This is a genomic window from Arsenicicoccus sp. UBA7492 (assembly GCF_002479615.1).
Lineage (GTDB): Bacteria > Actinomycetota > Actinomycetes > Actinomycetales > Dermatophilaceae > Arsenicicoccus > Arsenicicoccus bolidensis.
In genome coordinates this window covers 1-101,312 of sequence record NZ_DLOE01000057.1, presented here as the reverse complement: position 1 = coordinate 101,312, position 101,312 = coordinate 1, and the positions used below count along the sequence as shown (strand labels likewise).

The window sequence follows — 101,312 nt, the reverse complement described above, 5'->3', positions numbered from 1 at the left end:
CCGGCCGTTCGCCGTCCCCGCCCGCGTGCGGGTTCTGCGCTGGGAGCGCGGGGTTCGCACGGTGCGGGTGGACGCGCCTGAGAGCATGGGGCCATGTACGTCCCCGCGCACTTCGCCATGACCGACGACCAGGTGCGCGAGCTCCTGCGTACCTGTGAGATGGGTGAGCTGGTCACCCACGGCGAGGACGGGCTGCACGCCACCCCGCTGCCGTGGCTGTATGACGAGCAGGCCGGGCCGCTCGGCACGCTGGTCGCCCACGTCGCCCGCACGAATCCCCAGTGGCAGCATGTGAATCCGCAGGTGGGGTCGGGAGCGGGGGCGCGTACGTCCGAGGCCATGGTGCTGGTGCGCGGCCCTGACCAATACGTGAGCCCGGGCTGGTTGCCGTCCAAGGCCGAGCACGGTCGGGTCGTCCCGACGTGGGACTACCTGACGGTGCACGCCTACGGACCGCTCGTGGCCGTCGACGACCCGGATCGGGTGCGTGACGCGGTGACGCGGCTGACGGCGCGCCACGAGACCGGGCGTCCGCAGCCGTGGACGCCGGACGAGGCGCCCGCCCCGTGGCTCGAGGGGCAGCTCCGGGCCATCGTGCGCATCGAGGTGCCGATCACGCGGTGGGTCGCCAAGGCGAAGATGTCGCAGAACAAGACGCCCGCCGACGTGGAGGCCGAGATCGCCGAGCTGCGTGGGTCGGGGAGGCAGGAGGCGGCGGCATACAAGCAGGCCGTCTCCCTGCCCGCGGCGCAGCGACGGGCGCAGGTGCTGGCCGACGTGGGCCGGCGCCGTCGCCCGGGAGACTAGAGTTGGGACGTGCATCGATGGAATGACCTGTCCCAGATCCCCGCGGACCTCGGCCCGACGGTCGTGACGCTGGGCAACTTCGACGGCGTCCACCGGGGGCACAAGGCGGTCCTGCAGGCGGTCCTGCAGCTGGCGTCCGAGCGCGGCGCGCAGACGGTCGCGGTGACCTTCGACCCCCACCCGGTCGCGGTGCTGCACCCGGAGCGCGCGCCCGCCCCCGTTACGTCCCTCGAGCACCGCCTCGACCTGATCGAGCACGTCGGCCTCGACGCGGTCCTCGTGCAGGAGTTCACGCACGAGCTCGCGCTGATGTCGCCCGAGGACTACGTCCGCACCGTCTTCGTCGACGCCCTGCACGCGTGCGCCGTGGTCGTCGGCGAGGACACCCGCTTCGGCCACAAGAACTCCGGCGACGCCGCGACGCTGCGCGAGCTCGGCGCCCGCCACGGCTTCGAGGTGATGACCGTCGCCGACCTGGGGGAGGGCCAGCGCTGGTCCTCGAGCCTGGTCCGGCAGCGGCTGGGCGACGGCGACGTCGCCGGGGCCGCCGCGGTGCTGGGGCGCCCGCACCGCGTGATGGGCACCGTCGTGCACGGCGATCACCGCGGCCGCGAGCTCGGCTACCCGACCGCCAACCTGAGCCAGGACGCGCAGGGGATGATCCCCGCGGACGGCGTGTATGCCGGGTGGCTGACCCGGGTCGCCCTGGATGACGACGACCAGGAGCGCGTGCTGCCCGCCGCGATCTCGGTGGGCACCAACCCGACCTTCGAGGGCACGCAGCGACGGGTCGAGGCCTATGTCCTGGACCGCACCGACCTCGACCTCTATGGCGACCAGGTGGCGGTCGAGTTCGTCGAGCGGCTGCGCCCCACGCTCAAGTTCGACTCGGTCGAGGAGCTCCTGGCGGTCATGTCGGACGACGTCGCGCGCTGCCGCGAGGTGCTCTCGTCGATCGTGCCGGCCTGACCTCGCCTGCTGCGCGCGACGGCGTGGCGCGACGTGCTTCGTCCTGGCACCGCTACCGGTGAGTAGGTAGGGTCTGCCCATGCCGTTGCCCCGACGCCTCCCGCGCACCTACGCCGACCTCACCGCGTTCCTCGGGTCGGCCGAGGCCATGCGGCGGTTCATGAACCTCTGGCCGCCATTCCTGTGCTCCAGCATCCACATCACGGCGATCAGCGAGGACTTCCGCCACGTCGCCGTGCGCCTGCGCAAGCACCGGCTCACCGCCAACTACGTGGGGACGCAGTACGGCGGGTCGCTCTACTCCATGACCGACCCCTTCTGGATGCTGCTCGTGCTGCGCAACCTCGGCTCGGACTACGTGGTGTGGGACAAGGCCGCCGAGATCGAGTTCGTGGCGCCCGGCCGCACCGAGGTGTCGACGGAGTTCCGGCTCACCGAGGAGCACCTCGAGCAGATCCGCCGCGAGACCGCCGACGGCGCCAAGTGCCTCGTGTGGTTCGACAACGAGGTCGTGGGGACCGACGGCTCGGTGGTGGCCCGCGTGCGCAAGCAGGTCTACGTCCGGCGCAAGCGCGACCGCGGGGCCGTCACCGGTTGAACGCCGCTCACGGGCTGGTCGCCGAGCTCACGGGCAACGCGATGAGGTCCTGCGAAGACGTCAGCTACTTCCTGCAGAAGTGGCCAGGGATGATGATCTACGTCGGAGCCCACGTCCCAGGCTGCGGCAGCTTCAACCACGCGGACGACGTCCAGTTCGACGAGGTGCGTGTCATCGGCACCAAGCCCGCATCAGGCGGCAGTGCTGCCAGCCGGTCACGGGTGGAGTACGAGTCGCAGCGGGTCTCGCCATTCCTGCCGACGAGGCAGAGCTGTCCGACGTGGTAGCGACAGCAGCCCTCCGCGAAGCGACGCTGGGGACAGGAACCGCACCGAGAGCTAGATGTACTGACCGGACACGTTGATCGGCCTGGGAGGCGGGTCAGGCCCGCTGGCGTGCCCGGTGTCTCCGCACGGCCTCCCGGCTCGCACAGCGTGGTGAGCAGTAGCGCTGGGTTCCGTTGCGGGAGACGTCGACGATGACACGCGCGCATGGCTGGGAAGCGCAGCGCACAAGCCGGTCGATTCCCCTGGTGGTCAGATGCAGGGCCGTCCCGACCGCAAACACCGACTGCAGCACCTGAGCCACGTCGTCGTCGACGTCGCGGTAGTGAAGATGCCAGCCCTCGCCGTCGTGGTCGGTCAGGCGCGGGTAGGCGGACACCCCGGCCATCTGCGCGTTCAGCAACGCGGCACGCTCGTCAGGGGTGGGTGCATCCACCACCGCCAACCAGCCGTCCACGACCTGACGACACCGATCATGGTCTCCGGCCTGTTCGGGGAACGGCATCGTCATCCCGAACTCGCGGGTGCGCGCCACGATCCCAGCGTGGTCGGCGGGCCAGTCGTCGGCGAGGGACTGTGCCAACAGCACGGCATACTCACCGTAAGGGTTGAGATGCATAAGGTCATTACATCAGGGTCGAGCCATGACATCGCACGCGCTACTTCTCCCGCTCGCCCCCGGTTCCATAGCTGGGATGGCCGTGACCGCCCTGGTGATGGTCCTCACGCCCGGGCCCAACATGATGTACCTCGCCTCGCGCAGCATCGGCCAAGGGCGACGCGCCGGGCTGGTGTCTCTGGCCGGCACCGCGCTCGGCTTCATCGTCTACATGCTCATGGCTAATGTCGGCCTGGCGATCGTGTTCGTCGCCGTGCCCTGGTTGTTCATCGGTTTCAAGGCAGCCGGTGTCGCCTACCTCGGCTGTTTGGCCTGGCAGTCGCTGCGCCCTGGCGGGGCTGGGGTGTTCGAGGTCCAGGACCTTCCCCGCGACTCCGACTGGCAGCTGTTCCGGATGGGGCTGGTCACCAACCTGCTCAATCCCAAGGCCGCGATCATGTACCTCACCGTCATCCCGCAGTTCATCGACCCCGCGCGCGGTCATCGCCTGGCGCAAGGCATCGCCCTGGGCCTGGAGCAGATCATCATCAGCATGAGCGTCAACGCGCTCATCGTGCTGGCCGCCGGCAGCATCGCCGTCTTCCTGACCCGTCGACCCTCATGGACCGTCTGGCAGCGCCGGATCACCGGCACCATGCTTGGCGCCGTCACCCTGCTCCTGGCCCGCGAAGTACCGGCGCGGGCCAGGACTTGAGCCCCGATGTCCCACACGAACGCCGCATCGACGCCCCGCCATCGTCTGATCATCGGCCGTCTCGTCGCCGACGAGGCACCCCTCACCCTGGTCCAGCAGGTGCACGGCCGGTCGTGGTTCTGTCCGGAGAGCGCCCGTCCGACGGTGCTCGGCCCCGGCGACGCGGTGGTCGTCCGAGCGCCCGTCACCTACACCCTGTCCACGGACGTGGACGCGCCACCGTCGATCGTGATCGGGCCCGGGCTGGGGTGCTCGGGATCAGACGGCCGGGACCTCTCGGAGGAGCTGGCGGCCGGGGTCCGGACCTGGGGCAACGACCCGGACGGCGAGGACTGCCTGCTGGTGGGCACCTATCGCAGCGACGGCGAGGTGGGGCGGCTCCTGCTGCGGGCCCTTCCGGCATACCTGGTCGTCCGCTCCCCGGCCCCGCCCGGTCGTGCAGGCCTCGGTGCGGCACCTGCAGGAGAGGCCGGGGGAGCCCTGGACGGTCGAGCAGCTCGCGCGCACGGTGGGCGCGATCGCGCACCGGGTGGGCTACGCCAGCCCGTTCAGCTTCAGCGCGGCCTTCAAGCGGGAGTATGGCGGCAGCCCCCAGGCGTGCCGGACCGGCGAGGACCAGCCGGACCGACTTCGCGGACGACGCGCGGCGGGCCGCAGCGTCGAGGCCTGGGAGGTCAGCCCGTCGGCCGCGTCGAGGTGGGATGACGGTGCGCCCCCACGGGCCGGAGCTCAGCGCCGGAGCTCAGCGCTGGAGCTCGGCCTCGACGGCCTTAACGATGACGCGCTGGCCCTGCTCGTCGGGGTGCTCGCCGTCCTCGGCCAGCAGTCGGGTGGGGTCGACGCTCCCGTCGGCCTTGAACGCCGCATAGGTGTCGACGGTGCCGGCGCCGCGCTCGTGGGCCGCCTCGGCGAGCTCGGCGTTGACCCGACGGGTGAGCCGGTCGGTCCAGGCGTTGAAGGAGGAGGACTCCTCCTCCTTGGCCACCGCGCCGTCCACCGAGACGTTCCAGTAGGTGGTGAGGTAGACCCGGACGCCCGAACGGTGCGTGGTCTCGTCGATGGCGGTCAGGGCGGTCCGCACGTCGGCGCCGACGGCCTCGGCCTTGCTGGCGATGCAGGCGTCGTCGCAGTCTCGGTCGGACGTCTCGGTGAACGTCTCGACCACGTCGTTGGCGCCGATCGTGATCAGGACGACGTCGGCGTCGTCGAGGGCCTTGCGGGTGTCGGCGTCGGTCCTGACCTGCTCGATCAGGTCGGGGGTGGTCAGTCCGCTCACGGCGAGGTTGGCCGACGTGACGGGGGCGCCGGGGCGGGAGAGGTCGGCGGCGACGATGTCCCCGAACGACCGGCCACCCGTCGCGGCACCCTCGGCGACCGAGTCTCCGAGGGTGACGACCTTGTGGATCGGGGCACCCTTGGGGGTGGGGGTCGGCGAGGACGACCTGGCCGCCGCCGCGCCGGACCCGCTGACCCCGGTTGCGTTGACGCTGGACCCGCCGGCGCGGGACTGCGCGTGCGCACCCGGGCCGGGCAGGCACGGGTGCCACACCACGGCAGCGGTCACCAGACCGGCTGCGGTGGCCACACCGAGGGGGAGGGCGTGTCGACGCATCACCAAGGATACCCAGCCCGGCTGGGCTCAGACGGTGAGATCCACGCCCTCGCGCTCGTCCAGGTCCTCGACCTCGATCGTGCGCAGCTGCTCGACGGAGGGGTCGTCCTCCTCGCGCAACCGCCAGGCGTGACGCCCGATGGCTCCCTCGAGGGTGTTGCGGGCGAAGCGCCCGTTGCCGAAGGACTCGCCGCGCGGCGTCGCGGCCAGGATCTCGCGGAACCGCGTGATCGCGCCCTCCGACAGGTCGTAGTCGTTCTTGGCCGACAGGTCCTCGATGATCCCCACGAGCTCGTCGTCGGTGTAGTCCTCGAACTCGATGACCGTGTTGAACCGGCTCTGCAGCCCGGGGTTGGTGCGGATGAACTCCGACATCGGCTCGGGATAGCCCGCCACGATGACGACGAGGTCGGCGCGGTGGTCCTCCATCTCCTTGACCAGGGTGTCGATGGCCTCCTTGCCGTACTGGTCGCCGTTGAGCGCGTAGGCCTCGTCGATGAACAGCACGCCGCCGAGCGCGGAACCGACGACCTCGGAGGTCTTGGTCGCGGTCTGCCCGAGGTAGCCCGCCACCAGCTCGGAGCGGTCGACCTCGACCAGCTGCCCCTTGCTCAGCAGCCCGAGCGCCCGATAGATCCCGCCGACGAGACGGGCGACGGTGGTCTTGCCGGTGCCCGGGTTGCCGGTGAAGACGAGGTGCCGTGTCAGCGTGGCGGACCGCAGCCCGGCCTTCTCACGCTTGGCCTCCATCTGCAGCAGGGCGACCTGGCGGTGCACCTCGCGCTTGACGCGGGCGAGCCCGACCAGGGCATCGAGCTCGGCCAACAGCTCGTCGACGGACTTCTCCGGCTCGGGGGGCGCCACCGGCTCGGCCGGCTCGCTCGGGCTGGTGGGAGCGGCGCCGGGGGCGGTCGGCTGGCCGGGGACGCCGGGTGCGCCCGGGTCGGACGGGGGAGGACCGGCCGGTATGCCGGGTGGCGTCGGCGGGGCGGGGTGCGGGGCATCGCCCACCGACGGGGGTCGTAGCCCGCGCAGCGCCTGCAGGGTCGCCGCCTCGAGCGCCCGCAGCTGCTCGCGGACGGAGTCGGAGGACGAGGACGGTGGTGGCGCGGATGCTCGCGGCGAGCCGGCGACCCCGGGTGGGGTCGGCGCGTCCGGCATACGGCCGGGTGGTGCCGCCCCGGCGGCAGGACCAAAGGAGCCCGAGGAGCCTGATGAACCTGCTGTGCCCGGCGCGCCCGCCGCGGCCAGCTGGGCACCGGCGGAGGTGGTCGCGCGACCGACGGCCCCGGAGTCGGCCCCCGGCAGGGTGCACGCGGCCGTGGCGACCTCGGCGAGGGCGGACGCGTAGGCCGCGGCGTGGGACGAGCCGTCGGCGAGCAGCCCCGTCAGCAGGGTGGACGGGGACGACGCGAACCGGCGCCCGCGCGGCGCGTGCTCGAAGAACTCCGACCCCGACCGCCCGAGCTCCGTGGCCCAGGAGGTGTGGACGGTGCTGCCCGGACGTGAGGTCTGGAGCACGGCCGCCGACAGGGCCAGGCCCTCGTCACGGACCCGCTCGGCGTCCAGCCCCGCCGCGCGGCCCGCCTCGACCAGGGCGTCGATCGACGCCCGCAGACCGCCGGGGCCCGACCCGCTCACTGGCCGAGGTCGAGCGAGCCGGCGGCGCGGCGCTCGTCGGTCTGGCGGACGCGAGCGAGGTACTCCTGGCTCTTGGACACCTCGCCCTCGAGGGTGCCGATGGTGGTGGCCATCGTGTCCAGGGCCTCGTTGCGGAAGCTGTCGATGGCGTCCATGGTCGTGTAGATGTTCTGGAAGGCCGCCTGCAGCTGCGGCAGCCCGATCGTCGCCGACGCCGCCTGGCGCTGGATCTCGACGGAGTTGTCGCGCAGCAGCTCGGAGGTGCGCTCGATCATCGTCGAGGTCGTCGCGTTGAGGGCGGTGATCTGCTCGAGGACGAGCTTCTGGTTGTTGAGGGCCTGGGCCACGATGACGGCCGTGCGCAGGGCGCTGACGGTGGTCGTGGAGGCGCGGTCGACGCCCTTGATCAGCTCGATGTTGTTCTTGATCACGATGTCGATGGCCAGGTAGTTCTGGATCGACACGGCGAGCTGGGTGAGCAGGTCCTGGTGCTTCTGGCGGACGTAGAAGAGCACGTCCTCGCGCAGCGCCTTGGCCTTGTCGGGGTCGGTGACGTCCAGCTCCGCGATCTGCGCCGCGACCTTGGCGTCGAGCCGCTCCGCGACGTAGATGTACTGGTTGAGCAGCCCCATCGTGGTCCAGAGCTGGGTCTTCTCCTGGTTGAGCGCGACGTTGTCCTGCTGCAGCTCGGCCTGGCCGTTCTTGAGGGCCTGCAGGATGCCGTCGAGGTGGCCCTGCGCGGACTCGTAGCGGCGGAAGTAGTCGGTGACCTTGTCGCCGAAGGGGATCATCCCGAGGAACTTCTTGGAGCCCCGGGCCTGGCTCGGGTCGAGGTCCTCGACCGTGCGGCGCAGGTCCAGCAGGGACTTGCCGACGCCGGACTCCTGGGACAGGCCGCCCTTCTGCAGAGCCGTGACCGGGGTCTTGAGCAGGCGGTTGGACGACTCGGCGGCCTTGCGGATCTCGGCGTCACCCATGGTGCGCACGTCCGCCGCCTTGGCCTCGAACTCCGGCGACTTGGCCTGCGCGCCGGTCAGCGCCGAGAGGTAGTCGTCGACCTTGGCGTCCAGGCCCGGCATCGCGGACGGGTCGACCGCCGGCGCCATCTTGGGTGCCTGCGTCGCCTGCACGGGCGCGGGGGCGGGCGGGGCCTCGAGCCGCAGGGCGGGCTCGGTGGCGGCTGCGGTCGCGGGAGGGGGCGTGAGCGGCTCGGTCATGGGGTCTCCTCGATCGGTCCGGTGGTCTGGCTCCACCCTGTCACGAGTCGGCAGATCCTGGGTGGACGTCTTCGTCTCTTACCCTTGAGTCATGCCCATCACCCAGAACGCCCCCGGCGCCGTGCGTCACGAGACGCCTGGCGCCTCGTACTACGAGGCCCTCGAGCCGTTGCTGGAGCGGGTCAGCAAGCCCATCCAGTACGTCGGTGGCGAGCTCAACTCCACCGTCAAGGACTGGCACTGCGGCGGCCACGGTCCGGGCGGCGAGGACCTGACCGTGCGCTGGGCCCTGATGTACCCCGACGCCTACGAGATCGGCGTGCCCAACCAGGGGATGATGATCCTCTACGAGGTGCTCAACGAGCGCACCGACGCCCTCGCCGAGCGGACCTACTCCGTGTGGGCCGACATGGAGGAGCAGCTGCGCGCCGCCGGCATCCCGCAGCTCACCGTCGACTCCCACCGCGCCGTGCGCGACTTCGACCTCTTCGGCATCTCCTTCTCCACCGAGCTGGGCTACACCAACCTGCTCGCCGCCCTCGACCTCGCCGGCATCCCGCTGCACGCGGCCGACCGCGGCGAGGACGATCCCATCGTCGTCATGGGTGGCCACGCGTCCTTCAACCCCGAGCCGATGGCGGACTTCGTCGACTGCGCCATCGTCGGTGACGGCGAGGAGGCCGTGCTGCGGGCGACCGACCTGGTCCGCGCGTGGAAGGCCGCCGGGCGACCGGGCGGGCGCGCCGGCATACTGCTGGAGCTCGCGCGGACGGGCGGGGTCTACGTGCCCAGCCTGTATGCCGTGACCTACCGCCCCGACGGCCAGATCGAGGCGGTCACCCCCACCGCACCCGGGGTCCCCGACCGGGTGTCCAAGCACACCGTCATGGACCTCGACGCGTGGCCCTATCCCAAGCAGCCGCTGGTCCCGCTCGCGGAGTCGGTGCACGAGCGGATGTCCGTCGAGATCTTCCGCGGGTGCACGCGCGGCTGCCGCTTCTGCCAGGCCGGGATGATCACCCGCCCCGTGCGCGAGCGGTCCATCACCGGCATCGGCGAGATGGTCGAGCGCGGCCTGGCCGCAACGGGTTTCGAGGAGGTCGGGCTGCTGTCGCTGTCCTCGGCCGACCACACCGAGATCGCCGACATCACCCGCGGGCTCGCCGACCGCTACGAGGGCACGCAGACGGGCCTGTCGCTGCCGTCGACCCGCGTCGACGCGTTCAACATCGACCTGGCCAACGAGCTGACCCGCAACGGGCGGCGCTCCGGCCTGACCTTCGCGCCCGAGGGTGGCTCCGAGCGGATCCGCAAGGTCATCAACAAGATGGTGTCCGAGGAGGACCTGATCAAGACCGTCGCCGCGGCCTACGGCGCGGGCTGGCGGCAGGTCAAGCTCTACTTCATGTGCGGGCTGCCCACCGAGACCGACGAGGACGTCCTGCAGATCGCCGAGCTGGCCAAGCGCGTGATCGAGACCGGGCGACAGGTGTCGGGCCGCAAGGACATCCGCTGCACGGTCTCCATCGGCGGCTTCGTGCCCAAGGCGCACACGCCCTTCCAATGGGCCTCGCAGCTCTCGCCCGAGGACACCGACGCGCGCCTGGCCAAGCTCCGCGAGTCGATCCGCTCGGACAAGCGGTTCGGCTCCTCCATCGGGTTCCGCTACCACGACGGCGAGCCCGGCCAGGTCGAGGGCCTGCTGTCCCGCGGCGACCGGCGCACCGGCCGCGTCATCGAGGCCGTCTACCGCGACGGCGGGCGCATGGACGGGTGGAGCGAGCACTTCTCCTACGAGCGGTGGATGCGCTGCGCCTCGACCGCCCTCGAGGGGACCGGCGTGGACGTGGCGTGGTACACCCAGCGCGAGCGGGACGAGGACGAGGTCCTGCCCTGGGACCACATCGACTCCGGGCTCGACAAGCAGTGGCTCTGGGACGACTGGCAGGACGCGCTCAACCTCACCGAGGTCGACGACTGCCGCTGGACCCCGTGCTTCGAGTGCGGCGTGTGCCCCCAGATGGGCACCACGATCGAGACCGGTCCGACCGGCCGCAAGCTCCTGCCCCTGTCGGTCGCCAACCCCGGGACGGCCGCGCTGCGCGCCGCGTCGGTGGGCGTGCCGTCGGCGTCGGGCGGCGAGGGCGCCGGGATGCGGGTCTCGACCGACGACGGCTCCGACGCCTGACCGCCCTCGCTGGTTCTCGCTGCCCGGCTCGCAATCCCCGCTCGCGACCCCCGCTCGCGCCATTGGTCACCACTGACGTTTTGGATCGTTCACAACCCCCGTCCAGCGTCCATTGGTGACCAATGGCGTGTGATCACGCGTGCGGGCGAGCTGACGACATACGGGCTCTAGGCTCGGACCATGGTCACCGTCGATCGCCTGCAGCCCCGCCGCGACCCCGCGGACCTCGACGTGCTCGTCGAGCTGCGAGCGGCGTGGGCCGCGGATCGCGGGCGTGAGGGGGACCTCGTCGAGCTGCGCCGGCAGCTCGCGGGTTGGGTTGCGGCGCAAGGGGAGTCGCGCCGCTTCTGGGCGGCGTCGATCGACGACGAGCCGGTGGGGATGGTCTCGTTGTTCGTCTACAGCCGTATGCCGGACCTGGCCCGGCCGCAGGGGCGGTGGGGCTATGTCGCCCAGCTCTACGTCCGGCCGCGGGTGCGGCGCCAGGGGATCGCCGTCGCGCTGATGAAGGCGTTGACCGAGCACGCGAGGGACGAGGGGCTGGACCGCCTCGTGCTGCACCCGAGCGAGATGTCGGTGCCGTTCTATGCCTCGCTCGGGTACAAACCGGCCGACGAGCTCATGCTCCTCCCGCTGCGCTGAGTCCGAGTCGCCGGAGGGCGGGTCGTCCAGGAACGGGGTTGTCCCGCCGGGAGCCACGCTGCGACGCTCGATCCATGGGGCTGCACATCGAGGACGACCGGATCGCGCAGGCGGGCGACCTCCGGGCCGGTCTGGGTGGTCTCTTGGAGTACGTCGACCACGGCCGTCGACGCCCCGTGCTCGACAGCAGGACGGGGGACGAGATCATCGGTTATGACGACGACGGGATCCCTCGTTGACGGGCCGTGCCAGACCAGTCGACGGGGAGCGGGGTCAGGCGCGGGGGAGGGCGAGCGGCAGGGCCCGGGCGCCGGGCAGGGAGGCAAGAGCCGACCCCTCGACCAGGATCTTGGCCCCGCGCAGGCCACCCCCGATCACGACGGGACCCGCCGCGACGACGGCCTCGTCCACGAGGATCAGCCAGTCCTCGGGCAGGCCGATCGGCGTGATGCCGCCCTGGATCATCGCGGTCCGCGTCTCGGCGTCCTCCTGGTAGGCGAAGGACACCTTGCGCACCCCCAGCTCCTTGCGCACGACCTTGTTGATGTCGGCGCGGTCGGTGGCCAGGATCATGACGGCGGCGTAGGTGACCTCGTCGCCGCGGCGGCCCGCGACGACCACGCAGTTGGCGGAGGCGTCGGGCGCGACGTCATACGTCTCGCAGAAGGTCGCGGTGTCCGCCAGGTGCGGGTCGATCTCGGCGACGCGGGCGCCCGGGACCAGGTGCGCCGCGGCCGCGACGGGCGGTGCGACGAGGTCGGCGCGGTCAGCGAGGGGGAGCCAGGTCAGGTTTCCTTCGGCGCTCGGCATGGTCCGACGCTAACTGTCCCAGAGCGCGACCCGCCGGTGTCGTCTCGCCTGGTGATCGGGGAGGATGCCGGTATGACGACCGCCCTTGACCTGGTGCCGGAGCTGGAACGCGCGGGGGTGCGGGACATCCGTGCGGACGCGCTGACGCGGGGGATGTACTCCACCGACGCGTCGCTCTATCGGGTGGTCCCGCAGGTCGTCGTCTGCCCGCACGACGCCGCCGAGGTCGCGGCCGTGCTCGACGTGTGCCGCCGCACGGGGGTGCCGCTCACGAGCCGGGGCGCGGGAACGAGCTGCGCGGGCAACGCCGTGGGCCCGGGCGTCGTCCTGGACTTCTCGCGGCACATGGGGCGGGTGCTGTCGATCGACCCCGAGGCCCGCACAGCGGTGGTCGAGCCCGGAGCGATCCACGCGACCCTGCAGCGCGCGGCGGTGCCGCACGGCGTGCGCTTCGGTCCCGACCCGTCGAGCCACACCCGCTGCACGGTCGGGGGCATGATCGGCAACAACGCGTGCGGCAACCGCGCGCTGGGCTACGGCCGCACGTCGGACAACATCGCCGGGATGGTCGCGCTGACGGGCCCCGGGCACGAGCTGCGCCTGACGACAGGGGTGCTCGGTGACGCGCCGACCGTGTCGACGACCGGGGCAGGTGGCGCCGAGCAGGTCGAGGCGGTGCGCTCGCTCGTCGGCGCCAACCTCGCGACGATCCGCACCGAGATGGGCCGGTTCGGCCGCCAGGTGTCCGGTTATGCCTGCGAGCACCTCTTGCCCGAGCGGGGATTCGACCTGGGGCGGGCCCTGGTGGGCTCCGAGGGCACGCTCGCCGTCGTCACCGAGGCCACCGTGCGGCTGGTCACCGACCCGCCCGAGAAGACACTGGTGGTGCTGGGGTTCGACGACATCTACGCCGCCGGCGACGTGGCGCCCCTGATGAAGCAGCTGGGGGCCGTGGCCTCCGAGGGGATCGACCGCCGCATCGTCGACGTGGTGCGAGCACGACTGGGCGACAACGCCGTTCCCGACCTGCCCGAGGGCAACGCCTGGCTGTTCGTCGAGCCGGTGGCGGACTCGGTCGACGAGCTGCGTTCGCGGGTGGCCGATCTCGTCGGCGCCGTCGGGGCGCGCTCGCACCGGGTCGTCGAGGACCCGGTGGAGGGGCGGGCGCTGTGGCGCATCCGCGAGGACGGCGCCGGGCTCGCCGGACGCACCCCGCGCGACCGTCCGGGCCACGCGGGGTGGGAGGACGCGGCGGTGCCCCCGGAGTCCTTCGGCGCCTACCTGCGCGAGTTCGACGTGCTGCTCGAGCAGCACGACCTCACCGGCCTGCCCTACGGCCACTTCGGCGACGGATGCCTGCACATCCGGTTGGACTTCGACCTCGAGCGGCCCGGAGGCACCGACCGGTTCCGCGAGTTCCTCCACGCCTCGGCCGATCTCGTGGCCCGCTACGGCGGATCGGTGTCCGGCGAGCACGGCGACGGGCGGGCTCGCTCCGAGCTGCTGCCCCGGATGTACTCACCCGGCGCCATCGACCTGTTCCGCGGCCTCAAGGGCGCCCTGGACCCGGACGACCTGCTCAACCCCGGGGTGCTCGTCGACCCGGACCCGGTCGACGCCCACGTGAGGGTCGCTGCGGCGCAGGCGGTCTCGACGAGCCGCGACCGGCTGGCCTTCCACTATCCCGCTGACGCAGGGGACTTCACGCAGGCCGTGCACCGCTGCACGGGCGTCGGCAAGTGCCGCGCGGACCACGCGCCGGGCGCCGTGTCGGTGATGTGCCCGTCATACCTCGCGACCCGGGAGGAGAAGGACTCCACCCGCGGCCGCGCCCGCGCCCTGCAGGAGATGCTGAGCCCGTTCTCGGCGATCAAGGACTGGCGCGCGCCCGAGGTGCACGAGGCCCTCGACCTGTGCCTGTCCTGCAAGGGCTGCGCCTCGGACTGCCCGACCGGCATCGACATGGCGACCTACAAGGCCGAGGTGCTGCACCAGACCTACCGCGGGCGGCTGCGACCGCCGTCGCACTACGCGCTGGGGTGGCTGCCCGCGTGGTCGCGACTGGCGAGCAAGAGCCCGCGGATCACCAACGCGCTCATGGGTGCTCCCGGCGTGGCCAAGGTCGGCATGAAGGCCGCCGGGGTGGACCCGCGCCGTTCGCTGCCGCGGTTCGCCGAGCAGACCTTCCGCGGGTGGTTCGCCGAGCACGGCGCCGACCCGTCCGCCGAGGGATCGCCGGGACGGCCGGTCGTGATCTTCGTCGACAGCTTCGTGGAGCACTTCTCGCCCCAGGTCGGGATCGACGCGGTGACCGTGCTGCGCGCGGCCGGCTACACGCCCATCGTCACCGGGCGCCAGGTCTGCTGCGGCCTCACGTGGATCTCGACGGGCCAGCTGGACAGCGCCCGGCGGATCCTGACCAAGGCGGTCCGTGAGCTCGATCCGTATGTCGTGCAAGGCATCCCGATCGTCGGCCTGGAGCCCAGCTGCACGGCGGCGCTGCGCCACGACGTGGTGGACCTGCTCGGCACAGACGCGTCGCGCCGCGTCGCCGGGGGAGTGCTGACGCTCGCCGAGCTGCTCGACCGCACCGAGGGCTGGACCCCGCCGGACCTGACCGGCGTCGAGGTCGTCGCGCAGCCGCACTGCCACCACGCCTCCATCCTCGGCTGGGGCGCGGACGCGGCCCTGCTGGAGCGCTCGGGGGCCGAGGTGGTCCGGCTGGGCGGATGCTGCGGCCTGGCCGGCAACTTCGGGGTCGAGCAGGGGCACTACGACGTGTCGGTGGCGGTGGCCGAGCAGCAGCTCCTGCCGGCGGTGCGGGAGGCGGGGCCCGACGCGGTGGTGCTGGCCGACGGGTTCAGCTGCCGCACCCAGCTCGACGACCTCGCGCGGCGCGAGGGCGTGCACCTCGCCACCCTCCTCGCGACCTACCCCCGGTAGAGGCATCGACCGGCCTTCGTTCCCCAGGCTGATGATCCTGCCCCCGGTAGGTCCGGAGCGTCCGCGTCGACCGGCACCGGCACCGATTCCTGCGTCGGGATCGTGCGCTGCGGCTGCTTGACCTTGACGCAGGGTCAACCCTCCAGGATGTCGGCATGACGTCACGGTCCTCGCTCTGGCTTTTCCTCACCGCCGAGGCGCTCTCGCTCTTCGGCAACGCCGCGATCGGGATCGTCCTGCCTTGGCTGGTCCTGTCGCGCACCGGCGACGCCTCCGTCACCGGCCTGGTCGCCGCGGCCTCGGGCATACCGTCCGTCGCGGCCGCCCTCGTCGGCGGCTGGCTCATCGACAGGGTCGGGCGCCGCCGGATGAGCGTCCTCGCCGACCTCGGCTCCGCCCTCGCCGTCGCCGGACTCGCCGTGGTCGACCACCTCACCGGCCTCACCGTGGCGTGGTTCGTGGTCCTCGGGGTGCTCGGCGCGGTCTTCGACGTGCCCGGTATGACGGCCCGCGAGACCCTCATGGCCAACGTCGCCACGGCCGGCGGCGTGCCGCTCGACAAGGTCGCGGGCTACCGGCAGGCGGTGTTCGGGGTGAGCTTCCTGGCCGGGCCGGCGCTCGCGGGCACGCTCCTCGCGGTCCTCGACCCCATCCGCGTGGTGTGGCTGACCGCGGCCTGCTCGGCCCTCGCCGCCCTCGCGACCCTGGCGATGCGGCTCGCCCCGGCACCCGCCCCCGCGCAGGACGACGACTCGCCCCGCAGCGGTCGGGCCGTGGTCCGCCGCAGCCCCGCCCTGGTCGCGGTCATCGTGCTGTCCTTCGCCTCCGCCCTGGTCGTCGCGCCCCTGCTCGCCGTCGTCCTGCCCGCGCACTTCCAGGGTCTCGGCGCGCCGGAGCAGCTCGGCCTCGCGACCTCGGCGTTCGCGATCGGGTCGATGGTCGGTGCCGTCCTCTACGCGGTGGCCCTGTCCGGGCGCCGCTGGCTGACCTGGGTGCTCTCGATCGCGCTGTTCACCGGGTCCTTCCTGCTCATCGCACCGCTCGTCGGCTTCTGGCTCGTCGCGGCCGGCATGGCGGCGGCCGGGATCGGCAGCGGCCTCATGGGGCCGATCTCGATGGTGGCGATGACCGAGCACGTCCACGACGCGGTCCGCGGGCGGGTGTTCGGGCTGCTCAACGCCCTCGCGCTGGTCGCCTCGCCCCTGGGTCTCGGCCTGATGGCCGTGAGCTGCGCTTCCAGCCCCTGGAGGCGGCCGGCTGGGCGATGCTGGTCGCGTGGATCCCGGCCGCGGCCTACGGGATCCTGGCGCCAGGGCTGCGGGCGTTCGTGCTGCCGCCGGCCACACCAGAGGGGGAGACGACGCATGCTGACGATCGGGCAGCTCGCTGACTACGTGGGGGTGACCCAGCGCGCCATACGGCACTATCACCGGCTGGGTCTGCTCCCCGAGCCGGGCCGGGACCACTCGGGCTATCGGCGGTATGACGGGCAGGCCGTCGTCGACCTGACCCGCATCCGCACCCTGGCCGAGGCAGGCGTGCCGCTGTCCCGGGTCAAGGAGCTGCAGGACGCTCCGCCGGCCGAGACCAGGACGGCGCTCGACGAGATCGACCACGAGCTGGGGCGGCGCATCCGCGACCTGCAGGGCAACCGGCGCCGGTTGCGGAGGCTCGCGTCGGGCGATCCCCTCGACCCGGCCGACCAGGCCTACCTGGACAAGGTCCGCACGCTGGGGGTGTCCGAGCGGATGGTCCGGCTGGAGCGCGACGGGTGGGTGCTCATGCAGGTGCTCTACCCACAGCTCGTGTCCCACTGGCTGCGGATCGGCGTGGACCAGCTGGACGACCCGCAGTTCCGCGACCTCTACCTCGTCACCGACGAGATGTACGACTGGCCGCCCGACGACCCGAGGATCCGCGAGGTGGCCGTGCGCAACGTCGACCACCTGCAGCGGCAGGGCTGGCTGGAGGCCGACCAGGTGGAGGTCGAGCACGGCGCGGCGGCCTATGCGCTGGTGCGGAGCTTCAACGCGGACGGTCGCCCGCCTGGGCGGCCCTGGCGGTGGAGATCGAGGCGGAGCTGGACCGCCGCGGCCTCGCCTGACCTATCTCAGGTAGTCACATTCGCCCGACTTCGCACGCCAGGTCGATGTGACTACCTCAGGTAGATCCGGCAGGGAGATCCGTCAGGTGGGTCCGGCGGGTCAGGCCGGGTCGAGCGCCTCGGCCCGTCGCACGTCAGCCTCGACGAGCTCGCGCTGCTCGCGCCGGTGCTCGCGCAGCGACCACGCGACGGCGCCGATCCAGACGGCGACGATGGCGGCATACGAGAGGTTCTGCACGGCGCCGGAGGCGTCGATCCAGTCGCTGCGCAGCAGGGTCCGCGCGTTGGTGAGCACGATCAGGCCGCCGACGGCCGAGCCGAGGAGGCGCGGTGGCAGGTGCCGGACCAGCCAGGCGGCGATGGGGGCGGCGATCAGGCCGCCGATCAGCAGGGCGAAGGCCATGCCGGGCACGATCGCGCCGCCGCCGAGGCCGAGGAAGAAGCCGATCGACGCCGCGATGGCCACGAGGAACTCCGAGGCGTCGATCGACCCGATGACCTTGCGCGGCTCGAGGCGACCGCTGGCGAGGATGGCCGGCGTGCCGACGGGGCCCCAGCCGCCGCCACCGGTGGCGTCGACGAAGCCGGCGACGAAGCCGAGCGGCGACAGGAACCGGCGGCGCAGCGGCTTGCCGAGGTGCTGGGTCGTCACGCTCTGGACCGTGAACCGCACGAGGATGTAGACGCCGAGGGCCAGCAGCACGAGCGACATGATCGGGGCGGCGACCTCGGTCGACAGCCAGGACAGGACCGTCGCGCCGAGGAAGGCCCCGATGGCGCCGGGGATGCCGATGCGACCGACGACCTTCCAGTCGATGTTGCCGAACTTCCAGTGGCTGGCGCCGGAGGCGAGGGTCGTGCCGATCTCGGCGAGGTGCACGGTGGCGGAGGCGGAGGCGGGGTTGGTGCCGGCGGCCAGCAGCAGCGTCGACGACGTCACGCCATAGGCCATACCGAGGCTGCCGTCGATGAGCTGGGCGATGAGACCGACGATCGCGAGGATGATGATGGAGGGCATGCGGGGGCTCCTGAGGACGTGCGGTGGACGAGGGGCGGGAGCGGGTCAGCGACAGAGCTGACTGGCAACCCGCTGCAGGTCCACGTGCCGGCGCACGACGCGAGTCAGGTGCATGGCGTGGTCCTCGGGAAGGGCGGCATGCGAGGAGACTAGGGCGGCAACGCTTATGGGGTCAATAACTTCGGATTATGTCTCACGATCTGGTTTGCGGTATGCCGCAACCACCTGCACGTCGTCCCGGAACCCCACGGAGCGATAGAGCCGACCGGCGTCGTTGGTCGACTCGGTGACGATCACCCACTCGCGCGCCCCGCGCTCCGCCGCCCAGCGTGCCGCCACCCCCAGCAGGTGCCCCGCCAGGCCGCGCCGCCGGTGCTCGGCCACCGTCCCCACCGACTGGTAGCGCGCCCGCCGCCCCAGCGCGACGATCCCGAGGTCCGCCGCCAGCAGCCCGTCGTCCGTGAAGGCGCCGAAGAAGGCCGCGCTCCCCGCTGCCGCGAGGCGTCGTCGCGCGGCGATCTGCGCCACGGTGAACGCGTCGTGCTCGCGCGGGTCGTAGTCCCCGGTGCGGGCGTTCTCGTCGGCGGCGGCCCGGCGCACCTGGGCCCAGTCGTCTGGCAGCAGCGCCCGGACGGCATACCCCTCGGCCAGCGGCCGCTGCTCCGGCAGCTCGGTCGTCGTGAGGACGGCGTCGGTGCCGACCTCCAGCCCGTGCACGGCATAGGCAGCGGGGTGGGGGAGCCGCGGCAGCCCGAGCGCCACGTGCCCGGCCTGGGGGAACGCCCTGGCGAACACCTCGAGCCAGCGCCCCGCGTCGTCGGGGTCGCCGGTCGTCACGTGCACGTAGTTGCCCCAGTGGAAGTCGGGGTTGTGCGGCGAGCGCACGACGAGGTGGTCCGCGCCCACCTCGATCCGCGACCCCTGGAGCAGCAGGATCTCCAGGTCGGTGCGCGGCCCCGCCGCCAGTGCGCTGAGCATGCCCCTGACCCTAGGGCGCGAGGGGACGATCCGGTATGCCGACCGCCCGGCGTCTCGTCGTGGTGCTGCGCGGCGGCGAGGCGCGCGGGCCGTGAACTCACATGCACAACGACGCATCGGCGCAGGTCGCCTCATCGATCGGGCCCGTTGTGCGTGCGAGTCGCGGCAGGCAGCCGACCCGGGCCGGCGGCGGCCAGCGGGATCAGGCCATGGCCACGGCCTCGCGCACCAGGCCGTCGCTGGCGCGGACGGACGCCAGGGCCACGACGAAGGACCCGACGATCGATGCCGCGAACAGCACCAGCGCCCCGGCGTTGAAGGCCGTGGCGGCGGCCGGCGCCATCAGCAGGCCGCCCTGCAGCGTGGCCAGCCCGACGCCCACGGTGAGCGGCAGCGTGACCTCGCGGCGGCGCACGGCCCGCAGCTGCGACAGGGGAGTGCCGGCGAGGGCCTGCGCCTGCAGGATGCCGCGCTGGTCGTAGACGCGGGTCGCGTGGACGACGCCGCTGGACGTCACGGCGACGAGCGCGAGGATCGTCAGGGCGACGGCGCACCCCGTGACGAGATCGTCGGCGAGGTGGGGCGTGGCCGGGTCCGGACGGGCGGAGAACGCCGAGGCCATCGCGCCGCCGCACGCCGCCACGATGACTCCGAGGCAGAGCGCGCCCACCGAGCGCCACGTCGTCTGGGGGTCGTCGGCGATGCGCCTGGCGGCGAGCAGGGTCGTGGGGCGGCGGGCCGCTCGGGCCGCGATCCGGGCGCTGACCTGCACGAACCACGGCCCGACGACGTTGACCGTCGCGACCATGGCGACCATCGCGAGCACAAGCACCCCGGTGCCGGCCTGCCCGAGCAGCTGGAAGCCCAGCGTCCAGACCGCTGCCACCACGAGGGCGAGGACGAGTCGCAGGACCGACTGCGCCCGAGGGGTGTGCCGGGCCGCCACGCCCAACGGCGTCACGACGACGCGAGCCAGGGTCGACCCGGCGGCGCCCAGGGCGAGCAGGACCACGCCCAGCGCGACGGCGAGGACGATCGGGACGCCCAGCCACAGGTCCCCCGCCCCGAGCGCCCTTCCGTCGAAGCGGAGCAGCCCGACCGGGACCAGGGCGACGGCATAGGCGGCCACGCCTGCACCGGCACCGACGGCGGCCTGCATCCCCGCCTCGAGGAGAGTCAGCGCGGTGACCTGGCCCGACGTGGCTCCCGCCAGGCGCAGCGCGGCCAGGCGCTGGTCGCGGCGCGCGAGGGCCAGCCGGGCGGCGACGCCTCCGAGGGTCAGGATCGGCACGACCAGCAGGGCCGTCGCCACGACGGCGAGCACGACGTAGATCGCGGCGGGGTCGCCGACCTCCGGGTCCAGGCCGCCCGCCCGCCGCGCGAAGGCCTGCGGCCCGCCCGCCGTCACGAGCAGCGCGGCGGTCGCGACGGCGAAGGCCAGGACCGACAGCACCCCCGTCAGCGAGTCCTGGGCCTGGCGCCCGCGCGCGACCATCCGGGAGATCGTCCACACGGTGCGCAGCGACCCCACGCCCGACGTGCTCGCGCCTGCCCGCTGCGCACTCCTGCGGCGCGCGCTCATCGGGTCACCTCGTCGCTCTCGACGCGTCCGTCGCGCAGCCGCACGACGCGTCGGCACCAGCCGGCGACGTCCGGGTCGTGGGTGACGACCACGAGCGCCGCCCCCTGCGCCGCGCATGCCGTCGTCAGCAGGTGCATGACCTCCTGGCCGGTGGTCTGGTCGAGCGCGCCGGTCGGCTCGTCGGCGAAGACGACCCCCGGCGACCCGACGAGGGCCCGCGCGATCGCCACGCGCTGGGCCTGGCCGCCGGACAGCTCGCCCGGGCGGCGGCGCTCGAGTCCCTGCAGCCCCAGTGGCGCGAACCAGTCCCGGGCCCGCACCTCGGCCTGGCGCCGCGCGGTCCCCGCGAGCATGAGGGGCAGGGCGACGTTCTCGATGGCGGGGAGCTCGGGCAGCAGCTGCCCGGACTGGAAGACGAAGCCGAAGTCGCTGCGCCGCAACCGGCTGCGGGCCGCGTCGCCGAGCCGGGCGAGGTCCTTCCCCCGCCACGAGACGGTGCCCGAGGTCGGGGTGACGACCCCGGCGAGCAGGTGCAGCAGGGTCGTCTTGCCGGAGCCGGAGGGTCCCATGACGGCGACGGACGATCCCGGCGCGATGGCGAGGTCGACGCCGGCCAGGGCGGGTGGCGCCTCGTCCCGCGTGGGTCCTTAGGTCTTGACGAGCGCCCGGCCGACGAGCGCCGCCTCGGGGCTCTCGCTGCTCTCGGGGCTCCCGGTGCTCTTGCGGCTCTCGGGATGGTGGGTCTCGGCGCGTGGGGAGGTGGTGAGGTTCATGCCGTCGACCATCCCGAAGGCGCCGTGTCGCGGGCGTCGGACCACGGTGCCGACCTTTCGTCATACCGGGGTCTGAGCCGGAGGACCCACCGGAGGGGCCAGTGGGACCACGGGGGGATCAGCGGGGCGGAGGACTCCCGTAACCTTGGGCCTCATGGCTCGTCAGCGCACCCCCGAAGGTCCCCCTCCGCCTCCCGCGGTGCAGAAGATCCGGCTGCGCTACGCCAAGCGCGGGCGGCTGCGCTTCTCCTCGACCCGCGACTTCCAGCGGGCGCTCGAGCGGGCGCTGCGGCGGGCCGGCGTCCCGATGGCCTACTCCGCAGGCTTCCACCCGCACCCCAAGATCAGCTATGCCAACGCCGCGCCGACGGGCACCGCCAGCGAGGCGGAGTACTTCGAGATCTCCGTGACCGAGCCGGTCGAGCCCTCCCGGGTCGCCGCCGCCCTCGACGAGGCCCTCCCGGACGGCATCGACGTCCTCGAGGCCGCCGACGCGCTGCCCGGGTCGCTCGCCGACCGGCTGCAGGCCTCGGAGTGGATCGTCGAGCTCCGTGGGCTCGACGCCGACCAGCGCGCTCAGGTCGAGCGGACCGTGTCGGCCTTCCTGGCGGCCGAGACGGTCGAGATCAGCCGTATGACGAAGAGCGGGAACCGCACCTTCGACGTCCGCTCGGCGGTGCTCGCCCTCGACCTGCAGGGTGCTGCGGGGCGGGCCGCAGCCAGCGGGGTCACCGTCAGCACGGATGCCCAGCTGCTGCGGGTGCTGCTGCGTCATACGACCCCGACGGTGCGACCCGACGACGTCATCACGGCGCTCGCCGCGACGGGGGAGGGCCTGCCGCAGGCCACCCCGCTGATGACCCGCCTGGTGCAAGGCCCCTGGTCAGAGGCGGACGCCACGGTCGGCGACCCGCTGCGCTGAGGGCCGACCGCGCCACGCCCGGTGGGCGGTCCCCGGGCCACCTGAGAGGTGGGGCGGGCGCGCTGTGCGATACTGCTAGAGGTCACGGTGCGACCCACTTCGTGCCGCTGACCCGACGACATCACGGCGACGTGCGGCGTCGCGACCGATCTGGTCGCCCGTCTCGCCCGACGACCGAGCCGACCGGCTCCGTCGACGTGATGGCGGCGGCACCACGTGAGTGACGCGCCTGGCGCGAGCCGCGCGGTGCAGCAGACGACTTCCGTCGTCGGGGCAACCTGCTCCGGTGACGACGACGACCGCGCACCACGCGGCGACGAGGCGCATCGCGCCGGCAGTGGGCGTGGCCTCGTGGTCGAGAAGGGAACGCCTCCGATGGCACCCGACAACGACACCTTCCCCGCCGACAACGCCGCCGAGGCCGCTGGGGCCACCGAGGGCGCAGAGACCTCGCCGTCCGAGCAGGCCGCCGAGCCTGCCGACACCACGGCGTCTGCGGAGACCACCGAGACCGCGGCGTCTGTTGAGACCACCGAGGCTGCGGCGCCCGCCAAGAAGGCCACCCGCGCCCGCAAGGCCGCCGCCACCAAGCGCGCGCCCCGCAAGGCCGCCAAGAAGGCGACCGCCGCGGCCGCCGCCCCCAGCGACAGCGACTCCGGCGACAACGACTCCAGCGAGGCCAGCGCCGAGGCGCCCGCCGACGTCGCCGGCCAGGCGCACCGCCCCAGCATCAGCGACGCCGACGACCTGCTCGGCACCCCCGGCACCGATGCCGAGGAGGGCGACGCCCGCGCCGCCGTCGACGCCGTCACCGCTGCCGCGCCGGCCAAGAAGGCCGCCAAGCGCACCCGCCGGGCCACCAAGAAGGCCTCGGCCCCCTCCGTCACCGAGTCCGTCGCCGGCACCGGCACCGACGCCGACGACGACGCGTATGACGCGCCCGGCCTCACCTCCGGGGTCCCGGACCACGCCGCCGAGCGCGCCGCCGCCCAGGCGGACGCCGTCGAGCAGGCCCCCGAGGTCGCCGCCGCAGCGGCTGACGTGGACGCCGACGACAGCGACGAGGAGGTCGTCGACATCGCCCTGGCCGTGCTCGACCAGGACCACCTCAACGACCTCATCAACGAGCTGCCAGTCCGCTCCGCCGACGACTCCGCCGAGCCGACCGTGTCGCCGTTCGGCCTGCTGTTCCAGGCGCCGGACCCCACGGTGGCCCGCCGCTCGCGGCGCGCCACCTCGCCGAGCGTCGACCCCTCCACCATCCAGCGCGACGAGTCCGACGACGCACAGGGTGCGCAGGACGACACCGACGACCTCGACGACTCGGGCTACGGCCGGCCTCGTGGCCGCGTCTCGCGCTCGCGGGACGAGCGGGACCTGCGTGGCCGGGACTCCCGTGGCCGCGACCTGCAGGACGACGCCGATGTGCAGGGCGGGCGTGGTGTTCAGGGCGACGACGACCGTGCCGAGCGGGACGAGCAGGACGACGACCAGGGTCCGCGCCGTCGCCGTCGCGGCGGCAAGGGCCGTCGCGGTCGCTCGGGCTCCGACGACCGCGGCGACGACCGGGGCGCCTCTGACGAGCAGGCCGACGGCGACGACGACAGCGCCGACCGCGGCGGCCGCGGCCGCACCGGCGACCGCGACGACCGTCAGGTCGACGACGACACGAGCGACACGAACGACACCGACGACACGAACGACACCGACGACCAGGGCGACGACGGCGAGCAGTCCGGGGGCTCCCGCCGCTCGCGCCGCCGCCGCGGCCGTGGTCGCTCCGGCGGACGCGCGGACTCCGACGGCGACGACCGCAGCGACGACAAGGGCGACGACGAGTCGGACGACTCCGATGACGGCCGCGACGGCCGCAGCTCCCGCAACGGCCGGGACGACCAGGGCGAGGACGACGACGACTCGTCGAGCTCCTCGCGTCGGCGTCGCCGCCGTCGTCGCTCCGGCTCCGGCGGTGGCGACGAGGACCCGCCCGGCACCGTGACCAAGGTCCGCGAGTCGCGCCGCTCCGAGTCCGCCACGGGCATCAAGGGGTCGACCCGCCTGGAGGCCAAGAAGCAGCGCCGTCGCGAGGGCCGTGAGGCCGGGCGTCGCCGCACGATCATCACCGAGGCCGAGTTCCTCGCCCGCCGCGAGAGCGTCGAGCGCACGATGGTCGTCCGTGACAGCGGCGACCGCACCCAGATCGCGGTGCTCGAGGACGGCGTCCTCGTGGAGCACTACGTCTCGCGGGAGCAGTCGGCCAGCTCGACCAGCATCGCGGGCAACATCTACCTCGGACGCGTGCAGAACGTCCTGCCGTCGATGGAGGCCGCCTTCGTCGACATCGGCAAGGGCCGCAACGCCGTCCTCTACGCCGGCGAGGTCAACTGGGACGCCGCCGGCCTCGAGAACGGCCAGCCGCGCCGCATCGAGAACGCCCTCAAGTCCGGCCAGACCGTCCTGGTCCAGGCGACGAAGGACCCGATGGGTCACAAGGGCGCCCGCCTGACCTCGCAGATCTCGCTGCCCGGCCGCTACCTGGTCTTCGTGCCCGGCAGCTCGATGACCGGCATCAGCCGCAAGCTGCCCGACACCGAGCGGGCCCGCCTCAAGCGGATCCTCAAGGACGTCATGCCCGCCGACGCCGGCGTGATCGTCCGCACCGCCGCCGAGGGGGCCAGCGAGCAGGAGCTGCGCGCCGACGTCGCCCGCCTGACCGCGATGTGGGACGACATCCAGACCAAGGCCGGCGCCCGCGGCACCAACGCCCCCGCGCTGCTCCACGGCGAGCCGGACCTCACCGTCCGGGTGATCCGCGACGTCTTCAACGAGGACTTCAGCTCGCTGGTCGTGTCCGGCCCCGAGGTCTGGGAGACCGTGAGCTCGTATGTCGAGTCCGTGGCCCCCGACCTCGCCCCGCGCCTCACGCGCTGGACCGGCGACAAGGACGTCTTCGTCGAGCACCGCGTCGACGAGCAGCTCGCCAAGGCGATGGACCGCAAGGTCTGGCTGCCGTCCGGCGGGTCCCTGGTCATCGACCGCACCGAGGCGATGACCGTGGTCGACGTCAACACCGGCAAGTTCGTCGGTCAGGGCGGCAACCTCGAGGAGACCGTCACCAAGAACAACATCGAGGCGGCCGAGGAGATCGTGCGCCAGCTGCGGCTGCGCGACATCGGCGGCATCATCGTCGTCGACTTCATCGACATGGTGCTGGAGTCCAACCGCGACCTGGTCGTGCGTCGACTGGTCGAGTGCCTGGGTCGCGACCGCACCAAGCACCAGGTCGCCGAGGTCACCTCGCTCGGGCTGGTCCAGATGACCCGCAAGCGCGTCGGGACCGGGCTCATCGAGTCCTTCTCCACCACGTGCGAGCACTGCAACGGGCGCGGCATCCTCATCTCGTCCACGCCGGTCGCGCCCGGCACCGAGTCCGGTGTCGACCACTCCCACGACCAGGGCGGACGCCGCGGTCGCAAGGGCAAGGGCGGCAACGGGTCCGGCAACGGCGGCTCCAGCAACGGCTCGAACGGGTCCGGCAACGGTGGCTCGAACGGGTCCAACAACGGTGGGTCCGGCAACGGCGGGTCCAACGGGTCCAACGGCAACGGACGGGGACGGGACGACGCGGCCAAGGCCGAGGACTCCGGCCCGACGCCGGCCCAGATCGCGGCGGCCGCACACGCAGCGGCGATGGCAGCCTCCAAGGCCGTCGTGGACGACGAGCAGCCGGCCTCGCCCGACGAGGTCGCGCGGGCGATCGACGACGCCATGGCCTCGGTCCTGGGCGACGAGCCGGACTCGGCTGCCGCTCCGGTCGGCGCCGTCTCCGACGCCTCCGACGCCACCGGCGTCACCGACGCTCCTGAGGAGGAGCGGCCCGCCCGTGGCCGCCGCTCCGCCCGCAAGGGCCGCGCCTCCAAGGCCGCTGCTGGCGCGCCCGCTCCGGCACCCGTGCCGGCATCGACCCCCGCCGAGGCCGGCCCCGCCGCCACCCCGGCAGGGGAGCCCGACGCCGGCGACGAGGCCGCTCCCGGATCCGACGCCGAGTCGGCCGCCAACGCCGCCGACGACGCCGCGGCGAGCACCGACCACCCCGGCCTCGGCTGGGGTCCCGAGGACACCTCCGGCACCGGCAGCTCCGACCCCGGCAGGTCCGGGGCGGGCACCTCCGGCGCCGGGTGGGGCTCGGACAGCGTCGTCGGCGACGTCGACGCCCCGGTCGAGGCGATCGCGGCAGCGACGTCCTTGCCCGAGGCGGCCCACGAGTCGCCCGCCGAGGCAGAGGCCACGCCCGAGCCCGAGAAGCGCCCCCGGCGACGCCGCGGTCGCGTGGTCGCCCCCGCGGGTCCGCCGAAGCCCCTCGAGACGGGCGGTTCGGCATACGAGCCGACCGGCCGCGGGGAGGGCATCGGCGACCCAGAGAACACTGGGGCCCCGAGCAGCGAGGCCCCCGAGACGACGCAGGCCTGACCGGCCGCGGCCCTCGGACGGGGTCGGCAGCGGGACCAGCAGCACGAACCGCCGGGGCGGGGGAGCGAGGCCAGGATTTGGCCGCAGCACCCCCGCCCCGGTAGCCTGATACGTCGGTGCGTCCACCGTCCCCCGCGTTGCCCAGGCGAAGTGCCAGGCGCGATCGGAGGCCGGTCACGAAGCGACGACCGGTTTCACATCCTCATCAAGAGAGCGAGTCTGCAACGTGTACGCGATTGTTCGCGCAGGCGGGCGCCAGGAGAAGGTTTCCGTGGGCGACGTCCTCATCATCGACAAGGTGAACGACAAGCCCGGCGAGTCCATCCAGCTCCAGCCCCTGCTCCTCGTTGACGGCTCCACCGTCACCAGTGACGCAGCCAAGCTTGCCCAGGTCAAGGTCACGGCCGAGGTCGTCAAGGCGACCAAGGGCCCCAAGATCACGATCATGAAGTACAAGAACAAGACGGGCTACCGCAAGCGCCAGGGTCACCGTCAGCCGACCACCCAGATCAAGGTCACCGCGATCGAGGCCTGAGCCTCCTCGCACCCCCAGCTCACGATTCGACGAAGGCAGGCTTAGTCATGGCACACAAGAAGGGTGCATCCAGCTCCAAGAACGGTCGCGACTCGAACGCTCAGCGCCTCGGCGTCAAGCGCTTCGGCGGCCAGGAGGTCAATGCCGGCGAGATCATCGTCCGCCAGCGCGGCACGCACTTCCACCCCGGCGCCAACGTCGGCCGCGGCAAGGACGACACGCTGTTCGCCCTCGCTGCCGGTGCCGTCGAGTTCGGCACCAAGCGCGGCCGCAAGGTCGTCAACATCGTCGCCGGCGAGTGACGCACCGCTGAGCGTCTGCTCAGCACACACACATGTTTGCGCGAGGGTGCAGGCCACGAGCCTGCACCCTCGCGTGGTTTCACTGCTGACGAGAGAAGGACCAGGGACATGGCGAGCTTCGTCGACCGGGTGACGCTGCACGTGCAGGCGGGCAACGGTGGTCACGGCGTGGCCTCCGTCCACCGCGAGAAGTTCAAGCCGCTCGGTGGCCCCGACGGCGGCAACGGCGGTCGCGGCGGATCGGTCGTGCTGCGGGTCGACCCGCAGAAGACCACGCTCCTGGACTACCACCACACCCCGCACCGCAAGGCCGGCAACGGCAAGCCGGGCGAGGGTGCCGAGCGCAACGGTGCTGACGGCGACGACCTGGTGCTGGGCGTGCCGCAGGGCACCGTCGTCAAGGACAAGCAGGGCCGGCTGCTCGCCGACCTCGTCGAGATGGGCGGGGAGTATGTCGTCGCCCAGGGCGGTCGCGGCGGTCTCGGCAACAAGGCGCTGGCGTCCACCCGGCGCAAGGCTCCCGGTTTCGCCCTGCTGGGTGAGCCCGGCGACGAGCACGACGTCGTGCTGGAGCTCAAGACGCTCGCCGACGTCGCGCTGATCGGCTTCCCCTCCGCGGGCAAGTCCTCGCTGGTCTCCGTCCTGTCCAGCGCCCGCCCCAAGATCGCGGACTACCCCTTCACCACGCTGGTGCCCAACCTCGGCGTCGTGACGGCGGGCTCCGCGCGCTACACGGTCGCCGACGTGCCCGGGCTGATCCCCGGGGCGCACGAGGGCAAGGGCCTCGGCCTGGAGTTCCTGCGCCACGTCGAGCGCTGCTCGGTGCTGGTGCACGTCGTGGACTGCGCCACCCTCGAGCCCGACCGCGACCCGATGTCCGACCTCGAGGCGATCGAGCGCGAGCTCAGCCTCTACGTCCCCGACGAGACGCTCGGTGGCAAGGCCCTGACCGAGCGCACCCGCATCGTCGTGCTCAACAAGGCCGACGTCCCCGAGGCCGAGGAGCTCGCCGAGTTCGTCAAGCCCGACCTGGAGGCTCGCGGCCTCGAGGTGCATGTCGTCTCCGCGGTGGCCCGCACCGGTCTCAAGGAGCTGACCTACGCCCTGGCGCGCCACGTCGAGGCGGCCCGCGCCGAGGTGGAGCAGGTCGAGACCCGGCGCGTCGTCATACGCCCCAAGGCCGTCGACGACACCGGCTTCGTCGTCCGCAAGGAGAACACCTCCGACGGGGTCATCTATCGCGTCGTCGGCGACCGGCCCGCGCGCTGGGTCCGTCAGACCGACTTCAGCAACGACGAGGCCGTCGGCTACCTCGCCGACCGGCTCAACCGGCTGGGTGTCGAGGAGCAGCTGTTCAAGGTCGGCGCGGTCGCCGGCGACACGGTCGTGATCGGCGCCGAGGACGACGCGGTCGTCTTCGACTGGGAGCCGACGCTGGCCGCCGGCGCCGAGCTGCTCGGCCGCCGCGGCACCGACCTGCGGCTCGAGCAGGCCGAGGGGGCCCGCCGGGCCACCCGCGCCGAGAAGCGCGACGAGCTCGCCGACCTCAAGGCCGCCCGCCGCAAGACCGCCGCCGAGCTGGACGCCGAGCGACGCTCGGGCCACTGGGCGACGCTGCGCGACGAGGACTGACCTGCCGTGGCCGAGAGCGCTGGGAGCGGCGGCACCCGCGAGCGGATCGCCGACGCCGAGCGGATCGTCGTCAAGGTGGGGTCGTCCTCGCTGACCGGCGGGGACGGAGACCTGGACGACCTGGCCATCGGCCGGCTGGTGGACGCGCTGGCCCGACGCTGGCGCGACGGCGCGCAGGTCGTGCTCGTCTCGTCGGGGGCTATCGCCGCCGGGCTCAACCCGCTCGCGCTGCCCAAGCGCCCCCGCGACCTGGCCACCCAGCAGGCCGCCGCGGCGGTGGGGCAGGGCGCCCTGATGGCGGCCTACACCACGAGTTTCGGGCGGCACGGGGCCCGCGTCGGGCAGGTGCTGCTGACCGAGATGGACGTGACGCGGCGCTCGCACTACGTCAACGCGCGACGCACCCTGGTGCGGCTGCTGCACCTCGGCGTCGTGCCCGTCGTCAACGAGAACGACTCCGTCGCCACGCAGGAGATCCGCTTCGGCGACAACGACCGGCTCGCGGCCCTCGTCGCGCACCTGGTCAAGGCCGACGCCCTGGTGCTGCTCTCCGACGTCGACGCGCTGTATGACGGACCGCCGTCGCGCCCCGGCGCCCGCCGGATCCCGGTGGTGCGCGGCGAGGCAGACTTGGCGGACGTCGTCATCCGTGGCTCCGGCAGCAAGGTCGGCACCGGCGGCATGACGACCAAGATCGAGGCCGCCCGCATCGCGACGGGTGCGGGCATCCCCGCGCTGGTGACGTCGGCCGCCCTGGCGGCGGAGGCGCTGGGCGGCGAGGACGTGGGGACGGTCTTCGAGGCGCCGGAGGTGCGTCCGCGGGGCCGCCTGCTGTGGCTGCGGCACGCGTCGACGGCGCGGGGCCGGCTCGAGCTGGACGCGGGGGCCGTGGACGCCGTGGTGAGCCACCGCCGCTCGTTGCTTCCGGCCGGGATCGTGGGCGTGAGCGGCAGCTTCGACGAGGGCGACGCGGTCGACCTGGTCGCGCCGGACGGGCGCGTGGTGGGGCGCGGGCTGGTCAACTACGCGTCGTCCGAGCTGCCCGCGATGCTCGGCCGCAGCACCCACGACCTCGGCGACGAGCTGGGGGAGCAGTACCGCCGCGAAGTCATCCACCGCGACGACCTCGCCCTCCTCTGACCCGCCGCCGGTAAAGGCATCGACCGGCCTTCGTTCCCCAGGCTGATGCCTCTGCCGCCGGTAAAGGCATCGACCGGCCTTCGTTCCCCCGGCTGATGCACCTACCTCAGGTAGGCGCATCGACCCGGGTTGGACGAGACGGCGGCGGCGTCATACGAGCCGGTGCGGTTTGATGGAGTCATGACAGCCCAGCCCGCCACGTCCATCGATCCCGGTGCCCGCGAGCTCGTCTCGGGGCTCGCCGCACGTGCCCGCGCCGCCGCCCGCGAGCTGGCGCTGCTGCCGCGCGGCCGCAAGGACGAGGCGCTGCGTGCCATGGCCGACGCGCTCGTCGCCGCCACCGACCGCATCGTCGAGGCCAACACCATCGACGTCGAGCGCGAGTCCGCGGCGGGCACCCGGGCCAACCTGCTGGACCGCCTCACCCTCACCGAAGCCCGGGTCGCCGCGGCCGCCCAGGGCCTGCGCGACGTCGCCGGCCTGCCCGACCCCGTCGGCGACGTCGTCCGCGGCAGCACCACGCCGACCGGGTTGCAGGTCAGGCAGGTTCGCGTGCCGATGGGTGTCGTGGGCATGATCTACGAGGCGCGCCCCAACGTCACCGTCGACGCCGCCGGCCTGGCGCTCAAGTCCGGCAACGCGGCCATCCTGCGCGGCGGCAGCGCGGCGGAGCACACCAACCGCGTCCTCGTCGAGATCCTCCGCGAGACCCTGCGCACCCTCGGGCTCAACCCCGACGCCGTCCAGCTGCTCGACGCGCCCGGCCACGACGCCGTGCGCGCCCTGATGACCGCCCGCGGGGAGGTCGACCTCCTCATCCCGCGCGGGGGAGCGGGTCTGATCCAGACCGTCGTGACCGAGTCGACCGTCCCCACGATCGAGACGGGGGTGGGCAACTGCCACGTGTATGTCGACGCCGGCGCCGACCTAGAGATGGCGGAACGCATCACCCTCAACTCCAAGACCCACCGCACCAGCGTCTGCAACTCAGCCGAGTCGCTGCTGGTGCACGAGGCCGTCGCCGACCAGGCCCTGCCCCGGATCCTGCGATCCCTTGGACAGGAGGGCGTCGTCATCCACGCCGACCCGGCTCTCAAGGACGTGACCGAGCAGGCGGGGGCGCGCTGGGTGGAGGCGACCGACGAGGACTGGGCGGTGGAGTACCTCTCGTTGGACATGGCGGTCCGCGTCGTGCCCTCCCTCGAGGAGGCGATCGAGCACGTGCGCCGCTGGTCGAGCGGTCACACGGATGCGATCGTCACCGACGACCGCTCTGCGGCACGGAGATTCGTCGACGAGGTGGACTCGGCCGCGGTCATGGTCAACGCCAGCACGAGGTTCACCGACGGCGCTGAGCTGGGCTTCGGCGCCGAGATCGGCATCTCCACCCAGAAGCTCCACGCCCGCGGCCCGATGGCCCTCGAGGAGCTGACGAGCACCAAGTGGGTCGTGGAGGGCGACGGACAGGTCCGCGTCTGACGGCGCGATCTGCACGCCTGGGCGCCAACGTTCCTCTAGGTTGGTGCCATTCGACGATGAGAGGACGTGCCGTACGTGGAGGGTCACGAGGTCCGCAAGCTGGCCAGGCTGGAGGACGCGCACTGGTGGTACCGCGAACGGAGGCACATCCTCGCTCGCCTCATCTCCGGTATGACGCCCGGCCGGGCCCTGGACATCGGGGCCGCCGGGGGAGGCAACACCCGCGTGCTGATCGAGCACGGGTGGCAGGCCGTGGCGCTGGAGTACACCCAGGACGGCGCGCTGGCTGCTGACGAGCGCTCGGTGCCGGTGATGCGGGCTGACGCGACGAACCTGCCGGTGCAGACCGGCTCGCTGGACCTGGTCATGGCCTTCGACCTGCTCGAGCACCTGGTGGAGCACGACGCCTGCGTGCAAGAGGTGCACCGGGTGCTCAAGCCGGGCGCCCCGTTCCTCGTGGCCGTGCCCGTCGACCCCAAGCTCTGGTCCGACCACGACGTCGCGGTGGGTCACGTGCGGCGCTATCACCGTGCCGAGATCCTGGACCTGCTGCAGCGCAACGGTTTCGAGATCCAGCGACGCTTCGCCTGGAACGTCCTGCTGCGGCCGGTCGTGTCGATGCGCCGCCGCACGAGCCAGGGCAGCGACCTGCAGGACACGCACTGGGCGGTCAACGCGGCGCTGCGGGCGGTCATCACGGTGGAGCGTTACCTGCCGGTCAAGGATCTGCCGGGCGTCAGCGAGTTCGTCGTCGCGCGCCGGCGCTGATGCCCCTACCCCCGGCGGGATCATCAGCCTGGGGGACGAAGCCCGGCTGATTGCCCCTACCCCCGGCGGGATCATCAGCCTGGGGGACGAAGCCCGGTCGATGCCCCTACCCCCGGTAGGTCAGCGGTCGATGGGTTCGCCCGCCAGGCCGTGGGCGTCCAGGGTGCCTTCGCTCGTGTCTGTCCCCCGCGGCGTCGGGTTGGCAACTCGCGGGCCCGCCCCGGCCTCCACGGACCCTGCCTGCAGGGTGACCGCGGGCCGTGCCGCCGTGGCGCCGGCGGGCTGGCCGGTCGCCATACGAGCACTGCGCGGTATGGCGAACCGGTGGTCGTCACGGTCCCGCGCGGAGTCGTAGGCGATGAAGTAGTTGGGTCGCTCCTGGAGCTGCTGGTACATGCGGCCGAGGTACTCGCCGAGGATGCCGAGGCAGAGCAGCTGCAGGCCGCCCACGAGCGCGATCATGCCCACGGTGGAGGCCCAGCCGGCGATGGCGTGGCCCGTGAAGCGGCCGATCACGGCATACGCGATCAGGAGCAGCGAGGCGATGAAGCCCCCGAAGCCTAACCACGTGGCCAGCCGCAGCGGCTTGAGGCTGAAGCCGATGATCGAGTCGACCGACAGCATCACCATCTTCATGAAGGGGTACTTCGACTCGCCGGCCGCCCGCTCCTCGCGCTTGTAGGACACGCTCGCTGACGGGAAGTTCAGCGCGGGGACGACGAAGCGCAGCACCCGTCCGTGCTCGGGCAGGGCGTTGACCGCGTCGACGGTGGCGCGCGACATGAGGCGGAAGTCGCCGGCGTTGCCCGCGGTCTCCATCCCGGTCAGGCGGGAGTGGACGGAGTAGAAGGCCTTGGCGGTCTCGCGCTTGAAGAAGGAATCGGTGGAACGGTCCGAGCGGACGCCGTAGACCACGTCGACGCCCTCCTCGTGGGCCGCGCGCAGCATGTCGGCGATCGTCTCGGGCGGGTCCTGCAGGTCGGCGTCCAAGGTGACGACGAAGTCGCCGTGCGCGGACACCAGGCCGGCCGAGATCGCTGCCTGGTGGCCGGAGTTCGCGCGCAGCCGCACCACGCGCAGCTGCTCCCACTCGCGGCGGTAGCGCTGCAGCAGCACGGCGGTCTGGTCCTTGGAGCCGTCGTCGACCGCGACGACCTCGTAGCTCGTCCCGAGACCGTCGAGCACCGGGCGCAGCCGCTGCACCAGCAGCGGGAGCACCTGCTCCTCGTTGTACATGGGGATGACGACGGACAGCTCAGGGACCATGCGTGCCAGCCTAGGTCCGCGACGTTGGCAATGGCCGCAGGGGGTGCTGTGCGTCGGCTGTGCCGTTACACCCCCGACAGCGGCATCGGGGGCGGCCCCGCACCGAGCAGGTAGCATGACCGCATGACTTCTGCCGCCTTGATCCTCGCCGAGGGCGAGCACCACTCCGAGCACGCGATGACGCTGCCGTTCGCCGACTTCTGGTTCGGGGTCATCGCGCTCGCCGCGTTCATGACGCTGCTGGCGATCACGTTCGCGTTCCGCAACACCGCCGCCAAGCTGGCCCCCGCCCAGGGCGCCAACGACGCGTCGCACGGCTCGCACAGCGCGCCCGGGAGCGGGCACTGAGACAGCGGATCGGCGTGATGGGTGGGACCTTCGACCCCATCCACCACGGTCACCTGGTCGCCGCCAGCGAGGTCCAAGCACTGTTCGACCTCGACGAGGTCGTCTTCGTGCCGACCGGGCAGCCCTGGCAGAAGGCCGCGGCGAGCGTGTCGCCGGGGGAGCACCGCTACCTGATGACGGTGATCGCGACGGCCTCCAACCCGCGCTTCTCGGTGTCGCGGGTCGACATCGACCGGGACGGCCCGACTTACACCATCGACACCCTGCGAGACCTGCGCCGGCTCAACCCCGACGCGGAGCTGTTCTTCATCACCGGCGCCGACGCCCTGTCCCGGATCCTGTCGTGGAAGGACGTCGACGAGCTGTGGGGCCTGGCGCACTTCATCGGCGTCACGCGCCCCGGATATCACCTCTCGGAGTCCGGGCTGCCCGCCGACGGCGTGACCCTCACCGAGGTGCCGGCCATGGCGATCAGCTCCACCGACTGCCGTGAGCGCGTCGCCGAGGGCAAGCCGGTCTGGTACCTCGTGCCCGACGGTGTCGTGCAGCACATCAACAAGTACCGCCTGTATGCCCCGTCCGCGCCCGTCGTCTCGACCGACCCGGCGCTGTCGGGCGTCACCGTCAACGGCGGCCTCGGCGTCATCGACCCCATCGGTGCCGGCCAGGCCACACCCACCTCGTCGGCGTCCCCGCCGTCATCGACCACCACCCCAAAGGATCCTGCGTGACCGCCACCCCGCGTGCCATCGAGCTCGCCAAGGCCGCCGCCCTCGCGGCGGACGACAAGCGAGCCCGCGACATCACCGCGCTCGACGTCAGCGAACAGCTCGCGCTGACCGACATCTTCGTCCTCGCGTCCGCGCCCAACGACCGCCAGGTCCGGGCCATCGTGGACGAGGTGGAGGACCGCCTGCGCGACCTCGGCGCCAAGCCCGTGCGTCGCGAGGGCGAGAAGGACGGTCGTTGGGTCCTAATCGACTTCGTCGACATCGTCGTGCACGTCCAGCACAGCGACGAGCGCGAGTTCTACGGCCTCGAGCGGCTGTGGAAGGACTGCCCGACGGTGGACCTGGACCTGCCGGACCCCACCGGTCGCCAGGACGAGGACGACCCGTATGCCGACGCGCCCGCCCGCACGACCGGGTGGCCGGGTCTGCGCGACTGACCCCCATGGGCAAGCGACTGATCCTGTGGCGGCACGGCGAGACCGCGCACAACGCCGCCGGCATCTGGCAGGGGCAGCTCGACATCGCGCTGTCCGAGACCGGGCTGGCGCAGGCGACTGCGGCCGCCCCGCACCTCGCGGCTCGTCGTCCTGACGTGATCGTCAGCTCCGACCTGCTGCGTGCCGCGGCGACCGCCGACGCGCTCGGGGGCCTGCTGGGCGTCGAGGTGCAGCGCGACGAGCGCTTCCGCGAGATCCATGCGGGGGAGTGGCAGGGCCGCTCGGGCGCCGAGGTGCGCGCGGAGTATCCCGCCGACGCCGAGCGCATGCTGACCGGCGAGGACTTCAAGCGCGGCGGGCACGGGGAGTCGGTGGCCGACGTGGCGACGCGCGCCCTGGCCGGTGCGCTCGACCTGGTGGGCCGTATGCCGCAGGACGGCCTCGCCGTGGTCGTCTCGCACGGGGTCGCCGCACGCGCCCTCGCCGCCGAGCTCGTCGGCCTTCCGCAGAAGCAGGCCTGGCTCGTGCTCGGCGGTCTTCGCAACTGCCACTGGGCCGAGCTCGCGCAGATGCCCTCGGGCGCCTGGCGCATCGAGACCTGGAACCTCGGCGCCCCCGACGCCGACGAGGGCGCCTCCTGGCCGACGGAGCGCTGAGGCCGGGCGACCGGCACGGCACACGCCGATTTGGTCGCAGCGATGAACTCTGGCTAAAGTAATCCAGTCGCAGCGGGCCACGGTCCGTCACGACAACCCACGGGATCCGTCCCGTGAGGGGCTGTAGCGCAGCTGGTAGCGCACCTCCATGGCATGGAGGGGGTCAGGGGTTCGAGTCCCCTCAGCTCCACCCCACGCACAAGGCTCGAACCCTTGCCAACGGAAACGCTGGCCGAGGTTCGGGCCTTGTTGGCGTCTGCGGCCCAGGTCAGAGCGTTGGCGTTGACCTGTGGATCGAGGAGCATCTCGAAGGGTCGATTGTGCTCGACGCGCAGCTCGTTGTCCTCGTCGATGAAGACCTTCGTGAAAAACGCCTGGTTGCACAGCCGCCGGTTGGTGTCGTCGCAGCGGGTGTGGATGTCGGCGCAGTTGGCGAGGAGTCCGAGCGCGTCGTCGAGGTGGGCGCGAGCGTCGGCGTAGTCACCGAGGTGGGCGTCGATACGGGCCGCCGTCAGGCCCCGAGCAGGTGGGTCAGGACCCGGACGACGCCGTCCTCGGTGTTGCGGGGCGCGAGATAGGCGGCGCTCTCGATCAGGTCGGGGTGGGCGTTGGCCATCGCGAACGACCAGGTGGCGGTGTCCAGCATCTGCAGGTCGTTGAGGTAGTCGCCGAGCACGACCGTCTGCGCGGACGTCACGCCCAGCCGCGACTGCAGCGCCCGCACCCCGTGGCCCTTGTGGACCCCCGGGGCCATGATGTCGATCCAGTGCTGGCCGGACAGGACGACCTGGTGGGTGCGCGCGACCTCGCCGAAGATCGCGTCCACGTGACGCTCCGCGTCCTCGAAGTCGTAGACAGCGAGCTTGAGCACGTCGTCCTCGACGGCGTGCAGGTCCCCGACGACCTCCAGCCTGGCGTAGTACCTCTCGCACTCGGCCAGGAAGGCCGGGTCGTTGCGCTCGACGTAGGCGCTGCGCACGCCGCACACCACGAGCCCCAGGTCGTGCTCGCGGGCGGCGACGCGCACCGTGTCGACCACCTCGCGCGTGATGTCCGCCGAGACGGTGGTCGTCGAGACGACCTCGTCGTCGTGGACCACGAGCGTGCCGTTCTCGGCGATGTAGGACAGCCCCTGCGGTGCGCGCTCGAACACGCGCTGCAGGGTCGCCAGCTGGCGCCCGCTGGCGGGCACGAACGTGATCCCGCGCTCACCCATCAGTGACAGCAGCCCCCAGAAGCCCGCGGGCACGGCGCCGGACTCGTCCAGCAGCGTCCCGTCCATGTCGGCGACCACGAGTCGCACGTCGTGCGGGCCGGGGGCGATCGTGGTCCAGGGGCGGGCAGGCATGGGGCACCTCTCGTGGGCGACGGCGGGGAGGACTCGATCGTATGGCGCCGCGCCGCCGTCACGCGCCGCCCGGTCACGGGGCGGCCATCGGTCGCGGGCGGTTCGGCATACGGCCTGGTCGTCGAGCCCGGGATAACCCTGCGGTAGCCTGGTGAGGTGGCCCACCACCAGCTCCTTGTCGGGCCGCGCTGAGCACGTCGGACATCAGCGCGGCTGCCCCTCTGCGTGAGGGGCGTTCGTGTGTCTGGAGGCATGCGAGCCCGGGAGCAGACGCGAGCCACACCGAGGACCCAGGGAGACAGACGATGACGGACACGGCCGCCGAGACGCGCGACGAGCACCCCTACCGCTACACCGCCGCGCTGGCCGGGCAGATCGAGACCAGCTGGCAGGACCGCTGGGAGCAGCAGGGCACCTACCACGCGCCCAACCCCGCCGGCCCGTGGGCCGAGCCGGACAACCCGCTGACCCAGGCGCAGAAGCTCCTGGTCCTCGACATGTTCCCCTACCCGAGCGGCGCCGGCCTGCACGTCGGGCACCCGCTGGGCTACATCGCGACCGACGTCTACGCCCGCTACCACCGCATGACCGGCAAGAACGTCCTGCACTGTCTCGGCTACGACGCGTTCGGCCTGCCGGCGGAGCAGTTCGCGGTCCAGACCGGTCAGCACCCGCGCAAGACGACCGAGGACAACATCGTGATCATGGCGCGCCAGCTGCGCCGCCTCGGCCTCGGCCACGACGACCGGCGTGCGATCCGCACCATCGACCCGGACTACTACCGCTGGACCCAGTGGATATTCCTGCAGATCTTCAACAGCTGGTATGACGAGAGCGCCCCCCGCCCCGACGGGGGTCTGGGCCGCGCGCGGCCGATCACCGAGCTGGTCGCGCAGCTGGCCGACGGGTCCCGTCCCCTGCCGGGGGAGTGGGCCGGTCGCAGCTGGAGCGACCTCAGCGCCACCGAGCAGGCCACCGTCATCGACGGCTACCGCCTGGCCTACGCCGACGAGGCTCCGGTCAACTGGGCGCCCGGCCTCGGCACCGTCCTCTCCAACGAGGAGGTCACCAACGACGGCCGCTCCGAGCGCGGCAACTTCCCCGTCTTCCGCAAGGCCCTGCGCCAGTGGAAGATGCGGATCACGGCCTACGCCGACCGCCTCGCCGACGACCTCGACCGCGTGGACTGGCCGGACAAGGTCAAGACCATGCAGCGCAACTGGATCGGCCGCTCGCACGGCGCCCGCGTGACCTTCACCGGGCCGGCCGGGGAGCCGATCGACGTGTTCACCACGCGTCCCGACACGCTCTTCGGGGCGACCTTCATGGTGCTCGCGCCGGAGCACCCGCTCGTCGACGAGCTGGTGACCGACGCCTGGCCGAGCGACATCCCGATGCACTGGACCGGTGGCGCCGACACCCCCCGCGAGGCGGTCGCGGCATACCAGCTCGCGGCCTCCCGCAAGAGCGACGTCGAGCGCCAGATGGAGGACAAGACCAAGACGGGCGTGTTCACCGGCGCCTACGCGACCAACCCGGTCGACGGCCGCGAGGTCCCGGTGTTCATCGCCGACTACGTCCTCATGGGCTACGGCACGGGGGCGATCATGGCCGTCCCGGCGCACGACGCCCGCGACTTCGAGTTCGCCACGGAGTTCATGATCCCGATCCTGGACGTCGTTGCGCCGCAGGGAGACTCGTCGTGGCCGGGGTCGGTCAACAGCGGCGAGGCGTATGTCGCACCCGGGGTCGCCGTCAACTCCCGCAACGACGAGGTGTCGCTGGACGGCATGGGGCTGGACGAGGCCAGGGCCACGATGATCGAGTGGCTGGAGCGCACCGGCCGGGGTCAGGGCACCGTGACCTACCGCCTGCGCGACTGGCTGTTCAGCCGGCAGCGCTACTGGGGCGAGCCGTTCCCGATCGTCTTCGACGAGGACGGGGTCGCGCACGCGCTGCCCGAGTCGATGCTGCCGCTGGAGCTGCCCGAGATCCCGGACTACGCGCCCAAGACCTTCGACCCCGACGACGACTCGTCCGAGCCGGAGCCGCCGCTGTCCCGCGCCGGCGACTGGGTCGAGGTCGAGCTGGACCTCGGTGACGGGCGCGGCGTTCAGCGCTACCGCCGCGAGACCAACACCATGCCCAACTGGGCGGGGTCGTGCTGGTACTTCCTGCGCTACCTCGACCCCGCCAACGGGACGGCCCTGGTGGACCCCGAGGTCGAGCGCTACTGGATGGGCCCGCAGACCACGACGGTCGCCGGGGCTCCGGCCGGGGCGACCGACCCCGGTGGCGTGGACCTCTACGTCGGCGGCGTCGAGCACGCCGTGCTGCACCTGCTCTACGCCCGGTTCTGGGTCAAGGTGCTGCACGACCTCGGGCACCTGAGCTCCGAGGAGCCGTTCCGCACGTACTTCTCCCAGGGCTATATCCAGGCCGCCGCCTACCGCGACGACCGGGGTCAGCCGGTGCCCGCCGCCGAGGTGGAGGAGAGCGCCGACGGCGTGTTCACCTGGCAGGGCACCGTCGTGCACCGCGAGTTCGGCAAGATCGGCAAGTCGCTCAAGAACGTCGTGTCCCCGGACGAGATGTACGACGAGTACGGCGCCGACACCTTCCGCGTCTACGAGATGGCCATGGGTCCGCTCGAGCTGAGCAAGCCGTGGGAGACGCGCGCCGTCGTCGGGTCGCAGCGCTTCCTGCAGCGGCTGTGGCGCAACGTGGTCGACGAGCAGACGGGCGAGGTGCGGGTCGGCGACGAGGCGATGGACGACGCCACCAGCCGCCTGCTGCACAAGACGATCGACCAGGTCGCCCGCGACTACGACGGGCTGCGGTTCAACACCGCCATCGCCCGGCTCATCGAGCTCAACAACGCCCTGACCAAGCTGCCGGTCGTGCCGCGCGCTGCCGCCGAGGCGCTGGTCCTCATGGTGGCGCCGGTCGCGCCGCACATCGCCGAGGAGCTGTGGTCCCGCCTGGGTCACGAGTCCTCGGTGGTCCACGAGCCGTTCCCCGCCGCCGACCCCGCGCTCCTGGTCGACGACACCGTCACGTGCGTCGTGCAGGTCCTCGGCAAGGTGCGCGACCGCCTCGAGGTGGCCGCCGACATCAGCGACGCCGACCTGGAGGCCGCGGCCCTCGCCAGCGAGCGCATCCAGGGGCTGCTCGAGGGCAAGACGATCCGCAAGGTCATCGTGCGGGCGCCCAAGCTGGTCAACATCGTCGCCGGCTGATCGATGACGACCCTGTTCCCCTCCGTCGGGCTGGTCACCGACTCGACGGGCTACCTGCCTGCCGAGTCGGTGACCCGCCACGGCATCGACGTCGTGCCGCTCGTGCTCGTCGCCGACGGGGAGCAGCACATCGAGGGCGAGCTGCCGCAGGACCAGGTCCCCGGCATCCTGCGCCGCGCCAAGAAGCTCGGCACCTCGCGCCCCTCGCCCGCCGACTTCCTGCTGGCCTATCGCCGGGCCGCCGAGCGAGGCTGCGAGGAGGTCCTGTCGGTCCACCTGTCCTCGGAGCTGTCCGGCACGGTCGAGGCCGCGGTCCTCGCCGCGACCCGCTCGCCGATCCCGGTCGAGGTCGTGGACTCCCGCTCCATCGGTATGGCGATGGGCTTCGGCGTGCTCACCGCCGCCGCGATGGTGGAGGACGGGGCGGGCGCCGTCGAGGCGGGGGTGGCGGCCCGGCGCCGGGCGGAGGACGCCACCTTGACCTTCTGCGTCGAGTCCTTGGACTACCTGCGCAAGGGCGGCCGCATCGGGGGAGCCGCCGCCTTCTTCGGCACCGCCCTGTCGATCAAGCCGCTGCTCGGCATCGACGACGGCCACATCGAGCCGGTCGCCAAGGTCCGCACGTCCACGCGGGCGATCAAGGAGATGGTCGACCGCTCCGTCGCGGCCGCCGAGGCGTGCGGGGAGCGTGGCTGCGAGATCGCGGTCCACCAGCTCGACGCCGAGCTGCGCGCCGACGAGGTGGTCGAGGCGCTGCGCGTCCGCTGTCCCGACGGCACCCCCATCGAGGTGTATCCCCTGGGTCCCGTGGCCGCCTGCCACGTCGGACCCGGGACGACCGCGGTCGTCGTCTCCCCGCGCCCCTAGGGTGTGCACACGGATACACATCGGGAGGTGGGCATGGCGACATCTGTGGGCATCCGCGCGTTCCGGGATGGTCTGGCCGACTACATCGCGCGGCCGAGCCGGTGGAGGTGACGCGGCACGGGGTCACCGTGGGGTGGTTCATCCCGACCCCCATGGACCGTGACGTCCAGGTGGCCTCCCTCCGGTCTGCCGCATCAGCGCTCGAGGTGGTGCTGAGCGACCGCGGCGTGGACGTCGATGACCTGGTCGCCGAGCTCGCAACGGCCCGCCCCGCTCGGTGAGCATCCCTGCCTGATCGTCCGGATCGGTTGGTCAGCCGAGCTCTCGCTCGAGATGCTCATCGACGACGTGGCGGAACCCGTCTGCTCACCGACTTGTCCACACCCTGACGCGACGCGGGGACGACTGTCCACAGGCGCAGCACGTGCCCTGCCAGGCCTGGGCGCGCGGACCTAGCGTCGCGCTCATGGCACGTCGACCACCACCACCGGACCTGGAGCGGCTCGCGCGGATCACCGCGACCGAGACGCGCGAGGGCGACCCCGCGTGGCGGATGGAGCTGCCCCGATCGGGAGCGGTGGAGTCGCTGGACGACCTGCCCGACAACGTCGTGGAGCGCGTCTATGGCCCGGACGCGCTGGAGCGTCGTGGGCGGCTGTCGCCGTCCCCGCCCGAGGGCTCCGGGCGGCATCGTCCACCGGCGCCAGCGGTCGTGTCGCTGCCGAGCCGGTTGGTCGGCGCCACCTGGCAGCCCCGCTGGACCGCGGTGCTCGCCCTGCTCCTGGTGCTGGTGCTCGCGGGCGTCGCCTTCGGCGTCCGCGTGGCCATGGCGCGCAGCCAGGGGGAGCCTGAGCCGGTCCCCTCGGCGGCTGCCGACCGCGAGGCGGGCGACGGGGTGAAGCGTGGCGGATCGAGCGTGGCGGCCACGTCTCCGGGTCGGGGCGGTGGGTCCGGCCCCGCAGCCGCGACGCCCTCCTTGGCGTCGACCGGGGTGATCGTGGACGTCGGCGGTCAGGTGCGGCGCCAGGGCGTGGTCCGTCTCGCTCCTGGGGCCCGGGTGGTGGACGCGCTCGCGGCCGCGGGTGGGGCCTTGCCCGGGGCCGACCTCGGGGGCCTCAACCAGGCTCGGGTCCTCGTCGACGGCGAGCAGGTCTACGTGCCGCGCCCCGGCGAGAAGGCGCCGGACCAGTCCGTATCGCCAGGCGGGGTGTCGCCCCCGGGAGGCACGTCGCCCAGCGGTGGCGGTGCGGCGGGGACCGCCGCCCCGGGTGCCCCGATCGACCTCAACACGGCGACCGTGGAGCAGCTGGACACCCTGCCCGGCGTCGGTCCGGCGATCGCGGGCCGCATCATCGAGTGGCGCACCCAGCACGGGCGGTTCAGCAGCGTCGACGAGCTCGGCGAGGTCCAGGGGATCGGGCCCAAGCTCCTCGAGCGGCTCCGAGCCCAGGTGCGCGTATGACGACCCCCGGCTCTCCCGATCGCCCCGAGGCGTCCGGCCCCGGCGGAACCGGGGCGCACGATCGACGTGGCGCTCGCGGCTCCGGCGCGGAGGAGGTGTCCGGGACACGGGAGCTCCAGGCGGCCCGGCGCCACGAGCGCCAGGACCAGGCCCGGCGACTGCTCGGGCTCGGGCAGTCGCCGGGCAGGGCGAGACGACCGTCGCGGTGGCTCGACGACATCCGCCCGCAGACGCCCTCGGACGTGCGCCTGCTGCTGCCGGCCTGCGTCGCGTGGGCCCTGACCGCCGCCCTGCTCGACCGCCCGACCTGGGTGCTGGTGCTGGTCGCCTCGGCTGGCGTCGTGCTGACCGTGGCGTCGGCGCGATGGTCCGTGCGTCGGGCACGTCCTGGACGTCGGTCCGGCCGGTCGTGGGTGCCCGTCGTCGGGATCACCGGGGTGGTGATCGCCCTGACGCTGACGGCGCTCGTGGGGCACCGGGAGCTGCGCGGGGCGGGCACGATGGACGAGCTGGCAGCGCAGCGCGCGAGCGTCCGCCTCACCGCCGAGGTGGTGTCCGACCCGCGGGTGGTGGGCGGTGGGGCCGAGCGAGCGCCCGCGACGATGGTGCGGCTGCGGGTGCTCACCGTGCAGGGCCGCGGCTCGGTCAGTCGGGTCTCCGCGCCGATCCTCGTGTTCGGTGACGAACGCTGGACCCAGCTGCGGTGGGGCCAGCGGCTCGAGCTGGCCGGCAGGCTCAAGCCCGCCGAGCCGGGCGGTGACGTCGTCGCCTCCGTCACCGTCCGGGGCCCGCCACGCGTGGTCGGTCAGCCGGACCCGGTGCTCGCCGGAGCCGAGCACGTGCGCGCCGCCCTCCGTGCTGCGGTCGACGGGGTGCCGGAGGACGCAGCAGGGTTGGTGCCGGGACTCGTCATCGGGGACACGAGCCTGACGCCGCCGGACCTCACGGCCGACATGACCGAGGTGCAGATGAGCCACCTCAGCGCGGTGTCCGGGTCCAACGTCAGCATCGTCCTGGCTGCGCTGATCGGCCTGTGCTCCCTGCTCGGTCTGCCGCGCCGCCTGCGGCCCGTGGTGGCGCTGATCGGCCTGGCCGGTTTCGTCGTGCTGGCCCGCCCCGAGCCCAGCGTCATCCGGGCCGCCGTGATGGGGGCCGTGGGCCTGCTCGGCGTCTCCACCTCGCGCCGCCGGTCGGCCCTGCCCGCGCTCGGCGCCGCGATCGTCGTGCTGCTCTGCTACGACCCGTGGCTGGCGCGCTCCTATGGGTTTGCGCTGTCCTCGCTCGCGACGCTCGGGCTGCTGGTGTTCGCGACGCCGTGGGGCGAGCGCATCGGCAGGGTGCTGCCGCACCGGATCCGTTCGTGGGGGCCGGCGCTCGCGATCCCGGTCGCCGCGCAGGTGGCCTGCGGACCCGTGACGATCATGCTCCAACCGTCGGTGAGCCTGGTCGGGGTCCCCGCCAACCTCGCGGCGGCTCCCTTCGTGGGCCCGACCACCGTCCTCGGGATCGTCACCGCCGTGGTCGCCGTCGTGAGCGTGCCGGTGGCTCACGTGGTCGCGTGGGCGGCCGCCGTGCCGGCCTGGCTCATCGCCCGCGTGGCGCGTGTGGCGGCTGACGTGCCCTACGGCGCGATGCCCTGGCCCGACGGGGGACGCGGTGCCCTGCTGCTCGCCCTGCTCACCCTGGTCCTCGTCGTCAGCGGTCCGCGCCTGGCGTGGTGGACCCGGGCCCGGCCCCTCGCGGCGCTCGCGGTCGTGGTCCTCGGCCTATCCCTCGTCGTGCCCGTCGGCTCGGCCGCGTGGCCGGTGGCTGGGTGGCGGATCGTGGTCTGCGACGTCGGCCAGGGCGACGGGATCGCGCTGTCGTCCGGACCCGGGCGAGCCGTCGTCGTCGACGTCGGGCCGGCCGATCCCGGCATACGACCCTGTCTGTCCCGCCTGGGGATCGACCGGATCGACGCCGTCGTCCTGTCCCACTTCCACGACGACCACGTCGGTGGTCTCGAGGAGGTGCTGGACGGCTGGCCGGTGGGCGCCGTGCTGGTCACCGCCACCCGCGACCCCGCGGCGCAGGCCACCCGGGTCGACCGGCTCTCGGCCGACCATCACCTGCGGCCGCAGACCCTGGTGGCGGGGGACCGGCTGGCCTACGGCGACGTGAGCGCCGAGGTCGTCGCCCCGACGCGGGAGATCCGCGAGGGGTCGGTGCCCAACAACGCGAGCCTGGTGCTGCTCGCCGACGTGGGCGGCACCACCGCGCTGCTGACCGGGGATGCCGAGCCCGAGCTCGCGTCCGACGCGCGAACGACGCTGTCCCGCTTGGCCGTCCACCCGCAGGTCGACGTCCTCAAGGTCGCCCACCACGGGTCGGCCAAGCAGGATCCCTTGCTGCTCGCCGATCTCGACGCCCCGTTGGCGCTGATCAGCGTGGGGCTCGACAACGACTACGGCCAGCCGGCGGCATCCGCGCTGACCACGCTGCAGCGCAACGGGTTTCACATCGAGCGCACGGACGAGTCCGGTGATCTCGCCGTGCTCGGCCACGGCGCCGAGCTGCGGGTCGCCCGTCGCGGCCGGTGACCTGGGTCAGGACTGCTTGAACTCGCACGCGCTGGTCTTGAGGGCGTCGATGGTGGCCTGCACGGCGGGGACCTTCTGCAGGTCGGGGGTGGTGACGGCCACGATGTGGCGTCGCGACCACGGCGTGATGTCGCGGATCGCGGTGTGAGGGTTGACCGCTCGGCGCAGCATCAGGTCGGGGATGAGGGCGACGCCGAGGCCGGCGCCGACCAGTCCGAGCTGGGCGACATAGTCCTCGGTCTCGAAGGCCAGGTTGGGCACGAAGCCCGAGTCCGCTGCCAGCCCGACCATGTGGACGCGGCACCGGGGGCAGCCCGCGACCCAGGCCTCGGTGGCGAGGTCGGCCATGCTCACGGTCTCGTGCGGGGCCAGCGGGTGGTCGACCGGCAGGGCCAGGCGCACCTCGTCGACGAGCAGGGGAGTGGTGACGAGCAGGTCGAGGTCGGTCTCGTCGGTCGGCGTCGAGCCGCTCTCGTAGGAGAAGCCGACGACCAGGTCGCACTCGCCCTCGCGCAGGGCGGCGATGGCCTCGGGGGGCTCGTTCTCGCTGAAGGTCACCGTCAGGTCGGGGTGCTGGCGGTGCAGCGCCGCGAGGGCGGGCGGCACGATCGTCGCGGTCGCGGACGGGAAGGACATGATCCGCACCCGGCCGGCGCGCAGCCCGGCGATGGCGGCGACCTCCTCCTCGGCGGCGTCGAGCGCGGCCAGGACGCCACCGGCGTGGCGCGCGAGCACCTGCCCGGCCTCGGTCAGGCGCACCTGTCGGCCCACGCGGTCGATCAGGACGGTGCCGGTGCGCTGCTCGAGGCGCCGCACCATCTGCGAGATGGCGGGCTGGGTGTAGCCGAGCGCGGCAGCGGCCCCGGTGAAGCTGCCCTCGTCGGCGATGGCCTTCATGACACGGAGTCCAGCGGCGTCGATCATGGGCTCATCCTATAACCTGATGTTATTGAATGTCGAGGTTGGTACGGCTTCGCCTATGGCTCGTGCGGCGGGGCCGGACGTCATACTTGGTGGGTGCAGTCCATGATCCTCGACCAGCTCGCCCGGCTCGTCCACGACGGCGGCGTCGTCGCCCTCACGGGTGCCGGGATGAGCACCGAGTCGGGGATCCCGGACTATCGCGGGCCGGACGGGCGTCGGCGGGTCCAGCCGATGCAGTACTCCGAGCTGCTGAGCGGTCCCGAGGCGCGGCGTCGCTACTGGGCGCGGGCGTACGTCGGCTGGGAGCGGTTCACCGGCGCCAGCCCCAACGCCGGCCACCGGGCGCTGGCCGCGCTGCAGCGGGCCGGTCTGGTGGACGGCGTGATCACCCAGAACGTCGACGGGCTGCACCAGGAGGCGGGCACCCGGGACGTGCTCGAGCTGCACGGCACCCTCACGGTCGTGCGCTGCCTGACCTGCGAGGACCGCACCTCCCGCGAGGAGGTGCAGCGCCGCCTCGCCGAGGCCAACCCCGACTTCCAGGTCCACAGCGACGAGGTGCGTCCGGACGGGGACATCGCCCTGCCCGACGACGTCGTCCAGCGGTTCCACCTGGCCCACTGCGTCGTGTGCGGGTCGGACGCGCTCAAGCCCGACGTCGTCTTCTTCGGCGAGTCCGTGCCGCGGGAGCGGGTCGACGAGGCCTATCGCCGGGTCGAGGCCGCCTCGGCGCTGCTCGTGCTCGGGTCGAGCCTGCAGGTGATGAGCGGCTACCGGTTCGTGCGGCGGGCGGACGCGCTCGGGCTGCCCGTCGGCATCATCACCCGGGGTCGCACCCGTGGGGACGACCAGGCGACCTGGCAGCTGGATGCGCCGCTGGGGCCCTCGCTCACCGGTCTCGCCCGCCGGCTGGGGATCGAGGACGACCTCGGTCCGGTGGTCGATGGCGAGTACGCGACGGGCCTGCCGCTCGGCCTCGTTTGAGAATTATTATCAAATTGGCCTAGGGTCGTCGGCATGTGGGCACGAGGCGACTACACGCAGGTGGGGGAGCGGCTGCTGCCGATGGGGGCGGCGCTGCTGGATGCGTGCGAACGTGCGGTCGGTGGGCTGACCGCCACGCGTCTCGTGGACGCCGCCTGCGGGGTGGGCAACGTCGCCCTGCAGGCGGCGGCCCGCGGCGCCACCGTCACCGGTGTCGACCTCACACCCGAGCTGCTGGCGCTCGCCGCCGATCGCGCGGATCGCGCCGGCCACCGGATCGACTGGGTGGCAGGGGATCTCGCGGACCCGGCGACGGCCGACCGCGCCACGTCACGGGGGCCCGCCGACGTGGTCGCGTCGTGCGCCGGCCACGCCTTCGTGCCCGACACCGCGGCCTGCACGGCCGCCATCGCGCAGATGCTCCGCTCCGGCGGGCTGTTCGCCTACACCGCCTGGGAGCGGTGGCCGGACGACCCCTTCGGCCGCCCCCTGGCCCCCTACGTGTCGGTGTGCTCCCCGGAGCGTATGCCGTTCGCCTGGGCGGACGAGCAGGTCGCCGAGTCTCGGCTGGCCCCCTTCTTCGACGACGTCCGGGTCGAGCACCGGCGCCACGACTGGGAGTTCGCGTCGGCGCGCGGTGCGGCGGACTGGGTCCTGCACGTGTCGCCGCTGCACGTGGCCGTCGTGGAGGGGCTGGCGCCCGCCGAGCGGGCCGCCCTGCGGGGTCGCTTCGTCGATGCCTTCACCGAGCACCTCGACGGTGACGGCGCGGTGCATGGAGCACGCCATACGTGCTGGTGACCGCCCGCCGGCGGTGAGGGGAGCGGTAGCGTCCGCTCGGCCGTGGCCGCGAGGGCGGCGCCTGGCACGGTCTGTCGGTGGTCTGTGATGGGGTGGGCCCGTGAACGAATCCTCCTCGTGGCGCACGCCCCTCGACCCGCCACCGCAGGCCGGTCGCGCCGCCTCCGACCAGCTCGACGCGGGCAAGCACCAGCGGCCGGGCATCGACCTCGGCAAGCCCGTCGAGGCGCCCTGGGCCGACCGGCACGGCACGGGCCTGTGCCTGTCGGGCGGCGGCTTCCGGGCTGCCATGTTCCACCTCGGGTCGACGCGGCGGCTGGACGAGCTGGGCATCCTCGGGCGCCTTCGCACCGTGTCCGGGGTGTCCGGGGGCTCGATCATCGCCAACCTGCTGTGCGACCCGCGGCTCGGGTGGCCGAGCGGGGCCGGCGGGGACGGCGGGGCCACGCGCATCGAGGGCTTCGAGGAGCTGGTGGCCGGGCCGGCGCGCCGGCTGGCCTCGACCAACGTGCGCACGCCCGCGCTGCTGAGTCGGCTGCGGCCCGACCGGTGGCTGGTCCAGGACGGGGCCGTGCGCGCCATGGCCGACGGGTTCGCGCGCGAGATCGACTGGTGGGCAACGCCGCTGCGTGACCTGGGGGTCGTCGGCGCCTCGACGGTGACGGGGGCGACCGACGTGGCCTACGGCGTGGACTGGCGGTTCTACGACCCCACCGCGGTGCGCCCGGCGGGCTGGATGGGCGACTACCGGCTCGGCTTCGGCCCGCCCCCGCCCTGGTTGCGGGTGGCGGACGTGGTGGCGACGTCCTGCGCGTTCCCGCCCGTCTTCGGGCCGTGGCGCCTCGACGGGCGCGGGCTCGACCTGCGCGGCGGGGTGGCGGGGCGCGAGGCGGCCGAGACCCGCGACGCGATCCGCCGCAGCATCCCGCTGTCCGACGGCGGCGTCTACGACAACCTCGGGCTCGAGCCGGTGTGGAAGGACCACGCCGCCGTCCTCGTCTCGGACGGCGGCGGCGTCTTCCGCGCCCGCACGACCCGCACCCCGCTCGGCCAGATGCTGCGCACCATGTCCATCGCGTCGGACGGGGGCACCTCGGTGCGGCTGCGGTGGCTGCACTCCTCGATGAGCGCGGGCGAGCTCGCCGGCGCCACCTGGGCGCTGGACGAGGTCGTGGGCTATCCACCCGACGTGGTCGAGCTCGTCAACGCGATCCGCACCGACCTCGACGCGTTCACGCCGGGGGAGCAGATGGTGCTCGAGCGGCACGGCTACCTCGTGACCGACGCTCTGGTGCGCGAGCACTCGCCCGAGCTGATCGCCGTGGACGCGGCGCTGGACCCGCCCCACCCCGAGGTGGCCGACCCCGAGGTGGCTCGGCGACTGCTGCGCGACTCCGACCGCCGCACGGTGCTCGGCCGTTGGCGCAGCGGCTGATCGTCGGGCTGAGCGGCAGGCCGGGGCTCGCTGCTGCCGAGCAGGGCCCGCGCGGCGACCGGTGTGCAGGGTGCGCGCTGGGAGCGCGGGGGTGGCACGGGGATGGGTGGGGAGTGTGCAGGGTGCGCGCTGGGAGCGCGGGGGTGGCGCGCTCGGCGCAGCCGGATCCACCGCGTCCAGCGCGGTCAGAAGGGGTAGGTCGCGATCCGGCTCTGCAGGGTCACCCACTGCAGGTGGCAGAAGGTCTCGAGGTTGGCCCGGGCGCCGCCGAAGTGGCCGCCGCTGCCGGAGGCCTTGACCCCGCCGAAGGGGATCACCGCCTCGTCGTCGACCGTCTGGTCGTTGATGTGCAGCATGCCGGTCTCGATGCGGTCGGAGAGCTCGTATGCCGCCAGCGCGTCACCCGTGAGGACGCCCACCGACAGGCCGTACTCGCTCGCATTGATCAGGTCGATCGCCTCGTGCACGGACTCGTAGGTCGTGATCGGGGCGACCGGGCCGAAGATCTCGTCGGTGAACGCCGGGCTCTGCGCCGCCACCCCCGACAGGACGGTGGGGCGGTAGAAGAGCCCGTCGTAGGTGCCGCCGGCGTCCAGCCGCGCGCCGGCGTCGACCGCGCGCGTGACCACGTCGTGCACGCGGTCGCGCTGGCGCTCGTCGATGATCGGCCCCAGCGCGTTGGACGGGTCGGTCGGGTCGCCGACGGTCAGCCGCTCGGCGCGGGTGGCGAGGGCCCGGGCGTAGTCCTCGGCCAGGGACGCGGGCACGAGGTGCCGCCCGGTCGTCATGCAGATCTGGCCCTGGTGCAGGAAGGATCCCCACGCGCCGGCCGAGGCGGCGGCCTCGACGTCGGCGTCGGGCAGCACCAGCAGGGCGTTGTTGCCGCCCAGCTCGAGGTGCACCTGCTTGAGCAGTCCGCCCGCCGTCGCGCCGATCCGGCGGCCCACGGCCGTCGAGCCGGTGAACGACAGGCACGGCACGTCCGGGTGCGCCACGAGGGCCTCACCGAGGTCGCCACCGCCGGGCAGCACGTGCAGCACGCCCGCCGGGAGACCGGCGTCGGCGAAGAGCTGGGCGAGCGCCATACCGCCGGCGACCGTGGTGCGCGGGTCGGGCTTGAGGACCACGGCGTTGCCGAGGGCGAGGGCGGGTGCGACCGAGCGCATCGACAGGATCGCCGGGAAGTTGAACGGTGACACGACCCCGACGACGCCGTAGGGGACGTAGCGGGCGATCGACAGGCGGGGCTTGGCCGAGCGCAGCACCTCGCCGTAGGGCGCCGCGGCCGTCGCGGCGGCCTCCTGGAGCTCGGCGACGACGAGCCCGACCTCGAAGGCCGCCTTGCCCTGACCCGACCCCGCCTCGCGCACCAGCCACGGCGCGAGCCGGTCCGGCGCCGCCTCGAGGAGCTGAGCGGCCTTGTGCATCACGGCGGCTCGCGCGGGATAGGGCAGCGCCGCCCACTCTCGCTGGGCGTCCCGGGCCTGCTCGACGGCACGGTCGAGGTCCTCGGTGGTGGCGGTCCCGACCTGCCCGAGGGTCTCGCCGGTCGCCTTGTCGGTCACGTCGGCGGGCCGGCCGGAGCCGTCGACCCAGCCGCCGGACCAGACCTTGCCCTCCCAGGGCGTCGTCGCGCTCGTCATCGTCTCGTCATCCTCCGATGGGGTGGTTGGGCCAGCCGGTGTAGCACTCGGCGACGTAGGCGCGGCCCTGCTTGGTCGAGGTCACGGTCTCGAGCTCGCCCATCTGGCGGCGCACGTCGAACGCGTCCGCACCGGGCGGCGTGTGCAGCATCTGGGTCATCCAGTAGGAGAAGTTCTGCGAGCGCCATACGCGCGCGAGGGCCCGCGGGCCGTAGGTCTCGAGCACCTGGACGTCCTGGGTGTCGAGGGCCTGCTCGAGCACCTCCGCCAGCACCTTGACGTCGGCCAGGGCGAGGTTGAGGCCCTTGGCGCCGGTGGGCGGCACGGTGTGCGCGGCGTCCCCGGCCAGCACGAGCCGGCCGTGGCTCATCGGCTCCTGCACGAAGGAGCGGAAGTTGAGGCGGGCTCGCTCGAAGATCGGGCCGGTCCTGAGCTCGAAGCCGTCCCCGGCGACGCGCGCCTGCAGCTCCGACCAGATCTGGTCCTCGCTCCACGCGTGCACGTCCTCGTCGGGCTCGCACTGCAGGTACATCCGCTGGACGGTGTCGGTGCGCTGGCTGATCAGGGCGAAGCCCCGGTCGGACTGGGCGTAGATCAGCTCGGAGGCGCTCATCGGCGCCTCGCACAGGATGCCGAACCAGGCGAAGGGATACTCCTTGCCGTAGACCGTGCGGCGGGCCTCGGGCACGAGCCGGCGGCACTGGCTGCGCGAACCGTCCGAGCCGACGACGTAGGTGGCCCGCAGCTCCTGGCGCTCGCCCTCGGCGTCGGTGAACCGCACGGTGGGAGAGTCGGTCTCGACGCCGTCGACCTCCACCTCGGTGACCCCGAACCGCACGTCCCCGCCGTCGCGGGCGCGGGCGTCGGCCAGGTCGATGAAGACGTCCGTCTGGGGGTAGAGCCAGACCGAGGCGCCCACGAGCTCCTGGAAGTCGATGCGGTGCCCCTGGCCGTGCAGCCGCAGCTCGACCCCTTCGTGCTCGTAGCCGTCGCGCAGGATCCGGTCGGAGACCCCGTCGAGGAGCATCCGCGCGCTGTCCGCCTCGAGGATCCCCGCACGGTGGGTGGTCTCGATCTCCTGGCGGGTGCGGGTGTCGATCGCCACGGACTCGATCCCGCGCTGGGCGAGCAGGTGGGAGAGCATGAGCCCGGCGGGTCCTGCCCCGACGATCGCGACGGGCGTGGTGCTGACGGTCATGACGAGCCTCCTTGCTGGTCGTGGGTGCAGTCTGTCACCGGGCGCCGAGGAGCGCCCGCGAGACGACGATCCGCTGGATCTGGTTGGTCCCCTCGTAGATCTGGGTGATCTTGGCGTCGCGCATCATCCGCTCGACGGGGAAGTCCGCGGTGTAGCCCGCCCCGCCCAGCACCTGGACCGCGTCGACGGTGATGGCCATGGCCGCGTCCGAGGCGAAGCACTTGGCGGTGGCGCCCGCGACGCTCATGTCGGGGCCGGCGGCCTCGGCCTCCTCCGCGGCGGCGTAGGTCAGCAGGCGCGCGGCGCGCAGCCGCATCTCCATGTCGGCGAGCATGAAGGCCACGCCTTGGAACTCGCCGATCGGTCGACCGAACTGGCGGCGCTCGCGGGCGTAGCGGACGGCCACGTCGAGCGCGCCCTGGGCCACGCCGACGGCCTGCGCGGCGACGATCGCGCGGGTGCGGTCCAGCGTCCCGAGGGCCAGCCGCAGCCCCTGCCCCTCCTCGCCGACGATCCGGTCGGCGGGGATGCGGACGTCGCGCATCACGACCTCGCGGGTGGGGGAGCCCTTGAGCCCCATCTTGCGCTCCAGGCCACCGAGCTCGATGCCCTCGTCGGTGGCCTCCAGGACGAAGGCCGAGATGCCGCGCGCCCCCGCCTGCGGGTCGGTGACCGCGAAGACGACGTAGAGCCCCGCCTCGCCCGCGTTGGTGATCCAGCGCTTGGTGCCCTTGAGGACGTAGTGGTCGCCCTCGCGCCGGGCCCGCGTCGTCATCGCGGCGACGTCGCTGCCGGCCTCGGGCTCGGACAGCGCGAACGCCCCGAGGCACTCGCCCGCGGCGATCCGCGTCAGGTAGCGCTGCTCGACCCCCTCGGACCCGCCGAGCAGCAGCGGCCAGGCGAACAGCTCGTTGCCCCCGACGACCTGCTGGGTCGTGGTGCACGCCCGCGCGATCTCCTCGGCCACGACCGCGGACCCGAGCAGGCTCGCCCCCTGACCGCCATACTGCTCGGGAATCCCGATGGCGTGCAGCCCTGCTCGCGTGAGCGCCTCGACCGACTCCTGGGGGAAGCGCCCCTCGGCGTCCACCGCTGCGGCGTGCGGCGCGACCTGCTCGGTCGCGATCTCGCGGGCCAGGACCCGCAGCTCCTCGTGGTCCTCGTCCAGCCGGAACATCGTTGTCCTCCAGGGGGATCGGCGGTATGACGGAAGCGGGGTCGCCGGTCAGCGCAGACCGAGCAGCCGGGCGGCGTTGTCCTTGAGGATCCCCGGCATGACCTCCGGCTTGAGGCCGAGCTGCTCGGCGTCGGCGATCCACCGCTCGGGCGAGATCAGGGGGTAGTCGCTGCCGAACAGCACCTTGCGGCGCAGCATGCCACCGGCCGCCTTGACCAGCTCGGGCGGGAAGTAGCGCGGCGACCAGCCCGACAGGTCGATGTGGACGTTGGCCTTGTGGGTGGCCATCGAGATCGCCTCGGCCTGCCAGGGCACGGACGGGTGCGCCAGGATCACCTGCAGCGCAGGGAAGTCCGCGGCGACGTCGTCGAGCAGGATCGGGTTGGAGTAGCGCAGCTTGATGCCGCGGCCGCCGGGCAGCCCGGCGCCGATGCCGTTCTGCCCGGTGTGGAACAGCGCGGGCACGCCGAGCTCCTCGATGGCCTCCCACAAGGGGTAGAACGCCTCGTGGTCGGGGGAGAAGCCCTGCAGCGACGGGTGGAACTTGAAGCCCCGCGCCCCGTGCTCGCGGACGAGACGTCGCGCGAGCTCCACGGCGGCCGCGCCCTGGAGCGGGTCGACCGAGCCGAAGGGGATGAGCACGTCGGGGTGACGCGCGGCGCGGTCGCAGAGCTCCACGCTCGAGATCCCCGGGTGGCCGAGGTTGGTCGTGGCGTCGACGGTGAACACCACGGCGGCCATGGCGTGCTCGCGATAGCGGTCGGCGAGGAACTCGACCGTGGGGGTGCGGTTGTCCGACGAGCGGAAGTAGGCCGCCGAGGCGTCCATCAGCTCCTGGTCGAGCGACAGGCAGCCGTGCCCGTCGGACTCGACGTGGACGTGCACGTCGATCGCGGTGATCGCGTCGAGGTCGATGCTGAGCTCAGTCATGGTGGCCCCACTGCTCCTTCACGCGGTTCTTGACGAGCTTGCCGGAGGCGTTGTGCGGCAGCTCCTCGATGATGACGACCGACTTGGGGATCTTGTAGCGCGCGAGCCGGCCGTCCAGGTGCGCGAGCAGCTCTGCCTCCGAGGCGGACTGGCCGGCGCGGAGGCTGACGACCGCTCGACCGACCTCGCCCCAGTGCGCGTCGGGCACCCCGATGACGGCGACCTCCGCGACGGCGGGGTGGGTGTAGATCGCCTGTTCCACCTCGGCGGGATAGATGTTCTCCCCGCCCGAGATGATCATGTCCTTGAGCCGGTCGACGATGCGCAGGTAGCCGTCGTCGTCCATCGTCCCGAGGTCGCCGGTGCGCAGCCAGCCCTCGTCGACGAAGGTCTCGGCGGTGGCGTCGTCGCGCCGCCAGTAGCCCGGGGTGACGTTGGGTCCCTGCACGAGGACCTCGCCGGGGGTGCCGGTCTCGGCGTCCTCGAGGGTCGGCGTCACGACCCGCACGTCGCTGAAGAAGCACGGCGTGCCGGCGGAACCGATGCGGGTGACGCCCTCGTGGGCGCGCAGCATCGTCGCGCCGGGGGAGGACTTGGTCAGCCCGTAGCCCTGGATGATCATGAGCCCGCGGTCGAGGTAGGCCTGCAGCAGCGACTCGGGCAGGGGCGCCCCGCCGGACTGGACGATGCGCAGGCTGGACAGGTCGCGGGTCTCCCACTGCGGGTGGCGCAGGAGCGACAGCAGCATGGTCGTGACGCCGAAGATCCAGGTGATGCCCTCGGTCTCGATCAGCTCGAGCGCCCGGTCGGCGTCCCACGAGGACTCGATGTAGCTCGTGCCGCCCTTGAGGAAGCAGGGGAACATCAGCTGGTTGAGCGCCGCGGTGTGGAACAGCGGCGCGCTGAGCAGGCACCGCTCGTGGGAGGTGAGGTCGAGGTCGACGATCAGGTTGTAGACGTTCCAGGAGATGTTGGCGTGCGTCATCATCACGCCCTTGGGGCGCCCGCTCGTGCCCGACGTGTACTGGATCATGAACAGGTCGTCCAGCGACACCGGCTCGTCCAGCACCTCGTCCGAGCCGCTCTCGAGGACCTCGGCGAACGACGGGTGACCCTCGGCGCCGGCCATGCTCACGGTCAGGACGCCCAGGGAGGCGACGTCCTCGGAGCCGACGACCTGCTCGAAACCCTCGTCCCACACCAGGACTCGCGGGGCCGAGTCCTGCAGGACGAAGGCCGTCTCGGGTGGGGCCAGCCGCGTGTTGAGCGGCACGGTAACCGCGCCGAGCTTGGCCGTGGCCAGCATGGTCAGGACCAGCTCGACGGAGTTCAGCCCGAGATAGGCGACCCGGTCGCCGCGCTCGACGCCCAGGGCGCGCAGCCCGTGGGCGAGGCGGTTGGAGCGGTCCTGGACCTGGCCGTATGTCGTCCGCACGCCCCGATGGACGAAGGCGACCTGGTCGGGCGACATCCGGGCACGACGACGCGCCCAGGAGCCCATGCCGGCGTCACGCATGCGAACCTCCTTGTCCTGCAGCTGATCCGGGACCTGGCCCGGCAGCTGATCCAGCAGCTGGTCCGGCAGCCGGGTGGGTGTCGGCGGGCGCGTCGATGCCCGACGCGGCCTTGAGGGCGAGCAGCGCCTGCAGCGCCTCGTCGCGGCGGCGGGTCACCTCGTCGAGGTCCTGGCCGGCCATCGCGTCGTCGGTCTGGGCGGCGATGGTGCGGCACAGCTCGGGGGTGAGCTCGGGCTGCCCCAGGTCGGCCCACCAGTCCAGCATCGGTGGCCCGAGGTGCTCGAGCACGTGGCCGATCCCGCCCGGCCCGCCCGACAGGTGCTGGGTGGCGAAAGGGCCGTAGAGCGCCCACCGCAGCCCGGGCCCGGAGGCGATGGCCGTGTCCACGTCCGCGACGGTGACGACGCCCCGGGCGACGAGGTCGTAGGCCTCGCGCCACAGCGCCGCCTGGAGCCGGTTGGTGACGTGGCCGGGCAGCTCGGCGTTGATGCGGATCGGGCGCTTGCCGAGGTGGGCGAAGGTGGCCATGGCCGCGTCGACCGCAGCCGCGTCCGTCCTTGAGCCACCGACGATCTCGATCAGCGGCACCAGGTGCGGCGGGTTGAACGGGTGGGCCACGAGCACGCGCTCGGGGTGGTGCGTGCACGCGTCCTGGAAGGAGCTGGGGGTCAGTCCGGACGAGCTGCTGGTGAGGAGCACGTCGGGCCGGGCCGCGGCGTCGGCCGCGGCGAAGATCTCGCGCTTGACGTCGAGCCGCTCGGGCCCGGCCTCGATGACCAGGTCGGCGTCGCGGACGGCCGCGGCCACCTCCCGCACGAGCGTGAGATCGCCTGTCCTGCCGCCGGTCTCGCGTGACGGGAGCTGCTCGCGCTGGCGGTCGACGGTGCTGCGCAGAAGCTCCTCGGCGTCCGGCGCGGGGTCGGCGACGACGACGTCCAGGCCGCGGGCGGTGGCCAGGGTGGCCCAGGCCGCGCCGATGGCGCCGGCGCCGACGACGGCGACGCGCGTGATGGCGTCGGGAGCGACATACGGGCTCATCGGTCCTCCTCCGGGTCGGTGGCGCGGCGCGAGTCGGCCAGCGCCACGACGGGATCCAGCGAGGTCGGCACCGCGAGGGCGTCGCGGCTGGCGACCTGCTCCAGGGACTGCCCCTGCAGGATCCGCTTGACGGGGAGCTCGAGCTTCTTGCCGGTGAGATTGCGCGGTATGACGGGAAGCTGGAGGACCTCGTCGGGGACATGCCTGGGGGACAAGGCAGTTCGCAACGCCCGGGCGACGGTGCCGCGCAGCGCGTCGTCGAGGTCGACCCCGTCCGAGAGGCTCACGAGCAGCAGCAGGTGCCCGTTGCCGCCCTCGGGGTCCTCCAGGTGCACGACCAGGGAGTCGGCGACGCCGGGGAGCGCCTCGACGACCCGGTAGAACTCGGCGGTGCCGAGGCGGACGCCACCACGGTTGAGGGTGGCGTCCGAGCGGCCGGCCACGTGGCAGGAACCGTTGTCGGCGAACACGATCCAGTCGCCGTGCCGCCACACGCCCGGGTAGTGGTCGAAGTAGGTCGAGCGCAGGCGCTCGCCGTCGTCGTCGCCCCAGAACCCGACCGGCATGGACGGCATGGGGGAGGTGACGACCAGCTCGCCCAGCTCGCCGACGAGCTCCTCGCCGGTCTCGGACCAGGCGTGGACGTCGGCGCCGAGGCAGCGCGCGGAGATCTCGCCGGCCCACACGGGCACGAGCGGGGAGTTCTGCACGAGGCCGGAGCACACGTCGGTGCCGCCGGAGCCCACGTTGAGCTGCACGTCGGGGCCGAGCTGCTCGGCGACCCAGGCGTAGCCCTCGGGCGGCAGCGGCGCGCCGGCGGAGCCGATCACGCGCAGCGACAGGCGATCTCGGCGGTCACGCAGGTCGACGCCCTCCTTGCGGCAGGCCATCAGGTAGCCGGGGCTGGCGCCCATGATCGTGGCGCCGGTCTCCTCCGCGAGCCGCCACTGCCACTCCAGGTCGGGCCACAGAGGGTTGCCGTCGATCATCACGATCCCGGCGCGCACGAGCAGCGAGCTGATGAGGGCGTTCCACATCATCCAGGCCGTCGTGGAGAACCACAGCATCCGGTCGCCGGGGCGCATGTCCCAGGAGAACGCGTGGTTCTTGAGGTGCTCCAGCAGGATGCCGCCGTGCCCGTGCACGATGGCCTTGGGCTGCCCGGTGGTGCCCGAGGAGAAGAGCACGACGAGCGGGTGGTCGAAGGCGACGGCCTCGGTCGGCACCTGCGCGAGTCCGTCGACGCGCTCGGGCTCCGGTGCGGCGTCGAGCAGCTCGCGCCAGGACAGGGCGTCCTCGACGCGCCACGGGCCGTACTCCAGGTCGACGACGTGCTGCACCGTCGGCAGGGCGGCGCGGATCTCGGCGACCTCGGCGGACCGGTCGACGTCCTTGCTGCCATAGCGGTAGCCGCCGACGACGAGCAGGACGGTGGGGTCGACCTGGGCGAACCGGTCGATGACCGCCCGGGGCCCGAACTCGGTGGCGCAGCTCGCCCAGATGGCGCCGAGGCTCGCCGTCGCGAGGAAGGCGACGAGCGACTCGGGGACGTTGGGCACGTAGCCGACGACCCGGTCACCGCGGCGGACGCCCAGTCGTTGCAGGGCGTCCCGCGCTGCTGCGACCTGCTCCCGCAGCTCGCCGAAGGTCAGGTCGACGTCCTCGCGGGTCTGCGAACGCCCCATGACCGCAACCGTGCTCGCGTCCTCGGGTCGGCCCAGCGCGTGGTCGACATAGCTGAGCGTCGCACCGGGGAACCACTCGGCGCCGGGCATCTCGCGTCGTCCAAGGACCTCGCGGTGCGGCATACGGGCCTGGACCTCGAAGTAGTCCCACACCGATCCCCAGAAGCCGTCGAGGTCGGTGACCGACCAGCGCCACAGCTCGTCGTGCGTGGTGAAGCGGTGGCCGCGCTCGCGGGCCAGCCAGGTGAGGTACTGCCCGACCTGGCTGGTCTCGAGGACGTCGACCGGTGGCGTCCAGACGATGTCGCCCTGCTGGACGGGGGTGCCGGGGTCCCAGGTGCGCCAGGTCATCGCGCGTCCTCGGTGACCTTGGCGGCGCGGCCCTCGAGGAAGTCGCGCATGCGGCCCTTGGCGTCGTCGGTGCCCTGCGCGATCGCGGCCATGAGCGACTCCATCAGGTAGCCCTCGCGCGGGTTGGCCTCCGCGATCCGCGGAAGTGCCTGCACCACGGCGAAGTTCGTCTGCGGCGCGTTGTCCGCGATGCGCGCGGCGAGGCCCAGCGCGTGGTCCAGGCCGACGCCGTCGTCGACGAGGTACTGCGCGAAGCCCACCGCGTGGCCCTCGACCGCGTCGTAGCGGCGCCCGGTCAGCATCATGTCGACCATGCGGTGCGCGCCGACCAGGCGGGGGACCCGCACGGAGCCGCCGCCACCCACGAAGAGCCCGCGCTGGCCCTCGGGGAGGGCGTAGAAGGTGGAGCGCTCGGCGACGCGCACGTGGGTGGCCGAGGCGAGCTTGAGGCCGCCACCGACGACCGCGCCCTTGAGCACGGACACGACGGGGACGAGCGAGCCCTCGATGGTGTCGAAGGCGCGGTGCCACATGCGCGAGTGGGCGACACCCGCCAGCGTGTCGCGCTCGGCCATCTCGGCGAGGTCCAGGCCGGCGCAGAAGTGGTCGCCCTCGGCGTCCAGCACGATCGCGCGGACCTCGGGGGCCAGGTTGGTGAAGATGCGCTCCAGGCCGAGGATGGTGCGGTCGGACAGGGCGTTCCGCTTGGCGGGGCGGCTCAGGGTGATGATGCCGACGGCACCCTCCCGACGCAGCGACAGGGTCTCTGGGACCTCGCAACCGTCGTGCACGACACCGGAACTCATGGGCTCTCCCCGTTCGTCGCTGAATAGCAGGTTTCCTGATACTGACATGACGGCCAGGCGGCGCGCAAGGGTGCGGCGGTGAATTCTGCGCTCCGTGATGAGGTTGAATGGCGGGGTGACTCACCGTGATCGCTCGCCGGCCCCGTCGCTGCTGTACGTCGTCAAGCAGCTCGAGCTCGTCACGCGCGCGCACCTGGACGCGATCGTCCGTGAGTCCGGTGTCACGGCACTGCAGTACACCGCGCTGACGGTGCTCGAGCGGCGGGAGGGCATGACCTCCGCCGACCTCGCCCGCCACTCCTTCGTGCGGGCTCAGTCGGCCGCCGACCTGGTGGGAGGGCTCGAGCGTCGTGGTCTCATCCGGCGCGACCCGGACCCGACCAACCGGCGCCGCCGCCTGATCAGCCTCACCGAGGACGGCCGCGCCCTGCTGCGGCGCCAGGCCGAGCCCGTGGCCGAGCTCGAGGCGCACATGGTCAAGGACCTCGACCCGGACCAGCGCGAGAGCTTCACCGAGGCGCTGCAGATGTGCCGCGCCGCCCTGAGCGACCTTCCCATGGACGGCGACTGACCCGCCGCGCCCATCGTCCCGCGGGGCGGAAGTGGGGTTTCGCCCGCGCGCTGACGCATGTATACAGGATTCCTGTCATGCGACGCTGACGTCGCGGACCCACCCCCCAGGAGTCGACATGTCCTCGCGCACCCTCCGCCCCTCCCGAGTCACGACCGTCGCGGCTGCCCTGGCTGCCGTCGGCGCCCTGGCCGTCCCCGTGGCACCCGCGGTCGCCGCCGGGTCGCCCCGCAGCACCCAGCCTCGCAGCACCGAGCCCCGCGCCACCGAGCCCCGTGCCACCGAGCCGCGTCACGAGCAGGGCACCCTGCCCGACGGCTCCACCTGGGACATCGCGGTCCCGGCCGGCTGGAACGGCGACGTCATCCTGTTCAGCCACGGGTTCCGCACCGGCGCGGTCAACCCCACCGTGGACGCCGGGTTCGCCCCCACCTCGGCGGCCCTGCAGGCACGCGGGTATGCCGTGGCGCAGTCGTCATACGCCCGGACCGGATGGGCGCTCGGCAGCGCCGTCGACGACCAGCTGGGCGTGCTCGCCGAGTTCAAGGCGCGCATCGGCGAGCCGCGTCGCACGCTGGCCTTCGGCCGGTCCATGGGAGGGCTGGTGAGCAGCCTGCTGGCGGAGCGTCGCGACGCTGACGTCGACGCGGCGATCAGCACCTGCGGACTGCTCGGTGGCGGGCTCAACCTCAACAACTACCAGCTCGACGGGCAGCAGGCCGTCGCCTCCCTGCTGCTGCCCGGCGAGGACGTGCGGCTCACGAAGTTCGCGTCCGTGGAGGAGGCGGCGGCCAGCGCCCAGCGGCTGGTCGACGCCGTCAAGGCGGCTCAGGCCACCCCGCAGGGACGCGCCCGGATCGCGCTCGCCGCATCCCTGATGAACATGCCGACGTGGGCGACGGGTGCGACCCCGCCCAAGGCGCGTGACGCCGTGGCGATCGAGCAGGCGCAGTACACCTACCTGATCGGGTCGCTGACGATGATGATGACGCGACGCGTCGACATCCAGGAGGTCTCGGGCGGGGACAGCGGGTGGAACAAGGGGGTCGACTATGCCCGGCTCCTGCGCCGCAGCGACCAGGCGGGCAACGTGGCCCGGCTCTATCGCTCGGCGGGCCTCGACCTCAAGCAGGACCTGCGGCAGATCACCAGCGACGCCGACGTGACGGCCGATCCCGCGGCGGTGACCTGGCTGAAGCGCACGTCGGCCCCGACCGGACGGCTGCGCGTGCCGGTGCTGACGATGCACACGGTGGCGGACCCCGCTGCGCCGGTGGAGTACACGAGCGAGTACGCGACGAAGGTGAAGCGAGCCGGCTCCGGCGCGCTGCTGCGCCAGGCCTACGTGCAGCGCACGGGGCACTGCACGTTCACGCCTGCCGAGAACGTCGCCGCGGTGCAGGCGATGCAGGAACGCCTCGACACCGGTCGATGGACCGGCGCCGTGAGGCCTCGGTCGCTGCAGCGGGTCGCCGAGGCTGCGAACCTGGCCGGCGCAGCCTTCGTGAGCTATCGACCGGGCGCGTTCGTCAACGACCGGGCCGACCGCGACCCCTACGGCCCGCGTCGCTGACGCCGGTGGTCTGACCCTCGACACCCTCGGCGAGGTCCGACGGTTGCGCGCTCAGACGGAGCGCAGCACCGCCGTGACCTTGCCGAGGATCGTCGCCTGCTTGCCGTCGATCGGCTCGAAGGCCGGGTTGTGCGGGAGCAGCCACGGGTGACCGAGCTTGCGCTTGAAGGTCTTGACCGTGGCCTCGCCGTCGATCATCGCGGCGACGATGTCGCCGTTGTCGGCGTCGGGCTGCTGGCGCACGACGACCCAGTCGCCGTCGCAGATGGCGGCGTCGACCATGGAGTCGCCGACCACCTTGAGCAGGAACAGCTGGCCCTCGCCCACGACCTGGCGGGGGAGCGGGAAGACGTCCTCGACGACCTCCTCCGCCGTGATCGGGACACCGGCGGCGATCCGACCGAGGACCGGCACGTATGACGCCTGGGGCCGCTGGTCGCGCACGCCCGTCACGTCGGTGCTGTCGTCGGCGTCGGTGTGGAACGCCTCGGGCGCCCAGTCCGGGGAGACGACCTCGATGGCTCGGGGGCGGTTGGGGTCGCGGCGCAGCATGCCCTTGCGCTCGAGGGTCTGCAGCTGGTGCGAGACGCTGCTGACGCTGGCGAGGCCCACGGCGTCGCCGATCTCCCGGATGCTCGGCGGGTAGCCCCGGCGCTCGACCGTGTCGCGGATGAACTCCAGGATCTTGCGCTGGCGGACGGTGAGACGCTGCCCGCCGTCGCGCTCCGGCAGGTTGGTGACCTTGGCCATCGTGCTCGCTCCCTCGATGCCGGCAGGGCCCCTGACCTGCAGTGATGTGCGGTGGAGACACCCGGGGCGGGGGGTGTGTCAGTGGTGCCTGGTTGAGTGTCTCCCGTGGCCACCAAGGCTACCGGGGTCGAAGGCGTGTTTCAAACACTCGTTCGACGCGAGTCTTCACATCAGCCCCGGGGATGCTGTACTTTCGTACAAGCGTTCTATCGAACGGATGAGCGAGCCACCCCGGCTCGTCGAGAAGGAGGACCCAATGAGTGCAGCTGTTGCGTGGGACGACGCCATCGCCCCGGCACGTGTGCCCGGCCGTCCCCGACTGCACCTGGTGCCGACCGGCGACGCCGTCCCGGCCCGTGCGCCCCGTCGCCTGCGCTTCACGCGGCGCGGGCGGCTCGCGATGACCCTCACCGTGGCGGTGCTCGTCGCCGTCGCGGCGTTCTCCGCCTGGTCGTCGCTGGCCACCGCGGCGCCCGCCGGCACGGCCGCGCACGTCGTGACCGTCGAGGGCGGCCAGAGCCTGTCCGAGATCGCGGCCCGTGAGATGCCCGGCGTCCGCACGGACGACGCCGTCCTGCGCCTCGTCAAGGCCAACCACCTGCAGAACGACCAGATCATGACCGGCCAGACCCTGGTCGTGCCGGCGTCCTGATCGGGCCGATCTCCCTTCCTTTCCGCCGGGAGCAAATCCGTCCGCTGGGACGTTGACGCTCACGAACGGCCCCGACCGATGCTGCGCCAGAGGGCATCCGGGCACGTCACACGTGCTCGCTGCAAGACCCTCGGCGCCCATCGCCGTCCGGCGGACGCGGTCGCCTGTCGCAGCAGGCGGGCGGGGCCCATGACTTGCGTCGTGGCGGTCACCATCAGGGGGTGGTGACGCCACGGCGCACCTCTGCGCCTCGTGCCTCGTGCCTCGCGCCTCGCGCCTCGGTCAGTCGGTGGTGATGGCGTCCGGCGAGGCGGTCGGCGCGGACCCGTACGTCTGGTGGAGTGCGGCCACGTAGGTGGCGAAGGCGCCGGCCATGTCCAGTGATCCGCCCAACAGGAGCCACTGCGTCTGCAGCCCGTCCATCATGGCCAGGGCGGAGCTTGCGACCTGCTCGGTGGGGGTCTCGGGTGCGACGGTGCCCGTGCGGATGCCTTCGGCCAGGTCGTCCACGATGGCTTGACGGGCCTCGGCGTAGTGCCGCTGAGTCCAGGCGTGGGCCGGGTGGTCGGGGTCCATCGCCTCGCTGGTCACGGTGACGAAGAGCCGGACCAGCTGTGGCCTGGTGCTGTTGAGCAGGGTGAGCCTGCACAGGCGCTCCAGCACCTGCCACCCGGTGGGCGCTGTCGGCTCGAGGGCATCGAGGTCCTCGCGGTCGCGCTGGTCCCGCAGTGCCAGCACCTCGGCGAGCAGGGCTTCCTTGTGGGGGAAGTGGTGCGTCAGCGCGGTGGGGGAGAGGTCGGCGTCCTTGGCGATCTGCGCCAGCGCTGTGGCGCGGAACCCGTGGTTGGCAAAGAGCTCGAGGCTTGCCGCGATGATGCGCGCGCGGGTCGCGGCGCCGTCACCACCTCGGGGGCGTCCCGGGCCACGGCGGACCCGGTCCGTGTCCGTGCTCATAGCCCGACCTTACCCGCGTGTCTGGGCATGGTCACAGACCCCGCGATGTCCGGCTGCGTCCGTGCGACGAGCGTGCTGCCGCCCACGGGCTCCCAAGATCGATCCGTCACCCCTGGTCGATCAGCTCGTTGCGGCTGGTGCGGACATCGATGGGCTCCTCCGGGCCGGGGATCTGCACGGTGTCGGCGATGGGGATCCACGCGCCGCCGTCCACGCTGTACTCCCCGGAGTAGGTCGCCGTGACGTTGATCGCGAACCTGCCGGCCTTGGGGTAGGGGTAGGTCACGTCGCCGCTGGGGTAGGGCCCACCGGTGCTGGACGTCGGCCCCACCGCGCCGCCGTCCCCGAAGTCGTAGAGGTAGCTCTGGCCGACGGGGCGGATGCGCACGGCGTGGCCGAGCAGGTCGACCGTGCTGATCTCCCCGGGCTCGAACCCGGCTGGGTCCCAGGCGATCTGGACATAGGTGGGCAGCGTCACGAGGGTCCGGCCGCCCACGGGCTGCACCTCCGCCATCGGCTTCGCGAACGGCGTGGTGTGGAAGGCCTGCACGATCATGGCCTCCGTCAGCACCGGCTGCGGTGGGGCGACCTGCGCCGGTGCCCCCGGCGCGGGTGGGGCCTGCCCCGGCGCGGCTGGAGCCGCCGGGTCCGGCACGAACCCCGGTACAGCGGTCTCCCACACCCCCGGCCCGTCCCGAGACACCAACGGCCGCCGAGTCACGTATTGGAATGCAGAGGTGGCCCGAGCGGGTGAGGCGGTTGGAGATGTGGATGTGGACGTGGTCCGGACCCTTGGCGTGCCTACGGTCCGACGGGAAGCGCCGGTCTTGACCTCAACGCCTCTACCGGCCTGGCGTAGGTCCGCTTCGATCAAGATGGTGCTGGACGAAATTTTGCCGCTGAAGGTGGGGGGTGCTGGCTTGCCGTCGGCGGATATGAGGGCCATGGCCAAGGCCGCCGCGATCATTGGAGGGAGCCGATCTCACTTACTCGCCAGGCGTTGCCAGCAAACGCCAGGACGAATCCCCGGCGTGTAGTCACTGTCTGGCCCTTCGCGGGCGATGTTTGGCGCCCTTGGGCAACGGGGGATGGAGACTCCACCACTGTGGCCTTCACCACCGTTTGACCCTTCGGGTCCGACGTGGCCAGTACATCCCGCAAGGCAATGACGGGCGTTGTGTAGCGCGACCTTTGACCCGCCAGTTCACTTGCTCCCTCCTCAAGGCCAGTGCAGGACTTGCAGGTGGGGAGGCTGAGGGCTGAGATCAGGCCGGTCTTGGGGGTCGTCCAGGCGACGTTGACCTGATCGATGAAGTAGCGCGTGAACGCCTCGGCGCCCTCTGGAGTGTGTGCGCGGGCTGCTGCGGGGATGGCAGGGGCGGCGGCGCTGGTGGCGGCCGGCGCGGCCGTCGTGGGGGAGGTGCTGGACGTCGTCGCTGCCGAGCTCGACGTGGGGGTGGCGGCGCTCGTGCCCGGCGTGGCCGGTGGCAGCTCGTGGGTGGCCGTGGCCGTGCCCTGGCTCGTGCCCGCGGCGCCCGAGCAGCCGGCCAGGGCGCCCGCGGTGATCAGCCCGGCGGCGGTGAGGAGACGTCCGTGTCCACGCATGGCGTCGAGCCTAGACGTGCGGCGACGCCTCCTGCTTCCGTCATACAGGGGTCTGTGGATAACTCAGGATCAGCGGCGGTCGCGGGTCATCACGGACACCGCGTAGACCATGAACCCGGCCGCCACGAACATCAGCAGGCCGCGCACCAGACCTCCGCTGCGGATCATGAGGGCGACCGCGAAGCAGAGCAGGCCGACGACGAGCGGGGTGAGGGCGCGGCGATCCATTGGTCGAGCCTAGACCGTGCGACCACCACCAGATGGTGGGGTCGGGCCGTCGGTCATCTGGCCCTTCGTCACCATCACGCAGAGTGTTGGGCACGACACGATGAGTGCAACACGCCGTGTGACCTGGGACAACACGTCAGGTGGGTGACTTGTTTGATCACGGGGCCGTCACGGCATAAGATCACTACATCTAGTGGTTACACCGGTGTAAGTCATCCACATGTAGTCCCCAGGGTGAAGCCGGTTACCCACAGGTTGTCAACAAGCCATCCACAACCGCGTCCACAGGCGGCCGCCGATCAGGGGAGGAGCCTAGCCGTGCACTGCCCGTTCTGCCGCAACACCGACAGCCGCGTCATCGACAGCCGCACGACCGACGACGGCTCCGCCATCCGTCGTCGTCGTCAGTGCCCGGCCTGCCAGCGCCGCTTCACCACGGTGGAGTCCGCGAGCCTGACCGTCATCAAGCGGTCCGGCGCCAGCGAGCCGTTCAGCCGCTCCAAGATCCAGGACGGCGTGAGCAAGGCCTGCCAGGGCCGCCCGGTCAGCGAGGACGACCTCGCCAGGCTGGCCCAGCGGGTGGAGGAGACGATCCGCTCGCAGGGCCACGCCGAGATCGACGCCCACGAGGTCGGCCTGGCCATCCTCGGCCCGCTCCGCGAGCTCGACGAGGTCGCCTACCTCCGGTTCGCGAGCGTCTACCAGGCGTTCGACTCACTCGAGGACTTCGAGGCGGCCATCACCCTCCTCCGGGCGGAGCACCCGCCCACGGGCGAGGAACCCGCCGCGGTGGGTCCTCCGGGCCCCTCTCGCACGACCTAGCAGGTCACCGGGGGTCTGTCAGTGGTCGCCCACAGACTGCTCGTATGACGACCGGACCCCGCACCACGACATCTCCACCGCCCCGCCGCGCCACCTGACGGGGACCCACAGGCACGACATACCGCCAGCAATCCACAGGGAACGGAAGGCACAGCACCATGACCGAGACCGTCGGCGCTCGCTCCGCAGCACGCAAGTCGGCCAAGAAGGGCCTCACCATCGAGCGCATCTTCACCACGCCCGGCGTGCACCCCTACGACGACGTGAACTGGGAGAAGCGCGACGTCGTCCAGACGAACTGGAAGACCGGCGAGACGATCTTCGAGCAGCGTGGCGTGGAGTTCCCCGACTTCTGGTCGGTCAACGCCTCCACCATCGTCACGACCAAGTACTTCCGCGGTGCCGTGGGCACGGACAAGCGCGAGCAGGGCCTCAAGCAGCTCATCGACCGCGTCGTCCTGACCTACGCCAAGGCCGGCAAGGACAACGGCTACTTCGCCACGCCCGAGGACGCCGAGATCTTCGAGCACGAGCTGACCTACGCCCTGGTCCACCAGGTGTTCAGCTTCAACTCCCCGGTGTGGTTCAACGTCGGCACGGCCAGCCCGCAGCAGGTCAGCGCCTGCTTCATCCTGTCCGTCGACGACTCGATGGACTCCATCCTGAACTGGTACAAGGAGGAGGGGTTCATCTTCAAGGGCGGCTCCGGCGCCGGCCTCAACCTCTCCCGCATCCGCTCCTCCAAGGAGCTGCTGTCCTCCGGCGGCACCGCCTCCGGCCCCGTCTCCTTCATGCGCGGCGCCGACGCGTCCGCCGGCACCATCAAGTCCGGCGGCGCGACCCGCCGCGCGGCCAAGATGGTCGTCCTGGACATCGACCACCCCGACATCGAGGAGTTCGTCGAGACCAAGGCGCGCGAGGAGGACAAGATCCGTGCGCTGCGCGACGCCGGCTTCGACATGGACCTCGGCGGCCGCGACATCGTCTCCGTGCAGTACCAGAACGCCAACAACTCGGTCCGCGTCTCCGACGAGTTCATGAAGGCCGTCGAGGAGGGCACCGACTTCGGTCTGCGCGCCCGCATGACCGGCGAGATCATCGAGCGCGTCGATGCCCGCACCCTGATGCAGAAGGTCGCCAAGGCCGCCTGGGAGTGCGCCGACCCGGGCATCCAGTACGACGACACGATCAACGCCTGGCACACCAACCCCGAGACCGGTCGCATCACCGCGTCCAACCCCTGCTCGGAGTACATGTCGCTGGACAACTCCTCGTGCAACCTGGCCTCGCTCAACCTGCTGAAGTTCCTGCGCGACGACGACACCTTCGACGCCGCCACCTTCCAGAAGGTCGCGGAGCTCGTCATCACGGCGATGGACATCTCCATCTGCTTCGCGGACTTCCCGACCGAGTCCATCGGCGAGACCACCCGTGACTACCGTCAGCTCGGCATCGGCTACGCCAACCTCGGCGCCCTGCTGATGGCGACCGGTCACGGCTACGACTCCGAGGGTGGCCGCGCGCTCGCCGCCACGATCACCTCGCTGCTCACCGGTGCGTCCTACAAGCGCTCCGCCGAGCTCGCCGGGGTCGTGGGGCCGTATGCCGGCTACGCCCGCAACGCCGAGGCGCACAAGCGCGTCATGGCCCAGCACCGCGACGCCAACGCCCAGGTCAAGACCCTCGACGAGATGGGCTCCTCCATCCACGCCCTCGCCACCCAGGCGTGGGACCAGGTCCTGGACCTCGGTGACAAGAACGGCTTCCGCAACGCGCAGGCCTCGGTCCTCGCCCCCACCGGCACCATCGGCTTCATGATGGACTGCGACACCACCGGCATCGAGCCCGACTTCTCGCTGGTCAAGTTCAAGAAGCTCGTCGGTGGCGGCTCCATGCAGATCGTCAACCTGACGATCCCGCGTGCCCTCAAGAAGCTCGGCTACCAGGACGAGTCGATCGAGGCCATCGTCGAGTACATCGCCGAGCACGGCCACGTCGTCGACGCCCCCGGGCTCAAGACCGAGCACTACGAGATCTTCGACTGCGCCATGGGCGCCCGCGCCATCTCCCCGATGGGCCACGTGCGCATGATGGCGGCCTGCCAGCCGTTCCTGTCCGGCGCCATCTCCAAGACGGTCAACCTCCCCGAGTCGGCCACGGTCGAGGAGATCGAGGACGTCTACCTCCAGGGCTGGAAGCTCGGCCTCAAGGCCCTCGCCGTCTACCGCGACAACTGCAAGGTCGGCCAGCCGCTGTCCGTGCAGGAGACCAAGAAGAAGGTCGAGGAGCGCGTCGAGGAGAAGGTCGCCGAGCTGGTCGAGTCCGGCGACGCCAAGGTCGTCGAGAAGGTCATCTACCGCCCCACCCGCCGTCGCCTGCCCAAGCGTCGCGCCTCGCAGACCACGTCCTTCACGGTCGGCGGCGCCGAGGGCTACCTGACGGCCGGCGCCTACCCCGACGGTGGTCTCGGTGAGCTGTTCCTGAAGTTCGGCAAGCAGGGTTCGACCCTGGCCGGCGTCATGGACGCGTTCTCCATCGCCATCTCGGTGGGCCTGCAGTACGGCGTCCCGCTCGAGACCTACGTCGACAAGTTCACCAACCAGCGCTTCGAGCCGGCCGGCCTCACGGACGACCCGGACGTGCGGATGTCGCAGTCGATCATGGACTACGTCTTCCGTCGCCTGGCCCTGGACTACCTGGACTTCGACGCTCGCTCGATGATGGGCATCTACTCCGCGGAGGAGCGTGCTCGCCAGCTCGAGACCGGGTCCTACGAGCCCGTCACCGACGAGGACGAGGAGGAGTACGACGAGGAGATCCAGCAGGACGTCGCCACCTCCAAGACCCCGCAGGAGAAGGCCCGCGAGGCCGGCGAGCGCTTCGGCTCCTCGTCGCCCCGCCCGGCCGAGGTGAAGTCCGGCGCCGGTGCGGCCGACGCCCGCGAGGTGTCCCGCGAGATCCACTCGTCCGCCGAGCTGATGGAGAAGCTCCAGGGCATGGCCTCCGACGCCCCGATCTGCATGACCTGCGGCACCAAGATGCGTCCCGCCGGCTCCTGCTACGTGTGCGAGGGCTGCGGCAGCACCTCCGGCTGCAGCTGATCACCCCGTCGCTCGAGCGACGAACCGCGCTGAGCCCCGCAGGGATTCGTCCCTGCGGGGCTCAGCCGCGTCCGGCTGGCAGACCATGAGGGCGTGCAGGGTCGTCTCGGGGACGTCCTCCTCGGCGGATCGGTCGACCCTGGCTTGCTCAGCCCGCACCCTGGGCTTCACGCCACGTTGACGGGTCGCGCCTCGGGCTCGCGGGCGCGGGAGGTGGGGGAAGCCACGGGTTGCGTACTCGGCGACAGACGGGAGGGGCGCAGCAACCGCATGGCGTTGAGGATCACGATGAGCACCGATGCCTCGTGGACGAGCATGCCCAGGGTCATCGTGACCCCGCCCAGGATGACACCGGCCAGCAGGGACGCGACCGTGATCAGGGCTACGGCGATGTTGATGCGCATCACCGACACCGTGCGCCGCGCCAGAGAGATCGCTTGCGGCAGCTTGAGCAGGTCGTCCTTCATGAGGGCGATGTCAGCAGTCTCGATGGCGACACCTGTGCCGGCGGCACCCATGGCGATCCCGATGTCCGAGACGGCCAGCGCCGGGGCGTCGTTGACCCCGTCTCCCACCATGGCGACCACGTGACCCTGTGACTGCAGCTCACGCACTGCCTCGAGCTTGTCCTCCGGCAGGAGCCCGGCACGCACCTCGTCGACCCCGACCTCCGAGGCCACTGCTTCCGCGACCAGGTGGGTGTCTCCGGTGAGCATGACGACCTTGCTGACGCCGGCCTTGTGCAGCCGCCCCACCATCTCGCGGGCGTCCTGGCGGATCCTGTCCGCGACCGCGACGATGCCGATCACCTGTCCGTCCAGGGCCACGATCATGGGCGTGCGGCCACGTGTTGCCAGGTCGTCTGCGGCGGCCGCAGCCAGCTCGGTGCCCTTCGTCACGCCTTCGACGCGCAGCAGCGAGAGGTTTCCCACCGCCACTCGGTGCCCTCGCACCAGCGCCACGACGCCCTTGCCGGGCACGGGTTCGGTGTGCTCGGGCAGGCCGAGCGCAGCCCTGCCGTCTCCCAAGGCCGCTTCCACGATGGGGCGAGAGAGCGGATGCTCGGAGCCGGTCTCTGCCTGCGCAGCCCAGTGCAGCACCTCGCTCTCGTCGAGCGAGGGGTCGATCACGACGACATCCGTGAGGTACGGACGTCCCTCCGTGAGTGTGCCTGTCTTGTCCAGGGCAACGGCCGTGATCGTGGCGGAGGTCTCGAGGAACTCGCCTCCCTTGATCAGGATCCCGTCCCTGGCGCCGCGTCCGATGCCCGCCACGATCGCCACCGGAACGGAGATGACCAGGGCGCCGGGGCAGCCGATCACCAGGAGGGTGAGTGCCAGCGTGACGTTGCCGGTGGCCAGGAAGGCGACGAGCGCCAGCACGATGATGGCGGGTGTGTACCAGGTCGAGAACCGATCCATGACGGCCTGGGTCTTGGCCTTGGCGTCCTGCGCCTCCTCGACGCGGTGGATGATCCGGGCCAGCGTGGTGTCGGCGCCCACACCGGTCGCTTCGACCTGCAGGAATCCACCGTGGGAGATGGTGCCGGCGTAGACCGGGTCACCGAGGGCCTTCTCCGCCGGGATGGACTCGCCCGTGATGGAGGCCTCGTCCACGGCGCCGGAGCCTGCGATGACGACACCGTCGACGGGGATCTTGGAGCCGTTCTTCACGAGCACCGTCTCGCCCACGACCACCTCAGCCGGGGGGACCGAGACCTGCTCGCCATGCCGCAGCACGATGGCGATCTCAGGCGCGACCGCGATCAGCTCGGCCAGGGCGGAGCGGGTCTTGTTGAGCGTGGCGTTCTCCAGGGCGTGACCGATCGCGAACAGAAAGGTCACAGCCGCCGCTTCCCAGAGCTCACCGATGAACAGTGCCCCGATTGCGGCGATCGAGACGAGCAGGTCGATGCCGATGACCCGCGCAATCAGACCGTGGACCGCGGACCGCAGGATGGGGGCTCCAGCGACGACCGCAGCGGTGACCATGAACACGTCACCCCACAGCTGCGAGCCCGCCAGGCCGGAGGCCGTGAAAGAGATGATGATCGACAGGCCGGCGACCAACGGGACCGTCCAGAGGTTCCGAATCAGGTGCCGGACATGGGTGAGATGCGTCATGGCGATGTCTTCGTCTCGTAGTCAGCGCGAGTCAGAACGCGGACGGAGCGGACCGGTAGCCGGCCTTGGCGACTGCCGCCACGAGCTCGGCGACGCCGGTGATGGCCGGGTCGTGATCGACCTCGATGCGCGACGAGGCGAACTTGACGCTGACGCGGGTGACGCCCCGGAGGCGTCCGACCTGCTTCTCGATCTTGCCGACGCACGAGGGGCAGGAGAAGCCTTCGGCGCGAAGGACGGTATGGGTGTGGGTGCTGGTGGCGGTGTTCATGATGGTGGTCCTCATTCCCTGTCTCGCGGACCCACCGGTTTGTGGACGTCGCGGTGATTCCAAGCTAGGAGCGCTGCGAGGGAGGGACCATGACGCACATCAATGAGCAGCACATTGCCGTGGCCTGGTGATTCATGCTTCAAACGGGCCTAGAGTGAGGCCCGTGACCTCTGTCGGCCCCCGTGAGGGACCGCCCGGTGGGCGTCGGCACATCCCGCTGCGCGAAGTGACCATGCCCCACCGCTGTCCGCGAGCCGTCCGGATGGCAGTCCTGGCCCGCGTGCCCTACTTCCAGGGGCTGTCCCCGGCCGAGCTCGATCGCATCGATCGGCGGATGGCCACCATGTCGTGGGCCGCGGGGACGCACATCTTCCACGCTGGCAGTGCCGCCGGCCACCTGCATGTCGTCGCTGAGGGTCGCGTCAAGCTCAGTCAGGTCAGCGCAACAGGCACCGAGACCCTGGCCGACATCCTCGTGGCCGGTGAGCTCTTCGGGGGCATGGGCACACTGGGGCAGTCAGCCCATCGGCATACCGCCAGCGCGCTGGTCCCCACGTGTACGTTGCAGATCGACCAACCGACCTTTCGTGAGCTGCTGGCTGAGCATCCAGGCGTTGCGCTACGGGTGCTGGATGACGTGGCCGAGCGGCTGGCGCGGGCGCAGGATGATGTCGGCGGTCAGGTCACGGACACGGTCGCCCAGCGAGTGGCAACCGCGCTGCTCCGCCTGGCTGACAAGCTCGGCAACGACCGTGGCGGGCGCGGGATCCTGCTCGAGGTCCCCCTCTCCCGCAGCGACCTGGCGGGCCTGGCGCGCTCCACCCCGGAGTCGGTGTCGCGGGTCATGAGCCAGTGGCGACGTGACGGAGTCATCGACTCCGGGCGCCGCTGGACCGCCATCCTCGACCTCTCCCGGCTGGAGCGGGAGGCCCTCGGCGCGGGGTGACCTCAGGAAGGGGCGTGTGGCCGGGCGGTCCCCGTGCCGAGTTCAGCTGCGGGAAACGCCGGCCCCCTGACCCGGAGACGGTGCCCCTGACCGCCGACGACCTGCAGACGGTGCCCCTGACCGCCGGCGTGGACCATGCCTGGGCGTGCGCCGAGGTGGCCACCGTCGCCGCCACCTCGTCAAGGAGCGCGACGTGCCCCGGCGCCACGTCGTGGCGAGCGGCTTCTGGAAGGCCGGTCAGGTCCACCTCTGACCGGCAAGCTGCGGACGGGGAGGGTGCGGCCAGGATGTCGGGAGGTGACCAGTCGGCGAGGGGAGTCCTCAGGGGCGCGGGCCGATGAGCGACATCACCGCTGCTGACGCCGCGACCTGGCCGGCCGCCATGGCCATGACGACCGACTGCATGGGCATCGGCAGCGCGGGCACGTGCGCGAGGTCGCCCGCCGCCATGACGCCGGGCAGGCTCGTGCGCTGGAGCTCGTCGACGCGGATCGCGCCGGAGTCGTTGCGAGCCAGGCCGAGCTGCGCGGCGAAGGGCGCCCCCTGGTGCAGCTCCGGACGCAGGAACAGGACGTCCACGTGCTCGGTGGAGCCGTCGGCGAGCGTCACGTCGACGCCGTCGCCCGTGTCTCGCACCGCGCGGACGGGCGCACCTGCGGGGTCGCCCTCGAGGGGGAGCACGACGACGGACCCCGCGATGGGTTCGAGCAGCGCGGTGAGGTGGGCCGCCGGGCCGGTCCCGAGGATGCCGAAGCGTCCCCCGGCGAACTCGTGCGCGTGGCAGAACGGGCACTGCGCGACGCGTCCGCCCCACAGGTCCTGCAGGCCGTCGACCTGCGGCAGCTCGTCCCGGACCCCGGTGGCCAGGATGACGACCCTGGCGACGAGGTCCTCACCCGTGGCGAGGGTCACGGCAAACGTGCCGTCCGGTCTCGGGGTCACGGTGGTGGCCCGGACCTCACGCACCTCCACCGTGGGATAGGCCTCGAGCTCCGCCCCCTGCAGCGGCGCGCAAGGTGGCCGGGGGAGTGCCGTCCTGGCCGATCACGTTGTGCATGTGGGTGACTCGCGCGTTGCGATAGGTGCCGTCGTCCAGCAGCACCGCCTGGCGGTGCACCCGGCCGATCGACAGGGCGGCCTGCAGCCCGGCCGGTCCGCCGCCGATGATCACGATGTCCGTCGTCGTCATGCTCGCCAGCGTGTACCTTCAGGTTGACATGAAGGCAAACGACGACGCGGGACTGCCGATCCGCGAGGTGGCTCGGCGGTTCGACGTGCCCACCCACGTCCTGCGCCACTGGGAGGACGTGGGGCTGCTCAGTCCTGCGCGCGACGCCAGCGGCTACCGACGCTACGTGCGCGCCGACCTCGTGCGCGTCGCCGTCATCGCCCGCAACAAGCTGATCGGCATGTCCCTCCCACAGATCCGCGCGCTCCTGGACGAGGGTGCGCCGGGACGCCACCAGGTGCTGGAGGCCCACCTGCAGCACCTCGACGAGCAGCGCCGCGAGCTCGAGCGGTCGCGGGCCATGACCGAGCACTCCCTGCGCTGCCGGGCCCATGACATCGCCCAGTGCGAGCGCTTCGCCGCGCTGGTGGCTGACGTCATCGACGGTGGCCCGGTGCCCTCCGACTGGGACGCCGCCATCTCCCTGGACGGGCCGCCAGGCGCCAGCAGCCCAGACGCCGCGTCGCCTGGCCACGGCTGACGCTCACGTCACGGCGTGGGATACGGCAGGGTAGGGGGCATGGCTCGACGTCGACCTCCCAGGACCCCGCAGCAGCGACCCCAGCCCCGCGCCAAGGCGCAGCCGCCGGTCGACGACCTCCCGCTCCTGCCGGAGGTCCGTCGCGCCCTGCGCTCCGACGACCCCTGGGCCGTGGCCATGATGGCCTCCGGCATCGCCTGGACGATGCGCCACCCGGCCGACGTGGGATGGTCCGCCGGGGACCTGGTCGACAGCTTCATCGGTGTCGACGTGCGCGAGACCACCGCGCTGCTGGCCGCGCTGGCGCCAATGGTGGACCACGAGCTGTCGGTCACGATCCGTCGCGCGCTCATGCGCCGCACCCAGCCCCTGCCCGCAGCTCTGCAGGCGCTCGCCCAGCAGGTGCCCGTCCGGGGTGCGCACATGACCTCGCCGGGTGATCGTGGCGAGAACCTCTACCTGCAGCTGTCGCTCCCCGACGGCGGCGTGGTGACCTGGTTCGTCTACGTCGACTACTCGCTCGGCACGATCGTCAAGGACGCGTTCTACGCACCCCAGACCATCGACCAGATCTGGGCCTGGATGCAGGAGCGCTCTCCTGGCACCGAGGATGCCGTGTGGACGGAGCTGAGCCATGCCGATGTCCGCGCCCGGCTCGAGCTGGCGATCGCGCGCCACAACGAGATGCTGGAGGGGCCGGTGTCCGACACCTGGCCCATGTGCCAGCCGCTGCTCGAGGTGTCGCTGGCCACCTGTCCCGAGGGCGGCGACCCCAGGGCCGGTCAGTCCCTGCCCCTGGACGGTGCCCCGCTCGACCTCGGTCCGGACGACCCCGTCGACGGGATCTTCTACGAGGTCGACCTGCCCGAGCGGGCCATGGCCCTGGCGATCGTCGGGGGGATGGACCTGCCCGACGACCCGGAGCTGTACGACGCGATCTGGGTGATGGTGACGGGGCCCTTGGCGCACGGAGGCGACCCGCTCGACCTGTCCGAGGCGGCCGTCGTGGGGATCCTGGAGTCGGTCGCGCCATACCTGCCGCTGACCGACGAGGTCTGGCCGCTGGTGCCGGAGGCCCTCAGGATCATGACCAGGCATGCGGCACGGGTGCGTTCGTGGCCCGGCGGTCAGGAGGGGCGCGTCATCGCGGCGATCGACGCAGCGGAGCGTTTCTACGGCAGCCGTATGACGACGCCCGAGGCTCGCGAGCGCCGCCGTCAGATGCGCGAGGCCACCGCGATCACCGAGTCCGGCATGGAGGGCTACCTCCTCGACTCGCTGGCCTCCGTCGTCGGGGGCCGCGACGTGCTCGACGCCCTGGACACCGAGCCGCTGCCCGACGAGCCGCTGGACCTCACCGGCGTCCCGGAGGCCGCGCGTGACCGCGTCACCGCGATCGCCGCCGTGCTGGACACCGTCATGGAGGACCTCTTCGACGGGGTGGAGGCGCGCACGGCCTGCCGTCGTGTCCTGACGGCGATCGCGCGGACCGACCACCGGGTGCTGATGCGGGGCCGGGTCGACACGGCCGCCGGCGCCATCGCCTGGATCGTCGCGAACGTCAACGAACTGACCAGCCCGTACGGCCCCGTCACGATGGGCGACCTGATGGAGGCGTGCGGCATCGCGTCCGGGAGCGTCAGCCAACGCGCGACGACCCTGCTGGGCGTCCTGGGCATCTATCGATCCGAGTGGAGCTATGGGTCCTTGGAGAACGTCGACCCGTCGTGGCTCGTGGCCGAGGAGCGGGCGGAGCTGGTGGAGGAGCGCGAGGCAGCACGGCGAGGCTGATCCGCGCAGTCCTTGGCGAGAGGCGAAGCGATCGGAGGGGTCGAGGGCGGGCGTCGGGATGGGAGAGTGTCCGGCATGCCTCTCGTCGCCGGCGTCGACACGTCCACCCAGTCCTGCAAGGTGGTCGTCTGCGACGCTGACACCGGTGAGGAGGTGCGTCGTGGCTCGGCGCCGCACCCGGACGCGACCGAGGTGGACCCGCGGCACTGGTGGACGGCCTACGAGGCTGCGGTCGACCGGGCGGGCGGGCTCGACGACGTGGCGGCCGTGTCGGTGGCGGGCCAGCAGCACGGGATGGTGGCGCTCGACGAGGGTGGTGACGTCATACGGCCTGCTCTGCTGTGGCACGACACCCGGTCGGCCGACGCCGCCGACCAGCTCGTCGCCGACCTCGGTGGCGGTGACCCCGGCGCCGGCAGGAGGGCCTGGGCGGAGGCGACCGGCAGCGTCCCGCTGGCGTCGTTCACGGTGGCCAAGCTGCGCTGGCTCGTCGATCACGAGCCCGAGCACGCGAGACGCGTCGCGGTCGTCGCGCTGCCGCACGACTGGCTGACGTGGCGCCTTCGGGGCGCCGGCTCCCTCGACGACCTGGTGACAGACCGGTCCGACGCGTCCGGGACGGGCTACCTCGACGTGGGGACCGGCGACTACCGGCGCGAGCTGCTGGCGCTCGCCACCCGGGACCGACTGACCGACATCCAGCTGCCGCGGGTGGCCGGGCCAAGCGAGCAGGTGGGACGCGTGCGAGGGCGCTCGCCGCGAGACCTGGTCGTGGGTCCTGGCTGCGGCGACAATGCCGCCGCCGCGCTCGGGCTGGGGCTGTCGGCCGGCCACACCAGCGTCTCCGTCGGCACCTCGGGGGTGGTCGCGGCGGTGTCGGCCACCCCCACCCACGACGCGACGGGTCTGGTCGCGGGCTTCGCCGACGCGGCAGGGGCCTGGCTGCCGCTGGCCTGCACGCTCAACGCGAGCCGGGTCCTCGACGCCACGGCCCGGCTGCTCGGCGTCACGCACGACCAGCTCAGCGAGCTGGCGCTTGAGGGCGACAGCGGCGCCGACGGCCTGGTGCTCGTGCCGTACCTCGAGGGCGAGCGAACCCCCAACCTCCCTGGTGCGACCGGGAGCCTGCACGGCCTCACCCTCGCGACGATGACGCCCCAGCACGTGGCCCGCGCTGCCGTCGAGGGCGTGCTGTGCCTGCTCGCCGAGGGGCTCGACGCGATCCGCGCCCAGGGCGTCGTGGTCGACGACGTCACCCTCGTCGGGGGTGGGAGCCGCTCCCGCGCGGTGCAGGTGCTCGCCCCGCAGGTCCTCGGGGTCTCCGTGACCATCCCCGACTTGGGGGAGTACGTCGCGCGTGGCGCCGCCCGGCAGGCCGCCTGGGTGCTGACGGGTACGCCGGAGCCGCCGGACTGGTCCTCCTCCCTGCGCACCGAGTGCGTCCCGGCCGATCCGCGGCCGCAGGTGCTCGCGCGCTATCGCGAGGTGCGCCCCTGGTCCACGTGAGTCGCGCGGCCTGGTCGACGCGGCTCACTTCAGCCGGGCGTTCACGGCGATGTATGGCGTGCCGCCCCGTGCCCTCCGCCGCCACCGATGACGACGCGCCCGATACGTGGCCTGCGTCGTTGGGGTCTGTGACTTCATGGTCGACGAGGCCGGGGTGTCAGCGACTGGTGACCTCAAGCAGTCGCAGACCGGGCACGTCGCGATAGATGCGATCCCCCGCGAGCAGCGGGAGGTCGTGCGCGATGGCGGTGGCCGCGACCCAGGCATCGCCCATGTGCAGCTTGTCTGCGAGGGGGTGACCGGCAGCCCGGCAGGCGGCCCGAACCTCGGCGAACGCCTTGACGACCTCGGTCGTGACCGGTGCCGTCGCATGACGGGCGAGCGGAGCCTCCAGCCCGGCGAGGCGGGCCGGTCCCTACCTGGCGGACACTGCACCGAACCGCAGCTCACCCTCGGTCTGGGCTGCTATCACGATCGTGCGCCCGGTGAGACGACGCCGCCAGTCTGCGACCTGCGGTTCGCGGTCGCGCGCCGTCATCACCACCTTGCTGAACGCATCGGTGTCAAGGAGCACGACTCCCTCAAGCACGTATCGCCGCCAAGAAGTCATCCAGCTCGTCGTCGGTCAGGTCCAACGGCACCGCCTCGCTAGCGGCGATGGCGACACGCAGGGAGACGGGTGGAGCCGTCATCCCCAGGAGCTCGCCGATGTCGCGAGCCCTGCTGACGCGGGGGCCTTCCATGCGGGGTCGGCGAGTCCCCTCGCCCCCGATGAACGGACCCACGACGGTGACCCTCTGGGTCACCAGGGTGGCGGCAGCCTCCGGCTCCGGCACGTCAAGGAGCTCGATGGCGTTGTGAGCGTCATCACGGACCCGGAAGTGACCGGTGCGAGCATCCACCATCTCCAGCACCCCGTGCATGGTGGCCTCACCCGGCAACGACGTCCGGCGCTGCCAGGGCACCCGGCTGACAGCACCCGCTTCGAGCGTCTGGGAGCCGACTCCGGGCACGGACACCTCCACCGTGCGAGCAGCCTTGCCGAGCGCGACGATCAGATCGTCCACCGCCGCCGCCACCGAGTCCGAGATCGCCGGCGGACGACGATCGTGCGCCATGCCGTCGACGATGTCCCAGAAGGTCTCGTCGACCTTGGCGGCCAAGGGGTCGATGTCGAGCGCAGCGTCGTCGCCCACGGTGAACACGACCCGTGTGCTCCCTGGGCGCAAGGCCACCCGCACCGAAGCCAGCCTCTCCAGCTCGGCCGCTGCCCTGCCCAGACCAGGTCGCTCGGCGACGGCCCGGGTCAGCCGGTACGTGACGTCTTTGAAGGCGTCGATGATCGCCACGGCGTCGCCTGCGAGCAGGGTGCCGTCGGCGGCGTCATGACCGACAAGCCGGATGTCGAACTCGCGCGTCATCGGGACCACAGCCTTCCTGGTCGCTGGTCACTCCACCATAAAGGCCACGTCGGACACCGCTCGCCTAGCGAGCCCGAGTCAGCAACACGCCGCGCACCGAGCTACGGATTCACGGAACCGGCGCGGCCATCGCCCGAGGGGAAGCTCGCGGTGGTCACTGGTCAAGGGCACTCGTCCTGGGTCTGCGTACCATCAGGGCAGGTGACGAAGTTCTCGCCGTTCTCGTAGGCGTCGAGGAAGCCCGGACTGACGCCCTCAGACTTGAGCTTCTCAAGGTTGGCCTTGGCCTTCGACTCGGCCCTGGCGCGGGAAAGGTTGCCCAGTGCCCACTGGCGGCAAACCTCGCCCGGCCACGTGGCGGGGCATTGCGACCTCGATCGCCTCGACTGGGGTCGGGCCTTCGGCGCCCGCGTCGGCGTGGGAGCCACACGGGTGATCACCCGGCTGGCTGGGGTCGGTGTCGCCAAGGGGGAGGTTGCGGAAGGCATTGCCGTTGCCGAGGCGGTGATGCTGGGAGTGACGGTCACGGTGACGGTTGAGGGGGTCGGAGCGGCTGGCGACGGCGTGTTCGTCACGGCGCTGCACGCGGACATCGTGAACGCCACCGCCGCGGCGCAAGTCGCCCAGCGTCGGGATCTCATCGACATGCCTGGTCGTCCTCGTACCAGTAGAGCCCGTCTGGGCATGCGTGCTCCTTGGCGATGCGATCGGCCTCCTCGACCTGGTCGTTGATCCAGGCCTCGTGCTCGGCCTGCTCCTCCGGGGTGCGGCATACACCGGTGGAGTCGTAGACACGGCACTCCTGCGTCGGCTTGGTCGGTGTCGGCGTCCCGCATCGGGTGGCCTTGTCGGTGAATGTCCACCGGGTCTTGTAGCCGTCGGCGATGCGGTACCCGGACTTCGCGCGTGCGGTGACCATGGCCTCGGATCCGGACCACTCCATCTGCTGGTCGTAGGTGATCCCGCGAACCTCCGGCGTCCTGATCTGGTCGTTCTCGGGACCGCAGACCACCTGGACCGTCGGGCGCTTCGTCTTGACGACGGTCCTCGGGTCCAGAGCCTTCGTGGCCTTTGGGGTGGCGGATCCCGCGTTGCCGGCGGGCGACGGCACAACCGCACTGGCTGGGCCTGTGGAGTTGACGGGGCTGGCCGTCACCGTCACGGTCTTGACCGGCATTGGTGCCTGCGCGGCGGGCGTCGGCGTCGAGCTGCAGCCGGCGACCGCGAGCGCGGCGATCCCGACGATGGTGATGCGGTGCATGTGCTTCCCCCTGATGGACGGCCCCCTGGCCGTCACGGATCACTCTGCCCGGTCGACGGGTGGGCGGTGGGGGGATCCGCCAAAGTCGCCTCAGCCGTTCGCCGGATGTCCGAGCGTGCGGGAGGCGGCGTGCCCAGTCGATCGCGACGCCGCTGATTATCGGGGCGCTGGTCACCGAGACCGACGTCACGCCCGCTCTCGTCTACGTCGCGGTGCTGTCGGCCCTCGGAGCCCTGTCCTACCTGCTGCACGTCGGCACGGTGGAGCGCATCGAGTCCTGATCGACGCGGGCGGACCACAGCTGGCCGGGGTGCCCTGCGCCCCGGTCAGCTGCTCGCGAGATGGATCTCCTCGGCAGGATCGTCGTCGCTGACGTCCATCCGGTCGACGTCGAACCGCTCGTCGAGCGCGGCGTACTCGTCGGCCGGGACCCGGGCGACGGCATGGATCTGGGAGAAGAAGTAGTACATGGCCATGTCACGGGTGTGGTCGTAGGCCTTCATCCGGCCGTCGCAGTAGCCGCCGATGCAGAAGCTGACGCGACGGTCGGTGATCCCGTCCTGGTCCGTGCGGTAGCGGATGTCGAGGTGGTAGAGGCGCTCCGGACCGCGCAGGGCCGTGCACAGCAGCTGCACCTCCTCGTCGCTGAGACGGGTGTTGACCCGTCGCACGACGTCGGGGGTGTCGCCCCACGCGCCCAGGTCGTCAGCGACCACGCGACCAGTGATCTTCTCGGCGGCGGCATGGAGGTGGAACTCGCCCATCTCGAGCGCGGCCTCGTGCTCCCGGCGCTCCCAGTCTCCCCACCCGGCCTCGACCGCGTCGTCCGCCGTGTCCAGCTCGGAGTCCTGTCCTGGCCCCTGCAGGGTGTCCAGCGTCTCGGTGCCGAAGATCCGCGCCAGCACAGGGGGACACCGGTCCGGGTCCGCCATCACCGGGTCGGCGTGCCACCGATGGCCCCAGCTCTGGCCGTGCAGCCAGTCCTCCAGCACCGCCACCATGGCTTCCTCGCCGGCCTGCTCGCCGAGGTAGGCGCGGCCGAGGCTCGACGTGCCGCCGAGGGCGTGCAGCCCGAGCAGCTGCGACTCCTGCCAGGCGGGCTCCAGCCGCGCGTCAGGGTCCACCGTGCTGGTGACCGCGAGATCGCAGACGACCTCGTCGTCCCCGTGCCAGTGATGCGCCAACGGCGACCGCCAGTGCGCGCACGCCTGGGCGAAGACCGGTGAGGTGGCGTACCCCTCGGGCATGTCTGCCAGGAGGGACAGCAGCTCGGCGCGGGCCTGGCAGCAGAGCCCGCAGTCGTGGAGGGTGCTCGTCAGGGATGGCAGGAGCTCCCAGCGGCGGCTGCGCTCCTGGGTCCAGTGCGCGCCCGACAGACCCCATGAGCAGATGACGTCCAGGACGATCTCGGAGGGGTCGATCAGCAGCGTGGCGTCCCACCGCGGCCCGGGGGCCACTCCCTGGGGGTCGGACGTGATCACGCCCAGCGTGAGGCCGGCGCGCAACGCCATACGAACCTCGTCGGTCGTGGAGCCCGTGACGCGGGCGAGGCGGCTGATCTGCCTGCGGCCCACCTCGCTCCAGGTGGTCGTGGGCACCGGTTCGCGCGCGATGAGCTCCCAGACAGCCAGCAGTCGTATGACGAACCGACGCAAGGCCGTGGCGGCCGCATCATCGATGGCTCCCTGATCGACGGGCCACAGCGGCGGCGTCGGCCCCTCGAACGAGACGCCGTCTGGCGGAGGCGCGGACGTAGTCCGACGGATGCTCTCGTCCAGGCCCGGGCACAGGTGCAGCCAGCCATCGGCACGGCCCACGTAGCCGCACGCGACCGCGGCGCCCACCATCGTCGCCACGTCCTCGGGGGCGCCCCGAAGGACGTCCACCGCGTCGGCCTCGGGGATCGACCCCCCGCGGTCGGCCATCACCCGCAGGAGGTGGAGATAGGGAGTGGCCATGCGCCGAACGTCCGGGAGCACGTTGTCCGGGTCGCCCAGCATGGTCGCGAGCTGGGTGAGGTCACGCGGGCTGATCGGTCCGTAGCCGTTGCGGCGCAACGACGTCAGGCGCACGGTCATGAGGTCCTTGAGCTCGTCGGTCGTCTTGTCCGCGAGCCATCGCACGTAGGGGTGAGTTGAGGTCGGCATACGGCCAGCCTGCCGCCCGTCCATCCCCGGGCCGGCCCGTCATCCACAGGTGGGGCACGCCGGCCGTCCGGAACGCGACAGCCTGTGGACAAGGTGGCCTGTTCTAGGGTCTTGTCCATGGAGCCGACCGATCTCGACGACCTGATGGCAGCCCTGCGGACGTGGGCCGGCAAGCAGAAGCGTGCCTACGACGAGAACCACCTCGAGACCCTGCTCGGGCTGCGCCAGATGAGGCAGGACCTGGCGGCGACGCAGTGGCCGGGCGGGTCCGTGAGAGAGACCTACGAGCAGGCATGGTTGTCGCACGGGCCGGTGGCCGCGCCGGACGTCGAGACCGCCGCGCAGACCGTGGAGACCTTCGTGCGGTTCTTGCGGAGCACCGGTCGGCTGTCGCACGGCTCGGGGGAGGCCAAGCTGCTGGCCAAGGAGGCGCGCCAGGGGGCGTCCTACGTCCAGGAGCACGGCGGCGACCGGACCACCTGGGGCCAGAACAAGGTCTTGATGGACTTCGGTGAGAGCCGGGGCATCTCGCTGCTGGGGGCGGCTGACCTGGACGAGGTCCAGACGCGTCTGTCCGAGATCATGGAGCAGTGGAACGCCCTCCCGGACGACGAGCGGCGGGCCCTGATGCCGCTGCCAGGGGGAGGTATGTCGCTCCCGACGATCCCCGATCTCGGCACCGTCGGTGGGGGTGACGGCCTCGGCCCGGAGGACGACGGTCTCGAGGAGCTGGTCGCCGACATCGCCCACGAGATCGTCCGCCCCGGGGAGGTGCCGGCCGTGGTCGGCCCGGACTCGCGACCGCTGGCGGACTACCTGGACCACGCCGCCGGCGACGCGTTGGCCCTGCTGGGCATGGTCGCGGTGCACGCGCAGATCGACGCCGACGCCCCCGACGTCACCCCCGACGTGTTCGACGACGCCTGGGACACGATCCCCTTCCTGCAGGACCTCGCGCGCTTCGTCGCCTGGGTCCGGGAGGCGGGCGAGGTGCAGCTCACCGCGACGGGAAATCTGAAGCGTGCCGACGCCGCCCACCTGTGGGAGGCGCTGGGGCTGGACGCGCGACCTGGAGGTGAGAGCGCCGACGGCACCTATGCCTGGCGCAGCGCAGCGGACTGTGCTGCTCTGGAGCGCCTGTTTGCGACGGCGGTCGTGATGGACCTCGTCGCGCTGCAAGAACGCCGGCTCCTGCCAGGCGCTGGTCCCAGGGGCGACGCGAACCCCGGTGCCTCGGCTCTCATCGCGACCGTCGAGACCATCGCCGCCCACCGCGACGTGGACCTGATCGGCGCTCAGGAGGCGGTGTGGATCTATGCCTGCCAGGTGGCCTGGGCGCTGCAGCGGCCCGTGACCCGTGAGGAGCTGACCGACTTCCTCGGGGGCTGGTCGGGGCTCTGGCGGGCCGGAGAACCAGGGAGTGCAGGACGGGCGCGGGTCGTCGACCGAGCCGTCGCGATGGCCGAGTACCTCGGGCTGGTCGACCGCGCCGGCACGGGGTGGACGGGGAACCCGCGGGGTGTCTACGCCCTCGGCCTGTGGGCCTCGATCGCCCTACGTCGGGCTGGCGAGGTCGGCTGATCCTGCCGTTTGCCCACGGCGCGCCACGACTCCTGCCTAGCCTGCACGCAACGAGGTTGCGAGGGGGCAGCGATGACGGCTCGGGCGATACCGCAGGATCCGCAGCACGACACCAACAGTGAGCGGGGGGTGTGGGAGCGGCTGGTCGCTGCCCTGCCTGACGACGCCGTGGTGCTGTCCGGGCTCCGACTCACCGACGAGACCAAGGACCACGAGGCTGACCTCGTCCTGCTGCTGCCGGGCGAGGGGATCGTGGTGGTCGAGGTCAAGGGAGGCGGCTGCTCGCGCGACGCACAGGGGCAATGGTGGACGACCTCGGGCCACGGCCGGCGACGCATCGACCCCGTCCGCCAGGCCCGCCAGACCCGTTATGCCATCAGGGACTACGTCGAGCGCGACCCACGGTGGCGCGACTCGTCGCGCACCCGGATCCGGTGGAGCCACGCCGTGGTCATGCCCTACACAGCGATCGACGACGACTTCGACACCCCGGACTGCCCGCGGTGGATGATCCAGGGCCGGGGCGACCAGGGCGACCTGGCAGATCGGTTGCGCGCCATACCCGCCCGCGCCTCTGACAAGCGAGCGCCCACGGACGACGACGTGAGACTGATCGTCGAGATCCTGCGCGGCAGAAGGCTCCCCGTGGAGGACGTGACGGCCGAGGCCGACGAACGTGCCTCTCGCGCAGACCGGCTCACGGTCGAGCAGGCCACGTTGTTGGGGGTGACGCGGCTGCTCAACCGGGTCGAGGTGCGCGGGGGAGCGGGCAGCGGCAAGACCGTCCTGGCGCTCGCCCAGGCCAAGGACCTGACGCGCGGCCGCGACGACCGGGCGCCTCAGCGGGTGGCTCTGCTGTGCTACTCGATCGGCCTGGCGGAGTACTTCCGTCGCGAGCTGAAAGGCTTGAGCCGCAAGCGGACTCCGGCGTTCGTCGGCACCTTCGAGGAGCTGGGGCGGTCCTGGGGTGCCGAGGGCGGCACCCGGCAGGACGGCGACTTCTGGGAGCGTCGCCTGCCCGACCGTATGGCGGACCTGGCCGCCGCACTGCCCGACGGGGAGAGGTTCGACGCCGTCATCGTGGACGAGGCGCAGGACTTCGCGGACGGGTGGTGGCGGCCGCTGATGAACGCGCTGCGCGACGAGGAGACGGGCGGTCTGTACGTCTACACCGACGAGAACCAGCGCGTGTTCGCCCGGTTCGGCCGCCCACCCGTGCCCCTCGTCCCTCTCGTCCTCGACCACAACCTGCGCAACACCCGACAGATCGCCGACGTGTTCGCCCCGCTCACGCCGATGCGGATGCGGCCCATGGGTGGAGAGGGGCCTGCCGTTCGCCTCGTGGCCTGCGCCGCCGACGAGGCCGTCGAACGCGCCGACGACGTGGTGGAGGAGCTGCTCGACCGGGGCTGGCGCCAGCGGGACGTCGCCCTCATCACCACCGGCGCGCGGCACCCGGTGCAGGTCGAGCGCTTCGACGAGCACGACCCCCAGGCCTACTGGCGATCGTTCTGGGAGGACGACGACGTGTTCTACGGGCACGTCCTCGGGTGCAAGGGCCTCGAGCGCCGCGTCGTGGTCCTGTGCGTCAACGAGCACGAGCCGCGCGACCGCGCCAAGGAGAAGCTCTACGTCGGGTTGTCCCGGGCGACCGACGAGCTGGTGGTGGTCGGCGACCCGGAGGTCATCCGGCGGACGGCCGGCGATGCGGTGATCGACCGCCTCGGATCGCTCTGAACCATCACCGCAGGGGCACCCGTCGGCCCGCGCGCGCCGCGAACTCGTCGAGGGCAGCGAGGATCTCGGACCATCCCGCGTGGATGCCGTGCACCTCGTGACCGAGCCTGCGCCCCTCTGCGGCGGAGCGGACCGCGGAGTCGGCGAACACCTGCAGGATCGGGTCCGGGTCGCCGTCGCGATAGGCGGTCAGGGCTTCGACATACCTCGGTCCGGACGCGAGCAGACCGGCGGAGATCGGCAGGGCGACACGACGCACCAGGCCGACGAGCGGCCTGGCGCTGCTCTTGACGATGGCCCGCACGATGCAGGTCGAGGAGGCCGACCGGGAGCCGGGCACGGCGTGACGCTCGGCGGGATACGGTCGTGCGGTCGGTGAGCCCAGTGGGGCGGGCCGAGCGAGACCGTCATCCACCCAGGAACGGGAGCACCTGTTGGAGCACGCCACCCAGGACGTCGTCGTGACCGCACCCTGCGGGACCCTCATCGGCCGCCGCGCCGGAGAAGCCGTGCAGTTTAGGGGGATTCGCTACGGCAGGGCCGAGCGCTTCGCGTCGCCGGTGCCTGAGCCCGACGCGACAGAGCCGGTCGACTGCCGCGAACCCGGGCCGTCCGCCCCGCAGCTGCCGGTGCCCTTCCTCGACGAGGCCTTCGGTCCGGCGACGCACGGCCTGCGCCAGGACGAGGACTGCCTGCGCGTCGCCGTGACGGCGCCGGCGGTCCCGCGCGCCGAGGGTCCGCTGCCGGTCCTGGTGTGGATCCACGGCGGGTCCTACACGAGCGGGACCGGTGACGGGCCCGGCTACGAGCCGACCTCCCTGGTCACCGAGGGCGACCTCGTGGTCGTGTCCGTCACCTATCGCCTCGGGCTGCTCGGCTATCTCGGGGACGGCGGGGAGCGCGCCGCGAACCTCGGGCTGATGGACCAGCTGCTCGCGCTGCGGTGGGTGCGGCGCAACATCGCGGCGTTCGGCGGAGATCCCGGGCGGGTGACCGCCGTGGGGCAGTCCGCGGGCGCGGACGCGGTGCTGCACCTCGCCGTCGCGGGTGCGGGGGAGGGGCTCTTCGGCCGCGCGATCGTGCAGAGCCCGCCGCTCGGCATACGCACGGCTCGAGCGGCCATGGCGCAGGCCATGGCCGAGGCGACCGCCCACGTGAGCCGGGACAGCTCGCTGGAGGAGGTGCTCGCCGCCCAGGCGGACGCCGAGCGCGTGGCGCGGGCGTTCCGGCTGCCCTCGGCCATGCCGTTCTCGGTGCAGTACTCCCATCCGCCCCTGCCCGCCGAGGAGGACATGGAGGCCGCCTGGGACGCCGTCGCCCCCGACGTCGACCTGTTCATCGGGCGCACGACCGAGGAGGCGCTGCTCTTTCTCCCACGCCTCGAGCCCGTCGCCAAGCTGACGAGCCTGCCGGTGGTCGGCGGGCGGGCGCGGCGGGCGCTGGACGAGGTGGCGACGCACGTCGTCTACGGCCGCGGCATCGACGCCCTCGCGCGCCGCTGGGTGCAGGCCGGCGGCACCTGCCGCAGCTATCGGCTCTCGTGGTCGGTCCCCGGCAACGCCTATGGCGCCTGTCACGCCATCGAGCTCCCCCTGCTCTTCGGCGACGAGCGGGTCTGGCGCCACGCCGCCGTCCTGCGCGGAGCCCGCTGGAGCGACGTCGACGCCGCCGGGCGCCGGCTGCGGGCGCTGTGGGCGGCGATCGCCTGGGGCCGGCCCTTCGACGAGCTGCCCCAGGAGCCAGGCGTGCTCACCCATGCGGCTCCGAGACCCCTTGCGCCGCGGCGGTTTCGACGGAGCGGCTCGTGAGTGCCCGCCAGGCGCGCATCCCCGTGATCGCGCTGTCGGGCTCGCTGGGCAGCGGCAAGACGACCCTGCTCAACCACCTCCTGCGGACCGGCACAGGGCGGATCGGCGTGGTGATCAACGACTTCGGCGACATCAACGTCGACGCCTTCCTCGTATCGGGGCACGTCGACGCGGCCATGTCGATCAGCGGCGGCTGCCTGTGCTGCCTGTCCGACCCCACCGAGCTGGACCGCGCGCTGGAGTCGCTGGCGCGACCCGAGCTCGACCTGGACGCCATCGTCGTCGAGGCGAGCGGACTGGCCGAGCCGCGCGAGCTCGCGCGGCTGATCGTCGGCAGCGAGGTGAGACGGGTCCGCTTCGGTGGTCTCGTCGAGATCGTCGACGTCGCGGCGTGGGACGAGATCGGCTCGTATGACGAGCCCCCCGTCGCGACCGACCACCTCAAGGTGGCGTCGCTCCTGGTGCTCAACAAGGTGGACCGGGTGGCTCCCGATCGAGTCTCGCTGCTGGAGAACGTGATCCGTGAGCTCGTTGGTGAGAAGCCCATGGTTCCTGCGCGCTTCGGCCAGGTCGACCCGGACCTGCTCTACGACTCCATCGAACGCCCCGAGCCCACCGGACAGCTCAGCCTCGTGGACCTGCTGCGCGAGGAGCAGCAGGAGCACGGGCACCTCCACCACGGGCACGAGCACGACCACGGGAAGGCACACGGGCACGAGCATGCCCACCACCACTGGCAGTCCGTGAGCGTGGACTCCCCGTCGCCCGTCGACCCGCGTCGTCTGCTGGACCTGCTCGAGAGCCGCCCGGCCGGGCTCTATCGGGTCAAGGGGGTGGTGTGGGTGGACGCACCCGGGCACCGCCAGCGGTGGGTCGTGCAGGCCGTCGGTGGCTGGGTGGCCTTCGAGCGGGGGCCGTGGCCGTCGGGTGCGGAGCGGCGCACGCAGCTCGTCGCGATCGGCGCGGGGGTGGACGAGGCGGCGGTCGCGGCCGACATACGAGCCTGCCTGTCGGACGAGGGAGTCCTGGACCCCGAGCGGGTGACGCCGCTGCTGCGCTATGTCGTCCGCTGAGCCACCCGCAGAAAGAAGGAGAAAACCGGAGGGGTGCCTGCGCGCACCGACGGGGCTGGTGGTTCACTACTGTCAGAGATCGCCGTGACCGTCCAGGAGGACCCATGCCGAGCACCGCAGCCAGCGCCGAGCCGGACCGCGTCGAGACGGTCGACGGTCCCGAGCGGGAGCACGACCTGGTCGACGACGGCGTGCCGGACGACCAGACCCCCCGCGGCCCGAGCCTGGTCGGCCGGCTGCTGCCCTGGGCCTTCATCGCGCTCGCGCTGCTCGGCCTGGTGATCTGGGTCTACGCGTTCTGGCTCCGGCACGAGCTCGAGTCCGAGCAGCTGCCGATGCCCGAGCACCAGGAGTGGATGGCCTGGGGCGGTCCGATCCTGATGCTCCTCGGCGGTCTGCCGGCGTTCGCCCTCCTGCTCTGGCGTTACCTGCGCCGCCCCCGGACCGCGTGAGCGGTCTCGCCTCGTGACGTCAGCGGCGGGCGGCAGCGTCAGCGTCGGTGCCGGGCGTCCGGCTCCCCGCTGACGATCCGACTGATCGCGGTCCGATAGGCCACCCACGCCACGGCCGCGGTCAGCGGATCCGCGACCCGCGGCATCCCGGTCACCGTGATGCGCTGCCGCCATCGCAGCTCGGTCCCCGACCGGCCGCCGGGCAGCTCCACGGTGCGGGCCACCGCGTCGATCGCGCCATGAACCACTTTGCCCCGCTTGACGATCCGGCACTGCCACGGCCCGTCGCCCTCGGGGGTGGCCACCGCGACGGTCTCCATGTCGTCGTCGAAGCCCCACGGCCCCACCGTGGTCCGGGCGCGGACGAGCGCGCCGTCGACGTCCAGCCGGCCCTCGGGGGCGGACGACGTGACCACGGTGAGCGGGATCGAGGCGGTATGCCGAGAGGCCGACCACAGACGGCGCCATACGACCTCTCTCGGGAGGGGCAGGCGCAGCGTGATCGCGAGCTCGGCCATGACGTCAGTGCCCGGCCAGCACGCGGGCACGGTGCGGCTTGGTGGGAAGCCGCGTGACGTCGAAGGACAGGTTGCGCGGATCCACCTGCAGGCCAGGGCGACTCAGCGCGGCGACGGTGATGGCGAGGACGCCGACCGCGATCTTCTCGCCGGGGCAGCGGTGTCCCGTGCGGACGTCGCCCCCGCCCTGCGGGATGAAGTGCTCGACCGACTCGCGGTCGACGTCGAGGAAGCGGCGCGGGTCGAAGGTGCGCGGCGAGTCCCAGTGGCGTTCGTCGAGATTGGTGCCCACGACGTCGATGAGGATGCGGTCGCCGGCCTTGATCTGCTGGTCCTGCCAGGTGAAGTCCTCGCGGGCGATCGACGGCAGCATCGGCACGAAGGGGTAGACGCGGCGCACCTCCTCGGCGAAGGCGGTCGCCTCACGACCCCCGGCGAGGGTGCCGCGCTCGTCGGCCTCGGCGGCGAGCCGGGGTGCCCACCAGGCGTTCTCGCGCAGCGCCAGCGCAGCGAAGGCCGCGAACCGCGACACGGCGATGGTGGGGCGGACGACGTTCTGCAGCTCCACGCCGGCGGTGTGCTCGTCGAGCAGCCGGCCCTGCAGGTCGCGGTGCTCGCTGACGACCCGCAACGCCGTCCCCTCGGGCGGCTGCAGCTCGCCGGCGCGGGTGCGCCGGACCAGGGACGCGGCCCAGCGGTCGCAACGGGCCCGGTTGACCCACGCCAACAGGTGCTGGGGGCCGAGCGCGCCGAAACCGTCGACGATCTGGGCGAGCCGCCGCGCCCACACGTCCTGCTCGACCTCGGGGACCTCGATCCCCGCCCAGGTCATGACGGCGCGTCCGTAGGCCAGGACCGCCGTCTCGTAGACGTCGCCGGAGCCCTCGCGCTGCCAGCGGTCGACGGCCCGGCGCCACTGCTCCTCGACCAGGGGGAGGAGCCGGGCGACCTGGGCGTCGTCATAGGCCAGGGAGACGAACATCGCCTTGCGGTGCCGGTGCTCGTCGTCGTCCAGCCCGTGCACGGCGCCCGCGCCGAACAACGGCCCACGCACCGGCAGCGGCATGGCGCCGTGCCGCTTGACGCGGGAGGTGTCGTAGAACAGGCGCACGCCCTCGTCCCCGCGGACGAGCAGGGCCCGACCGCCCAGGAGGCGCAACGGGATCCGCGCGACGGACCGCGGGTCGACGGCGCTCAGCTCGCGCCGCCAGGCGTCCGAGAAGGCATATCCGCGACGGAGGAAGTCGAGGGTGCGGTCGGTGCGGGTGGTGTCGGTGCGGCTGGCCATCGTGGTCTCCTCAGGTCGGGTCGCGCGGCGCCTTCACGCGGGGTGGTCCGTCAGGGCTACGGGCGCGCATACCCACGGGGTGGGCGGCGAACCGTGGCCTTGACCCTCCGATGGGTCGGTGCAATGCTCCGGGATATGACTCAAATGACGGAGGAAAACTCCAACGGCGCCTCCGGCCTGCTCGCGCGGGTCCGTGGAGTCATCCCGTCGTTGCCCGCCGGCCCCGCCCGCGTCGGGCGCGCAATCCTCGACGACCCCGCCGGCGTCTCGCGGATGACGCTGCGCGAGCTGGCCACGACGACCGGCACGAGCGACGCCACCGTCCTGCGCCTGGCCCAGGCGGCCGGGGTCGGGGGCTACCGCGACCTGCGCCTGGGTCTCGCCGAGGCGGTGGGATCCATGTCCTCAGCCGGCCGCGACGGGCGGCTCACCGCCGACATCACCCGCGACGACTCGCCCGCGGACGTCCTGGCCGCGCTCGCGGAGGAGGAGCGGTCCGTCATCACCGACACCGCCGCCTGCCTCGACCCGGCGGTCCTGGCTGCGGTGGCTGACGCTGTTGTCGCCGCAGGTCGCGTGGTCGTCGTGGGCATCGGGGCCTCCGGGCTCGTCGCGCTCGACCTGTCGGCCAAGCTCGAGCGGATCGGCCTGCACTCCCGCGGGCTGACGGAGGTGCATCAGGCCGTCACCGCGTCCGTGCTGCTCCGCCCCGGCGACGTGCTCGTCGTCGTGTCCGCCTCGGGGTCCACGGTCGACGTGCTCGAGCCGTTGCGGATCGCCCAGGAGCGAGGCGCCCGCACCGTCGCCCTCACCTGCCACCCGCGCAGCGCCGTCGCCGTCGCCGACCACGTCCTCATGAGCGCCCCCGGCCGGGAGCACCCCGTGCGCCCGGCCGCGATGAGCTCGCGCACCGGCCAGCTGTTCGTCGTCGACGTCCTCTTCACCCTCGTCGCCCAACGCTGCTTCGACCGGGCGAGCGAGGCCATCGCCGACTCGTACCACGCCCTGCGGCACCGCCACGGCGAACCGCCTAGTGCGCCAGCGGAATCCGCCGCCCGGAGCACCACCGCCACCCGCACGATTCCGGCTGATCAGAGCCAGCCCCACCTGCAGGAGTCATGACGATGCCCGACGAGCCCCACGGCCCCGACCTGTCGGCGCTCACCACCGAGAGCATCGACGACCGCCACGCCGACCTGGACACCCTGTCCACGCGTGAGCTGGCGGTGGCGATGAACGCCGCCGACGCCGCCGTGACGGACGCCGTCGAGGCCCAGCTCGACGCCATCGTGGCCGTGGTCGAGGGGGTCACCGAGCGACTGCGGCGGGGAGGACGACTCGTGTATGCCGGGGCCGGGACCGCCGGGCGTCTCGGCGTGCTGGACGCCTCGGAGTGCCCGCCCACGTTCGACACCGACCCGTCGCTGGTGGTCGGCCTCATCGCGGGCGGCGAGGTGGCGCTGACCACCGCGGTCGAGGGCGCCGAGGACGACCGCGAGCTCGCGATCCGGGACCTGGACCGCATCGGGCTGACCGACGCGGACACGCTGGTCGGCCTGTCGGCGTCGGGGCGGACGCCATACACGGTCGAGGCCGTGGCCGAGGCGCGCCGCCGGGGAGCGCTGGCCGTCGGGTTCGCCTGCAACCAGGGCTCGCCCCTGGCCGCCGCGGGAGACCTGGCCATCGAGGTCGTCGTCGGCCCCGAGCTGGTCGCCGGCTCGACGAGGCTCAAGTCCGGGACGGCGCAGAAGCTCGTGCTCAACATGATCTCGACGATGGTGATGGTCCGGCTGGGCAAGACCTACGGCAACCTCATGGTCGACGTGCGCGCCACCAACGACAAGCTGCGTGCCCGCGCCCACCGCATCGTCACCACCATCACCGGCGCGCCCCCGCGGGACGTCGAGCGCGCCCTCGACGAGCACGGCGGGCGGGCCAAGCCGGCCGCCCTCGCGCTGCTCACCGGGCTCGCGCCGGCCCAGGTCGACGCCGCCCTCACCCAGCACCACGGGGACCTGCGGGCCACCCTCACCGCACTGACGAAGGAGTCATGATGGCCGACCCACGCACCATCGCGAGGCAGGCGGTCGACGCGCTCGGCGGCCGCGCCAACATCACGGACGTCGAGAACTGCATCACCCGCCTCCGTGTCACGGTCCGCAGCCTGGACCGGGTCGACGAGTCGGGGCCGCGCGCCATCGACGGGGTCCTCGGCGTGGTCATGGACGACACCGTGCAGATCGTCCTCGGGCCGGGCCTGGTCAACGAGGTGGCCGACGCCATGGCCGAGGAGGCGGAGGCGGAGGCGGGGGCGGACGGCATACGGCCTGGATCTCCCGAACGCACCGACGCAGCCGGGCTGCACGAGCGGGGCGAGCAGATCCGGGGCGACCGCAAGCGGCGCAACCAGACACCGGTCAAGGCCTTCCTGCGGCGGATCGCCAACATCTTCCTCCCGCTGATCCCGGCGCTGATCGCGTGCGGCATCATCGCGGGGCTCAACGGCGTGCTGACGAACTTCGTGACGCGCGGGTGGGCGCCCTGGGCGGCTCCGGTCACGCCGGTGCTCGCGGCGGTGGCCAGCGGTTTCATGACGCTGATCGCTGTCTTCGTCGGCATGAACGCCGCCAAGGAGTTCGGGGGCACACCGATCCTCGGCGGGGCGGTCGCGGCGATCATCCCGTTCGCCGGCGTCGCCAAGGTCACCATCGCGGGCGAGAAGCTGGCGCCCGGGCAGGGTGGCGTGATCGGCGCGCTCCTGGCCGCGATCCTGGCGGCCTACCTCGAGCGGTGGGCGCGGCGCTGGGCCCCTCGCTCGCTGAGCATGCTCGTGGTGCCGACCTTCGTCGTGCTGGTGGCCGGCGTGCTCACGATCTTCCCGCTCATGACGCTGTCCGGGTGGCTCGCGCAGGGCATCGGCGACCTCGCCAACGGCCTGCTGCAGCACGGTGGGGCGCTGGCCGGGCTCGTCCTGGCCGGGCTGTTCCTGCCGCTGGTGATGCTCGGCCTGCACCAGGCCCTCATCCCGATCCACACCACCCTGATCGAGCAGGCGGGCTACACGGTGCTGCTGCCGATCCTGGCCATGGCCGGCGCCGGACAGGTGGGTGCCGCGATCGCGCTCTACGTGCGGCTCAAGCGCAACGCCGGCATCCGATCGACCATCAGGTCGGCGCTGCCGGCCGGGTTCCTGGGCGTCGGGGAGCCGCTGATCTACGGCGTGACCCTGCCGCTGGGGCGGCCGTTCATCACCGCGTGCGTCGGCGGTGCCTTCGGCGGGATGTTCGTCGGGCTGCTCAACCAGCTCGGCACCACGGTCGGCTCGACGGCGATCGGCCCGAGCGGGTGGGCGCTGTTCCCGCTGACCAACGGCAGCCGGGGGATCGGTGCGGCGATCGCCGTGTATGCCGGGGGCCTGGTCGTCGGGTACGTCGCGGGCTTCCTGGCGACCTACTTCTTCGGCCTGAGCAAGGCCGAGCTCGAGCGCCTCAACGCTGCTGACGACACGACCGTCGTGGGCGAGCCGGGCATGTCCGAGGAGGCATCGGCCGAGCCAGGGCGCCGGGCCGGGGTCGAGAACGCCGCTCGCTGACGGACCCGCCGGGGGTAAAGGCATCGACCTGGGGAACGAAGGCCGGTCGATGCCTTCACCGGGGGCGGGTGTGAGGGAGGTCTCGTGGCGCGATGGCGGGGGCAGGTTGATAGGAAAGGCTGACCTTACTAAGGTTTCCCTATCCTTCTCATCGGTTCTGTCGATCGGAGCACCATGTCGTCCCGCCTGCTCACCCCCGCCCGCACCGCGATCCTCGCCACGGTCGCCCTGTCGACGGCCGCGTGCGGCTCGGCCACCGCGGGCTCCGGCTCGTCGGGGTCGGCAGCCGCGTCCGACAGCGCCAGGACCGTGAGCATCACCCACGCCCAGGGCACCACCCAGGTCCCCGTGCAGCCGAAGAAGGTCGCCGTGCTCGACATGGGCGCCCTCGACAGCATCACGTCCATGGGCGCGGGCGACTCCGTCAAGAGCCTCGCGAAGCAGGGCCTCCCCGCCTTCCTGCAGCAGTACAAGGCCGAGAAGTACGCCAACCTGGGCACGATGTTCGAGCCGGACCTGGAGAAGCTCGCGACCGACAAGCCGGACCTCATCGTCGTGGGCGGCCGCTCTGCGGCGAAGTACAAGGACCTCGCCAAGATCGCGCCGACCATCGACACCACCGTGTCGTCCAAGGGCGACTTCTTCGAGGGCGTCAAGAAGGTGAACACCTCCCTCGGCCAGGTGTTCGGCAAGGAGGCCGAGGTCAAGGCCAAGCTGGCCGCTGTCGACACCAAGGTCGCCGCGACCAAGGCCAAGGCGGCCGGCGCCGGCACCGGCCTGATCCTCATGACCAGCGGTGGCAAGGTCAGCGCGTTCGGCCCGCAGTCCCGGTTCGGCCTCATCCACACCGCCCTCGGCGTCAAGCCCACCGCGGCCAAGATGACCGAGGACCGCCACGGCATGGCGGCGAGCTTCGAGTACATCAAGGCCGCCAACCCCGGCCACCTCTTCGTCGTCGACCGCGACGCCGCGATCGGCGAGAGCGGCAAGGCCGCCAAGGAGGTCCTCGACAACGCGCTGGTCAAGGCCACCCCGGCGGGTGCCGGAAACAAGATCACCTACCTGGACGGCCAGCGCTGGTACGTCACCGGCACCGGGCTGGACAACCTGTCGGCCATGGTCGACGAGGTCGCGGCAGGGCTGTGACGACGCTCGCCCCGCCCGCACCGACGAGGCAGCGACCCCGCCAGGCAGCTCTGCTTCTCGGCGGGGTGGTCGCCGTGGGGATCCTCGCGGCCTGCTCGCTCTTCGTCGGCGTCGCCGACGTGTCACCGGGGGCGCTGCTCGACCCCGCGCGTCGCGGGGAGGCGCTGGACCTGCTCGCGATCAGTCGCTTCCCGCGCACGATCGCCCTGGTCCTGGCGGGTGCCGGGCTCGCGGTGTGCGGCCTGATCATGCAGCTGCTCACCCGCAACCCCTTCGTCGAGCCGTCGACGACGGGGACCATGGAGTTCGCCAGCCTCGGGCTGCTCGTCATGGCCCTCACCTGGCCCGATGCCCCGGTTCTGGCCCGTATGGCGGTCGCCGCCGTGGCCGCCCTCGCCGGCACGGCCGTGTTCCTGCGACTCGTGAGCGCCGTGACCATCCGCGACGTGCTCGTGGTGCCGCTCATCGGGCTCGTGCTGTCCGGGATCGTCGGTGCTGTCGCCACGTTCGTCGCCTACCGCTACGACCTGATCCAGAGCCTCTCCGCCTGGATGACCGGAGACTTCTCCGCCACGATCCAGGGCCGCTACGAGCTGCTCTGGCTGGCGGGCGTGCTCACGGCGCTCGCGGTCGTGGTCGCCGACCGGTTCACGGTCGCCGGCCTCGGGGAGGACGTGGCCACCAACCTTGGCCTCGACTACCGCCGCACCATGGCGATCGGGATGAGCATCGTCGCCGTCACCACGGCCGCGGTCGTGGTCACCGTCGGCATGCTCGGCTTCATCGGCCTGGTCGTCCCCAACATCGTCGTGCTCGCGATGGGCGGCAACGCCCGCCGCAGCGTCCCCTGGGTCGCCATCGGCGGCGCCACCCTGGTGCTGCTCTGCGACCTGCTCGCCCGGACGCTCGTCGCCCCGCACGAGCTCCCCATCGGCACGATCCTCGGGGTCGTCGGCGCCGGGGCCTTCCTCGCCATGCTCCTCAAGGGGGTCCGCGGTGTCCGCTGAACCCCTCACGGACAAGCCCATCGCGCCCGTCGAGCCCGTCGAGCCTTGGAGGCGGCAGGTCGAGGCGGCGGCCACGCGTCGCAGCTGCGGGGGGTGGCGCCGGGCGCCCGGCCTGCGCGTCGCCGGGTGGTGGGCCCTCGCGGCGGCAGCCGCGACGGCATACGTGCTCTGGGGCCTGGACCTGAGGGCGATCGACCAGACCACCCTGGAATTCATCCTCCCGCGACGCCTGACCACGCTCGCGACCATGACCGTCGTCGGTGTCGGCGTCGCCCTGGCCACCGTGCTGTTCCACACGGTCACCGCCAACCGGATCCTGACGCCGTCGATCATGGGCTTCGACGCGCTCTACCTGCTCGTCCAGACCGGCACGGTGGTGCTGCTCGGCGTCACCGGCAGCCTGACCCTCGACCCGGTCTCGAGCTTCGCCTGGCAGGCGACCGCCATGACCCTGCTCGCCGTCGCGCTCTACCGGTGGCTGCTCGTCGGCCTCGGGCGCAGCCTGCACATGGTCGTCCTGGTCGGCGTGGTGATCGGCGGCTTCTTCCGAGCGCTGTCCACGTTGATGCAACGCGCGATGGACCCGACCGAGTTCATCGTGCTGCAGGACCGCTTCTTCGCCGACTTCCACGGCGCCGACCTGCGGCTCGTGGGCGTCACCGCGGTGATCGTCGCGCTCGCGGCGGCCTGGACGATCTGGCGCGCGGGACGCCTCGACGTCCTCGCGCTCGGCCGCGACATCGCCGTGTCCCTCGGCCTCGACCACCGGCGCGGCCAGCTCGCGGTCCTCGCCCTGGTGGCGCTCCTCGTGGCCGCGGCGACCGCGCTCGTCGGACCCACCAGCTTCTTCGGCCTGCTGGTCGCCCACCTCGCCTACCAGACGGTGGGGACCCATCGGCACGCCCACGTCGTCCCCGCCGCCTGCGGTGCTGCCGTCGTCACCCTCGTCGGCGGCCAGCTCGTCCTGGAGAAGGCCCTCGGCCTCGAAGGCTCCCTCTCCCTCGTCGTCGAGCTCCTCGGCGGCGTCACCTTCCTCGTCCTCCTCCTGCGAAGGGCCCGCGCATGACCTCCACCGCCGTCCACCAGGACACCGCGACCACCTCGGGCATCGCCATACGGGAGGTGTTCAAGTCGTATGACGGCACCACCGTCGTCGACCGGGTCACCCTCGACCTGCCCACCGGCGGACTGACCTGCCTGGTCGGGCCCAACGGCGCAGGGAAGTCGACCCTGCTCTCGATCGTCGCCCGCCTGCTGCCTGCCGACGGGGGCGAGGTGCGCGTCGACGACCTCGACGTCGCCCGCTGCGAGTCCTCGGTGCTGGCAAGGAGACTCGCGATCCTGCGTCAGGAGCATCACCTCGCGGTGCGCCTGCGGGTGCGGGACCTGGTGGGCTTCGGGCGGTTCCCGCACTGCGGCGGGCGGCTGCGGCCGATCGACGTGGAGCACGTGGACCGGGCGCTGCACTACCTGGACCTGGAGGACCTCGCCGACCGGTTCGTCGACGAGCTGTCCGGCGGCCAGCGGCAGCGGGTGCTCATCGCCATGGTCATCGCCCAGGACACCGACTACGTCCTGCTCGACGAGCCGCTCAACAACCTCGACATGCGGCACGCCCTGGGGATCCTGCGGCTGCTGCGGCGCGCCGTGGACGAGCTGGGCAAGACCGTCGTGGTGGTCGTGCACGACCTCAACGCCGCCGCCGCCTTCGCCGACCGGATCGTCGCCATGCGCGACGGCCGGGTCGTCGCCGCGGGCAGCCCGGACGAGGTGATGCGCGAGGGCCTGCTGGAGGAGATCTTCGCCGTGCCGATCACGGTCGACCGCGTGCACGGCCGGCCTGTCGGTCACTACCTCCGCCGCTGACCTCGCCGCCGCTGACCTCGCCGGCGCTGACCTCGCCGCCGCTGACCTCGCCGCCGCTGACCTCGCCGCCGCTGACCTCGCCGCCGCTGACCTCGCCGCCGCTGACCTCGCCGCCGCTGACCTGCGGCACCGACCTCCGGCGCCGGGGGCTTTGGTGCAGCTATGCTCAAAAGGTCCGGCCGACTTGGTCTGACGCGATCGAGTCCATGCGCTGGTGCCGCGTCGACGCCTGGCGCATCGAAGCATCCCGGCGGACCGCGGGCGAGGAGGTGCGCAGATGGCTGCGACCGAGACCGGTGCCGGCGAGGTGCTCGCGCACCTGCGCGAGCACGGCCCGGCGACGCGGCGTGGGCTCGTCGACGGACTCGGCTGGGCGCGCATGACGGTCGGCAAGCGGCTCGACGAGCTGCTCGCCGCGGGGTTCGTCGTGAGCCGAGGGCTCGGGGCCAGCGAGGGTGGTCGGCCCGCCGAGACCTTCGCGGTCGACGACGACCTCGGGCTGGTCGTGGGCCTCGACGTCGGTGGTGCCTATACCCGCGTCGGGATCACCGACATGGCTGGTCGCTTCCTCGCCGAGGACGGCGCCGACATCGGGCTGCCCACCGGCCCCGCGGGGGTGGCGGCGTGGGCCGACGGTCGGATCGCCTCCCTCCTGGCAGGCATCGGCCGCTCGCCCGCGGACGTGCGGGCGGTGGGGGTCGGCGTGCCCGGGCCGGTCGACGTGCGAACCGGCCTCATCGGGGCGCCGCTGCGCGAGAGCGCCTGGGAGGGAGTCAGGTTCACGGACCTGCTGACGATCCGCGGCGACGTCCAGGTCGTCGACCGGGACGTCAACACCATGGCGGTCGCCGAGCACGCCGCGCTCGGGGCCGGCGACCACACCGTGGTCCTGCGGGTCGGCATGGGCATCAGCTGCGCGTTCGTCCTCGACGGGCGGGTCTATCGCGGCGAGCGTGGCGGAGTGGGCGTGCTGACGCTGCCCGGGCCGGACGGTCGCCTGCGTCGCCTCGAGGACGTCGCCAGCGGGTATGTCGTGCGAGACCGGCTGGCATCGCACGGGGTTGAGGCCAGGACGAGCTTCGACCTCGTGTCGCTCGTCGAGGACGGTCACCCGCTGGCCTGCCAGCTGGTCGGCGAGGTGGGCGAGGCGCTCGGGCGCTCCCTCGCCGAGGTCGTGCGGCTGCTCAACCCGACGACCGTCGTCGTGGGTGGCGCACTCTCCGGGGCGGGGGGCGTCCTGATGGCACCGCTGCGCCGGGCGCTCGACGAGGGGGCGGGGGAGTATGCCCTGCAGACCCTCAGCCTGCGGACGACGCTTCTCGGCGGGCGGTCCGGCCTGGCCGGCGCCGTGCGGCTGGCGGCGGACGCGTACTTCGAGCCGGGTCGTGTCTCTCGCCTCGTCTCGTCCTGATTCACCCCGCCGTTCGCGCTCGCGGCGGGTGCGGCCCCGGCGTGCGGCTGCGCTCAGGGTGCCGTGGGTGTCTCGTGCTGCAGGGTGAGACGGGTGTGGTGACGTGAGGCGTGGCGGGTGGGTGGTTGGGGTGTGCTCGGGCTGGCGAGGGTGTCTCGTGCTGCAGGGTGAGACGGGTGCGGCGACGCGAGACGGGTGCGGCGACGCGAGACGGGTTCGGCAGCGCGAGACGGCGTGGCGTGAATGTGACTGT

The 101,312-nt window shown here is 72.2% G+C and carries 92 protein-coding genes, 1 tRNA gene and 2 pseudogenes; 58 read left to right on the top strand and 37 right to left on the bottom strand.

What is annotated here, in order from left to right:
* The first annotated feature begins 93 nt into the window (after positions 1 to 93).
* The 4 genes from B4E97_RS17035 to B4E97_RS17020 all read left to right on the top strand — a co-directional run bounded on the left by B4E97_RS17035 (position 94) and on the right by B4E97_RS17020 (position 2,661).
* Complete coding sequence (locus tag B4E97_RS17035) at positions 94 to 807, top strand: FMN-binding negative transcriptional regulator (protein ID WP_286960928.1); 714 nt, start codon at positions 94 to 96, stop codon at positions 805 to 807.
* A gap of 9 nt (positions 808 to 816) precedes the next feature.
* Positions 817 to 1,776 (top strand): bifunctional riboflavin kinase/FAD synthetase, encoded by a 960-nt coding sequence (locus tag B4E97_RS17030; protein WP_239261781.1) that lies wholly within the window; start codon positions 817 to 819, stop codon positions 1,774 to 1,776.
* Between the two features lie 79 nt (positions 1,777 to 1,855).
* Positions 1,856 to 2,374, top strand: a complete 519-nt coding sequence (locus B4E97_RS17025) for a DUF4442 domain-containing protein (protein WP_019284259.1) — start codon at positions 1,856 to 1,858, stop codon at positions 2,372 to 2,374.
* Positions 2,371 to 2,661, top strand: a complete 291-nt coding sequence (locus B4E97_RS17020) for a hypothetical protein (protein ID WP_029211227.1) — start codon at positions 2,371 to 2,373, stop codon at positions 2,659 to 2,661. Before B4E97_RS17025 ends, B4E97_RS17020 begins: the two co-directional genes overlap by 4 nt.
* Before the next feature lie 94 nt (positions 2,662 to 2,755).
* Here the strand turns inward: B4E97_RS17020 and B4E97_RS17015 are convergent, their stop codons facing one another.
* Positions 2,756 to 3,277 (bottom strand): CGNR zinc finger domain-containing protein, encoded by a 522-nt coding sequence (locus B4E97_RS17015; RefSeq protein ID WP_286960927.1) that lies wholly within the window; start codon positions 3,275 to 3,277, stop codon positions 2,756 to 2,758.
* Positions 3,278 to 3,353: 76 nt separating this feature from the next.
* Here B4E97_RS17015 and B4E97_RS17010 point away from each other — a divergent pair, with 76 nt between their 5' ends.
* The 3 genes and pseudogenes from B4E97_RS17010 to B4E97_RS19200 all read left to right on the top strand — a co-directional run.
* Positions 3,354 to 3,971: a LysE family translocator gene (locus tag B4E97_RS17010; RefSeq protein WP_286960926.1), complete on the top strand. Its 618-nt coding sequence runs from the start codon at positions 3,354 to 3,356 to the stop codon at positions 3,969 to 3,971.
* 6 nt (positions 3,972 to 3,977) lie between these two features.
* Positions 3,978 to 4,400, top strand: a pseudogene (locus tag B4E97_RS19205) (cupin domain-containing protein); the annotation flags it as partial.
* A 7-nt stretch (positions 4,401 to 4,407) separates the two neighbouring features.
* Positions 4,408 to 4,530 (top strand): annotated as a pseudogene (locus tag B4E97_RS19200) (hypothetical protein); the annotation flags it as partial.
* Between the two features lie 183 nt (positions 4,531 to 4,713).
* Here the strand turns inward: B4E97_RS19200 and B4E97_RS17000 are convergent.
* The 3 genes from B4E97_RS17000 to B4E97_RS16990 are packed head-to-tail and all read right to left on the bottom strand — an operon-like array spanning position 4,714 to position 8,441.
* Positions 4,714 to 5,583, bottom strand: a complete 870-nt coding sequence (locus B4E97_RS17000) for an SGNH/GDSL hydrolase family protein (protein ID WP_286960010.1) — start codon at positions 5,581 to 5,583, stop codon at positions 4,714 to 4,716.
* A 27-nt stretch (positions 5,584 to 5,610) separates the two neighbouring features.
* Positions 5,611 to 7,224, bottom strand: coding sequence for an AAA family ATPase (locus B4E97_RS16995; protein WP_286960923.1), 1,614 nt, complete (start codon positions 7,222 to 7,224; stop codon positions 5,611 to 5,613).
* Positions 7,221 to 8,441 carry a toxic anion resistance protein gene (locus B4E97_RS16990; protein ID WP_239262473.1) on the bottom strand — a complete coding sequence of 407 codons (1,221 nt, stop codon included), beginning with the start codon at positions 8,439 to 8,441 and terminating at the stop codon, positions 7,221 to 7,223. Before B4E97_RS16990 ends, B4E97_RS16995 begins: the two co-directional genes overlap by 4 nt.
* Before the next feature lie 91 nt (positions 8,442 to 8,532).
* Here B4E97_RS16990 and B4E97_RS16985 point away from each other — a divergent pair, with 91 nt between their 5' ends.
* The 3 genes from B4E97_RS16985 to B4E97_RS16975 all read left to right on the top strand — a co-directional run bounded on the left by B4E97_RS16985 (position 8,533) and on the right by B4E97_RS16975 (position 11,510).
* Positions 8,533 to 10,629, top strand: a complete 2,097-nt coding sequence (locus B4E97_RS16985; RefSeq protein WP_286959996.1) for a TIGR03960 family B12-binding radical SAM protein — start codon at positions 8,533 to 8,535, stop codon at positions 10,627 to 10,629.
* Between the two features lie 180 nt (positions 10,630 to 10,809).
* Positions 10,810 to 11,271 (top strand): GNAT family N-acetyltransferase, encoded by a 462-nt coding sequence (locus B4E97_RS16980; protein WP_029211235.1) that lies wholly within the window; start codon positions 10,810 to 10,812, stop codon positions 11,269 to 11,271.
* Between the two features lie 74 nt (positions 11,272 to 11,345).
* Entirely contained in the window at positions 11,346 to 11,510 is a 165-nt protein-coding gene (locus B4E97_RS16975; protein ID WP_286960919.1) for a hypothetical protein, read from the top strand.
* A gap of 34 nt (positions 11,511 to 11,544) precedes the next feature.
* Here B4E97_RS16975 and B4E97_RS16970 read toward each other — a convergent pair whose 3' ends face one another.
* The gene (locus tag B4E97_RS16970; protein WP_286960917.1) at positions 11,545 to 12,081 is read right to left on the bottom strand and encodes a YbaK/EbsC family protein; all 537 of its coding nucleotides are present in this window, start codon (positions 12,079 to 12,081) and stop codon (positions 11,545 to 11,547) included.
* 72 nt (positions 12,082 to 12,153) lie between these two features.
* Between B4E97_RS16970 and B4E97_RS16965 the strand changes: the two genes are divergently transcribed.
* Positions 12,154 to 15,024 (top strand): FAD-binding and (Fe-S)-binding domain-containing protein, encoded by a 2,871-nt coding sequence (locus B4E97_RS16965; protein ID WP_286960914.1) that lies wholly within the window; start codon positions 12,154 to 12,156, stop codon positions 15,022 to 15,024.
* Between the two features lie 155 nt (positions 15,025 to 15,179).
* Positions 15,180 to 17,192 carry an MFS transporter gene (locus B4E97_RS16960; protein WP_286960913.1) on the top strand — a complete coding sequence of 671 codons (2,013 nt, stop codon included), beginning with the start codon at positions 15,180 to 15,182 and terminating at the stop codon, positions 17,190 to 17,192.
* 36 nt (positions 17,193 to 17,228) lie between these two features.
* On the opposite strand, the gene B4E97_RS16955 is transcribed toward B4E97_RS16960, so the two are convergent.
* The 5 genes from B4E97_RS16955 to B4E97_RS16935 all read right to left on the bottom strand — a co-directional run bounded on the left by B4E97_RS16955 (position 17,229) and on the right by B4E97_RS16935 (position 21,479).
* Complete coding sequence (locus B4E97_RS16955) at positions 17,229 to 18,146, bottom strand: sulfite exporter TauE/SafE family protein (RefSeq protein WP_029211239.1); 918 nt, start codon at positions 18,144 to 18,146, stop codon at positions 17,229 to 17,231.
* A gap of 186 nt (positions 18,147 to 18,332) precedes the next feature.
* Positions 18,333 to 19,124, bottom strand: coding sequence for a GNAT family N-acetyltransferase (locus B4E97_RS16950; RefSeq protein ID WP_029211240.1), 792 nt, complete (start codon positions 19,122 to 19,124; stop codon positions 18,333 to 18,335).
* 202 nt (positions 19,125 to 19,326) lie between these two features.
* On the bottom strand, positions 19,327 to 20,706 hold the full coding sequence (locus tag B4E97_RS16945) for a hypothetical protein (protein ID WP_286960910.1): 1,380 nt from the start codon (positions 20,704 to 20,706) through the stop codon (positions 19,327 to 19,329).
* Positions 20,703 to 21,275 (bottom strand): ABC transporter ATP-binding protein, encoded by a 573-nt coding sequence (locus tag B4E97_RS16940; RefSeq protein WP_349681194.1) that lies wholly within the window; start codon positions 21,273 to 21,275, stop codon positions 20,703 to 20,705. The genes B4E97_RS16945 and B4E97_RS16940 overlap by 4 nt, the downstream gene beginning before the upstream one ends.
* 78 nt (positions 21,276 to 21,353) lie before the next feature.
* A complete protein-coding gene (locus tag B4E97_RS16935) occupies positions 21,354 to 21,479 on the bottom strand; it encodes a hypothetical protein (RefSeq protein ID WP_286960909.1) in 126 nt (41 codons plus the stop codon).
* Positions 21,480 to 21,678: 199 nt separating this feature from the next.
* Between B4E97_RS16935 and B4E97_RS16930 the strand changes: the two genes are divergently transcribed.
* The 8 genes from B4E97_RS16930 (at position 21,679) to B4E97_RS16895 (ending at position 32,727) form a co-directional block, all read left to right on the top strand.
* Positions 21,679 to 22,401, top strand: a complete 723-nt coding sequence (locus B4E97_RS16930) for a TIGR03936 family radical SAM-associated protein (protein WP_029211243.1) — start codon at positions 21,679 to 21,681, stop codon at positions 22,399 to 22,401.
* 375 nt (positions 22,402 to 22,776) lie between these two features.
* On the top strand, positions 22,777 to 26,871 hold the full coding sequence (locus B4E97_RS16925) for a ribonuclease E/G (RefSeq protein WP_286960908.1): 4,095 nt from the start codon (positions 22,777 to 22,779) through the stop codon (positions 26,869 to 26,871).
* 226 nt (positions 26,872 to 27,097) lie between these two features.
* Positions 27,098 to 27,406 (top strand): 50S ribosomal protein L21, encoded by a 309-nt coding sequence (gene rplU / locus B4E97_RS16920; protein ID WP_037210518.1) that lies wholly within the window; start codon positions 27,098 to 27,100, stop codon positions 27,404 to 27,406.
* Between the two features lie 47 nt (positions 27,407 to 27,453).
* Positions 27,454 to 27,708: a 50S ribosomal protein L27 gene (gene rpmA / locus B4E97_RS16915; RefSeq protein WP_019284283.1), complete on the top strand. Its 255-nt coding sequence runs from the start codon at positions 27,454 to 27,456 to the stop codon at positions 27,706 to 27,708.
* Positions 27,709 to 27,816: 108 nt separating this feature from the next.
* The gene (obgE, locus tag B4E97_RS16910; protein WP_029211246.1) at positions 27,817 to 29,340 is read left to right on the top strand and encodes a GTPase ObgE; all 1,524 of its coding nucleotides are present in this window, start codon (positions 27,817 to 27,819) and stop codon (positions 29,338 to 29,340) included.
* A gap of 6 nt (positions 29,341 to 29,346) precedes the next feature.
* A complete protein-coding gene (gene proB / locus B4E97_RS16905; RefSeq protein ID WP_029211247.1) occupies positions 29,347 to 30,480 on the top strand; it encodes a glutamate 5-kinase in 1,134 nt (377 codons plus the stop codon).
* Between the two features lie 180 nt (positions 30,481 to 30,660).
* The gene (locus B4E97_RS16900; RefSeq protein WP_286960904.1) at positions 30,661 to 31,959 is read left to right on the top strand and encodes a glutamate-5-semialdehyde dehydrogenase; all 1,299 of its coding nucleotides are present in this window, start codon (positions 30,661 to 30,663) and stop codon (positions 31,957 to 31,959) included.
* Between the two features lie 66 nt (positions 31,960 to 32,025).
* On the top strand, positions 32,026 to 32,727 hold the full coding sequence (locus B4E97_RS16895; protein WP_019284287.1) for a class I SAM-dependent methyltransferase: 702 nt from the start codon (positions 32,026 to 32,028) through the stop codon (positions 32,725 to 32,727).
* A 120-nt stretch (positions 32,728 to 32,847) separates the two neighbouring features.
* Here B4E97_RS16895 and B4E97_RS16890 read toward each other — a convergent pair whose 3' ends face one another.
* The gene (locus B4E97_RS16890; protein ID WP_286960902.1) at positions 32,848 to 33,993 is read right to left on the bottom strand and encodes a glycosyltransferase family 2 protein; all 1,146 of its coding nucleotides are present in this window, start codon (positions 33,991 to 33,993) and stop codon (positions 32,848 to 32,850) included.
* 123 nt (positions 33,994 to 34,116) lie between these two features.
* Between B4E97_RS16890 and B4E97_RS16885 the strand changes: the two genes are divergently transcribed.
* From B4E97_RS16885 to B4E97_RS16865, 5 genes are all read left to right on the top strand, one after another.
* A complete protein-coding gene (locus B4E97_RS16885; RefSeq protein WP_239262499.1) occupies positions 34,117 to 34,341 on the top strand; it encodes a hypothetical protein in 225 nt (74 codons plus the stop codon).
* A gap of 17 nt (positions 34,342 to 34,358) precedes the next feature.
* Entirely contained in the window at positions 34,359 to 35,072 is a 714-nt protein-coding gene (gene nadD, locus B4E97_RS16880; protein ID WP_414632802.1) for a nicotinate-nucleotide adenylyltransferase, read from the top strand.
* Entirely contained in the window at positions 35,069 to 35,509 is a 441-nt protein-coding gene (gene rsfS, locus B4E97_RS16875) for a ribosome silencing factor (RefSeq protein ID WP_286960899.1), read from the top strand. The genes nadD and rsfS overlap by 4 nt, the downstream gene beginning before the upstream one ends.
* A 5-nt stretch (positions 35,510 to 35,514) precedes the next feature.
* Entirely contained in the window at positions 35,515 to 36,165 is a 651-nt protein-coding gene (locus B4E97_RS16870) for a histidine phosphatase family protein (protein ID WP_286960898.1), read from the top strand.
* Positions 36,166 to 36,282: 117 nt separating this feature from the next.
* Positions 36,283 to 36,355, top strand: a tRNA-Ala gene (locus B4E97_RS16865).
* 321 nt (positions 36,356 to 36,676) lie between these two features.
* Here B4E97_RS16865 and B4E97_RS16860 read toward each other — a convergent pair.
* Positions 36,677 to 37,513, bottom strand: coding sequence for a Cof-type HAD-IIB family hydrolase (locus B4E97_RS16860; RefSeq protein ID WP_286960896.1), 837 nt, complete (start codon positions 37,511 to 37,513; stop codon positions 36,677 to 36,679).
* A 305-nt stretch (positions 37,514 to 37,818) separates the two neighbouring features.
* On the opposite strand from B4E97_RS16860, the gene leuS reads away from it, so the two are divergent.
* The 5 genes from leuS (at position 37,819) to B4E97_RS16835 (ending at position 45,660) form a co-directional block, all read left to right on the top strand.
* On the top strand, positions 37,819 to 40,752 hold the full coding sequence (gene leuS, locus B4E97_RS16855) for a leucine--tRNA ligase (RefSeq protein ID WP_286960895.1): 2,934 nt from the start codon (positions 37,819 to 37,821) through the stop codon (positions 40,750 to 40,752).
* A gap of 3 nt (positions 40,753 to 40,755) precedes the next feature.
* Positions 40,756 to 41,619, top strand: coding sequence for a DegV family protein (locus B4E97_RS16850; protein WP_286960893.1), 864 nt, complete (start codon positions 40,756 to 40,758; stop codon positions 41,617 to 41,619).
* Positions 41,620 to 41,771: 152 nt separating this feature from the next.
* A complete protein-coding gene (locus tag B4E97_RS16845) occupies positions 41,772 to 41,900 on the top strand; it encodes a hypothetical protein (RefSeq protein ID WP_286960891.1) in 129 nt (42 codons plus the stop codon).
* A gap of 185 nt (positions 41,901 to 42,085) precedes the next feature.
* On the top strand, positions 42,086 to 43,081 hold the full coding sequence (locus B4E97_RS16840) for a ComEA family DNA-binding protein (protein WP_286960890.1): 996 nt from the start codon (positions 42,086 to 42,088) through the stop codon (positions 43,079 to 43,081).
* On the top strand, positions 43,078 to 45,660 hold the full coding sequence (locus B4E97_RS16835) for a ComEC/Rec2 family competence protein (protein WP_286960889.1): 2,583 nt from the start codon (positions 43,078 to 43,080) through the stop codon (positions 45,658 to 45,660). The genes B4E97_RS16840 and B4E97_RS16835 overlap by 4 nt, the downstream gene beginning before the upstream one ends.
* A gap of 6 nt (positions 45,661 to 45,666) precedes the next feature.
* Here B4E97_RS16835 and B4E97_RS16830 read toward each other — a convergent pair whose 3' ends face one another.
* On the bottom strand, positions 45,667 to 46,584 hold the full coding sequence (locus B4E97_RS16830; protein ID WP_286960887.1) for a LysR family transcriptional regulator: 918 nt from the start codon (positions 46,582 to 46,584) through the stop codon (positions 45,667 to 45,669).
* 102 nt (positions 46,585 to 46,686) lie between these two features.
* On the opposite strand from B4E97_RS16830, the gene B4E97_RS16825 reads away from it, so the two are divergent.
* From B4E97_RS16825 to B4E97_RS16815, 3 genes are all read left to right on the top strand, one after another.
* Positions 46,687 to 47,568 (top strand): NAD-dependent protein deacetylase, encoded by an 882-nt coding sequence (locus tag B4E97_RS16825; RefSeq protein WP_286960051.1) that lies wholly within the window; start codon positions 46,687 to 46,689, stop codon positions 47,566 to 47,568.
* A 33-nt stretch (positions 47,569 to 47,601) separates the two neighbouring features.
* Complete coding sequence (locus B4E97_RS16820; protein WP_286960886.1) at positions 47,602 to 48,369, top strand: class I SAM-dependent methyltransferase; 768 nt, start codon at positions 47,602 to 47,604, stop codon at positions 48,367 to 48,369.
* A 100-nt stretch (positions 48,370 to 48,469) separates the two neighbouring features.
* A complete protein-coding gene (locus B4E97_RS16815) occupies positions 48,470 to 49,804 on the top strand; it encodes a patatin-like phospholipase family protein (RefSeq protein ID WP_286960885.1) in 1,335 nt (444 codons plus the stop codon).
* Positions 49,805 to 49,989: 185 nt separating this feature from the next.
* Here B4E97_RS16815 and B4E97_RS16810 read toward each other — a convergent pair whose 3' ends face one another.
* From B4E97_RS16810 to B4E97_RS16775, 8 genes are read right to left on the bottom strand one after another with little or no spacing between them, the layout of a single operon-like run.
* Entirely contained in the window at positions 49,990 to 51,447 is a 1,458-nt protein-coding gene (locus B4E97_RS16810) for an aldehyde dehydrogenase family protein (RefSeq protein ID WP_286960884.1), read from the bottom strand.
* A 7-nt stretch (positions 51,448 to 51,454) separates the two neighbouring features.
* Positions 51,455 to 52,645, bottom strand: a complete 1,191-nt coding sequence (locus B4E97_RS16805) for a 4-hydroxybenzoate 3-monooxygenase (protein WP_286960882.1) — start codon at positions 52,643 to 52,645, stop codon at positions 51,455 to 51,457.
* 34 nt (positions 52,646 to 52,679) lie between these two features.
* Positions 52,680 to 53,822 (bottom strand): acyl-CoA dehydrogenase family protein, encoded by a 1,143-nt coding sequence (locus tag B4E97_RS16800; RefSeq protein WP_286960881.1) that lies wholly within the window; start codon positions 53,820 to 53,822, stop codon positions 52,680 to 52,682.
* A 48-nt stretch (positions 53,823 to 53,870) separates the two neighbouring features.
* Positions 53,871 to 54,752 (bottom strand): amidohydrolase family protein, encoded by an 882-nt coding sequence (locus B4E97_RS16795; RefSeq protein ID WP_286960880.1) that lies wholly within the window; start codon positions 54,750 to 54,752, stop codon positions 53,871 to 53,873.
* Positions 54,745 to 56,268, bottom strand: coding sequence for an acyl-CoA synthetase (locus B4E97_RS16790; RefSeq protein WP_286960879.1), 1,524 nt, complete (start codon positions 56,266 to 56,268; stop codon positions 54,745 to 54,747). Before B4E97_RS16790 ends, B4E97_RS16795 begins: the two co-directional genes overlap by 8 nt.
* On the bottom strand, positions 56,261 to 57,307 hold the full coding sequence (locus B4E97_RS16785) for a 3-hydroxyacyl-CoA dehydrogenase NAD-binding domain-containing protein (protein ID WP_286960877.1): 1,047 nt from the start codon (positions 57,305 to 57,307) through the stop codon (positions 56,261 to 56,263). Before B4E97_RS16785 ends, B4E97_RS16790 begins: the two co-directional genes overlap by 8 nt.
* On the bottom strand, positions 57,304 to 59,343 hold the full coding sequence (locus B4E97_RS16780) for an acetoacetate--CoA ligase (protein ID WP_286960875.1): 2,040 nt from the start codon (positions 59,341 to 59,343) through the stop codon (positions 57,304 to 57,306). Before B4E97_RS16780 ends, B4E97_RS16785 begins: the two co-directional genes overlap by 4 nt.
* Complete coding sequence (locus B4E97_RS16775; RefSeq protein ID WP_286960873.1) at positions 59,340 to 60,149, bottom strand: crotonase/enoyl-CoA hydratase family protein; 810 nt, start codon at positions 60,147 to 60,149, stop codon at positions 59,340 to 59,342. Before B4E97_RS16775 ends, B4E97_RS16780 begins: the two co-directional genes overlap by 4 nt.
* 115 nt (positions 60,150 to 60,264) lie before the next feature.
* Here B4E97_RS16775 and B4E97_RS16770 point away from each other — a divergent pair, with 115 nt between their 5' ends.
* Positions 60,265 to 60,720: a MarR family winged helix-turn-helix transcriptional regulator gene (locus B4E97_RS16770; RefSeq protein ID WP_286960872.1), complete on the top strand. Its 456-nt coding sequence runs from the start codon at positions 60,265 to 60,267 to the stop codon at positions 60,718 to 60,720.
* Between the two features lie 118 nt (positions 60,721 to 60,838).
* Entirely contained in the window at positions 60,839 to 62,293 is a 1,455-nt protein-coding gene (locus B4E97_RS16765; protein ID WP_286960871.1) for an alpha/beta hydrolase family protein, read from the top strand.
* Positions 62,294 to 62,344: 51 nt separating this feature from the next.
* Here the strand turns inward: B4E97_RS16765 and lexA are convergent, their stop codons facing one another.
* Positions 62,345 to 63,043, bottom strand: coding sequence for a transcriptional repressor LexA (lexA, locus tag B4E97_RS16760; protein ID WP_239262546.1), 699 nt, complete (start codon positions 63,041 to 63,043; stop codon positions 62,345 to 62,347).
* A gap of 256 nt (positions 63,044 to 63,299) precedes the next feature.
* Between lexA and B4E97_RS16755 the strand changes: the two genes are divergently transcribed.
* A complete protein-coding gene (locus B4E97_RS16755; RefSeq protein WP_286960868.1) occupies positions 63,300 to 63,695 on the top strand; it encodes a LysM peptidoglycan-binding domain-containing protein in 396 nt (131 codons plus the stop codon).
* Positions 63,696 to 63,977: 282 nt separating this feature from the next.
* Here B4E97_RS16755 and B4E97_RS16750 read toward each other — a convergent pair whose 3' ends face one another.
* From B4E97_RS16750 to B4E97_RS16735, 4 genes are all read right to left on the bottom strand, one after another.
* On the bottom strand, positions 63,978 to 64,649 hold the full coding sequence (locus B4E97_RS16750) for a TetR/AcrR family transcriptional regulator (RefSeq protein ID WP_029211680.1): 672 nt from the start codon (positions 64,647 to 64,649) through the stop codon (positions 63,978 to 63,980).
* Positions 64,650 to 64,755: 106 nt separating this feature from the next.
* Positions 64,756 to 65,205: a PKD domain-containing protein gene (locus B4E97_RS16745; RefSeq protein WP_286959799.1), complete on the bottom strand. Its 450-nt coding sequence runs from the start codon at positions 65,203 to 65,205 to the stop codon at positions 64,756 to 64,758.
* Between the two features lie 407 nt (positions 65,206 to 65,612).
* Positions 65,613 to 66,254: a DUF6318 family protein gene (locus B4E97_RS16740; protein WP_286960865.1), complete on the bottom strand. Its 642-nt coding sequence runs from the start codon at positions 66,252 to 66,254 to the stop codon at positions 65,613 to 65,615.
* Positions 66,255 to 66,323: 69 nt separating this feature from the next.
* On the bottom strand, positions 66,324 to 66,482 hold the full coding sequence (locus B4E97_RS16735) for a hypothetical protein (protein ID WP_156911335.1): 159 nt from the start codon (positions 66,480 to 66,482) through the stop codon (positions 66,324 to 66,326).
* A 318-nt stretch (positions 66,483 to 66,800) separates the two neighbouring features.
* Here B4E97_RS16735 and nrdR point away from each other — a divergent pair, with 318 nt between their 5' ends.
* Complete coding sequence (nrdR, locus tag B4E97_RS16730) at positions 66,801 to 67,304, top strand: transcriptional regulator NrdR (RefSeq protein WP_286960864.1); 504 nt, start codon at positions 66,801 to 66,803, stop codon at positions 67,302 to 67,304.
* A 158-nt stretch (positions 67,305 to 67,462) separates the two neighbouring features.
* Complete coding sequence (locus B4E97_RS16725; protein ID WP_286960862.1) at positions 67,463 to 70,405, top strand: vitamin B12-dependent ribonucleotide reductase; 2,943 nt, start codon at positions 67,463 to 67,465, stop codon at positions 70,403 to 70,405.
* Between the two features lie 167 nt (positions 70,406 to 70,572).
* Here the strand turns inward: B4E97_RS16725 and B4E97_RS16720 are convergent, their stop codons facing one another.
* Positions 70,573 to 72,528 (bottom strand): heavy metal translocating P-type ATPase, encoded by a 1,956-nt coding sequence (locus tag B4E97_RS16720; protein ID WP_286959792.1) that lies wholly within the window; start codon positions 72,526 to 72,528, stop codon positions 70,573 to 70,575.
* A 31-nt stretch (positions 72,529 to 72,559) separates the two neighbouring features.
* Positions 72,560 to 72,799 (bottom strand): heavy-metal-associated domain-containing protein, encoded by a 240-nt coding sequence (locus tag B4E97_RS16715; RefSeq protein WP_286959790.1) that lies wholly within the window; start codon positions 72,797 to 72,799, stop codon positions 72,560 to 72,562.
* 262 nt (positions 72,800 to 73,061) lie between these two features.
* Between B4E97_RS16715 and B4E97_RS16710 the strand changes: the two genes are divergently transcribed.
* Complete coding sequence (locus tag B4E97_RS16710) at positions 73,062 to 73,745, top strand: Crp/Fnr family transcriptional regulator (protein WP_286960861.1); 684 nt, start codon at positions 73,062 to 73,064, stop codon at positions 73,743 to 73,745.
* Positions 73,746 to 73,890: 145 nt separating this feature from the next.
* Complete coding sequence (locus B4E97_RS16705; RefSeq protein ID WP_239262560.1) at positions 73,891 to 73,998, top strand: siderophore-interacting protein; 108 nt, start codon at positions 73,891 to 73,893, stop codon at positions 73,996 to 73,998.
* Positions 73,999 to 74,066: 68 nt separating this feature from the next.
* Here B4E97_RS16705 and B4E97_RS16700 read toward each other — a convergent pair whose 3' ends face one another.
* Together B4E97_RS16700 and B4E97_RS16695 are read right to left on the bottom strand one after the other, a co-directional pair.
* Positions 74,067 to 74,657 carry an NAD(P)/FAD-dependent oxidoreductase gene (locus B4E97_RS16700; RefSeq protein ID WP_286960860.1) on the bottom strand — a complete coding sequence of 197 codons (591 nt, stop codon included), beginning with the start codon at positions 74,655 to 74,657 and terminating at the stop codon, positions 74,067 to 74,069.
* 46 nt (positions 74,658 to 74,703) lie between these two features.
* Complete coding sequence (locus tag B4E97_RS16695) at positions 74,704 to 74,934, bottom strand: FAD-dependent oxidoreductase (RefSeq protein WP_286960859.1); 231 nt, start codon at positions 74,932 to 74,934, stop codon at positions 74,704 to 74,706.
* Positions 74,935 to 74,962: 28 nt separating this feature from the next.
* On the opposite strand from B4E97_RS16695, the gene B4E97_RS16690 reads away from it, so the two are divergent.
* From B4E97_RS16690 to xylB, 3 genes are all read left to right on the top strand, one after another.
* Entirely contained in the window at positions 74,963 to 75,454 is a 492-nt protein-coding gene (locus tag B4E97_RS16690) for a MerR family transcriptional regulator (protein ID WP_286960857.1), read from the top strand.
* Between the two features lie 39 nt (positions 75,455 to 75,493).
* On the top strand, positions 75,494 to 77,245 hold the full coding sequence (locus tag B4E97_RS16685; protein WP_286960855.1) for a DUF6398 domain-containing protein: 1,752 nt from the start codon (positions 75,494 to 75,496) through the stop codon (positions 77,243 to 77,245).
* 75 nt (positions 77,246 to 77,320) lie between these two features.
* Entirely contained in the window at positions 77,321 to 78,751 is a 1,431-nt protein-coding gene (gene xylB / locus B4E97_RS16680; protein WP_286960852.1) for a xylulokinase, read from the top strand.
* Positions 78,752 to 78,908: 157 nt separating this feature from the next.
* On the opposite strand, the gene B4E97_RS19045 is transcribed toward xylB, so the two are convergent.
* The 3 genes from B4E97_RS19045 to B4E97_RS16670 form a co-directional block, all read right to left on the bottom strand.
* Entirely contained in the window at positions 78,909 to 79,145 is a 237-nt protein-coding gene (locus tag B4E97_RS19045) for a PIN domain-containing protein (protein WP_349681195.1), read from the bottom strand.
* Between the two features lie 187 nt (positions 79,146 to 79,332).
* The gene (locus B4E97_RS16675; protein WP_286960849.1) at positions 79,333 to 80,172 is read right to left on the bottom strand and encodes a hypothetical protein; all 840 of its coding nucleotides are present in this window, start codon (positions 80,170 to 80,172) and stop codon (positions 79,333 to 79,335) included.
* Between the two features lie 637 nt (positions 80,173 to 80,809).
* Complete coding sequence (locus B4E97_RS16670; RefSeq protein ID WP_286960847.1) at positions 80,810 to 81,433, bottom strand: hypothetical protein; 624 nt, start codon at positions 81,431 to 81,433, stop codon at positions 80,810 to 80,812.
* Between the two features lie 59 nt (positions 81,434 to 81,492).
* Here B4E97_RS16670 and B4E97_RS16665 point away from each other — a divergent pair, with 59 nt between their 5' ends.
* Positions 81,493 to 81,714 carry a hypothetical protein gene (locus B4E97_RS16665; RefSeq protein ID WP_286960846.1) on the top strand — a complete coding sequence of 74 codons (222 nt, stop codon included), beginning with the start codon at positions 81,493 to 81,495 and terminating at the stop codon, positions 81,712 to 81,714.
* A gap of 45 nt (positions 81,715 to 81,759) precedes the next feature.
* On the opposite strand, the gene B4E97_RS16660 is transcribed toward B4E97_RS16665, so the two are convergent.
* Entirely contained in the window at positions 81,760 to 83,580 is a 1,821-nt protein-coding gene (locus B4E97_RS16660; protein WP_286960845.1) for a hypothetical protein, read from the bottom strand.
* 117 nt (positions 83,581 to 83,697) lie between these two features.
* Between B4E97_RS16660 and B4E97_RS16655 the strand changes: the two genes are divergently transcribed.
* The gene (locus B4E97_RS16655; RefSeq protein WP_286960844.1) at positions 83,698 to 85,161 is read left to right on the top strand and encodes a hypothetical protein; all 1,464 of its coding nucleotides are present in this window, start codon (positions 83,698 to 83,700) and stop codon (positions 85,159 to 85,161) included.
* A 72-nt stretch (positions 85,162 to 85,233) separates the two neighbouring features.
* Positions 85,234 to 86,898 carry a nuclease-related domain-containing DEAD/DEAH box helicase gene (locus B4E97_RS16650; RefSeq protein WP_019287109.1) on the top strand — a complete coding sequence of 555 codons (1,665 nt, stop codon included), beginning with the start codon at positions 85,234 to 85,236 and terminating at the stop codon, positions 86,896 to 86,898.
* Between the two features lie 4 nt (positions 86,899 to 86,902).
* Here B4E97_RS16650 and B4E97_RS16645 read toward each other — a convergent pair whose 3' ends face one another.
* The gene (locus tag B4E97_RS16645) at positions 86,903 to 87,238 is read right to left on the bottom strand and encodes a hypothetical protein (protein WP_019287110.1); all 336 of its coding nucleotides are present in this window, start codon (positions 87,236 to 87,238) and stop codon (positions 86,903 to 86,905) included.
* A gap of 121 nt (positions 87,239 to 87,359) precedes the next feature.
* On the opposite strand from B4E97_RS16645, the gene B4E97_RS16640 reads away from it, so the two are divergent.
* The 3 genes from B4E97_RS16640 (at position 87,360) to B4E97_RS16630 (ending at position 90,231) form a co-directional block, all read left to right on the top strand.
* On the top strand, positions 87,360 to 88,706 hold the full coding sequence (locus B4E97_RS16640) for a carboxylesterase family protein (protein ID WP_286960841.1): 1,347 nt from the start codon (positions 87,360 to 87,362) through the stop codon (positions 88,704 to 88,706).
* Positions 88,703 to 89,779, top strand: coding sequence for a CobW family GTP-binding protein (locus B4E97_RS16635; protein ID WP_286960840.1), 1,077 nt, complete (start codon positions 88,703 to 88,705; stop codon positions 89,777 to 89,779). Before B4E97_RS16640 ends, B4E97_RS16635 begins: the two co-directional genes overlap by 4 nt.
* A gap of 104 nt (positions 89,780 to 89,883) precedes the next feature.
* The gene (locus tag B4E97_RS16630; RefSeq protein WP_019287113.1) at positions 89,884 to 90,231 is read left to right on the top strand and encodes a hypothetical protein; all 348 of its coding nucleotides are present in this window, start codon (positions 89,884 to 89,886) and stop codon (positions 90,229 to 90,231) included.
* Positions 90,232 to 90,269: 38 nt separating this feature from the next.
* Here B4E97_RS16630 and B4E97_RS16625 read toward each other — a convergent pair whose 3' ends face one another.
* Together B4E97_RS16625 and B4E97_RS16620 are read right to left on the bottom strand one after the other, a co-directional pair.
* The gene (locus tag B4E97_RS16625; protein ID WP_239262588.1) at positions 90,270 to 90,749 is read right to left on the bottom strand and encodes a hypothetical protein; all 480 of its coding nucleotides are present in this window, start codon (positions 90,747 to 90,749) and stop codon (positions 90,270 to 90,272) included.
* 4 nt (positions 90,750 to 90,753) lie between these two features.
* Positions 90,754 to 92,037 carry a cytochrome P450 gene (locus tag B4E97_RS16620; protein WP_239262591.1) on the bottom strand — a complete coding sequence of 428 codons (1,284 nt, stop codon included), beginning with the start codon at positions 92,035 to 92,037 and terminating at the stop codon, positions 90,754 to 90,756.
* A 144-nt stretch (positions 92,038 to 92,181) separates the two neighbouring features.
* Between B4E97_RS16620 and B4E97_RS16615 the strand changes: the two genes are divergently transcribed.
* The 9 genes from B4E97_RS16615 to B4E97_RS16580 all read left to right on the top strand — a co-directional run bounded on the left by B4E97_RS16615 (position 92,182) and on the right by B4E97_RS16580 (position 101,059).
* The gene (locus tag B4E97_RS16615; protein WP_286960837.1) at positions 92,182 to 93,159 is read left to right on the top strand and encodes a MurR/RpiR family transcriptional regulator; all 978 of its coding nucleotides are present in this window, start codon (positions 92,182 to 92,184) and stop codon (positions 93,157 to 93,159) included.
* Between the two features lie 2 nt (positions 93,160 to 93,161).
* The gene (gene murQ, locus B4E97_RS16610) at positions 93,162 to 94,091 is read left to right on the top strand and encodes an N-acetylmuramic acid 6-phosphate etherase (RefSeq protein WP_286960836.1); all 930 of its coding nucleotides are present in this window, start codon (positions 93,162 to 93,164) and stop codon (positions 94,089 to 94,091) included.
* The gene (locus B4E97_RS16605; protein ID WP_286960835.1) at positions 94,091 to 95,629 is read left to right on the top strand and encodes a PTS transporter subunit EIIC; all 1,539 of its coding nucleotides are present in this window, start codon (positions 94,091 to 94,093) and stop codon (positions 95,627 to 95,629) included. The genes murQ and B4E97_RS16605 overlap by 1 nt, the downstream gene beginning before the upstream one ends.
* Positions 95,630 to 95,803: 174 nt before the next feature.
* A complete protein-coding gene (locus B4E97_RS16600) occupies positions 95,804 to 96,775 on the top strand; it encodes a siderophore ABC transporter substrate-binding protein (protein ID WP_286960834.1) in 972 nt (323 codons plus the stop codon).
* Positions 96,772 to 97,782, top strand: coding sequence for an ABC transporter permease (locus B4E97_RS16595; protein WP_239262602.1), 1,011 nt, complete (start codon positions 96,772 to 96,774; stop codon positions 97,780 to 97,782). Before B4E97_RS16600 ends, B4E97_RS16595 begins: the two co-directional genes overlap by 4 nt.
* Positions 97,772 to 98,848 (top strand): iron chelate uptake ABC transporter family permease subunit, encoded by a 1,077-nt coding sequence (locus tag B4E97_RS16590; RefSeq protein ID WP_286960832.1) that lies wholly within the window; start codon positions 97,772 to 97,774, stop codon positions 98,846 to 98,848. Before B4E97_RS16595 ends, B4E97_RS16590 begins: the two co-directional genes overlap by 11 nt.
* Positions 98,845 to 99,648, top strand: coding sequence for an ABC transporter ATP-binding protein (locus B4E97_RS16585; protein WP_286960830.1), 804 nt, complete (start codon positions 98,845 to 98,847; stop codon positions 99,646 to 99,648). Before B4E97_RS16590 ends, B4E97_RS16585 begins: the two co-directional genes overlap by 4 nt.
* Positions 99,623 to 99,841, top strand: a complete 219-nt coding sequence (locus B4E97_RS19195) for a pentapeptide repeat-containing protein (protein ID WP_414632803.1) — start codon at positions 99,623 to 99,625, stop codon at positions 99,839 to 99,841. Before B4E97_RS16585 ends, B4E97_RS19195 begins: the two co-directional genes overlap by 26 nt.
* Before the next feature lie 84 nt (positions 99,842 to 99,925).
* Positions 99,926 to 101,059, top strand: coding sequence for an ROK family transcriptional regulator (locus B4E97_RS16580; protein ID WP_029212877.1), 1,134 nt, complete (start codon positions 99,926 to 99,928; stop codon positions 101,057 to 101,059).
* The last annotated feature ends 253 nt before the right edge of the window (positions 101,060 to 101,312 follow it).

Coding starts and splice junctions, on each gene's coding strand:
- rpmA (WP_019284283.1), top strand. CDS start 27,454: ATGGCACACAAGAAGGGTGCATCCAGCTCCAAGAACGGTCGCGACTCG.
- B4E97_RS16990 (WP_239262473.1), bottom strand. CDS start 8,441: ATGACCGAGCCGCTCACGCCCCCTCCCGCGACCGCAGCCGCCACCGAG.
- B4E97_RS16950 (WP_029211240.1), bottom strand. CDS start 19,124: ATGCTCAGCGCACTGGCGGCGGGGCCGCGCACCGACCTGGAGATCCTG.
- B4E97_RS16925 (WP_286960908.1), top strand. CDS start 22,777: ATGGCACCCGACAACGACACCTTCCCCGCCGACAACGCCGCCGAGGCC.
- obgE (WP_029211246.1), top strand. CDS start 27,817: ATGGCGAGCTTCGTCGACCGGGTGACGCTGCACGTGCAGGCGGGCAAC.
- B4E97_RS16585 (WP_286960830.1), top strand. CDS start 98,845: ATGACCTCCACCGCCGTCCACCAGGACACCGCGACCACCTCGGGCATC.
- B4E97_RS16870 (WP_286960898.1), top strand. CDS start 35,515: ATGGGCAAGCGACTGATCCTGTGGCGGCACGGCGAGACCGCGCACAAC.
- B4E97_RS16805 (WP_286960882.1), bottom strand. CDS start 52,645: ATGACCGTCAGCACCACGCCCGTCGCGATCGTCGGGGCAGGACCCGCC.
- B4E97_RS16670 (WP_286960847.1), bottom strand. CDS start 81,433: ATGCACCGCATCACCATCGTCGGGATCGCCGCGCTCGCGGTCGCCGGC.
- B4E97_RS16960 (WP_286960913.1), top strand. CDS start 15,180: ATGACGTCACGGTCCTCGCTCTGGCTTTTCCTCACCGCCGAGGCGCTC.
- B4E97_RS16975 (WP_286960919.1), top strand. CDS start 11,346: ATGGGGCTGCACATCGAGGACGACCGGATCGCGCAGGCGGGCGACCTC.
- nadD (WP_414632802.1), top strand. CDS start 34,359: ATGGGTGGGACCTTCGACCCCATCCACCACGGTCACCTGGTCGCCGCC.
- B4E97_RS16720 (WP_286959792.1), bottom strand. CDS start 72,528: ATGACGCATCTCACCCATGTCCGGCACCTGATTCGGAACCTCTGGACG.
- B4E97_RS16795 (WP_286960880.1), bottom strand. CDS start 54,752: ATGACTGAGCTCAGCATCGACCTCGACGCGATCACCGCGATCGACGTG.
- B4E97_RS16710 (WP_286960861.1), top strand. CDS start 73,062: ATGGCAGTCCTGGCCCGCGTGCCCTACTTCCAGGGGCTGTCCCCGGCC.
- B4E97_RS16765 (WP_286960871.1), top strand. CDS start 60,839: ATGTCCTCGCGCACCCTCCGCCCCTCCCGAGTCACGACCGTCGCGGCT.
- B4E97_RS16690 (WP_286960857.1), top strand. CDS start 74,963: ATGAAGGCAAACGACGACGCGGGACTGCCGATCCGCGAGGTGGCTCGG.
- B4E97_RS16900 (WP_286960904.1), top strand. CDS start 30,661: ATGACAGCCCAGCCCGCCACGTCCATCGATCCCGGTGCCCGCGAGCTC.
- xylB (WP_286960852.1), top strand. CDS start 77,321: ATGCCTCTCGTCGCCGGCGTCGACACGTCCACCCAGTCCTGCAAGGTG.
- B4E97_RS16980 (WP_029211235.1), top strand. CDS start 10,810: ATGGTCACCGTCGATCGCCTGCAGCCCCGCCGCGACCCCGCGGACCTC.
- B4E97_RS16850 (WP_286960893.1), top strand. CDS start 40,756: ATGACGACCCTGTTCCCCTCCGTCGGGCTGGTCACCGACTCGACGGGC.
- B4E97_RS17035 (WP_286960928.1), top strand. CDS start 94: ATGTACGTCCCCGCGCACTTCGCCATGACCGACGACCAGGTGCGCGAG.
- B4E97_RS16985 (WP_286959996.1), top strand. CDS start 8,533: ATGCCCATCACCCAGAACGCCCCCGGCGCCGTGCGTCACGAGACGCCT.
- B4E97_RS17025 (WP_019284259.1), top strand. CDS start 1,856: ATGCCGTTGCCCCGACGCCTCCCGCGCACCTACGCCGACCTCACCGCG.
- B4E97_RS16800 (WP_286960881.1), bottom strand. CDS start 53,822: ATGTTCCGGCTGGACGAGGACCACGAGGAGCTGCGGGTCCTGGCCCGC.
- B4E97_RS16885 (WP_239262499.1), top strand. CDS start 34,117: ATGACTTCTGCCGCCTTGATCCTCGCCGAGGGCGAGCACCACTCCGAG.
- B4E97_RS16860 (WP_286960896.1), bottom strand. CDS start 37,513: ATGCCTGCCCGCCCCTGGACCACGATCGCCCCCGGCCCGCACGACGTG.
- B4E97_RS16955 (WP_029211239.1), bottom strand. CDS start 18,146: ATGCCCTCCATCATCATCCTCGCGATCGTCGGTCTCATCGCCCAGCTC.
- B4E97_RS16750 (WP_029211680.1), bottom strand. CDS start 64,649: ATGAGCACGGACACGGACCGGGTCCGCCGTGGCCCGGGACGCCCCCGA.
- B4E97_RS16715 (WP_286959790.1), bottom strand. CDS start 72,799: ATGAACACCGCCACCAGCACCCACACCCATACCGTCCTTCGCGCCGAA.
- B4E97_RS16935 (WP_286960909.1), bottom strand. CDS start 21,479: ATGAACCTCACCACCTCCCCACGCGCCGAGACCCACCATCCCGAGAGC.
- B4E97_RS16735 (WP_156911335.1), bottom strand. CDS start 66,482: ATGGATCGCCGCGCCCTCACCCCGCTCGTCGTCGGCCTGCTCTGCTTC.
- B4E97_RS16745 (WP_286959799.1), bottom strand. CDS start 65,205: ATGATCGTGCAGGCCTTCCACACCACGCCGTTCGCGAAGCCGATGGCG.
- B4E97_RS16780 (WP_286960875.1), bottom strand. CDS start 59,343: ATGACCTGGCGCACCTGGGACCCCGGCACCCCCGTCCAGCAGGGCGAC.
- B4E97_RS16725 (WP_286960862.1), top strand. CDS start 67,463: ATGACCGAGACCGTCGGCGCTCGCTCCGCAGCACGCAAGTCGGCCAAG.
- B4E97_RS16685 (WP_286960855.1), top strand. CDS start 75,494: ATGGCTCGACGTCGACCTCCCAGGACCCCGCAGCAGCGACCCCAGCCC.
- B4E97_RS16600 (WP_286960834.1), top strand. CDS start 95,804: ATGTCGTCCCGCCTGCTCACCCCCGCCCGCACCGCGATCCTCGCCACG.
- B4E97_RS16755 (WP_286960868.1), top strand. CDS start 63,300: ATGAGTGCAGCTGTTGCGTGGGACGACGCCATCGCCCCGGCACGTGTG.
- B4E97_RS17010 (WP_286960926.1), top strand. CDS start 3,354: ATGGCCGTGACCGCCCTGGTGATGGTCCTCACGCCCGGGCCCAACATG.
- B4E97_RS16660 (WP_286960845.1), bottom strand. CDS start 83,580: ATGCCGACCTCAACTCACCCCTACGTGCGATGGCTCGCGGACAAGACG.
- B4E97_RS16820 (WP_286960886.1), top strand. CDS start 47,602: ATGTGGGCACGAGGCGACTACACGCAGGTGGGGGAGCGGCTGCTGCCG.
- B4E97_RS16620 (WP_239262591.1), bottom strand. CDS start 92,037: ATGGCCAGCCGCACCGACACCACCCGCACCGACCGCACCCTCGACTTC.
- B4E97_RS16840 (WP_286960890.1), top strand. CDS start 42,086: ATGGCACGTCGACCACCACCACCGGACCTGGAGCGGCTCGCGCGGATC.
- B4E97_RS17000 (WP_286960010.1), bottom strand. CDS start 5,583: ATGCGTCGACACGCCCTCCCCCTCGGTGTGGCCACCGCAGCCGGTCTG.
- B4E97_RS16650 (WP_019287109.1), top strand. CDS start 85,234: ATGACGGCTCGGGCGATACCGCAGGATCCGCAGCACGACACCAACAGT.
- B4E97_RS17015 (WP_286960927.1), bottom strand. CDS start 3,277: ATGCATCTCAACCCTTACGGTGAGTATGCCGTGCTGTTGGCACAGTCC.
- leuS (WP_286960895.1), top strand. CDS start 37,819: ATGACGGACACGGCCGCCGAGACGCGCGACGAGCACCCCTACCGCTAC.
- B4E97_RS16740 (WP_286960865.1), bottom strand. CDS start 66,254: ATGCGTGGACACGGACGTCTCCTCACCGCCGCCGGGCTGATCACCGCG.
- B4E97_RS16940 (WP_349681194.1), bottom strand. CDS start 21,275: ATGGGACCCTCCGGCTCCGGCAAGACGACCCTGCTGCACCTGCTCGCC.
- B4E97_RS16625 (WP_239262588.1), bottom strand. CDS start 90,749: ATGGCCGAGCTCGCGATCACGCTGCGCCTGCCCCTCCCGAGAGAGGTC.
- B4E97_RS16965 (WP_286960914.1), top strand. CDS start 12,154: ATGACGACCGCCCTTGACCTGGTGCCGGAGCTGGAACGCGCGGGGGTG.
- B4E97_RS16580 (WP_029212877.1), top strand. CDS start 99,926: ATGGCTGCGACCGAGACCGGTGCCGGCGAGGTGCTCGCGCACCTGCGC.
- B4E97_RS16890 (WP_286960902.1), bottom strand. CDS start 33,993: ATGGTCCCTGAGCTGTCCGTCGTCATCCCCATGTACAACGAGGAGCAG.
- murQ (WP_286960836.1), top strand. CDS start 93,162: ATGCCCGACGAGCCCCACGGCCCCGACCTGTCGGCGCTCACCACCGAG.
- B4E97_RS16675 (WP_286960849.1), bottom strand. CDS start 80,172: ATGACGCGCGAGTTCGACATCCGGCTTGTCGGTCATGACGCCGCCGAC.
- B4E97_RS16945 (WP_286960910.1), bottom strand. CDS start 20,706: ATGAGCGCGCGCCGCAGGAGTGCGCAGCGGGCAGGCGCGAGCACGTCG.
- B4E97_RS16830 (WP_286960887.1), bottom strand. CDS start 46,584: ATGATCGACGCCGCTGGACTCCGTGTCATGAAGGCCATCGCCGACGAG.
- B4E97_RS16655 (WP_286960844.1), top strand. CDS start 83,698: ATGGAGCCGACCGATCTCGACGACCTGATGGCAGCCCTGCGGACGTGG.
- B4E97_RS16630 (WP_019287113.1), top strand. CDS start 89,884: ATGCCGAGCACCGCAGCCAGCGCCGAGCCGGACCGCGTCGAGACGGTC.
- B4E97_RS16775 (WP_286960873.1), bottom strand. CDS start 60,149: ATGAGTTCCGGTGTCGTGCACGACGGTTGCGAGGTCCCAGAGACCCTG.
- B4E97_RS16970 (WP_286960917.1), bottom strand. CDS start 12,081: ATGCCGAGCGCCGAAGGAAACCTGACCTGGCTCCCCCTCGCTGACCGC.
- B4E97_RS16615 (WP_286960837.1), top strand. CDS start 92,182: ATGACGGAGGAAAACTCCAACGGCGCCTCCGGCCTGCTCGCGCGGGTC.
- B4E97_RS16605 (WP_286960835.1), top strand. CDS start 94,091: ATGGCCGACCCACGCACCATCGCGAGGCAGGCGGTCGACGCGCTCGGC.
- B4E97_RS16790 (WP_286960879.1), bottom strand. CDS start 56,268: ATGCGTGACGCCGGCATGGGCTCCTGGGCGCGTCGTCGTGCCCGGATG.
- B4E97_RS16845 (WP_286960891.1), top strand. CDS start 41,772: ATGGACCGTGACGTCCAGGTGGCCTCCCTCCGGTCTGCCGCATCAGCG.
- B4E97_RS16785 (WP_286960877.1), bottom strand. CDS start 57,307: ATGAGCCCGTATGTCGCTCCCGACGCCATCACGCGCGTCGCCGTCGTC.
- B4E97_RS16810 (WP_286960884.1), bottom strand. CDS start 51,447: ATGACGAGCGCGACGACGCCCTGGGAGGGCAAGGTCTGGTCCGGCGGC.
- B4E97_RS16825 (WP_286960051.1), top strand. CDS start 46,687: ATGATCCTCGACCAGCTCGCCCGGCTCGTCCACGACGGCGGCGTCGTC.
- B4E97_RS16695 (WP_286960859.1), bottom strand. CDS start 74,934: ATGACGACGACGGACATCGTGATCATCGGCGGCGGACCGGCCGGGCTG.
- lexA (WP_239262546.1), bottom strand. CDS start 63,043: ATGGCCAAGGTCACCAACCTGCCGGAGCGCGACGGCGGGCAGCGTCTC.
- B4E97_RS16835 (WP_286960889.1), top strand. CDS start 43,078: ATGACGACCCCCGGCTCTCCCGATCGCCCCGAGGCGTCCGGCCCCGGC.